The sequence below is a fragment of the Spongiibacter sp. genome (genome assembly GCF_984394615.1).
Genome location: NZ_CFHTQA010000001.1, coordinates 115,343 through 230,685 on the forward strand (window position 1 = coordinate 115,343; position 115,343 = coordinate 230,685).

Genomic DNA, 115,343 nt, shown 5'->3' on the forward strand with positions numbered 1-115,343 from the left:
CCGCGCCCGCGATTGAGCAGACCGTCGATCAATCAAGCCCGCCGGACGAGGACTATATTCTGGTCCTCGATGACGACGGCTGTATTCTCGAAACCGTCGCTCAGCTATTGGCGCCACTGGAGCACCCGGTACTCACCGAGAGTCGCATCGACCACGCCCTGTCACTGATCGACAGCCGCGTACCCGCCCTGTTGATCCTCGACCTGATGATGCCCGAGGCCTCCGGGTTCGAGGTGCTGGAGCTGCTGCGCCAGCGCTACAGCGCCACCCATCTTCCTATCCTCGTGCTGTCGGCCCGGCAGGCCGAGAGTGATCAGCAACGCGCGCTGTTGCTCGGGGCCAACGACTTTCTGGTGAAGCCCTGCGAGCCGCTGGAACTGTGCAACCGCGCCGCCGGTCAACTGGCCCTGCGCGATAACTACCGACGCCGCTGGATGCGCCGCCTTGAACAGCAGGAGCAGGACCAGATCATTAGCGAATTGTTGAACAGCGAACGTCCCGTGGTGGTAAGCAATACCCACGGCGAACAACTGCTGAGCAACGAGGCGGGCAGGCTGGCAATGAATGAAGGGATTGAGCAGGCCGAGTTAAACCTGCCACTTCAGGGGCAGCGACGCCTGCTGCTGTGGCCGGAAAAATCGGCGCAACACAGCCCGCGCGACCTGCTGGTCGCCCTGCTGCAAGAAGCCATCAAGCTTTGGGAAGACGCGGGACACAGTCGTCTTCACCTCGCCGAGCACTCCGGACAATGGCGGGTTCAACTCGACGGCAGCACGGCGCGCTCCCGCACCTTCGACCGCTACACCGCGCTCAGCTCGCTGCCCAAGCGCCCCAATGTCGACCGGGTCATCAGCACCGCGCGCTTTGTGGAACAACACCTCAATGCCCCTGGTATAGAGCTGCAAAATCTGCTTGAACGCGTTGAGGCGCTGCGCACCGCGAATCCTCGCGTATTCATTGAAGGCTGAGCATCGTTCCACGGCTTTACCAGTTTTTACCATCCGCAGACTCGCTGTGAGCAAGTGCCCTAGGCTGTTGATTTAGCCGCACTTTCTTTCAGCAGCACAAGCGTTACGCACCAGCGGCACGCTTGCTCCCCTCGCCGCTTCAACCACAATACTGGCTCCGCTATCGCGGCCAACACGCTCGGCAAATTCGCGGCGAAGCCGGTTTTTGCGCGACCGCCGCAACCCCAACGCCACAGGAAGGCAAGCCACAGCATGGCCGCTTGCAGCCCGGCGGACACCCTCTGCAGGGCTGCTGCGCATTTGCCCAACCAGGAAGACGATCATGACACCACGACACCTCGCCCACCTTCTGCTGGCCAGCGCCCTGCTGACGGCCTGTAACGACAGCAACAGCCCCTCGCCCAGCAATAACTCCGACACGCCGACATCCACGGTGGTCAACGGCAGTGTGCGTATGGATTCCGGCGAGCCACTGAGCGATCTGTCGATTTCGCTGTACAACGCCAATAATGAGCTGGCCGCGTCGACGGTCAGCGATGCACAGGGGCGCTTTCAGTTTGACCTCGCCCAGCAGCTTTATCGCATTCGCGTCGATGCGGTATTCGATAACGGCGCCAGCCTCAGTCAGGGACGTGTGGTCGATGTGCAGGGCGAGCGCAGTAGCGAGCTGTCGGATATTGTCTTTCCTAACCTGGAGCGGTCAGCACTGGTCATCAGCAACGGTGAGGCGCAGGGTGAAGACATCGCCGTCAGCGGCTTGCCGGAAGCGACAAGCACCCTGTGGGCGGCAAGCTACAGCGGCGACGATCTGAGCGCATTCCCCGGCGAGAGTGCAACGGCCGACGAAGCGTTTTCCTCTGGCGGCTACTGGTGGTTTGCCGCGGCAGATCAGGATGGCAACCGCCTTCGCCAATTCAGCCCGCCGCTGACCATGACGGTCGACATCGACCCGGATGTGCTGCCTCGCTATCAGGACATCACCCCCGGCAACCAACAGATTGACGTGGGCATGGTGTCTTACAATCCCGACACCGGGCTATGGCAGGACGAAGCCAGTGGCGTACTGGTCGACGAACAGGGCGACGCCATTGCGGAATCACAACTGGCCTCGATTCAAGCGGGTAGCTACAGCGGCGAGGTGAGGCTGCAATTCTCGGCACCGCATTTTTCTGCCTATTCCGCCGCGCTGTTTTATCGCGTGGGCCTGCCCGATTTCAACGACGCCAATGCGGGCCGTCAGCAGAAGCATCTGCGGCCGGAAATCGCCTTTAATACCGGGAATAACTACGCCGACTTCTGGCTGGGCCGCGATGTCTCCGGCAAGTTCGAGCCCGCCATTGGCGACGGCAGCGACGATGCGCTGCTGAGCTGCGGTGCCCAGAGCTGGGTGAAGGTCAGCTACAAGCCGGTGCCGGGACGCAGTCCCAGAACGGTTTATTTGCAGGTCTTTCAGATGGCTGGCGATCTCCTGGACATCGACGGCAAGGGCAATGCCGAAGACGGCCATGCCATTACCTTCGACAGTTCGCACTGGGTGGGCCAGAACATTGCCGTCGATGATTGGCGTGCCAGCTACGGGCCAGTCAGCCACGCCTATGTACTGCTCGACGACGTCATCGGCAGCGGCGGCACCGACAGCGATGTGCTGGTGCACGGTCAGGGCTATCTCCGCCTGATGTTAACCGGCAGCCCCATTACCGACGTTGAAGCCGACAGCCCGCGCGTTTACGAAGGCGGGGAAACCGAGGACTACCTTAACTCCTGTGCCTATCAGTTGCGGCTGAAAGCACAGGGCCAGGCTGGCGATACGGTCAGCGTTGGCGGACTGAGCTGTCCGGAGGGCGAGAGCTGTAATCTGCGCATCGCCGCCGGAGAAACCCTCACGCTCGAAGCCCGTCGCAATGGTGAAGCCATCGCTGTGAACTGGTACCTGCCCGCCGGTGTCAGCAGCACACAGCCTTGTGAAAACACCGCTAGCTGCAGTATTCAGCGGGCCGACGCGGGCATCGTTGACCTGAGTGCGAAACCCTATCTCGGCGTCGAATTTCCGCTGCCACCCTCGGTACTCGTCTCGTATATCAAGGGCTTTGGGGCAGTGACCGACGACGCAGGCAACATTAACTGCGACCGCCGCTCTCACGAGGAGCGCCCTGATTACGAGCAGTGCAGCGCACAATACAGCGACGGTGAAACCGTGGTGCTGCGGGCAGACGCCGCCGAAGGCTGGGAGTTTTCCTCCTGGTTCCCCATCACCTGTGAGGAAGGCGACCAACAAGGCAGTGAGTGTTCATTCAAGGTGTATACCGACGATTCACTGCGTCAGCAGGCGTATTTTGTCGAGTCACCCACACTGACCGTCGCGCCGAATGGTGACGGCCGCATAGTCAGCAATCCAACGGGGATCGACTGCGATACCGCAGTACCTGACAGCCCCTGTAGCGCGAAATTTTCGTCCGGCAGTGACATTGTACTCACCGCCATTGCCGACGCGGGGATGGCGCTGAGCGGCTGGACCGGCCCCTGTGCAGGCACGCAGGGCAATCAATGCACCCTCAGTATTACCGAGGACAGCAGCGTAGGGGTTAACTTTGGCTCCTCCGCGCCGCTCACGATCACTATCGACGGGCAAGGCGAGGTGGTCAGTACACCCGCCGGCATCGATTGCAGTGAGCTTGCAAGCAGCGACTGTCAGGAAGATTTCGCCCTGGGGCAATCCGTCACCCTCAATGCAACGGCGGCCAATGGCTTTGTCTTCGCCAACTGGAGCGATGTCTGCGCCGGTGAAGGCGATGAATGCACATTGACCCTCGATCAGGCGCGCAGCATCACCGCCAACTTCGACCGTCTCTTCGACCTCGACGTGAACGTAACCAGCACCGGCGGTCAGGTCACCGGGACCGGCAGCATTATCGGCTGCGAACAGGACGAAGCGGGCACCGCAGTCTGTCAGGAGTCCTACCCTGACGGCAGCCAAGTGACTCTGCAGGCCGAAGCGCAGGACGGCTTCGAGTTTGTTGGCTGGGGTGGCGACTGCGCCTTTGCCGCGAGCAATACAAGCTGCAACTTTGCCATTGCCGCCGACAGCAGTGTAAGCGCCAGCTTCCGGGAAACCGTACGCTCCTTCACGCTGACGTTGCGGGTTGAGGGGCGGGAAGGCTCTGCCGGGGACTATATGGAGCTGCTGGGCTGCGATAACGCGCGCTCGCCCTGCTCGCAGACCTATACCAGCGGCAGTCAGGTTTCGCTCTACGCCGTTCCCAACAACGACGGCGACATCGTGCGCTGGAGCGGCGCCTGTACCGGCACCGCCGATAACAGCGACTGCACCGTGACGATGGACGAAGCACAGGAAGCGGTGGTGACGTTTATCGAGGCGAGCAATCAAGACAATGCCACGCTGACGGTTACCCTCACCGGCGATGGCGAGGGCACCGTCATCGATGATCAACTGCAACTGAACTGTTCAACGGGCTCCTGCAGTGCGGCCTACCCCAGCGGCACGTCGGTCACGATCAGCGCCACACCGCTATCGACGGACGACCAGTTTATCGGCTGGCTTGCGCCATCGGGCTGTGTGGGCGCCAGCGCCAATTGCTCGATATTGCTTGAAGGGGACGTCACCGCCACGGCCGAGTTCGGCAAGAACTGAGGCGCATCATTAGTAGCAGCACGGTCGGCGACCCGCCCGGCGAGGCTTCCTCATTGCCGGACGGGAATCAGCGCGACAGGGACGCCAGTTGTGCCTGATAGGCCTGCTGCTCAAACACCCAGCGCGGCAGCTCGGCATAGCGTTCCTCGGAATCGGGCCAACCGCCCAGCCGCCAGTGAACCCAGCCGTTAAAACAGCGTGTATCGGCCCACAACTGCGCACAATCCACATCGCCGCAGGTGCATCCCAACAGGATGATCCGTCGGCTTTGTCCGTCCTCGGCGCTCTGTCGCCAGCTTTCGAGGGAATACCAGGCAACATCACTGTGCGGCAGAAACCGCAGACCGAGGTCGGGCTCGGCTAACTGGGCAGATACCCGTTCAATCAGTGACTGCCCACCGATCTCCACGCCCAGTGACGCCTCCCCTCCGGCATTTTCCGGCGGATGCCAGGTCAGCGTCAGTTCACTGTAGGCAGCCATGATTCACACTCTTGCCAGCCGGGTCGCGAACGCAGAGACCAGTAAAAGCATTGCCGCCACCAGCACATAGGGCACGACCGCATTGAGGGCGTAGACAAGGGTGCCGACCAGCGGCCCGACAATCACCCCCGCCCCCTGCGCGGCACTGACGGTACCGGCAACCACTCCCTGCTCGCTGGACTCCACCGCGTTGGCCGCCAACGCGGATACCGAGGGATACACCCAGCCCATACCCGCAGCGGCGATACCAAAGCAGACCCACAGCGCCCAGTCACTGGCCGCCAGCGCGGTGGCCGCGAAACCGACGGCGGCAATCACTGCGCCCACTCGAATCAGGTTCAGGGGCTCCCAACTTAGGCGGCGCATCAAGGTCTGTGACAACACCAGCGCCACGCCGACGACCGTCAACGCAATACCCGCGACCTGTGCCGCCGCCGAGGCGTCGAGCTGCAGCACGTCCAGAGCAAAGAAGCCGACGGTGACCTGAGCAATCGATACCGAGAATGCGGCGACGAAGGCCACCACGATCGGCGCTCGCAAACGCGGATCGCGCAGCGAGGGTGACGGCATGGCACGCGTGGCTCTGGGGGGCTGGTCCGGCAGTCGCCACCACACCACACAGAGCGCGATCAGCGGCAGCAGTGCCGTGATGTACATGGGCAGGCCAAGACCATAGGGCGCCAGCAAGCCGACAAAGCCGGGGCCGACCACCATCCCCGCGCCGGTTGCCGCGCCCAGCATCGCCATGGCTCCCGCTCGCTCATTGGCGGGCAGATTATCGGCAACCATGGCGGCCGCAGAGGCCGGAACCGCCGCATAAAACACACCGATAATGACTCGCCCGAGCGCAATACCGCCGAACGCCAGCAGCGGGGTCAGCAACCACTCCAGCGACAGGTCGATAAACAGGCAGAGTAGAAAGTAGCTGACCGTGAAGCCGCTGAGCCCCAGCAGCATGACGCGCCGCCGACCGTGACGGTCGCCAAGACCACCCCACCAGCGTGCGCAGAATATCCAGGTGAAGCCACCCAGTGTCATCGCAACGCCAATATGCCAGGCCTCCAGCGACAGGATGCTGGCCACCGGCCCCACCAGCGCAACAAAGGCCATGATGGCCAGTGTGCAGCTAAAGTTCTGGAACATCAGCGGCATCAAGCTGAAGTGGGGCGTTTTTACGGCGCTATCACTGTTCATGAAAAGTCATCGTTCAATACTCTGGCCAGCGCGAGACAGCCCCTGAAACATTCCGTCATACAAGAACATCTCGTCAGACAAAAAAAATCCCGCCATAAAAAAAGCCGCACAAGGCGGCTTGTTCACTGGCACAGTTTACGCTTCATCCGGCCAGCGATAATCCTTGTAGGTCTCACGAATATCTTTTTTGCTCAACTTGCCGGTCGCCGTGTGGGGCAGGCTGTCGACAAACAGGCAGTCTTCCGGAATCCACCACTTAGCGACCTTGCCATCGAACCAGTGCAGCATTTCCTGCTTTTCCATGGTCTGGCCTTCCTGCAGGATGACCAGCAGCAATGGCCGCTCGCTCCACTTGGGATGGGGAATCCCCACCACAGCGGCCTCGGCCACCTTGGGGTGGTTTACCGCACAGTTTTCCAGATCGATGGAGCTAATCCACTCACCGCCGGACTTGATCACGTCCTTCAAGCGGTCGGTAATCTGCATATAGCCATGCTCGTCGAAACAGGCGACATCCCCGGTTTCAAACCAGCCGTCATCATCGAGCGTCTGACCGTCATAGCCATAATATTCATTAACGATCCACGGGCCACGAACTTTCACCGCCCCGGAGCTTTTTCCGTCCCACGGCAGGGTATTGTTGTCGCTGTCAACCACTTTGATATCCACACCAAAGGTGGGACGGCCCTGCTTGAGCTTGATTTTGATGCGCTCTTCTTCACTGAGCGAGTCCAGCTCGTGAGGCATACCGCCGTTGTATGTGCCCAGCGGGTTCATCTCGGTCATACCCCAGGCCTGCTGCACTTCCACGCCGTATTTCTCGCTGAATTCTTCCATGATTTTATAGGGGCAGGCCGCGCCACCAACGGTGACTTTATTCAGGCAATCCACGGTCTTGCCTGACTTGGCGAGGTAGTCCAGCAGCGCGAGCCACACGGTCGGCACCCCGGCAGACATGGTGACGCCTTCCTGATTGATCAGCGAGCACAGTGTCTCGCCGTCACCCATCTTCGGTCCGGGCATCACCAGCTTGCTGCCGACCATCGGCGCACTGTACACCAGACCCCAACCATTGACGTGGAACATCGGCACGATGGGCATCACCACATCTCGCAGCGACATGCCAAACACGTCCGGTGCAATGCTGGCAAAGCTGTGCAGAATGGTGGAGCGGTGTGTGTACATTACCCCTTTGGGATGGCCGGTGGTGCCAGAGGTGTAGCACAGTGCTGACGGCGTATTTTCGTCCAGCTCCGGCCAGCTAAATTCATCACTGGCCTTTGCCAGCAGACTTTCATAGCAGTGCGCATTGGGCAGGCTGGTTTCAGGCATGGAGGCTTCTTCGCACATCACGATATAGCCTTTCACCTTGGGCAACAGCTCTTTGACCGGCTCGATAATCCCCAGCAGGGTCAGGTCGATGAAAATCCACTGGTCATCCGCGTGGTTAACAATGTACTCAATCTGCTCGGGGAACAGGCGCGGGTTTATGGTGTGGCAGATGGCGCCACTGCAAGACACCGCATAGTAGATTTCCAGGTGACGGTAGTCATTCCACGCCAGCGTGCCGATGGTATCCCCCGCTTCGACCCCCAGCTCTGAAAGCACATTCGCCAACTGCCGCACGCGGCGAAAAGCGTCCCGATAACGGTAACTGTGCCGGGGATGATCCGCCGTTACAGAAACGATTTCGGTATTGCCGTTCACTTTCTCAGCGTGTTCCATAATGGCGGTAATGGTGAGCTGACTCATCATCATTGGGGTCATTCTTATTGGTCTCCGAGTGTTTTTCTTTTGCCCCATACTATCCCGGCCAAAGAGCCGGGTGAACCGTTATCATCGGTCAAAAAGCGGGATTCGCGGACAAGCTGCTGACCCCGCATCACCGCGCTGGTATGGTCTACTCTATAATCGACAACTACCCAGGCGGCAGGCCCACAACGATGTATGGTCAAACTGATTCACTGGACCTTTCGGATCCGCGCTTACCGGCGTTACTGCCGGTTATCCCGCTGCTTGTCGATCTGCTGCGCGAGCAGGACATCGCACCGGAGCAACTCGTTCATCTGCTCAGCGATACTCCCGGCCTGGCCGAGGACACCCTGAACTTTATTAACTCCCCGGTCTTCAACCCAAAACGCCCACTGGTCGATATCCGCCGCGCCACCGTGTTGCTGGGCAGTCGCAGTATCGCCATTCTCGGGCTCGCCGCAAGCCTGATAGACAGCTACAAAAAACAGCCGCTCAACGGCCTTCGTCACAACAGCTTCTGGGCACGGATACTGTTCTGCGCGGTGTCTGCGCGACTGATCGCCGAACGCGAAGAAGACATTGCCGTTGATGAAGCGATTTTTATCGCCAGCTTCCAGGATATCGGCATGCTGGTGATCGATACGCTGGAACCCGGTTTCTACGCCTCGATTGCCCAGCACTGGCAGTCCCATACCGACCTGAAATTATTGGAAAGCGAATACTTCGGCTGTGACCATGCGGCCATCAGTACCGCCGTGATGCGTCAATGGGGGCTCGCCGATGCGCTCGCGGAGGCCGCCGCACTCAGTCATTTAAGTGAACCGCCGCTGAGCAAAGGCAAAACAGAGAGGCTGGGCTGCATTGCGCGTATCGCCTCGCAAATGGCCGACCTGCCCTTCAGCAACGACCCCGACCTTATTCTTCGGCAACTCCACAGCGAGTGTATTGATGGCCTGCAATGGCAGGATGGTCAGCTCGCCATGCAGTTGCATATCTATCGAAATGTGTTTTCGGAGCTCGCCCCCCTGGCACAACGGCTTGGCATAGAACGCAGCGCCTATGAGCGCATTGCCCAGCTCAGCCGTGAACGTCTGCAACCCCGGCTGGTTGACGCGGCTTTTCGGGCGCCGGCCAAACCCGCACCGAAGCTACACCGCGAAGCCGATGTTCAGGAGGTCAGCGATGCCATTGACCCATTGACCGGACTGTACAATCGCGCGTCGTTTCCCGAGCTGCTGCAAAACGCCCTGAACAACGGTGAGTACGACCAGCAGCCGCTGACCCTGGTTATGCTCAGTGTGAGCAATTTCCCCCGCATTGCACGGGAACGCGGCGACGAAAGCAGCCATCAACTGCTCGCCGACGTCGCGCGCGTATTGGACCGCCATACCCGGCGCGACGATCTGGTCGCCCGGATCTCAGACGCGATTTTCGCCATCGCCCTGCCCGACGCCCCCGGCACCGCCTCCGCCGCCATCGCCCAACGCTTTGTTGCCAGCGTCACCGAAGCGCTGAGCGAAGATTTTCCGGAAGCGCGAATTCATGCCGTGCCCGCCACTCAGGAAGAGAGGCAGCCCTATCTGTCAGCGCAGGCGCTGATCTCTGATACCGGCAAACAGTTGCTGGCAACGCTGAGAGCAGCCAAGTAATTCCGCACTCAGCAAAACTCACCGTCGTGATGTCAGCGAAGCGATGGGCCAAAAACAAGAAAGCCGCCTGACTTGCAGGCGGCTCCGGGACAGAGGGGCTAAGCGGTGCTAGGCACCGCAGAACAGCGTAGCGCCGTCCGGATCGAAGGTCTCACAGATGCTGGCAACCCCGTCGCTGAGGCACTGATCGGGACTGGAAGCATCACCACACAATTCACCCAATAAAAGGTCGGGGTCCAGCGGAAGCTCTGAGGGCAATGCAGGATCGCTGCTCTCGCCACAGAATGGCGACAGACCATCGGGGTCGAAGCTGCCACACAAGCCTGCAACGCCATCGGTTAGACACTGTTGTGGATCACTGGCGTCCTCGCACAATTGCCCCAGCAGTACCGATGGATCGAGCGGGAACTCTGTGGGATCGCTCGGCTCACCGCAAAATGGCGTCGCCCCCTCGGGATCGAAAGCATTACAGAGTGATGCCGCGCCATCAGTAAAGCACTGTTCGGGCTGACTGACATCCTCACAGAACTGACCGAGAAGCGCGGCGGGGTCCAGAGGAATGCCGTCACCCGAGCAAAAGGGTGTTTGCCCTTCGGCATCAAACGTCTCACAGACGCTGTTAACGCCGTCGGTAAAACATTGCTCCGGGCTGCTGACATCCTCGCAAAGCTGCCCCACCAGTGTGGAGGGGTCAAAGGGGAATTCCGGCAGTTCCGGGTCGGTCGCGCCGCCACAGAACGGGGTCGCACCGTCGGGATCGAAGGTCTCACAGATTCCGCTGGCACCGTCGGCAAAACACTGTGTCAGGTTCGCAACATCGTCGCACAATTGCCCCAACAGCTCGGAGGGATCGACCGGCAGTTCGCCCGGCTCAGCCGCACCGCCACACAGTGGCGTTTGCCCCTCGGCATCGAATACCGCGCACAGACCCTCGGCACCACTGCTAAGGCACTGCGCCGGATCACTGCTGTCCTCACAGAGCTGGCCCAGCAGCTCGGAGGGATCAAAGGGCAACTCGGGCGTCCCCGTGCCAGCACAGAATGGCGTGGCGCTTTCAGGGTCGAAGGTCTCGCAGACTGCACTGAAGCCGTCGGCGAAACACTGTTGCAGATCCGTCTGATCTTCACACAGCTGTCCGAGGAAGCTTCCCGGATCGAGCGGCAGCTCCGGCGGCAGACCAGGGTCCGTTGCGCCACCACAGAACGGCGTCAAACCGTCGGGATCAAAAGCGCCACAGAGTCCGGCAACCCCTTCAGTCAGGCACTGCTGCGGGTCCGAGCTGTCTTCGCAGAACTGGCCCAGTAAATCGGCGGGATCAATCGGCAGTTCGGGAATAGACGGATCACTCGGCTCGCCGCAGAACGGCGTCAGGCCGTTGGGATCGAAGGTACTGCACAGTCCGTCTAGACCGCTGCTGAAGCACTGTTGAGGATCACTGACGTCTTCGCAGAGCTGCCCGAGCAGTACCGCAGGGTCCAGCGGAAAGGCTGGCGGCTCAGCGGGATCGCCCTCGCCACAGAACGGGGTTGCACCCTCGGCGTCGAAGGTCTCGCAGAGTCCGGCAACACCATCGGTAAAACACTGCTGGGGATTGCTGACGTCCTCACAGAGCTGGCCAAGCAGAACAGCGGGATCAAAGCGCAGCTCCGGGGGGAACGTGGGCTCAGTCATCTCTCCGCAGAACGGGGTTTGCCCGCTGGAATCAAACGCGGCACACACCGCCTCGACACCCTCGGCAAAGCACTGTTGCAGATCGCTGCTGTCCTCACAAAATTCACCGAGCAGCGCCGCAGGGTCAAGCGGCAGCTCTGGAATGGAGGGATCGCTCGGCTCACCGCAGAAGGGGGTTTGACCGCTGGAATCGAAGGCCCCGCAGAAGGCGTTGAGACCGTCAGCAAAGCACTGCTGCGGATTGCTCACATCGCTGCAGAATTCACCCAGCAGTTCTTCGGGGTCGAACGGCAACTCTGGCGGATCCGTCGGCTCGCCGCAGAAGGGCGTCTGTCCGCTGGAATCGAAGACCTCGCAGATACCGTTCAAACCGTCGGTGAAACACTGCTGAGGATTGCTGGCATCCTCACACAGGGCACCCAGCAGTTCAGAGGGATCGAAGGGGAATTCGGGCGGGAAGCTTGGGTCACTCGGCTCGCCGCAGAACGGCGTCGCCCCGCTGGGATCAAAGGTAGCGCAGAAACCGGCGACACCGTCAGCAAAACACTGTTGCAGGTCACCGCTGTCTTCGCATAGCTGACCAAACAGATCCGCCGGATCGAAGGGCAGCGCGGGTTCGCTGGGTTCACCACAGAACGGCGTCTGCCCACTCGAATCGAAGGTGTCACAGATACCGGCCACACCGTCGGTAAAGCACTGTTGTAGATCGCTGGTATCGTCGCATAACTGCCCGAGCAGGTCGGCGGGATCGAAGGGTAACGAAGGCTCTCCGGGCTCACTCGGCTCCCCGCAGAAGGGTGTCTCTGCATCCGGATCGAAGGTCTCGCACAGACCGGCTACGCCGTCGGCAAAGCATTGCTGAACATCACTGCTGTCATCACACAACTGGCCAAACAGATCCGCCGGATCGAAGGGCAGCGAGGGCTCTCCGGGCTCACTCGGCTCCCCGCAGAAGGGTGTCTCTGCATCCGGATCGAAGGTCTCGCACAGACCGGCTGCACCGTCAGCAAAACATTGCTGAACATCACTCACGTCCTCACACAGCTCGCCTAACAGCAAGCCGGGGTCCAGCGGAAATTCAGGGAACGTGGGATCGCTGCCGCCACCGCAGAGCGGGGTTTGGCTGCTGGAATCGAAGGCCTCACAGAAGGCGGCGACGCCGTCGCTGAAACACTGTGCCGGATCGCTGATATCGTCACAGAGTTCGCCGAACAGCAGCGCGGGATCAATCGGAAATTCCGGATCGGATGGCTCGCCACCATCAGCGCAGAATGGCGTTGCGGATGACGGGTCGAAGGCACTGCAGAGACGGTCCACACCGCTGGTAAAACATTGTTGCAGATCGCTGGCGTCCTCACACAACTGACCCAACAGTTCAGAAGGCTCGCCCGGAAACTCCGGGAACTCCTCAATGGGCAGCAGGCACAAGGTCTCTGGATCCATGTCGGCGCAATTCTCGAACTCCTCGGCAATCTGCTCGAAGCCGGAGAAGTCATCGGGAATAAACTCCTCGTAGGGCAGCGGACAGGCCGTTGCCACGTCGCCATCGGTACAGGCGACAAAGCACTGGGCATAAGTCGTCGGATCAGTGGCGTCACAGGTAGGCAACGGCGTTACCGTAATCGCTACCTGCGCCGAGGCGTTCAGCTCGCCGTCAGAGACCGTCAGCTTGAACGTCAGCACCTCTTGCTCACTGACATCCGGTGCAACAAAGCTGGCTTCGGCCTGATCGGCATTCTCCAGGGTGACAGCACTGCCCTCCAGCTGCTCCCAGGCGAAGGTGACAACATCCTCATCGGGATCGCTCCCGCTGCCGAGCAGCGCCACCTGATCACCGCTGGAGACATTTTGCGCGTCACCCGCATCGGCAGTCGGCGCCTGATTGGCGGGGGTATCACCGGGCTGCACCGTGACAATTTGCTCGTCGCTGCTGCTGGCGCCCTGAGCATCAGTGACCGTCAGCCGGAAGGTCAGCTGGGTAGCCACTTCAACCGTCGGCGCCGTGAAACTCGCCTGCGCGATGTCCGCGTTTGTCAGCGTAACGCTGGGCTCGTCACCGCTGATGGACTGCTCCCAGAGATACGATGCAATCGCGCCATCGCTGTCGGCGCTGGCGGAGCCATCCAGGGTGACATCGTCACCCGAGGTCACCGTTTGATCCTCACCGGCATCGGCGGTCGGCGGAATATTGCTGCCGCCGCTACTGTCGCTCACAGAGACGGCGATAATGTCGTAGGCTGACTCATCACTATTGTCGGTAGCTGTCAGGGTAAAATAGAAAATCCGGTCTTCATCAACTTCCGGCGCGACAAAACTGGCCTGATTGCCATCAGCGCCGGTCAGTTCAATACCGCTGTCGACCGGCACACCGTTGCGATTGCTCTGTTGCCAAAGCAGGCTCACCACGCTGCCATCTTCGTCGCTGGCAATCCCGGCAAGGGTGACCGTCGCACCTTCTTGAGCGGAGATATCTGCCCCCACCTGAACCGTGGGCAGCAAGTTAATCGGTGTACCGCTGTTGCGCTGGGCTTCCGTGTCGCGTACTTCCGCCTCGGCGGCCGCTGCCGTTTGAATATCGTCGGCGCTACAAATATTGGCCCCACGGCTCTGCTTCACGTCGCACACAAACTGCACCGCGGGCTTGTCATCCGACGCGAACATTTGCGGGTCGGAAAAGTCGAGCTGGCTGGCGTAATTCGCCGCGATGGCATTGGCCTCGAAGGGCACCTGGATACCGTTACTGCTATCGCCGTCCACGTCCAGTGATTGCAACAAGCGGGCAATATTCAATACCTGCGGATAGCTGGCAAACACCTCATCGAGGGTCGCGCCACTGTCTGCCGCGGCGCGGGCGCCATCCACCAGATCAAGCAATGTCACCAAGGGTGCGCCAGGCACATTCCCCAACATCAGAGAACCGATAGAGAAGCTCACCGCATCACTGGGCAGATAATCAAACACCCCGTTCACGTTGGTGATACCGGCTCTCGAGCCGGGGCTCGTCACGTAGCGCAAGCCCTGTACAGGACTGTCGATAATACGCCCGGCAAGGGGATCGGTAGCGGACCCGCCGCCTCCAGAACCGGAGGAACGACTGGAGGAGGATGAACCGCCACAAGCGGCCAGGCTGACCGCCAGCGCAGCAACGGCGAGTTTCGAGGATAAAGACATATTGCCCCCAACTGGTGTTCGCAGATAAACCCAGATGTTTATTATTCGAACGATTTGATGACTGACAGATGAGCCGCCGTGAAGGCGAATCTCTGCCTGTTTTTATTGAATCAGCCATCTATGTAACACACATGCGATATGTGTGCTATAGCAAATCGTTATAAACGGGAGCGCCCCCATACTTCCGGGGGCATTTCATCAGGACGCGGTCCCGGCCATGGTGGCTGCCGGGATCGGCAAAAGCGCCAGCGCGCTGCACTCAGCAGTGATGGGACAGAATGCGGTGGTTCCGCTCACGGGTATGCCGGGAGATGGCTTCAAAATCCGCCAGCAGGATGTCGGGGCCACGCGCAGGCAGCACGCACATTTCGCAGGCCAGTTGGCTGCGCGCATCGATCTCGAAACTGTCACGCAGGGCGAATTCGCCGGTGGTGTATTGCCGCCCCTCATCGCTCATATCGAGCGGAGGCGCACCGTAGTACTCACCGCGAATTTTGCCTGGAGAGACAAAATACTTGCAGTAGCCGACGCCCACAAACTCGCTCGCCGACCAGATTTGCGGCCCGTTGTCATCGAAGATGCGAATGGACTGACCACCCGTCCCGACCAAGACTTGAACATAACCCAGCGGGTTGGGGAGCCCGAAGCCCATTTTTTCCGAGCGCTGATACACGTGGTCGTGCCCCACCGCCAGCAGATCGACGCCGTAGCGCAGCAGAATATTTTCCTCGAGCAGCACCAGCGCCGGATTCATCGGGCTGCGGCCATCCTGATCGGTCCAGATCGTGTAGTGCTGCATCACCACAATAAAGTCGATTTCGCCCCGTGCGCGACGCAGAGCTGCTTGAGCCAGATCGACCTCGATATTCAACAGCTCTTCCGGGAGCGTGCCATCATTAATGAGCGCGCCTGCCGTCGTGACCAGGAAATGCACGCGGTTGTAGTCAAAGGAATAGAACGTTGTACCGGGACCATCGGGATTGATACCTGATGTCAGCGGCTTCGGCGGATGGGTGAAGCGGTTTTTGAAGGTGTCGCCATCGAAGTCTTTCTGCTCGTGGTTACCCGGCGCGGCCATGGTAATGCGCTGCGACATCAGCGGCTGCATCTGATCAAACCAGGTATCCCAAATCGCTTGCTCGCCATCGGCATAACTTAAATCACCCGCTAACAGCAGCAAGTCAGAAGGGTTCTTCATCACTTCGGCGGTCAGCATTTGCGGCATTTCCCCAATGCCATGATCGCCAAAATGGATGAAACTCCATTCGCCACTGGGCGACGGCGGAATCACATACACCGGAGACCAGCCCCCGTCATCGGACCCTACCCGGTAGCGCATCGGCTTTTCCGGATCGATCCCGGTCGCCGTCGCGCGATGCGTGAGTGCGTCGACACCGGTTGTCTCAGCAGCGCTGGCATCGACACTGAACTCAAACACCCGGTCTGCAATATCGGCATCGCTCATTGTCTCGTCGACACTGCCGTACTCCATGCGCGAGTAGGGGGCATCCAGCCCATCGGTAAACCAGGTGATCGAGCGTGAGCTGTGACTGTCTTCGGTGAAGCTGGCGTGAATCCCTCGCGGCTGATAAGGGCCGGGGTCTTCAGTATCGGGAGTCGGTGTATTCGTACCGCCACCCGAAGAGCCAGAGCCCCCGTTACAGGCAGACAGCACCAAACCCGCCATACCGGCGGCAACAAAACGGCGACGCGTCCAGGGATTTGAGGGGCCAGACATAAAAAAACTCCACGGGGAATATTCAACCCCGTAGAGTGTAAAGAGACAATATGAAGACTGCGTGACAAAGGGGCATAAATGCCCCGTTAGAACCTAGAAAAACGCTTTAAAATCGACACCATAAGTTCTCGGGTCAACCACACCCACATGGTAGGTGCCGAGCACATCGCCGGTCAGACCACCCGGCTGTGACACCCGGTCATCATCAAGCAGGTTTTTGCCCCATACCGCAAACTCATAGCCGCCACCCAGGGTGATATAGCTGAAGCGTGCATTCAGGAGTTTGCTGTCTTCGCCGTAACCCGGAACATTGAAGAACTCATCGAGGTGATCCTCGTTCTCCGGGTCGGTGTTTTCTTCGTAGATGTAATCGACGTGGAGCAACACCGTACCGAATGACACTTCAGGCGACCAATCGAGAGTCAGCGTGTATTCCTGCGGTGAGGTTGCCGAGACATTATCGGCAGTAACGAATTCGCCCTGCGCATTGTAATGCGCTTCACGACTCGACTCCTGCTCGCGGTAGGTATAGATCACACCAAAGCGAAGAGATTCAATCGGCAGCCAGTTTGCCGTCAGCTCAACACCTTGAATTTCTTCATCGGTATTAATCACTGTCGGTACCGCCGCGTTATCATCTGGCCCTCTCGACTCAATCGCCTCCTGGCGATCATCGATAGTCATACTGAACAAGGCCAACTGCGCACGAACCGTCGTTGCAAGGAAATCGCCCTTCACACCCAGTTCGTAGTTTTCTACGACTTCAGGCGAAAGCGGCGCGGTGCGCGTACCGGTATTCAGCGAATCGAAGCCACCAGCCTTGTAGCCGGTAGAAAAGCTGGCGTAAGCCATCGCCGTTTCACCGAGCGCATAATTGGCCACCAGTCGACCCGTGACTTTCTCCCAGCTATCTTCGCCTTCTTCCAGGCCATCGCTGTTGAAGAAGAAGTTTTCGCCAAGCAGTTGCGACAGGGCAAAATCCGTCAGCGGCGCATCCCAGTCAAATTCCTTTTCATCCTTGCTGTAGCGAACACCTGCAAGAATATTCAAGCGGTCAGTAACGGTGAAGTCGGCGTCAGCATAAACACCGTAGTTTTTGAACTTACCGTTGTTGGTCATGGTTTCTGTGACGAACTGTCCCTCCAGCAAACCGCCGAACAGATCATTGATCCACCCCGTGGGCAGCCCACCCAGCATCGAACCGGCCAGCTCAACTACCGCCTGATAGCTGAAGGTGAGCGAGGTGCGCTGATAGGTATCTTCTTCGCTGTAGTTGAAGCCGGTAACAATATCCACCGACTCCAGTGCCAAGTTGTACTGGGCCTCAAAATAGGCGATATCAGAGTCTTCTTCGTTGTTGGTATCAACGTAGACTTTCTCGACGCCTGTGCCGTCCTCGTCCTGGCGGTTGTAGGTTTCGAACGCCCGGTAGCTTGCGATCAAGCTCACACTGCTGCTGTCACCAATGTCGTACCAGAGCTTTCCGGTCACGCCGTACATGTCACGACTTTCCCCGCCTTCCATCACGTCGGTATTTAATTTCCGATCTTGTGGGTCAGGAAAATTGGAGTACTCCTCGCTAATCCCCATCATCGCCTGAGGACCGTTATCCACCTTGTCGTAATCCGCTGCCAATTGCAGGCGAAGCCGGTCGCTTGCTTCCCACAGCAGAGCCGCGCGAGCGAACTGATTATCCTGCTGGCGAGGGTCGGGCTTGGCTGGTCCCTTATTCTCGATAACGGCGTCACGCTCGTTGTGCAATACATTCAACCGCAGTGCCAAGGAGTCGCTCAGCGGTATATTGCCCATACCCTCAACGCGCAGCAGGCTGTAATCACCCACTTTTGCCGAGACAAAACCTTCCGCTTCATCGAGGCTTGGTGCGTTGGGCACGAAGTTAACCACCCCGGCCGCGGCGTTGCGACCAAACAGTGTTCCCTGTGGCCCTTTCAATACCTCGATGCGCTCCATATCGGAAAACGGCACAGTAATCGCCGCACGCGGCAGATATACGCCATCAAAAAATGTGGCGACGGATGGATCTCCACCGGTACTGATATTCGAACTCTCAATGCCACGAATCACAAAAGAAGACTGTGTGACGCCGCCGGCATCCTGCACATTGGTGCCCACTTTCAGACCGGGAATATAGGCCTGAATATCAGCCATGGTTAATGCACCGGTATTTTCCACATCCTGCGTGGTGAACGTATCGATTGTGACCGGCACGGTCATCGCACTCTGCTCACGCTTCTGCGCGGTAACAACGACTTCCTCGAGGGCCAGATTGTTGGCAGCCTCACTCATGGGAGCAACGGCAAGCAGGCCCGCCCCGAGAAACATTGAACGTCGACGGTTCTTGTACATGGTTTCGCCTCTTCGCTTCTGTGGAGCAGCTTGAGCCACTTCCAAAGATTTAGGACCCATCCCTAGTCGGGAGTTAAACCTTCCAACCACAAACAATGGATCGGAAGGAACTTCTTAACTCTTTTATAATTAGCGAATACTTACTTCTTAACCTGTAGCATAAAATCTGCCACTTTGCGCCTTAATTCAGGTGACAGGTGAGATTGCGTCGGCATCGCCGGATAATCCGGGCGCACTTTATGCGGATTGGCAATATATTCAGCAATACCTTCAGCGTTATTGTGATAAATCGCCTGCACAGCCAGAGTTGGCGGACCAATCATCCGTACATTATAGGCGTGGCAACCCGCACAAATTCCGTAGTAAAGACGTTTAATACGTTCTTCGTCATTTTCAATTTCGCGATCAGGCGCGCCATCAGCGAGCAGGTAGGTATCAATATCGTGCGTATTTTCACGCTCGCATTTGCTCCACTTATCCAACCCGAAAGTGACATACATTTCTTTGTTTCGAATGCAGTTGTCGGGCTCTTGTGCCGAACCCAAATTAGCCAGAACATCGGGACCACGGCGTTTAAATTTCGTGAGCATAGCCGCTTTAATTTCCGCTACCGGATCCGCACCGTTATCAAACATCAGGTTATCAAGTACGGCGATGCGATCCGGGTTGGGCTCTGATTCGGGGTCGGAAGCAATATCGGTCACGAACGACAAATCTGTCACGACAATACCGGCGGTCTGATTACCGGAGATTTGATTGCCCTCTACAATCACGTCATCGGCAGCCATAATTACCACACCGATACCCTTGGGCACCTTGCCAACCAGGGAGCCTGGCTCGCCAAAGTTTTCGGTATTGTTATTCACCACAAAGTTATTGCGGAGAATAATGTCGTAGGCGGTTTTAATCGGCAGACCGGGAGTAATAAAGACCAACAGGCCCGCAGTGTTGTTATGCGCGTAGTTGTTTTCAACAATGGCATGGCGCGTATTTTCGATTTCGATACCCGCGACGTTTTCGAATACTTCATTGTTACGCACGACCACGTTGTCACACATGCCAACATAAATCGCGGCGTCCTCAATACCACTGAGGGTGTTGTACTCGACCAGACCATTTTTACCGAGCTGCGGGAAAATACCGTAAACGCCGGTATCAATAACGCGGTTATAACGGATCACATAGTTATTGCCCGCCTGCCCCATAATTGCATTACCTTTGTAATGCTGAATGGTCAGCCACTCGACCGTAACGCCATTACCGGAATACAGGACGGCATCATTGAGCTTGCCCTCGCCTTCCATGACCGGCCACTCACCATCGACCACCACACCGCGCAGCGTAATATCGTCTTTGTCGATATAGACACTTTCTTTATAGGTGCCAGGATGAATCAGAATAACGTCACCGGGTTCGGCCTTATTGACGGCGTCCTGAATCGACTCGCCATCTTTGACATTAATTTCCGCCGCCAGCAGCCCCGGTGCCAAACAAATCAGGCTGAGCCATAACAGCAGTTTGCGAACAGAGGTACTCATGGTTGATCTCCTCGATACATGCGCCGACTCAGGTCGACGGCAGCTTGACGCCCAATACCGGCGGCAGCCCTGAAGGAACTGCATCAGGCAAAGCCGGCATAAAGCTTTCATCAGTCAGTGTGTGTAAAAACTCCACCAGCAGATCCAGTTCCTCATCGGTCAGATTCGGCTCCCAGATATGCCAGTGCAAACTCAGTTGTTCCCCTTCGGGCACCGCGTGGCCGCGACCGCCGGTATAAAACGCCACCGCCTCGCGCAGCGTGGCAAAGCGACCGGAATGCATATACGGCGCTGTTTTGGCGATATTTCTCAGCGTTGGCACCTTGAACCCACCGCGCAGTGACGGGTCGCCAGTCACCGTTTGAGCTCCGGGGTCCAGTGGCAAGCCTTCCGGCTCCGGGGTCCCAAGTACGGCAATTTGCTGATTGGTAAACGCGGGCGGGGTGTGGCATTCCGCACAGCGGGCAACAAAGGAACGAAACACGTTCATCCCTTGAATTTCACGCTGATTCAGCGCCTCGTGGTAACCCAGAGCGTAAATGTCGTAGCGGCTGTTCAACGAGATCAGCGAGGCCTGAAATGCTGCGATGGCCTCGTAGACCTGCGCCAGTTGAATATCGCCATCTCCGCCGTAGGCCTGAGCAAACAGCTTGCGGTACGCCGCGCTGCCGCGCAGATCGCTCAGCAACTGATCCGGCGTATTTGCCATTTCATTGGCTGCAAACAGGGGCTCGAGCATCTGCGCTTCCAGCGAGGCCGCGCGACCGTCCCAAAACAGACGACGCAGAAAGCCGACATTCCAGAGGGTGGGTGCAGAGCGAGGCAGCGGCTTGCCGTCGGCCCCCATGCTGCGGCCCACGCCATCGGCAAAGCCTTTTTCAGGGTCGTGACAGGAGGCACAGCTCATTTCGCGACTGCCAGACAGCAGGGGATCGAAGAACAGCAGGCGCCCCAGATCAATCTGCTCAGGAGAAAAGCCCTGGCGCAGCGCTGGCAAACCGGTCTGCAAACCACCAACACCGCTGTCTTGCAGCGACGCATAGTCGTTGTACAGGCTGCTGAGATAACAACCGCCATCACGCAGGGCAAAGCCGGCGGGACAATAGTCGTTAAGCTGCCAGTCTGCACGCAACAGCGCGCTGTTCGTCAGCAACAGCAATAGCAGCAGCGGCGCCACAACGCCGCGCCCTGTCAGCGCCAACATCAGTCTGCCAGGCTTTGGATATAGCTCAGCACGTCCGTCAACACCGCCTCATCAGACAGGTGCCGGGCCATGATCGCCATTTGATATCCGTACTTATCTGCCTCGTCAGCACCGCGCAGACCATCGCGGAAATGCTGGTACTGACGCATCAGGTACCAGTCATCCACACCGGCCAAAGCGGGTGCCTGCAGCACGTCCAGCCCTTCCGCAGCCGGGCCATGACAGGCGCCGCAGAGGTTGCTGTAGTAGTCAGCACCGCGTTTGATATTACCTTCCAGCGTCGCTTCCGCCGCTTTGCCACCCAGGCCGGCGATGTATGCCACTACCGCATCGACGGCAGCCTCATCGGGCAGGGTTTTGGCGATAGCCTGCATCTGCATGCCATAGCTGTCTTCAGGGTGACTGCCGCGCAGGCCCGCGCGGTATTGCTGCAGTTGACGCTTCAGATACCAGTCCTGCTGGTTGCGAAGCGACGGCGCACCCAATGCGCGATTGCCCTCGGCTTTGTCACCGTGGCAGGCAACACAGGCCGCATACAGCGCTTTACCATCGGCACTGCCGCCAGATGCCAGCATCTGCTTGGCTTCCGCCGCCGCTTGCTCACTGTCGGCCGATGGGCCGGGATCGCCACTACAGGCGCTTAATACGATTGCCAAAAGGGCCGTGAAAATTGGACCGGCACGGAATACCGGCAAGCCAAAACGACCAACAAAAACTTCCATTGCGCTCTCCTACACTCAGGCGTTATCCGTCATATCAATTGCGGATATTTTTCTTATCGTCGCTTTGCGCAGCCTTGCTAGCAGGGTCTATGCCAAAAACGTTTACATTGCCCCGTTAGAGCGCAAAGTTAGCAGCTAACACATAAGAAGTTAGCACCTATTACATCTTCGGCAAGGGGGAATGTGACCGTAGCATTACGACTCATCGCCTTTATAACATGTAACTACGTCGCGCAAAATGCCCCAAAAAAATGCCCCGACCGGAATTTCGCACTCCAGCGGGGCAAAGGGCATCGAAACATGCAGGGGTACAGGGCCCCGTGGAAAGCTCAGCGCTGCAGGGCAGCAACCTCGGGGTAGCGCTGCTGCCAGTCGGCAATCAGCGGGCGCTGATCGATATCATCGGGATGAAATCCCCGACGGAAGGCCTTTAGAAAATGGGGCAGCGATTCGCGCATCAAGCCGCCCTTCCCCCAGAAAAAGCGCATCGCCTGCCACCATTCGCGCAAGCTGGCGCGACGCTTGTCGGCGCGCATCAGGAAGCGCTGGAATCCCATCATTCGGACGAAGAACAGGATCAGTGACAGCAGCAACACACGGCGGCGCAGCCATTCACTGCCAACCTGCTGGCGAAAAACATCAAATGCCACAGACTTGTGCTCGATCTCTTCAACGGCATGCCAGATCAACATGTCCCGGAACGTCGGGTCCATCTGCGCCATGATCTCGGGGTGACGCAGGGCGTGCTCTGCCAGCGTTGCGGTGACGTGCTCAAGAGCAACGGTAATCGCCAACTGCCGCTTGGGACTGAGCCGCTGGCGAGCATTGTTCAGCAACCACTTGGAACGCTCTGTCACTTCCCCCATAGGAAACCCAAGGTCCTCAAGGGCTTGATTAAAATCCTCGTGCGCCTTGCCGTGATGCGCTTCCTGGCCGATAAACCCGCGAATACGCTGCTTCAATTCCGGGTCGTCAATGCCGGGCTGGTAGTGGCGAACCGTATCGATAAAGAAACGTTCGCCGTCGGGAAAGGTCGCCGACATCGCAAAGAAAAACGCGGAGATGAGGGGATTCCCTCCAAACCAGTATTTTTCCATATCGGGGCGAATCTCAAAATTCATTCGCCGAACGGTAATCGATGCCGCTTCGCTCATGATCTTTCCCTCTTAGTGTTATAGCGGGGCGCACACTGCCCTTTGGATGATTACACTATGGCATGGCACATTAATCAGCGGCAGGTTAAATTGTGTCACTCATCGGTGCTTAGAATGCAGCAATAAAAATGGATATCGAAAAGCATGGGCACGGCCGGTACGCAATTTCCAGCGACTATCTCGTGTCGTTGAGCGAACAGGCCTTTGAACGCGGCATGAACGTCACTAGTCTTCTGCACAACAGCGGACTGGAGACCAGTGTGCTGCTGCGGCAGGACGTCAGTATTGGCCACGAGTCGTTTCTCACGGCGATTGCCAACTTCCACAATATGGACGGAAACCTCTGGTCTGCCTTGGAGGGCGGGCGCCGCATGACACTTTCCAAACACGGCTATCTCGGCTACGCCGCGCAGCACAGTCGCAACTTGCTGGAGGCCGCCGACAAGCTCTATCGCTATGTTTCCACGCGGGTTGATTTCATCAGCCTGCAGCGCGGCGGGCGCGAGGACCGGGCAGAAGTGCTGATCCTGCCGCGCATTGAGGAAAGCCCCGCACTGCGCTATATCTGCCTCTGCATCATGGTCTGCCTGGAGACACTGGGTCGCCAAATGATGGGCAGCCGGGCAGAGCAGCTCGCCAGTTGTATTACCATGAAAGGCCCCGCCCCACCGACTCCCGCGCCGCCGCTGCCCGGCAATTCACGTATTGTCTTCGACGCGGATCGATACAGCGTGTCCTGGCCGCTGGAAGTGGTCGACTTTCCCCTCGGCAGTCGCGACGCCGAGCTGGCCAAGCTGGCCGATGCGCGCTGTGAAACCGCCCTGCGGCGATCGCTGGACAGTCAGACATTGACCTCTCGGGTACTGGCCCTGCTTCACCGCAACACGGGCGAGCTTCCCTCACTGGACGACATCGCGGCGCGGCTGAATATGTCCACCGCAACGCTGCAGCGGCGCCTGAAATCTGAGGGCGCAAGCTTCCAGCAGTTGAAGGACCGCTTCCGGGAGGATCAGGCCAGAACCCTGCTCGCCAGCGCGATGAGCATCGAGCAAATCGCCGATCAGCTTGGCTACAGCGACGCCAGTAATTTTGCCAAAGCCTTCAAAAGCTGGACCGGCAGCAGCCCCAGCCACTATCGACAACAGTTGACCAGACCCGAGGAATAAACGCCCCTAAACCAAAACAGGCGCCCGAAGGCGCCTGTTTCCAAAGAGCTGAGATTCAATATTCTCAGGGGTTATCGGTATACAGCGTGTAGTCACCGCTGCCACTGTAAGACTTTATCCGCCAGCGGTAGGTGCCGCTGCTCCCGTTGTAGGTAATGGTTTCATCCGAGCCATTGGTTTCACTGCTGGCAACGGCCGACCAACTGCTGAAGAACAGGAAGCCACCCAGCTTCTCCAGTACCAGATCAAAGTCTGCATTTGCCGGTCCTTCCAGCACCGCGTAAAACTCACCGCCATTGCTGTTAAAGCCGCCACTGCTCGGGCTGTAGTCAGTATCGTTGCTGCCACTGAGATTGCCACTGCTTTGCTCGCACTCCGGACAGGGGCTGGCACCCGGCTCGAGCAGACTGATCAGTTCACTGGCCGTATCGGATTGCCCTTCGGCGTCGTTAACTTGCAGGCTCACCGTGTAGTCGCCGTATGCGGCATAGCTATGGCTAGGGGCTTGTCCGCTCGCCGTCGCGCCATCACCAAAAGACCAACTGTACTGGGTAATACCCTGATCGTCCGTCGATGCAGACGCATCGAAGCTGCACGTCAGTTCATTACAACTGTAGGTGAACGACGCGCTTGGCGGGAAATCAGCGCCTTCGCCCTGCGCGATCTGCAACAGCAGATTCGGTGAACCGCTACCGATGCTGCTCAGTTTGTTCGCAACACCACCTTGCAGCAGGCTGGCAAAGACACTGGCCGGACTGGCCGTCGGGGTCTGCGCCAGAATCAGCGCCGCCGCCCCGGCAACATGGGGCGAGGCCATGGAGGTACCGCTGATGGTATTGGTGTCACTGTCGCTTTGATACCAGGCAGAAGTGATGGACGAGCCCGGCGCAAAGATATCCACGCAGCTTCCCTTGTTGGAAAAGGAAGAGCGTGCATCCGATGCGGTCGTCGAGCCCACTGTCACCGCCTCGGCGACGCGATTGGGTGAACCATTGCAGGCATCCACATTGTCGTTGCCCGCGGCCACCACGAAGGTCACACCCGCGCTGATTGCACCGCGCACCGCCGCATCCAGCGCGTCACTGTTCCCGCCTCCCAGACTCAAATTCGCCACAGCGGGGGCCTGGTGATTGGCCGCCAGCCAATCCACCCCGGCAATCACCCCGGAGTTACTGCCCGAGCCATTACAGCCCAGAACACGGACGGGATGCACTGTCGCCGCTTTGGCCACACCGTAACGACTGCCCGCGACGGTGCCTGCCACATGGGTACCGTGTCCGTTGCAGTCATCGGTATCGTCGGGGTCTGTGCTGCCGAACAGAAAACCGGAGGACACAAAATTACGCCCGGCACCGACACGCCCGCCGAACTCGTCGTGGCTGCTGCGGATACCGGTGTCGACGACATAGACATGCACACCCTGCCCATCAACGGAATAGGCGTACTGATTGTCCAGCGGCAACGACGGCTGATCGATGCGATCCAGCCCCCAGGTGGCATTGCTCTGCACCTGAGCGATCGCGACCGTCTGGTCCTGCTCAACCAGTTTGACCAGAGGGTTGTTCGCCAGCAGTGCGGCGGCCTCTGGGCTTAACTTGGCAACAAAGCCGCTGACGGCAGACTGATAGATACCCAGCAATTCACCGCCAACCGTGCCGAGCAGTTGCTCAACCAGTTCCGGTATTGGCAGACCGGAGAGCAAACTGTCTTCGGCCTTCTGCAGGAGGACAATGTACTGGCCGTCGATCGGTTCACCCGCAGCAATGCCATCAGACACCGACACACTGACGTCGCCACCCTGCTGCTCCCCGGCCGCGGGCTGACTGAGACTTTGTGCCGCGGCACCGCTACTCTCGCCGCCACTTCCACCACCCCCACAAGCACTTATCGTCAGCGCCAGCAGAGTACTCAGCATTACCTTGTTTTTATTCATGTTATTAACGTCCTTAAACCAATAGCGTGAAGTCTGATCGACAACAGGAGCCCGGCAGAGCCCAGCGCAGAACTATAGACAAGCTATTGGGTAAACGACCGTTAACCAATACGTATTCCTAAGGAGCCGCATAGGCGAAATGTCATCAATCTTCCATTTCGTGACATCGTTCACCACAGCGACGCTCGGCAGCGCTCACCACCGCGCATAGTGATCCTCCGCCAGCCCCCAAAGTCCGTCCACATGCAGGGTTTCTCCCGGCAGCCTAACCGTGCCGGTATAGCGGCCAAAAAACTGACTGAAGTTGGAGGCAATAAAACCCGCATCACGTCGCTCGCTGCGACGTCCAGCGGGTTCGAAAGACAGGTCCAATACACCGTCCTGGGAGCGCATTCGCCAGCGCGACTCACGATGGTCGCGGTCGAATTCGAACACCACCGTACTGAGCTTGATAAGCTGGTCGTCCAGCCAAAGCGCATTTTCGGTGTAACCGGTGTCATTAACACCGGCCACCAGGTTGAAACCTAGCCGTCGACCATCGGGTAGGTATGCCGACAGACTGCCCCAGTTCCAGAAGGTCTCACGGCGCATATAGCCCGCCGTCCAATCCACCGAGCCGAGACTGCGCTGCGCCGCCAGATCGTGATCAGTCCCCTGCCAGTGTACCGTCCCTTTAACCGGCCTCGCGGTGATCTTCTGCGTATACACCCAGCCCTGATAGCCCGCACGGGTGCACAACGCCATCGGAGCGTAAGCATCGCCCTCATCAATATCTGCCTCAATGCGCAGCCCCGAGGCGAGGCTCACCGACACGCGACGCAACCCCCGCTCTGCAGAGATATGCAGGCGGTTAGAGCCTTTGTGGAACACGGCTTCGCCATCATTAGGACGCGTCTCGATGCCTGTACTGCGCGCCAGTGGCTGGAGAAAACTGAATTCCTCAAATGCGCCGCTCAGCGGCGAGTACGCGTAGACAAAGGCGTTGCTCAACCACTTCAAATCAACAATGGCCAGCCCCACAATTAACTCGGGACTGCTCAGTGCCACAAACTGAAACTGATTAAATGCAAAGTGTCGGGCAAGCCGTCCCCGGCGCCTGTCCATGGGGCTGCGCAGGTCGCAGTCGCGATAATTGATGTCAGCAGGCGCCGGATCAAATTGACCAAAATGCGGCTGGCCGTTGTCGCCAATCAGCTTTTCCATATCGATATTTTCCTTCCGAACGGCTCAGTGCCAACACTGACGACAAGCACCGGCAAAGCAAACCTATTTCCGCCGACATTAAATGACAGCGGCAACCACTTTAGCCAGCCGTTAGCAAGCATTCACTCTCAAAATCGCGACATTCGACGCATCAAGCCCTACAATGGCTGCTTTTACCCGGTGCGGGATCAAGGAAGACGTCACCGACGACCGCTTTGAAACGATGAGTCGACAGGGTTCATTCATGCTTGGCATTGAACAATTTATTCGACTGCAAACACCCCAGCCGCCGCTGGGGGAGACTCCGTGCTGCCTGGCCGCAGACTTCGACGCCGCCTATTTCAACCCCGCCTTTTTTGACGCCTACGATATTCACTGCCCCGACAATATTGCCCGTGCCGCCAATAAACGGCAGGCGGAGTATTTTGCCGGACGCTGGCTCGCGGCCAAAGTGATGGAAAACTTTGGCATTCGCAACTTCAAGCTCAGCGCCGATACCCGTGGCTGTCCGCAATGGCCCGAGGGCTTGCTGGGCAGCCTCAGCCATGGCGACGACCATGTGCAGTGCTGCGTCGGCGAACGCAAACACTTTCGCGCCATCGGCATCGACGTTCAGGCACTGATTACAGAAGACGCCGCCCGAAAACTGCAAATGCGCATTCTGTCCAGCGCAGAACGCGATCTGCTGGCGCAGAGTGAGCTGCCACTGAACACCGCCGTGGCCATGAGCTTTTCTGCCAAGGAGAGCATTTACAAGGCCATCTACCCGATTGTGCGGCGCTATTTTGGCTACCGCAGCGCCGAGCTGATCGCCATTGATGAGGCGCAGCAATCACTGCGCTTCCGGCTCGACGCCGAATTGACGGAATTGCCCGGCTGCCCGGCCGAAGTCAGCCTCAGTTACCACTGCCAGCCCGAACGGTTGCGTACCACCTTGCTGCTGAAAACCGGCAGTTGAGCCAACACCTCGCTTGGCCGAGCATTTCTGACATCGTCGAGAATAAAGGAGCCCAGACCATGCAGAACTTCCTCTTCCAGAGTTGTCCCCGCATCGTCAGCGAAGCCGGCGGCCTGCAACGCCTCGCCGACTTTTGCCGCCAACTGGGCATGAAACGTCCCTTTATCGTGACCGACCCCGGGCTCGCCCAACTCGGCCTGCTGCAGAATGTGCATCAGGCGCTGAACGATGGCGGCCTGCCCCACGCCAGTTACAGCGAGGTGGAAGCGGACCCCGCCGAACACATTGTCGAGGCCGCACTGGCCGCTGCCAACGCCTGGGGAGCCGATGGCATTATTGGCTTTGGCGGCGGCAGCTCCATGGATACCGCCAAACTGGTTGCACTGATGGCGGGCGGCGGCGAGCCTCTCAGCGCGCTCTACGGCGTGGACCAGGCCAAGGGACAGCGCCTGCCACTGGTTCTGATCCCCACCACCGCGGGCACCGGCTCGGAGGTCACCGCCGTAGCGATTGTCACCACTGGCGCCACCACCAAGATGGGCGTCGTCGCCCCGCAACTGTTTGGCGATCTGGCCCTGCTGGATGCCGAACTGACCCTGGGTCTGCCCCCTGCGATTACCGCCATGACCGGTATCGACGCGATGGTTCATGCGATTGAGGCTTACACCAGCGCGATCAAAAAGAACCCCTACTCCGACATGCTGGCACGGGAAGCACTCAGGCTGCTGGCAAGCAATATTGAAACCGCCACCCACCGTGGCGATGACCGCGATGCCCGTCAGGCCATGCTGCTTGGCGCCTGTCTGGCCGGGCAGGCCTTTGCCAACGCCCCGGTCGCCGCCGTTCACGCGCTGGCCTATCCGCTGGGCGGCCACTACCACTTGCCTCACGGACTGAGCAATTCACTGATGCTGCCCCATGTGCTTCGCTTCAACGCCGCCGAAGCCGCACCGCTGTATGCGGAGTTGGCCGAATTGCAGGTCGATCCACAGCGCCTGAGCGGCGACAGCGAAAGCCGCTGTGCGCAGTTTATCAGTGACATCGAGCAGTTAATCGCACGTCTTCAGCTACCCACAAAGCTGGCGAAACTGGATGTCCCCGAGGCGGACTTGCCGATGCTTGCCAGCGATGCAATGCTGCAACAGCGCCTGCTGGTCAACAATCCGCGTCCGGTCAGCGAGGCCGACGCGCTGGCCCTTTACCGGGCCGCTTACGCTTGACGGCAAAGGCCGCATCGCCGCTGTCGCCTCGTCATCACAAGGAATAATCATGTCTGAAGATGCCGCCCGCCAGCGGTCGCACTATCGCTGGTTCACCCCCATCACCACCCGCTGGCTGGACAACGATGTCTACGGTCACGCCAACAACGTCAATTACTACGCCTGGTTTGATACCACTGCCAACCGCTACCTTATTGAACATTGCGGGCTGGATATCCACCGCGGCCAGCAGATCGGCTACATCGTGCACAGCGAGTGTTTCTACAAAAAAGCGGTCGCCTTTCCCGACCAGTTAGAGGGTGCGTTGCGGGTCAACCGGCTGGGCAACAGCTCGGTGGAATACGGTCTGGCCATCTTCCGGCAGGGCGAGGAGGCGGCGGCTGCCCACGGCCGTTTTACCCACGTTTTTGTCGACCGCGACAGCGAGCGCCCGCAGGCGATTGAGGGTGAGCTTCGCCGGGGGCTTGAGCAATTACTGGATGCTGACAGCCATGGCTGACCCCCACTTTCGCCCCTGTCGTCCCGGTGATATCGACGCCGCCCTGCCACTGATTATCAGTTCCGGCCCCGAAGCCTTTGGCTATGTTTTTAATGACCAGAGCGAGGATCAACTCGCCGCCTTTCTGCGCCGGGCTTTTCAGGAAAAAGGCAGTGAATTCAGCTTTCAGCAGCATGTTGCCATCGACGTAGGTGGTGAGGTCATGGGCGTTGGCGCCCTGCGTTTTTCCCACCAAACAGCGGGCTTTTCACTTCGCGCACTGAGCCTGATGCTTCGCCACTACGGACTGATCGCGGGACTGCGCACAGCCATCCGTGGCCTGCGCACTGAAGCCATCATCAAACCACCGCCGAAAAAAGTCGCCTATCTTTATCAATTGGGCGTACGTCCCGAGCAGCGCGGACGCGGACTCGGCAGGGCACTGATTGCCCACCTGATTCAACGCGCCGAGGACTTGGGCTACCAGCGGATTGGGCTGAGCGTATCGATCGAAAACCCCCGCGCCCAGACGCTGTATGAACAACTGGGCTTTACCGTCATCAGAGAGTACAGCAGCGCGCTGCGCAGCGATTTCGGTCACGTGCCCGGCCAACGCTATATGGAGCTGGACCTGAGCAACACCCGGTAGGAGGACAGATCATGCAACTGCAACGTCAGAATCTTTTGCGTCGCGACAATTACATCGACGGTCAATGGCGCAGCGCCGCCAGCGATCAGCGCTTCAGTGTACTGAACCCCGCCACCGGCGATACCCTCTGCGACGTGGCAGATGCCGGGGCGGAAGACACCCGTCTGGCCATTGCTGCCGCCGATCGCGCACTGCCCGCCTGGCGCAGTAAAACCGCCAAAGAACGCGCCAATCTACTGCGCCGCTGGTTTGAACTGATCATGGCCAACCAGCGCGACCTGGCGCAGATACTCACTGCAGAACAGGGTAAAGTCCTCGCCGAAGCCGAAGGGGAAATCGCCTACGGTGCGAACTACGTGGAGTGGTTCGCCGAAGAAGCCAAGCGCATCGATGGCGATATTATTGCGCCGCCCAGCGGCGACAAAAGGCTGCTGGTGATAAAGCAGCCGGTCGGCGTCGTCGCGACCATTACGCCCTGGAACTTCCCCAACGCGATGATCGCCCGCAAGGTCGCCCCGGCGCTGGCTGCCGGCTGCTGTGTCGTCAGCAAGCCCGCGGCAGAAACCCCGCTCAGTGCGCTGGCGCTGGCGGTGCTGGCGGAGGAAGCCGGCATCCCCGCAGGTGTATTCAACGTGGTCTGCGGCCAGGACGCCAGCGCTATTGGCGGTGAGATGACCGCCAACCCCACCGTGCGCAAACTCAGTTTTACCGGCTCAACCGCCGTCGGCAAACTGCTGATGGCCCAGTGCGCCGATACGGTCAAAAAGACCTCTATGGAGCTTGGCGGCAATGCGCCCTTTATTGTCTTTGACGACGCCGACCTCGACGCCGCTGTCGACGGCGCGATGGCCTCCAAATACCGCAATGCCGGGCAGACCTGCGTGTGCAGCAATCGCATTCTGGTGCAGGACAGCATTTACGAGGCCTTCGCCGAGAAACTGACCGAAAAAGTCCGCGCGTTCACGCTCGGCAATGGCGCCGAGTCGGCGACCACCATGGGCCCACTGATCACCCCCGTCGCCTGCGACAAGGTCCGCACACTGGTAGAAGATGCCTTGGAAAAAGGCGCCTCCGCGACCACCGGCGGTCAGCCTTCTGCTCTGGGCGAGCACTATTACGAACCGACGGTACTGCGCGACGTCACCACCGAGATGCGGGTGTTCCGGGAGGAAATTTTCGGCCCGGTAGCGCCGCTGCTACGCTTCGCCACAGAAGACGAGGCCGTGGCGATGGCTAACGATACCGAATTCGGTCTGGCCGCTTATTTCTACAGCCAGAATCTGGGTCGCATCTGGCGGGTGGGCGAAGCACTGGAATACGGCATCGTCGGCATCAACGAAGGCCTGATCTCCAATGAAATGGCCCCCTTCGGCGGTATCAAGGAATCCGGCAATGGCCGCGAAGGCTCCAAATACGGCATCGATGACTACATCGAAATCAAGTACCTGTGCCTGGGCGGTCTGCGCTGAGTGCTTAGGCCTTGCCCAGCGACGCGGCCACTTGCTCCACGACCCGGCGCGCGGCGGGCAAGCCTTGCAGGTAGCTGCAAAATCCGTGGATCTGCCCCGCCTCGCAGTGATAAGCCACCGTATTTCCCGCCCGCGCCAAGGCCTCGGCAAAGGCCTGACCCTCGTCGCGCAGAGGGTCGCAGCCCGCCGTGATCAGCGTGGTTGGCGGCAAGCCTGCCAATTCAGCCCGCAGCGGCTGTGCATAGGGCGACTGGCGCTGCGACGCGGGCAAGTATTGCGCCCAAAACCAGCGCATCTGTTCCCGGCTCAGCAGATATCCCTCGGCAAATTCATGCATGGAATCACTGTCGCAGGCCGCATCAATTGCCGGGTAGAGTAAACACTGCTGCGCGGGTTGCGGGCCACCGCGATCCCGGCACAACAGGCTGGTCGCCACCGCCAGATTTCCCCCGGCACTGTCACCGGCCACCGCAATATTGTTGGCGTCGACGTCCAGCTCCACCGCCTGTGAGGCCAGCCACTGAAAAGCGCGGTAGGCATCTTCAAGGGCCGCCGGAAAGGGATGTTCCGGTGCCAAGCGATACGCCACCGACACCACCAGGGCACCAGCAGCGTTGCACAGCGCGCGACAAATATTGTCGTGGGAGTCGAGATCGCAGAGGACAAAGCCACCGCCATGAAGAAACAACATCGCCGGACGCGTCGCGGCGGCCGCTTCCGGCGCATACAGGCGAAGGCGCAAGGGCTGGCCATCGCCACCGGCTATTGTTTCCTCCCAGACACGCCCCACCGCTTCGACTTTGCCCTGCGGCATTGTCATCGCCTGGCGAAGGGCATCAATCGGGAGCTGGCTGAAATCGACCGCCGGCTGACGATTCATGGCCTCGAGCAGGCGCCGCGTTTCCGTATCCATCGTCGTGTTCATGCGCCCTCGTTTTACTCGCAAATCGCCATTTGGAATTGTGGGTTCTGGTCGTTTAACAGCTCCTCGGCACGGCGTCGATATTCCCCTTTGAAGTCATCGTGACTGAAGATCCAAAAGCGCTGCTGCTCAACGGCAGCCAACATCAGCGCGGCAAGCTGATCAGCGGGCATCCCCGCCGCGACACCGCTGCGCAGAAAATCATTTAGCTGCCCGGTGGCCGCGTCAGGATCGGATACACCCTGCATGATATTGCTCTGCACCTGCGCCGGGCAGGCAACGGATACGCCTATCTCGGCGCCCTGCTCCTGCAATTCATAGTGCAGCGTCTGGCTCAATGCCACCACCGCATGCTTGCTCACCGAGTAGGCCCCCATGCGCGGCGACGCCAGCAAACCGGCCATCGAGGCCGTGTTAACAATGTGAGCGGGGCCACCTTGGGCGAGCATTCGCGGGACAAACACTTGAATGCCGTGCAGCACCGACATCACGTTCACATCCATTACCCGCTGCCATTCTTCATATGACGTCTCCCAGCACCGACCGCTGCGCAGCATACCGGCATTGTTAAACAGCAGTTCGACCTGCCCGAAACGCTGGTACGCCAGCTCTGCCAGCGCCGAGATTGACTCACGGCTGGCCACATCCACTGACTGACACAGCAGTTCGCCGCCAATACCGTTCAACTCACTTGCCAGCGATTCCAGGCGCCCGGCATCCAGATCGGCCGCCACTACGTTCAGACCGCGCTGCGCACAGGCCATCGCCAGTGCCCGCCCGATACCGCTGCCCGCGCCGGTAATCACCGCCGTCTGGCCTGCTGCTAGTTCCATGACTGTCCTCGTTGCTTTGCTGTTATGTGATGACAAGAATGTGCGCCAGACCGCTCACGGGACATCGTTGATATGGACTAATCAACGGTTTTTTCCTCGGGGTATACTGCCGGGAGCTCGGATGGAATACTTGTCCCGACAGGCTGCCATAACAACACTAACCGCCAGTTTGAGCTTACTATGACGCCCGGTCCTCACCAGTCAGACAGCGATATTCTCGACGCGATGGTCGACAGCATTTACGCGGGTATCGACGAGCAACCGCTGTGGCAAACCCTGCTGAACCAACTCTGCCAGACGCTGACAGCGGATATCAGTTTTCTCATTCTGCGCAAGCCGGTGCCCGGCGACACCGGCCTGTTGCTGAGCCACGGGCTGCCGCCGCATATTTCCCAGTCACCCGCCAATATCTACAGCGAAGGGCTGTACGCCCTCGACCCCTTCGTCAACCTGCCAGAAGGGCAAGTGATGTCGCTGGACGAGCTGATCGCCGGCGACAGCCTGCAACGCAGCGAGTTTTACCAGAGCTGTATGAAGCCTTACGGTATAGAGCATATTCTCGGCGCCGACCTGCGCCTGCCAGAGGGCCTGAACGCCAGTCTTCGCCTGACCCGCAGTGACGAGCAAGGTAGCTTTGAACCGGCACAGCGTGCGCTGCTGCAACGGCTGTTGCCGCACTTGCGACGCGCCATCGGCCTCTTTGCACGCCTGCAGCGCATTGAGAGCGAGCGCTCACTGATGGAGCAGACCGTCTCCCAGTTGTCGCTGGGCAGCGTGCTGCTGGACGAGCAGCGCAATGTGCTGCACAGCAACCGCGCCGCGCAAAATATCGCGCTGGAGAATCCGGACATTCTCCACCTCGGTGAGCAACTGTCGATCAAGGTCGACCATCTTGCCGCGCGCTTCCGGCAGTTACTTGAGCGCGCTATCGCCGCCCATCACAGTGCTGAAACCGATGTGGTACAAGCCTTGTCGCTGGGCCGCAGCGAGCAACAGTTACCACTGAATCTGGTGCTTCGCCCACTGCCGCCCGGCAGCTCTATCGACGGCCAGGCACTGCCTGCTGTAGCGGTCTTTATCAGTGACCCGGAATACAAATCCCCGGCTCCTGTAGATGTTCTCCAGCAGCTTTATGGCCTTACCCCCGCCGAATCCCGGCTGGCGACGGCATTGGCCGACGGCCTGAGTCTGGACGCCGCCAGTGAGATGTTACACATCAGCCGCAACACCGCCCGCGCTCACCTGCGAGCCATTTTCGCCAAGACCGGCGTCACCCAGCAGACCATGCTGGTCAGCCTTCTGCTGAAGAGCGTAGCGGCCGCCACCGCCAAACTTCCCTGATCGACGGTCACGCAAAATAGTTGATCTGGACGATTTCGGCTTGCCGCCGCCCTCCTAGCATGAGCTCATCAACACAGCGCTCATCCAAGGTGAAGGCATGACACAACAACAAGATACACGCACTATCATCATCGGCGCCGGCATGGCAGGCATCCTCGCGGCCATAAAATTGCTGGAGCAGGGCAAAACCAACTTTTGTGTTTACGAGAAGGCCGATCGTATTGGCGGTACCTGGCGGGACAATACCTACCCCGGCCTGACCTGCGATGTCCCCTCGCACTCTTACACCTACTCCTTTGAGCCGAACCCGAACTGGACCCGGACCATGCCGCCGGGCGCAGAGATTCAGGCCTACTTTGAAAACGTGGTCGAGAAATACGGCCTGGCGCCCTATCTGCGCTTTGGCGAAGAAGTGACCCGCCTGGACTTCATTGACGGTCGCTGGCAGTTGCAGACCATCAGCGGGCGCCGCGACGAGGCAGATTTTGTCGTCGCCGCTACCGGTGTGCTCCACCACCCTCGCTTGCCGAACATCTACGGCATGGAGCGCTTCAAGGGCGAGCTGTTCCACAGCGCGCGCTGGGACCACAGTGTGCCACTCGACGGCAAGCGCATTGCTGTGGTCGGCACCGGCTCCACTGGCGTGCAAATTGTCTCGGCGCTGGCAGGTCGCGCCAGCCATCTCTGCCACTATCAGCGCAGTCCACAGTGGATCATGCCGGTGATCAACACCCCTTTCAGCGAAGAAGAACGCGCCGCCTGGCGACGCGACCCGGCGCTGCTGAAACGCCTGCAACACGACCCGGAGCTGGAGGCCAATATCGAGCGATTCTCGGTAGCCATTACCGAGCCAGACTCCGAAGCCATGCAGCAGATCGAAATGATCGTGCAGCAAAACCTGGAGCAGTCGGTTCGCGACCCGGCGCTGCGCGAGAAGCTGCGCCCTAACTATCGCGCCGCCTGTAAGCGATTGATTTACGCCGATACGTTCTATGAGGCCGTGCAGCGCGACAACGTGGAAGTGGTCATTGAGGATGTAACGCAGATAGAGGAAACCGGTATTCGCAGCCCCGATGGCAAGCTTCGCGAATTCGACATTATCGTGCTGGCTACCGGCTTCCAGGCTGATCGCTTCATGCGCCCGATGACCATTACCGGCCGCAACGGCAACACACTGGAAAACACCTGGGCACAGCGCCCAACTGCCTATATGGCCGTGTCGATTCCCGACTTCCCCAATCTGTTTATGTTGAACGGCCCCAATGGCCCGGTAGGTAACTTCTCATTAATCGAGATCGCCGAGCAGCAGTGGCACTACATCCAGCAGTTGATGGACAAGGTCGAGCAGGGCGAATGCCGGGAAATCTGCGCCAGCGAAACGGCGCTGGCGCAGTTTGACGAGGCCCGTATCGCGGCGGCCAAGCGCTCGATTTTCGGCTCCGGCTGCCAAAGCTGGTATCTGGATGCGCAGGGGGTGCCCGCCACCTGGCCGTGGAGCCGCAGTCACTTTAAAGCCTGTATGCAGCGCCCCGACTTTTCCGCTTACGAACAACATTAAGGGATTCCGACCATGACTACTGCACTTGTCACCGGCGCCAGCTCGGGCATTGGACAGGCCACCGCCAAGCGACTGGCCGCAGACGGCTACCGGGTGATTGCTGCCGATGTTCAAGCTCCCAAGACCCCCTGGGAAGGCGATATCCACTACACCGCGATGGACGTCAGCAATCACGACGCCATCAAACAGCATTTGCCGGAACTGGCCACCCAGCATGGCGATATTGATGTGCTGGTGAACTGCGCCGGGGTGGCGAGCTACGGCCCGGCTCTCGGCTTGGATGACGCGGAATGGCAGCGCGTATTGACCATCAACCTCAACGGCAGCCTATGGCTGAGTCAGGCGGTACTACCGGGCATGTTGGAACGCGGACGGGGCTGCATCGTGCACGTCGCCAGCATCTTCGGCCTGGAAGGCTGCGACAACAATATCAGCTACAACGTCTCCAAAGGCGGCGTAGTGCAATTAACCCGGAGTCTTGCCGCCGATTATGCCCATCGGGGCATTCGCGTGAATGCCGTCGCCCCCGGCCTGATAGAAACGCCCATGACGGCCATGGTGAAGGAGAACCCGGAGGGGCATCAGCAGTTTGTGAACTGGCATCTGCAGGCCCGCGCCGGTCGTCCCGAGGAAGTCGCCGGCGCCATCGCGTTTCTCTGCTCCGACGATGCCAGCTTTGTAAACGGCCACGTGCTGCCGGTCGATGGCGGCTTCGGTGCGGGGCGTCGCTTTACGCTCTGAGCAACACGCCTGCAAATCCATTTCCCCGGCCCCGTCATATAACGAAGACATTCGCCAATGACGGACCACCATGCGCCGGGGCCTTTTTGTTTTCACCCATGATCTGCGACTGCATGATCATCCACCGCTTCAACAGCTTGCTCGGCAGGTTGATGAACTGCTGCTCGTCTATTGTCTGGACCCTGACGAGCGACGACCCGGCCGCTATCAGCTCGCCTCGCTGGGCCCACACCGCCTGCGCTTTCTTCGTGAAAGTCTGCGTGACCTGCAGCACCGGCTGGCCACACAGGGACAGCGACTGACCATTCTGGAAGGCCGCCTTGACGAGGCGCTGCCACCACTGATTGCCGAGTATCGCATTGATATCGCTGGCAGCAGCCTGCACAGCGGCATCGATGAACAACGACAGTGGCAGGCCCTACAACAGCATTGTCCGGACTGCCGCTTTATCCAAGGCAATAGCCACAGCCTGTTCGACGCCGAAGCCCTGCCGTTTTCGCCAGCGGGGCTGCCCGACAGCTTTTCAAAATTCCGGCGCCAGGTGGAAGCGCAATCTGAGCCATCGCAGCCTCAGACCAGTATCACCTCGCTGCCGCCACCGCCTGCGGGGTGGCGTACGGAGAGTCATGCCGGTCACAGCGCCGCCATCGCCCAGCGTTTCATCGGCGGCGAGACGGCTGCTCTGGCGCAGCTCGATGCCTATTTCCACAGCGAGCGGCCACAGTCCTACAAAGCCACTCGCAACGCCCTCTGGGGGTGGGAGAATTCCACCAAATTCTCGGCCTGGCTGGCAAATGGCTGTCTGTCGCCCCGACGGCTGTGGGCACAATTAAAGCAACACGAAGCGGAATTCGGCGCCAATGAGTCCACCTACTGGATAGGCTTCGAGCTGTTGTGGCGGGAATTTTTTCACTGCTACGCCCGCCGCTACGGTGTGCGCCTGTTCAACAGCAAAGGCATTCGCTCGCAGGCGCCACTGACCAGCTTTTATCCCGGCCGATTCCGGCAGTGGTGCGAAGGCGCCACACCGTATCCCATCGTCAATGCCTGTATGCGCGAATTGAATGCCACCGGATATATGAGCAATCGCGGTCGGCAATTGGTTGCCAGCTGCTTCGTTCACGAACTGGGGCTGGATTGGCGATTTGGCGCCGCCTACTTCCAACACCAACTCATCGACTACGATGTTGCCAGCAACTGGGGCAACTGGCAGTACCTGGCGGGTGTGGGCGCCGATCCGCGCGGTCACCGCCGCTTCGATCTGGATAAACAGGCCCGTCAGTACGACCCGGATGGCAGCTACCGCCGCCACTGGTTGGGAGACGACGCCGACAACAGCTTGCCTCTGGACCATGTTGATATGGTGGACTGGCCGCTGGAGTCCGGTCATGACTGAGGGGATCAGCGTGGTGTGGTTCAAGCGCGACCTGCGTCTCAGCGATCACGCACCGCTGCAGGCGGCCTGCGCATCAGGGCGACCCGTCATACTGCTGTATATCGTCGAACCCATGCTGCTGAACGACCCGCATTACAGCGAGCGGCATTGGCGATTTATCTGGCAATCACTGGAGCAGATCAATGCACAGCTGCGCCCGCTAAATACTCAGCTCTATACCGTGCAGGGCGACGCGCTCTCGGTGCTGCAAACGCTGCATCAGCAGCTGGGCATTCATACGCTCTACAGCCATCAGGAAATTGGCCTGGCCAACACCTTTGATCGCGATCTACGTGTGGCCGCCCGCTGTCGCGAGCTCGGCATCAACTGGCAGGAAAGCCCCTATGCGGCAGTCATTCGCGGTGCCCGCGACCGGCAGCAATGGGACCGGCACTGGCAACAGGTGATGCGTCAAGCACTGGCCACCCCCGATCTGGAGAGGGCCCGCTTCAGCGCCCTTCCGCCAGCATTGCTCTCGCAGCAATGGCAGCCGAGCGCCCCTACGAGGCGTCCACTGGACGCCTTTCAACACGGTGGGCCGTTCGCCGCACAACAGACACTGCACAGTTTTTATGACGGGCGCGGACAGGACTACTACCGCTCTTTATCGAACCCCTCGTTGAGTCGGGAAGCGTGTTCGCGCCTGTCACCCTATCTGGCCTGGGGCAACATCAGCCTGCGGGAGAGCTATCAGTTTCTGCTTCAGCACTGGCAGCGTCCCGGCTGGCGGCGCAGCCTCAGCGCCCTATCGTCGCGACTGCACTGGCACTGCCACTTCATCCAGAAATTTGAAAGTGAATGTGAGATGGAAAAGCGCCCCATTAACCGCGCTTACCAGGATTACCCATGGCGACATGACACGCGCGTCGAAGCAGATGTCACCGCCTGGGCGCAGGGCCGCACCGGGTACCCGCTGGTCGATGCCTGCATGCGCTGTCTGCATGCGACGGGCTATATCAACTTCCGCATGCGTGCCATGCTGGTGAGCGTGTTGTGCCATCATCTCAATATCGACTGGCGCCACGGCGCCGCTCACCTCGCCCGTTTGTTTCTCGATTTCGAGCCGGGCATTCACTACCCCCAAATGCAAATGCAGGCCGGCGTGACCGGCATTAATACCCTGCGCATCTACAATCCGGTGAAACAATCCCGGGAGCAGGACCCCGACGGCCACTTTATTCGGCGCTGGTTACCTGAACTGTCTTCGCTGCCCACCGAGGCCATCCATCAACCCTGGCTTATCCCGCCCCTCGAGGCGCAGATGCTCGGCTTCCGGCCGGGCGAAGACTACCCCCTGCCGATTTTTGACCTGTCAGAAAGTGCAGGTGCCGCGCGCGAACGGCTCTGGCAGTGGCGCGGACGCGCCGAGGTTAAGCGCGAAGCCCAGCGCATTCTTCACCGTCATGTGCGGCCCGATAACGGCCGTGGCGATAGCCGTCGTCGTGATAACCGTCGCAGTGCAAACACAGGGAGACATCGCGCATGAGTGGCTATCAACGCCTGAGATTGATCCTCGGCGACCAGCTCAATGCCAGTCACAGTTGGTTTCGGGAGAACAACCCCCAGACCCTGTATGTGATTGCCGAGATGCATCAGGAAACTCGCTACTGTCGACACCATATACAGAAGCTTTGCGCCTTCTTTGCGGCGATGGATGCCTTCGCCCGCGCACTTCAACAAGCGGGTCACGAGGTGCTGCACCTCACACTGGATGATACCGTCGACGACCCGGACTTCCCCGCACTGCTCTCGAGACTCTGCCGCGACTACGATATTCGTGAACTGGAATACCAGCAGCCGGACGAATACCGCCTGGCCCAGCAGCTCGCCGAAGGCCACCTGCCCGACGGCGTAGAACGGCGCGTGGTCGATAGCGAACATTTCCTGCTGCCATTCGAGGAAATCCCGGACTACTTCCGTCCGGGTAAGGCGCAGAAAATGGAGTTCTTTTACCGCAAACTGCGGCGACGCTTCGGCATTCTGATGGACGGTCCCAACGGCGACGAACCCCGCGGTGGCCGCTGGAACTTCGACAGCGAGAACCGGCAATCCCTGCGCGGCAGCGATCTGGCCGAGATACCCGAGCCACTGTGTTTCAGCAACCCGGTGAAGGCGGTACTGAACCGATTGCAGCGGCACGACGTGCAGAGTATTGGCAGCGCTGCCGATCCACTGCCCTGGCCCATCAGTCGCCAGCAATCACAGGCGCTGCTGCGCTACTTTTGCGATGCCTTGCTCCCCAACTTCGGCCGTTATCAGGATGCGATGACGGGCCACAGTCCTCATCGCTGGAGCCTCTATCACTCGCGGCTGTCGTTTGCGATGAACGCCAAACTGCTGTCACCCGCCACGGTGATTAACGCCACCCTGCGCGCCCACGAGGCACGGCCTGAGGCCATTAACCTCGCGCAGGTCGAAGGTTTTATTCGACAGATACTCGGCTGGCGGGAGTTTGTTCGCGGGATTTACTGGGCCAATATGCCCGACTATGCCGAGAAAAATGCCCTCGGCGCGCACGCGTCACTGCCGAGCTGGTATTGGGACGGCAACACGCGAATGCGATGTCTGCAGCAGTCCATCACACAATCACTGGAGCACGCCTATGCCCACCATATTCAACGCCTGATGGTGACCGGCAATTTCGCGCTGATGGCCGGGGTCAACCCCGACGAGGTCGACGCCTGGTATCTGGGCATTTATGTCGATGCCATTGAATGGGTCGAGCTGCCCAACACCCGCGGCATGAGCCAATACGCTGACGGCGGCCTGCTGGGCAGTAAGGCCTACGCCGCCAGCGCCAACTACCTACAGAAGATGAGTGACTACTGCAGTGACTGTCACTACCACCCCAAGGAGAAAATCGGCGAGCGTGCCTGTCCCTTCAACAGTCTGTACTGGGACTTCATGCTGCGACACCGGGAAAAATTCAGCCACAACCCGCGCATCGGCATGGTCTATAAAAATTGGGATAAGATGGAGGCTGGACGCCAGCGCGCCATTCTCGATCAGGCGCACTGGAACAAAGGCCACCTCAACGAGCTGTAAACACCGGCAGCTCTGAACCCGGAACGCCGCAATGGAAGACACTCAAATTCGCGACCAGCTTGCGCTGGAGCGCACTCATCTGGCAAACGAACGCACCGTACTGGCCTATTTGCGTACTGCCCTGGCCTTTGTCGCTGCGGGTGCCGCCATTCTCCATTTCTACCCCGACCGTCCGCTGCTGGTGACTGGCGCCGCCGCGCTGATCGGCAGTGGTGCCCTTATCGGGATATGGGGTGCGCGACGTTTTTTTACCGTTAGAAAGCAGCTAAATAGCTAAGCCCAAAAGAAACCAGCAAGCAGCGCGGCGATGGCAACCGTGCTCAAACTACAGCGCAGGCCGGTATACCAACGCGGCAAACCGTAGCGATAAAAACGCAGCAAATCATAGGCCCATAAGGTTGCCAACAGCACGACCAGCGTCAGGTAGGCCTGGGGCATCGGCATCCACACTACCAGGGTCAAGGCCAGCGCCGCCAACATTCCCAATAGCGCGTCCTGAAAACGCGGCGGGGAGAAGGTGCCTCCCCACAGTGTTCCCGCCATGAAGCCGGTGATGGCGATACCGTAGCTGTGCAGCAAGGCCTGCCCACTCAGCCCCATCCAGCTTCCGCCAAGCAGTGTCAGCCAGGCGGCCGCCAGGAACGGTAAGGCCCCCAGTGCCCCTGCAACAATATAGGCCAGTGATGATTCCGCCTTGCGCATTGCTCGTCTCCAGAAGGGTTTTCCGGTTTACGAACAATGCCCCACTAGCCGATTAGCCGCAGGGATGACCGCTAGCGATACGGCACTTTCTGGAACAGCACATCAGTCAATTGCAGGGTGCCCAGCGGACGCTGGTCAAAGTTCAGGCGCAGCGAACTCAGCGCATCAAGATTGACCTCGGCATCGTGGATCACTTTGGCATCAAGCCGGAACGGCAGCATATTGATAATGGTCTTGGCGCCGGTATCTCGCGCCGAAATGGTCAAACCGGGCGGAAAATACAGCGCATCACTGTAGTCGCTGGCCAGCAGTGTGACCGAATCGCCATCGGTATCGGTGAGACTGAGTGTCAGGTCTTGCCCCAGCAGGTTTTCCGGCGTGGCACTCACCCCCATGCGCAGCGTCAGGAAGTCCATATCGCTAACATCCAGGCCCTCGGCCGGCAGCGAGTACTCAATAGATGCGGCGTTGCCAAGGTAGTTGAAAAAGACCTGCGGTGCCTTCGAAATGGTGGCCGGGGCCGGACAGCGATCGGTATTCATGCCGGTCAGATCTTCGAGGCTACCGCCATTGGGTTCACACCAGCCCGTAAACAGGAAGCCATCAAAGGTATTACTGCCGAAGGCATTCATGGTGAGTGAGGCATCGCTGAGGGTGTCGTCGACCACTATCAGGTTTTCGCGCGATTGATGAAAGGACAGATGCACTTGCTCGTCGCAGCTCTGCACACCTTCGGGGCAGGCGCTCTCCGGCAACTGCTCCAGCGCGCTCCAGTAACCGGCGAACTGAGTTTCACCGCCGGCAAAAAGGCGCAGGAAACTGCTGATCAGAAATTCACCGCCCCGGCGCTGGTCTGCCCGGCTCAGACGACCACTGCTGGGCACCCCCTCTGTACAGTAGGGGTCGAACACATTGAGCTGGGCGTCGTCGTTAAACCAGAAGTCGTTGTAGTAGTTGTGGTTCGCTCCCATCACCGTGAGCATGAACTGGGGCTGCGACACATCATTCTCGTTATAACGGACGTTATCGTACATATACACGCCGTGGAGGGTGGAGACATCGCCATCACAATACGGCGACAGGGTGGCCCAGGCGGTATTGAGCGGCAGCTCGGAGTCGAAATCGGTCGGGGCCAGCGAAAACACCGCCTTGATACTGTGAGGCTGGTCAAAATCGCCGCTGCGCCGGAACTGCGGATCCTGGTTATAGGTAATGGTTTTTGCCACGCCATTGCCACCGCGAGAATGGCCCATTAAACCAATGCTCGACAGGTCGACGACATCGAGCAACTCGCTGAAGTCATTGCCGTTTTCGTCAAGGTGATACACCGAGTCAGGCTGCTGGGCAATGTCCCGGAAAATATCCAGGTGATGGAGAATCACTTCGGCGCGAGCGGTGATGCCCTGATCATTGGACGCGGAATCCTGCGCATTGATATCGTTCACGTCGATAGAAATCACCACATAGCCGTGGGAAGCCAGGGTATCCGCGATGTAGTCATAACCCTTGTCTGAGCGAATCGGCAGCAAGCCCTCTGACTCGCAGTCAGTGCCCGACGATTCGCTGCCCTCAGCGTCACCCGTGGTAGAGCAGGTGGAATGCCGACCGTGCTGAAACAGGATCAGCGGGAAGCCCGCCTCCGGCAGCTCGGTATCGGCGTCGATCTGCGGATAGTGGATCACCCCGAGGATATCGACCGGATCAGTAAACTGATCGACGGTGCTGCCGTTGCTGTCATCAATATTGCGGGTCGCCATGACCGGCGCATAACGGTAATCCAAAGGACCGACGACGGCATAACTCCCCGTGGTATCTGCATCCGGGGCCACGGTATCAAAACGGGTTTCGGAGAAACTGGGCGGTTCTGGTTCCGGTGCCGGCGGAGCCACCACATCACCGCCACCGGGCGACGAGCCGCTGCTGGAACCCCCGCAGGCCACCAAGCCGCTAATCAGGAAAACACTGGCACAGAGCTGCCGGGAAAATCGTAAAAGTTCAATAGAAGCCATCATTCACACTACTCACATACATCAGTGGATAATCGGCATTGGCGGCGTTCCAGCTCTCCCTGCACAGGAAAACGTCACAAATACGCACTCGTGAGACGTAATGCAGAATCGATGCCACTTTTTATCGGCAGCGGATTTGCGGCAGCACCCAGAAAGCGGTAATTTGCCGCCTTTTCCAGCGCAATATCCGGTACACTCTCCCGCATGGACTCTCAACCTCAGAACGCAGAATTGCCCTTCGACAACAGCCCTCAGTTTCGACTGAAAGCCGGGCTGTATCCGCTTACCCAGCTCGATATCAGCCATTATGAGTACAGCCGCTTTGACGAGCAGCTACGCGCCAAGGCCGCCGAAGCCCCCGCGTTTTTCCAGCACACCCCGGTGGTACTGAATTTTGAGCCTTACGGCGACCAGCTAGCGCCGCCACTGCGGGAACTGGCAGCCCTTTGTCAGGAACACGGATTGATTCCGGTCGCGATATCGAGTCGCGACGAGGCGCTTCACGCAGCTGCCAGGGAAGCCGGACTGGCCATTCTGTCGGTGGGCCGCGCTGCCCGCGAACCCGCCGCAGATCCCGCGCCCAAAGCCGACGCGCCCGTCGCCGAAGCCCCCTCGGCTCCGGCACCCGAGCTTGCGGCAGCCAAGCCCACCCGGGTCATCGACACGCCCATCCGCTCCGGCCAACAGGTCTACGCAGCCGGTGGGGATCTGATTGTGTTATCAGCGGTGTCAGCCGGTGCGGAAGTGCTGGCTGACGGCAATATCCATATTTATGGCGCTTTGCGCGGCCGGGCACTCGCGGGTGTAAAAGGCGACACTTCTGCACAGATTTTTTGTCAGAGCCTGGAAGCTGAGCTGGTGTCGGTAGCAGGCACCTTCATGCTGGACGAAGACTTGCGCGAGGCACATTGGAAAAGCGCCCGGCGTATTCGCCTGAACGACCAGACGCTCGATATTCAGCCACTGAACTAATTTCATCGACAACAAGCACCGGGAACACAAGCCCGGAAATAAACGAAAGGGGAACTGTTTTGGCCAAAATCATTGTTGTGACCTCCGGCAAGGGCGGTGTGGGCAAGACCACTACCAGCGCTGCGATCAGCAGTGGGCTGGCATTGCGCGGCCACAAAACCGCTGTCATCGACTTCGACATTGGCCTGCGCAACCTCGATATTGTGATGAACTGCGAACGTCGTGTGGTCTACGACTTCGTGAACGTCATCAATGGCGACGCCACGCTTCGTCAGGCACTGATCAAAGACAAGCGCGTTGAGAACCTCTACATTCTCCCCGCCTCGCAGACCCGCGACAAAGATGCGCTGACCGTGGAAGGTGTGGAGAAAGTCCTGAAAGACCTGGACGCCGACGGCTTTGAATTCATCATCTGCGACTCTCCCGCCGGGATTGAGCACGGCGCATTTATGGCACTGTATTTCGCCGATACAGCCATTGTCGTCGCCAACCCCGAAGTCAGCTCGGTACGCGACTCGGACCGCATTCTGGGCATTCTGCAAAGCAAGTCGCGTCGCGCCGAAAACGGCGAGCGCGTGGAAGAATGCCTGCTGTTGACCCGCTACAACCCCGACCGCGTCGCCAAGGGTGAAATGCTGGCAGTGAGTGATGTGGAGGAGATTCTCGCCACCAAACTGCTGGGCGTCATCCCCGAATCGGAAACTGTCCTGAAAGCGTCCAACCAGGGTGTGCCGGTAATTCACGACGCCCAAAGCCCCGCTGGGCAAGCTTACAGCGACGCGGTGGCTCGCCTGCTCGGTGAAGAAGTGGAACAGCGCTTTATTCACGCCGAACAGAAAGGCCTGTTCAAGCGCTTGTTCGGGAGGACCGCATGAGCATCCTGGACTTCTTTCGCAGCAGCAAAAAAGAAAGCGCGGCGGTCGCCAAAGAGCGCCTGCAAATTATCGTTGCCCACGAGCGCAATCAGCGAAACCAGCCCGATTACCTGCCCAAACTGCAGCAGGAATTGCTGGAGGTGATTCGCAAATACGTGGAGGTGAATCAGGATCAGGTGGAAGTGGCGTTGGACAACAACGGCAACTGCTCCGTCCTGGAACTGAACATCACCCTGCCCGATCGCTGAGCGCGGCGCCCTCAGGGCGCCGCTGAGAAATTCTGCAGGTAAGGGTTTGCCGGATTGCGCTGCACACGAATATAGTCGTGCTCCGTCATTGCATGGCAACGGTTGCAGCCTTCCAGAAGAGCATCGAAAGCCTTATCCGCACGCGGCAGGTCACCGGCATCCAGTCCCGCGATCAGTTTTTTAAGCAGCGGAGACAAGGTGCTGGTGGTCAGCCTGCCGACGGGGTAGTCGCTGTAGCTGTCGATCTGTCCCACTGCAGCAATCGCCCCGCCCAGTTCATGGGCATAGAAATCGGCAAGCAGCGCGTTTTCAGCGTCCAGCGATAGCTGCAGCTTGTGAGCAAAACTCTGCATATCGCCCATCAAGCCCACCAGATGAGGCGACTCATCCGTCTCGGCCAGTGCAGCGCCAGCCAGCCAAAGACCGACAACCAGACCTATTGCGCGACGTTTCATGCTTAGCACCCTTGTTGCGATTGAGTCTCATTGTAGTTCGGCAATCGCCGGTGCTCACTGCGACATATCGTCGCGCACCGGGCCATCGGGCAGCATACCCATCTGCCGCGCACGCTGCTCCCAGCGCTGGCGGGCAAACAACTGAAGATCCTCGACTTCATCCGTTTCGTCGGTAATTTCCATACCCAACAGGGTTTCCAGCACATCCTCGGTAGTCACCACACCGTGGACTTCGCCGTATTCACCAACAGCAATCGCAATCTGCCCGCCGGGCACCAATACCTTTTTGATCAGGCCACGCAGCGGCAGTATTTCCGGCACGGCCAGCAGCGGCCGCTGCAGGGCGTCGACCTTGGTACCCGGCTGGTCGATGGCGGCCCTCAGCAACTCGTCTTTGCGCACAAAGGCATAGATATTATCGGGCTGATCCCGGTAGATGGGGATTCGCGAATAGGGCAACTGCTGGTGCTGTGCCAAAACCTCTTCCACCGTCAGCTCGCCATTCAGGCAGAATATCACCGTGCGCGGACTCATAATGTCGCGCACCTTCATATCGCCAAAGTGCAACAAGCTGCGCACCACCTGTGCTTCGCGCATCGAGAACACACCCTCGGCAGCGCCCAGCTCTGCCAGTGCGGCAAATTCCTCGCGACTGACTGAGCCCTCGTCGGCGCGCCGACTGAACAGTTTTGTGATCCACTGACTCAGCCACACCAGTGGCGCCATTAAACGCTGCACCACCGATAGAATCGCCGCACACGGTGCGGCCAGACGACGCCAGTGAAGCGCTCCCAAGGTTTTGGGGATGATTTCGGAGATAACCAGAATCAGCAGGGTCAGCACCGCCGAGATAATACCGAAGTAGAGTTCGCCAAACAGCTTGGTCGCCTGAGCCCCGGCACCGGCAGCGCCGACGGTATGAGCAATGGTGTTCAGGCTGAGAATGGATGCCAGCGGTTTATCAATATCTTCCTTGCACTGTTTCCACCACTGGCCATTGCGACGCCCGGCCGCGATTTCGCTGGCGATGTAGGAAGCGTTGACGCTCAGCAGCACCGCCTCCAGCAAAGAGCAGAGAAACGATGCGCCAAGCGCGACGGAGATGTACAACAGCAGCAGTGCCATAGTGAACGTATCCAGTACCCGAAACAGGCATCACTTTGGCACAGGGCGGCGCTCGCTTAAAGCGTCGCTAACGATTAGAACCGCCAGGCGACTTCCAGCCCCGCATTCCGCGGGTCGCCCTGAACATAGGTCCCTGCGCCGAGCAGTGCCGACACCGCAAACCCACTGCGGTAATACACTTCATCGGTCAGGTTTTCTACGTACGCCGTCACGCTCAGATTTTCAGCAGGCGTCCAGTTCAAGCGAAAATCCCACAACCACAGTTCGTCGATATAGGCGTTGCTGTATTCCACCGCCTTGTAATCAATACCGGTGAATAACTCACTGCGATAACGCGCCGACAGGCGTGGCACAAAAATCCCCAGATCCGTCAGCCAGTGGTAGCTCACGGAAATGCCGCCGCTATGCTCTGGCACCAGGGCAAAATCTTCCGCGCTGCGGTCCACTACCTGCTCGCCTTGCAAGGGAATCACTATCGGAGTGAGGAATTCATCATAGCCCGCATCGGTATAGGAATAATTGGCCTGCACAAACCAGTTATCCATCACCAGCGTGGTCTCGAACTCCGCGCCCTGGACCGTGGCCTGACCGGCGTTGGAGAGGTACAGGAACAGGTCGCTGATGGCATCGCCCTGTTCGGCGACACGAACCTGTATGTTCTCGTAATCCATGTAATACAGCGCCGCATTGAAACGGAGCTGGGAGTCGAGCGCATCGAGCTTCACCCCCACTTCAAAGTTGGTCACTTCTTCGGGATCGAAAGGCACCAGCTCATCCCCCTTCGGCTCAAACCCACCCGCTTTGAAGCCCTGGCTGTAAGTAAAGTAGGCCATAAAACTGTCCACGCCCAGATCGCTGTGCCAACGCTCAGGCGCAATAAACGACAGGGTTGCCGACGGCGTAAAGTTATTCCATTGCTCTTCAGCACTGTCGGCGTTGTCACGCATGATCAGCGGTAAATCCGGCGTGTTTTCTCCCAGCGCATTGAACTGCGCCAGAGTGATAGGAGAATAAATGCCCGCCGCGTCGATATACAGAGCGCCAATGCGGCTGCCGTATTCCTGAAAGTCGACATCGAAGACGGTCAGGTCACGACGTCGTTCTTCAACCGTATAGCGACCGCCCAGGGTAAACTGCAGGTACTCGGTAATATCGTAGGTCGCCTGAGCAAAGGCCGCCCAACTGCTGTTCTCGAGATCGCTGCGCGTGGCCAGAAAGGTAGCCAGAGGAATTACAGCAACGTCATCCAGCAGTCCACACACCACGGCTAGCCCGACAGCGTCACAGGCCGTAGAGGGACGAATACCTGCCAGCCCCTTTTTGCCAACCAACTGGGAAAAGTTGTTGTTGTCGATTTCCTCTATCGAGGCAAACAGACCAAAGGTGTATTGCAGGCGACTGTCGAAGGCCTGACCACTGAGCTGCAGCTCCTGGCTGAACTGCCAGCGTTTCTCGTCGGGCACCGATTTTCCATCGGCCGCAAGCGTGCGGTTAAGGGCCTCGGTACCGCTGTCTAATATGGGAATCGAGGTGCCGTCCTGATCATCGTTACGGGCAATGCCGTCCTGCCAGCTGGCGGCGGAAATACTCTTCAGCGCCAACTGCTCGTTCAGTTCCCAGTCCAGCGTCAGCGCCGCCATGCGGCTTTCCATAGTGATTTCAGAATGCGCAGTGGTCACATCCAGCTTGCGGTCTTTCGCCAGCCGCTCACTTTTTTCACAGGCGTCACGAAACTCCGGCTGACCGGGATACCGCAGCGTTGCAATATTCGCCTCGGGGTTCTGGAACAGGCAGGACATCCCCGAGCTCAGCTCCTGCTGCCGACTCCAATACAGAAACACATCGCTGCTCACCGTATCCGTCAGCTGTGTCTGCCAGCGCGCAGAAAACGCCAGACGGTCTTCGTCGCCGAACATGGCGCCATCCGAATTTTCAAAGTAGCCGTCGAGGCGGGTACTGTTGATGGCAACACGCACGCCGGAGCGCCCTTCCACCAGCGGAATATTCCCTGCCAGCTTGGCATCCCGCCGCCCATATTGGCCCACGCGCACATCCAGGCTGCCACTCACCTCGGAGAAATCCGCATTTTTCGTATTGACCAGAATTGCCCCGCCGGTGTTGTTTTTCCCGAACAGGGTTCCCTGCGGCCCTCGCAGTACTTGAATGCTCTGGGTGTCGACGGTATCGAGCAACTGGGTGTCCTGACGGGCAATAAAAATGCCGTTGAGATATACCCCAACGCCAGGATCGAGCACCGACGTGGCCTCGCGCTGACCGATCCCGCGAATGAAGATCGCCGGCGTTTTCGAGCCACTCTCGCCAAACTGCAGGCTGGGAACGGCCCCCTGAAGGTCAGTGATCGCGGCGATCCCCGCCTCTGCCAGACTGTCGGCGCTCATCGCTGTCACCGCGACCGGCGTCTCCTGCAGCTTTTCTTCGCGACGCCGGGCCGTTACATAAACCTCTTCGACAATTTGCAGTGACTGACCTCGGCCGGACTGAGCCGCTGCATCGGCGCCCGGCTGCGCGTGAACCCCGACCGCCGCACTCGCGGCAGCCATCACTAGCGGGAAGGCTATCTTCTTCACGGTCTTCTCTCCCTGTCTTTTATTATTAAAATCCGGCCCACGAATGGCCGTACTGCCGCTTACAACTGGCCCACCCAATGCGCGGCAATATCGAGCAAGTAGAAAGTCAGCATGCTGGCACTGAGGCCACCTGCCACCACTTGAAGCAAGGTCCAGCGTCGTTCGCGCTGTTCGTCAATAAAGTAGTAAATCGGGAAGCTGGCGATGAAATAGGTCGCGTAAATGACCGAGCCATACGCCAACATGCGGGGAATATCTTTGTAGTAAAAACTGCTCGCCATCATCGGGTTCGCCATCGCCTTGGTTTCCATCCAGGCCCAGAAGTAACCGACCGCGAAAATCACCACCGGGAACAGCAGGGCCATGCCCGGCACACCGCTGGTACGAATGCGGCGCAGCACAATGTTGGCGGTCGCGTGATAGGTGATGAAATAGGCGTGGGTATAGAAGTACATAATCAGCGGCACAGGCTGTTCGCCGCTGCCCACCATGGCGGAATCCAGATTGGTGGTGGCGTTGGGATAGTTGTAGACCATGCCCAGCACGTCAAAAAAGTATTCGGAGCCGAAATAATTCCCGAAGAAACCAAACACCACCATATACAGATTGGCTTTCAGCCAGTAGCTGTCGCGCCAGTCGCACTGTTCGTAACGACGCGCCACCAGCATCGGCACCAGAATCGCGGGCAGCGCCGTGAGTATGCCGTGCCACAGTAATGCAGTGTCACCGAAACTCTTGTCCCAGCCGGTGAACATCATCATCGCCATGGAGGCCATCCACAACGGCGAGTAAATCAGAAACCATTTTTCTACCCAGGCTTTATCCGGGTTAGGCGAAAACCAACGCGACATAGCGTTCCCCTTACTGTGTTTTATTGTTATGTGTTTTGGGTCGTTGGATGGGGCCGCTTTAGCGACCCGTCAATGCAATCTTTACCAGCGCCGCCGTATTGCGGATTTTCTGCAGTCGACCGGGTTCCTCGTGCAGCTTGTAATGACCCGGCAGCAGCACACCCTTGGCTTGCTTGTGGATCTTTTCCTTTACAACAGGCTCCAGTACTCCGGCACCTGCCAACTCAAAGAACAGCGCCTTGGCATTGCCAAGATCGAAGAAGTCCCGCTGCCAGGACCACTGAAAATTGCCCGCATACTCAAACCAGGAGCCGCCAATACCGGCAATTTCCATACGGCTGCCATCCGGGCGCGTGGCGGTGACCGGCGCAAGCTGTTTCCAGAAGCCGATTACTGTGCCGCGTTTTTCGTCGATGATGATGTCGTGATAGGGGTACTCCCAATCTTCAAAGCCTTTCATCTGATAGCCCAATGCCACATCGCAAATTTCCTTGCGACCATTGGCGACAAACTGCTCATTGGGACCGATATTCCAGCCGTATACCGCATCCTCGGTGTACATCGGACCGAGGTGGGTGGTCCAGTCACCGGCCTTTTCGGCGTCAATATTCGCCTTCAGCCAGCGCTCCATCATTTCTTCCAGCTCTTCACGCGGGTAGGCTTTGTTGGGGGGCGTAATCGATGCAACGCGTTTATCAGACATGGTGAGTCCTCTTATTGTGATTATTGTCAACAGGGGTAAGGTGCCCGCACTGCTCTAGCCAACAAAGAGTGTCGTGCACGGTGTCGGCAGCCGGACGGTATTCAAACGCCAGCGCATCACGCAGACGCTGGCTGCGCGACGGCGGGAAATGGCAGACGATTCGCGCCGCCTCGCGGGAGAGTGGAAAGTCCACCGTGATGACATGACGGCAGGCGTCGAGAAAGCGACCCGCGCTCATCAGCAACCAGGCCGGCAGTGGCAGGCGACGCACCGGCCGCTGGCTTGCCAGCAAGTCGGCGAATGCCCGCCAGGGCAGAAAATGTCCCGCCACCAAATAGCGCTCGTTGCAGGGATTGCCATTCATTGGCTTTTCCAGCAGCAGGCGGTGCGCATCGGCAAGATCGCGGACATCGACAAACTGCATCCCCGAGCGGGTTTGCGGGACAAAGCTGTTACAGAACGTACACAGCGCCGCATTGCTCTCGGACAACTTCGGGTCGTGAGGGCCAAATACCGCCGACGGGTAGCTGATAATGATGGGCGCTCCCTGACACTGCCAATCTCTGACGCGCTCCTCACAGGCGCGCTTGGCTACGCTATAGGGTTCCCCACCGGGGTTCAGCTCACCATCTTCACGCAGATACTGGGCTTTGGGGTGCATCAGTACCGCGGCGCTGGAGACATAAAGGATGCGCGGAATGCCCATCTTCCAGGCTTCACCGACAATGTTTTCCACCCCCGCGAGATTGCTTCGCAAGGTTTGCTCCGCCTCCGCCCGCTTGAGGTTAACGACCGCTGCCGCGTGGACAACGGCATCACAGCCCTGCAGTGCACGGTGGGCCAATGCGCGGTCGCTCATATCGCCTTCAAACCACTCGCTCACTGCAATGTCCTGCGACGCACACCAGCGCTCGGCACGCTTCCGGTCTCGAACCAACAGCCGCAGACGATGCCCGGCGCGGTACAGCGCCGCAGCGGTATGCGCCCCGACGAGTCCCGTCGCTCCGCTTACCAGCACGTCCATCGCCTAGCGCTCGACAATCCGCAGAGCCTGATTGGGACAGTATTTCACCGCCCGCTCCACCGCTTCGCGCTGCCCCGCATCGAACTGGGGCTTGAGGATTTGCAGTATGTCGTCCTCATCCAGCTTGAACACTTCGGGCGCTTCGCCCATGCACATGGCGTGGCCCTGACACAGCACGGTATCAACCTCGACGCACAGCGCCTTGGCCGCCGGGGACGCGGCATCGGCATTCTCGCTGTGGAATGGACAGCCGGAGCTGTCGGCCTGCTTGCCACCCGCCGACCCGGTGCCGGCCGGTGCCGCCACTTTTCGGCGACGATAACGAACACGACAGGGAGAGACGGGCTGCACGATCATATCTTTGTAGTTGTCACGATAACTGGCGGCGTCATCGACCAACTCAAACTCGTAACGACGCAGCAAAATCGCAAAAATCGCCTTGATCTGAAACATCGCAAAGGCGTTGCCGGAGCACTTATGCTTGCCACCACCGAAAGGCTGGTAAGCCATCAGGCGACGATCCTCCGCGCGCTCTTTGCTGTAGCGGTCGGGGTCAAAGGCGTCGGGATTTTCAAACAGCGAGGCCATGCGATGGGTGACCGGCGGCACTGCCCAGACCATATCGCCCTCGGCAATTTTGTACTCTTTGAAATGCAGCTCGCGACTGACCTGACGCATCAGAATAATCAGCGGCGGATGCAGGCGCAGTACTTCCTTAAGTACGTTTTCCAGCTTGGGCATTTCCCGCAGGCTCTGAAAGCTTACCTCGCCGTCAGCGCCCAGCAGCGCATCCAGTTCGGCAACCACATCGCGCAGTATGGCCGGATGCTTCAGCAGCTCTAGCAGAACCCAAGCTGCCGTGCCCGAGCTGGTGTGGTGGCCGGCAAAAATGGCGCCCACCAGCATGCCGGTAATTTCGTTGTGGCTGAGCTCAGTGCCGTCTTCATAGCGCATATCGATAAGTGCTTGAAACATATCCGAGGGTTTCTCGGTCTGCTGACTGCGCTTGTCGACGATCTCGCCGACCAGTTTCTGCAGGCGTTCACGCGCGCGGTCGCGGCGACGGAAACGAGGCAACGGCAAGTTCGGGAAGTGATAAGCCAACGGGTGAACGCCCTGTTCCAGATCGTGATAGATCTCGGCAAATTCCTCACTGAGTTCATAGCGAAACTCCCGCCCCAGCAGACAGTGGCTGGCGGTATTGATGGTGAGCTGTTTCATGAACTCAACCAGCTCGATCTCCCCGGACTCGTTCCAGCCGGCAATGGCGTCTTCCACTTCCTGAACAATTTTTCCCGAGTGGTTGCGCATAGCCTCCATGCGCAGCGACGGCATCAGCATTTTCAGCTGCTCATTCTTGCGCTCTATTGGCGCGTCGAAAATCAGTCCTTCACCAAAGATCGGCGTCATCAGCTTGTAAGCGGCAGACTGGTCCAGCTCTTCGTCAGAGGAGCGGTAGAACAAGGCACTGGCATCTTCGCCGGTAAGCATGACAATGCGCTGTCCCAATAGTCGAAAGCTGACAATTTCGCCATAGTTGCCAGCAATCTTGCGGGCAAAGTTAAAGGGGTTACGGACAAAGTCGATCATGTGACCGAGCAGGGGCAAACCGCCGCCAGCGCGCGGAGGTTCCACACTGCCGAGATGTTCTGAGTTGGCCTTGGCTGTCATAATTATTCTCCTAAGGCTGTCGGTACTGGATCACCTCCCCCGCAGTCAGGCGGAGATGACAAAGCATCTTTACGAATTTACACTTTATGGAAAAGTGTAAAATACAAGAATCACCCATTTGGACGAGGAAGCCCCGATTTTGGAGCCCATAAACGACACACAGCAGCGCATTCTGGATGCCACCATTGACTGCGTTAAAACTTGGGGCGTGGAAAAAACCAGTCTGAATGACATCGCAAAACGCGCCGGGGTCACACGGCCGACGGTGTACAACTATTACGGCAACCGCACAGCCGTGATTCGCGCCGCCTTACTCAGCTCGGGCCACCATTTTGCCGAGCGCGTCATTGCGCATATTCAGGCCTGGCCCACCCCCGCTGACCGATTGGTCGAGGCAGTGGTCTTTGCGCTCGAAGAGCTGCCCAAAGAGCCGTATTTGGCCGTCATTACCCGCGCCGATCTGTCGAGCTACATTTACGAGGATGCCTTGAGCGACAGCGAGGGCGTCGAAATGTGCCTGGCGATTTTCAACACCGTCTTCGACGGCACCACTCTCAGCGAGCAAGACCGCATAGAGGTGATGGAGCTGAGCGTGCGCCTGGCACTGTCACTGCTGATGCTGAGCGGCCCGGCCACCCATGAGGGCGACGACCTGCGCGGCTTTCTGCGTCGCAGACTGGTGCCGGCTGCCGGACTGTAAGTTCAGGCGGGGGGCCGCTGCCCGCCGCAAAGGATGTCCGTAACGCGCTCGGTATCCATGTACTCCTTCAGCTCCACGATCAGGCCGTCTTTGAACCGAAACAGAAAGTGGTAGCGATTGCGGTAGAGCTGCCCCGAGCTGTGCATACCTTCGCTCTGCGCTTCGACCGCTACGCGCTCGCCTTCAGCGGTGGTGGCCTGCACGGTAAACCGCAGGCCCTCGGGAAAGGCATCCAGCACCAGTGCCGCCGAGTTTTCAATTTCTTCCCGGCTGTAATACCCGGAGATCAGCGTGTTGCCCGAGGTCCACAACTGCGCCTCGGGGTGGTACAGGCTTAAAAAGCCCGCTGTGTCGCCCTCCGACAGGCGACGGATAAATTCCAGCGCCAGAGCCCGACTGTGTTCTCCCTGCTCATCCGCCATTGGCTTTCGCCTCCGCTTCGGCTTTCTTTAATTTCGGCATCAGTCCCATCAGCGCCATACGCATCTTCGAGGCACGGGGATAGCCGATGTACTGGGTTAAGAACAGCACGGCTTCTTCCAACTGCGCTTCACTCAACTCGCCACGCTTATAGGCCGACTGCGCCTGAATGGTAAAGGTCATATCCTCTCCCTGGGCGGCGATGGCACCGAGCAACAGCAAGCGTCGCTCGCGAATACTCAAGGTGCTGTTGTCCCAGAGGTCGCCAAACAGCGAGCCCAGCATAAAGTCGAAAAAGCGGTCCTCGCCTTCTGCGGGTGGCTGTGGCAAATCGTTGCAATACACCTCGTTAAAGCGGGCAATGCCCCGCTCGCGTTTGCTGTCACTCATCATTCCTCCTTACACCCGCATGAACTGGCCGCCGTCCACATTGAGAATGTGGCCGGTAATCCAGGAGGCCTGCTCCGACAGCAGGAACAGCGCGGCATCGGCCATATCGTCCGGCGTTCCCAGGCGACTCAGTGGCATTTGCTTGACCAGTTCATCGGCGTAATCACCGGCGGTATTGCGCAATGCCTGGGTTTCGGTCGGCCCCGGCGCAATCGCATTGATGCGGATTTTCCGCCAGCCGAGTTCCCGCGCCAGCGAGCAGGTAAGACCGTTCAGCGCCAGTTTGGCAACGCCGTAAAAGCCCATGTTCATCCACGCCGCCGTGGAGGACTGGTTCACAATCGCACTGCCTTTGGGCATGTGCGGCACGCAGGCGCGAGCCATCAACAGGCTGCCGTGAACATTCACTCGCATGAAGGTTTCGAGGTAATCCATCTCCACATTCATATAGCCTTCAATCTTCATATTGCCGAAGATCGCCGCGTTGTTAATCAGGTAGTCGATTTGCCCGAAGGCTTCCTTGGCCGCATTGGCGCAGGCAATACACGATTCCTCGTTGCCCACATCGGTGCGTACGAACATCGCCTCTCCACCCTGCTCGCGAATCTCCGCCACCACGCGCTCGCCCTGCTCGCTGTTCAGCTCAGCCACCACCACTTTCATACCCTCGGTGGCGCAGCGCTTGGCGTAGCCCTCGCCAATGCCCTGACCGGCGCCAGTAATCACCACCACTTTGTCGTTAAAGCTCATTATTCTTCTCCTGTTTACGGCCTTCAGGCCTGGGTTTCGGGCAGATAGACCCGCAGGCCTTCCATCTCTGGGCCAACACTGATCTGGCAGCCCAGACGGCTGTTTTCGCGACGGTCAATCGCATTGTCGAGCATGGCGTTTTCGCCATCGCTCACCGGGGACATCCGGTCCTGCCATTCCTCGGGGATGTAGCAATGACAGGTGGCGCAGGAACAGATACCGCCACACATGCCTTCCACTCCCGGCACCATGTTCAGTGTGGCGCCTTCCATCAGGCTCATCTGCTCATCCACATCCACCGGATGCTCGGTGCCATCGTGCTCAACGTAGACAATTCCCACCATCTTGCTCTCTCCTCAGAATTTGAATTTTTCCACCGGGGTGCAGGGCCGCACCTCCAGCAGATCGACAGACACGCCCGCAGGCATCTGCAAACAAAACAACAGCGACTGGGCAACGTGTTCGGGCTGCATTCCGCTATCCATCCACGGCCCCTGACGCTGCCAGGCATCCACCGCCGACTTGAGCCGGTCGAACTCCCAGCCCGCCGCGAAATCGGTCATCGCCGCACCGGGACGCAAAATGGTCACGCCGACGCCGCTGTGCGCCAGCTCCCGGCGCAGGTCCCGACTCAGCCGCTCCACCGCCGCCTTGCTGGCGGCGTACAGCGACAGCCCCGCCATTTCATCGTGATGCTCGGCGCTGGCGCTGCTGACATTGACGATGCGGGGATTGGTGGAGGCTTTCAGCAGGGGCAAGGCGGCCCGGCAGCAATACATCAGTCCGGCAATATTCAGCTGCAACTGGGCGTTGATATCCTCATCGCGCCAATCGTCGGCAAAACCGGGGCGCGCCATACCGGCGTTGTTCACCAATCCGTCCAGGCCGCCAAAATGCGCCGCCACTGTCTGGATTGCCTTTGCAGCGGCCTCGCTGTGGCCGACATCCGCGGGCGCGGCAAAGGCGTTGGGACCCAACTCGGCGCAGACGCTCTCCAGCTTGTCGGCGCTGCGGGCGATCAGGCCAACCTTGGCTCCGGCATCCAGCAGTGCCTTGGCCATCGCCAGACCAAAGCCCCCGGAGGCTCCCGTTACCGCAATGATGCGACCGTTTACTGTGCTCATCATCGGGGGCTCCTACACGGCTATCGCGACGGTTTTGGTTTCGAGGTATTCCTCAAAACCCTCTGGGCCCATTTCACGCCCCACACCACTTTGCTTGTAGCCACCAAAGGGCGCGTCGGGACCGAGGAAGTTGCCGCCGTTGACGTTCATCGTGCCGCTGCGCACCTGGCGGGCGAACGCCAGCGCGCGCGCTTCGCTGGCGGAGTACACTGCCCCCGACAAGCCGTACACCGAGTCATTGGCAATGCGCAGTGCATCGGCTTCGTCCTCGTAGGGAATCACCACCAGCACCGGACCAAAAATCTCTTCCCGGGCGATGCGCATGTCGTTGCGAACATCACTGAAGATGGTCGGCTCGACGAAGAAGCCCTTGTCGAGGTGCGCCGGCACACCGCCGCCAAGAACCAGCCGCGCGCCCTCACGCTTACCCAGCTCGATATAATCCAGCACGCGCTGGCGCTGGCGGGCGCTGATCAACGGGCCCTGCATTTCGCCACTGGTATCGGCGCTGCCGTAGGGCATCCCGCCCACATAAGCGCGCAGCAATTCTTCGGTTTCCGCCAGCTTGTCTTTCGGTACCAACAGTCGGGTGGTAATGGCACAGCCCTGACCGCTGTGCGCGCAGATGGCCAGCGAGCCAAACAGCGCCGTACCGAGATCGGCATCGTCCAGTACGACCATCGCCGACTTGCCACCCAGCTCAAGGAAGACCCGCTTCACGGTTTGCGCCGCGTTGGCCATTACGATTTTGCCAACGGCAGTGGAACCGGTGAACGACACCACATCCACCCGCGGATCGGTACTGAGAAAATTGCCGATTTCGGCAGGATCGCTGGCGGTCAGCACATTGAACACCCCCGGTGGCATGTCCGCTTCGGCGGCAATGCGCCCCAGCAGTGACGCCGTCCACGGGGTTTCCGGCGCAGACTTGAGCACCACTGTGCAACCCGCCGCCAGTGCGGGCAGGCACTTGGCGAGATTGATTTGAATGGGGAAATTCCACGGCGAGATCGCCGCGACAACACCCGCCGCCTCCTTGAACACCACGCGGCGACTTTTCACCCCCATCACCTCGTAGTCGCCGAGTTCGCGCTGCCACTCGAAACGCTCGAGATAATCCAGCGGCCAGTGAGCCATACTGACCGGGCCGTCGCACTGCGGCCCGTTGACAAAGAATTGCGTGGCGCCGGTTTCATCGGCCACGGCCGCGCGCAGTTCATCGATATGGCGATTCAGGCCATCCACAAAACGGCGCAAACAGCTCAGGCGCTTGGCGTGATCTGTCGACCAGTCGCTGTCGTCAAAGGCACGACGCGCCGCCGTCAGCGCGGCCTCGGCATCCTTCAGGCTGGCGTCCGCCGCCACACCGACCACCTCCTCGCTCAGAGGACTGATATTGGGGTACTGGCGACCGCCCTCGGCATCGCGCAACTCCCCATTAATATAGAGTCGCGCCTCGCCGTGATCGGGCTGCGGACTCAGAGACAACTTACTCATAATTCCCTCCACTTATTATTGTTATGGCTGTATTCGGCGCCATTCGCTCGCATTCGGCTTAGGGCTCGACGTCGGCGGGCGTCGCCATAAACACCGCATCGATATGGCGACGCACGGTGGTGGTCTGCGGCAGCGCGATGCCGAGCTGCCCAGCCAGCGCCAAGGCATGATCCAGATCCTTTTCCGCCAGGCTGGCAAACGGCCCGAAAATGGCGCGCATGTCTTCATCACTGCAAGCCGCCCGCATGCCGTCGCGGCCGTCAATAAACTGCTTCATCATCGGCGTAACGACGCCATTGGCGGCGCCCACATCAAAGAGCGCCTGCACCTCCACGCCCGCGGCGCGCAGCAGTGCCGTGCCCTCGGAAATGGCGGAAAACGCCGCATAATTCATCAGGTTATTGGCCAGCTTGACGACCGTGGCATTACCCACTTCGCCGGTATAGACCACCGCTTTGCTGGTGCAGGCAAACATCGGCTGACAGCGTGCAACGGCCTCTTCCTCGCCCCCTGCCATAATGCACAGGCTGCCGTCGGCCGCGCCGCCTGCGCCGCCGGTAATGGGTGCATCGACGATATGCAGCCCTTTATCAGCGGCATCCTTCGCCCAGCGCAGAATGCCGTCGCGGGTGACGGTGCTGTGAATCGCCATCACCGTGCCCTTCGCGGCCACGGCCAACATGCCGGGGCGCTCGCCATCCCCATAAAGCAGATTCTCCACATCGCCGTCGTGGCGCACGCAAATGCCAATCAGCGAGCACTGTCTGGCAATCGCCTCCGGGCTATCGGCCGACGTGGCGCCCAGCGCCACCATCTCCGCCACCGGCTCGGGCGCAATATCGAAGACATGCATCGCCAGCCCGTGCTGCTGCGCCTTCTTGGCGAGGTTGGCGCACATGGGTTTACCGATATTGCCAAGCCCGATATATCCACACTGAATCATCGCAACACCTCGCTTATCGACTGGGTGTGAAACGCATGGGCAGCGTGGTAAAGCCGCGCACATTGGGGTTGTGGGTGCGGTCGCTGCGCGACATATCCAGCTCGTAGTCGGGCATGACCTTAAGCAGCTCTTCGAAGCACACCCGCACCTCCAGGCGCGCCAGAGCCGCACCCAGACAGGAATGAATGCCCGCGCCAAAAGCCATGTGATCGCGGGCGCCCCGCGTCACGTCGTAGATATCGGCATTTTCATAGCGCTCTTCGTCGCGACTCGCCGAGATAATGCACATACCGATACGCTCGCCTTTCTTGATTTGCTGGCCGCGAATTTCCACATCCTGCATTACGGTGCGGCCGATCATTTGCGTGGAGCCGTCAAAGCGCAGGGTTTCCTCCACCGCGTCGCCGATCCGCGCCGGATCGTCCAGCAGGATTTGGCGCTGCTCGGGGAATTGCCACAGACGAAAGCCCATATTGCCGATCAGCTTGGTGGTCGTTTCATTGCCCGCCACCGCCAGCAAGATACCGAAGCCGATGATGTCATCGTGGGTCATCTTGCCGTCTTTCTCCGCCTGCAGAACGCAGCTGAACATGTCCTCGGGATCGTAGGGCTTGTCGGCCAGCGACTTGGCCAGCTCATCGAAATACTTCGCCAGATTAAAGTAGGCATTGATGTTGGCCTCACTCAGGCCGAACTGGCCGTCCTCGCGGAAGATCAGATCGTCGGCCCAACCGCGCACCATGGCCTGCTCTGACTCGGGCACGTGGATCATGGTGGAGATCACATCCATCGGCAGGATGGCACTGAAATCCTTGATCAGGTCCATCTCGCCTTTCACAAGAAACGGTTCCAGCAGCGAACGCGCCTTCTGACGGGTGTAGTCCTCGAGTCGGGCAATGCGCTGCGGCACCATCAGGCCCGACAGCAGCTTGCGAATGCGGGTGTGATCCGGCGGATCCATGTTGATAAACATCGGGTAGCCCGCCGAGGCACTCTGGTCAGACTCCAGCGCGGGACCGTTGATGCTGCTGAAGGTTTTGAAATCGCGAAACGCCTTGAAGCAGTCTTCCCACTTCGACAGCAGCCAGAAGCCGTGCTCGGCGTTGTAATACACCGGCGCTTCCTCCCTCAAGCGTTTGTAGTAGGGATAGGGGTCCTCGTGAACAGCGTGGGAATAGGGATTGAACTCCACCGCGGTCATGCTGCGCTCCTGTTATTGCTTATTTTTTATCAACGCTAGCACAGCCCCTCCCGAAAGGTAAATACACTTAACTCAATTTAATAAATATATGTTACATTAATTTATCGAACAGCCCGGCTACAATACGCCGCGCACACCCACATCAACCCAGACCGAATTGGCCATGCCCGATAAACACTCTGCACTGCAGCGCTTTCGCGATAACCCCCTGCGTCGCCTGAACCACCTCAGCAACTACTGCGAGCAGCGTAGTATGCAGGCGCTGGAAGACCGGGGATTTGATCGTCTGGCCATGCACTTTGCCGCGCCGATGAGTCTGCTGGCCCAGCGCCCGCACCGCCTGACCGAACTGGCGGAGCGACTGGCAATGAGCAAACAACTCTGCCTGCAAAGCCTACGGCCGATAGAACAGGCGGGGTATATCGAGCGCCGAAGCGACAGCGATGACCGGCGCGCCAAGCAGATCGCTCTGAGCAAGCGCGGCGAAGCATTGATTGCCGTTGCCGACGAAGCGATGCGCGCTATTAACGAGGAATTCAAAGCGCTGATCGGCGACGAAGCGGTAGAGTATCTCGGCCAGTTTTCGCTTGAGCTGTGTGAGCAGCTTGGGCTGCCCGGCTTCGCCCAGCAACGACCGGCAGGCTTGGCGGGTGGCTTGAACTTTCCGCTGCTGATCGGTCTGCTGAACCGCAGCATTCACCGCAGCCTGATGCAGGGGACGATGGCACGGGGCTACGACCGATTGCAGATGTCCCACGGTCAGGTACTGGCCTGTATAGATCCCGAGGGCAGCAGCGTCGGCGATATCGCCGCCCTGAATGCGGTCTCAAGTCAGGCGATTTCCCGCGTGGCGCGGCAGTTGAGTGAACTGGGATATATCGAACGCCGCAGCGACCCCAATGACGGGCGAAGCCAACGGCTGGTTTTAAGCGAGAGCGGCAAAGCGCTGGTGACCGATGCGGTCGCCGTGATGGATAACTTCGAATCCGTCCTGCAGATGGGACTCGGTGAAGCCGCGTATCAACGCTTCACAAATGCGGTAAACCAGCTACACAGCGCACTCTTTGAAACCGCGGCCCCGCCCGCAACGCAGACCTCTTCAGCCCTGTCGACAGAGACTTTGTTGCAGGCCTGCGCCGACTGCCTGGAGCATCGCCAGACGCGCCACAGCGCGCAACTGGAACAACGACTGGGCACAGACGGATACCAGCAGCTACAGCGACTCTTGGCGTTCGCCGCTGGCCGGCAGGTAGGGAGAAAGCCCTGACAGGCGCTGGTAGTAAGACAGGCTGCGGGCCAAGTGTCGCGCCGAGCGTCGCTGCCAGCGCAGGGCATCCAGATACCGATCACCGTTTACGGTATTCTCGCGCCCTTCGGCAATATCGACCATCAGGGCTTCGCGCGCCTGCTCGGTATCCTGCTCACAGCGCGCGGCGAAAGCCACAGCCTGTTCTGCAGCCGCCGCCCAGTCCTCGCTCGTCACCGTTTTCAACAGCTGCCGACAACCATCGTCAAAAACAACGCCCGAATGTAACGGCGGCCCTTTGTCCTGCCAGCGCTGCGCCGTTTCCCGATCGGCCAAGCGATGATGCAGACGCTGCATATGATCGATCATGTGCATACAGGCCAGCAGCGATTGCCACTCCTGCTGGTCGGTAGGATGCAGGTGGATGTCATCGACAAAGCGCTGGCAGCGTTCAATCGCATCCCCCAATTCCCGGTGCCGCTCTGGCTGCGCAGATGGCTGATTACGCGATAGCGCAACCGTGTACTGCAGCAGCGCCGTGAACATCCGACCGAGGCTGTGGCGCACGGCCTCCAATGCAACCGTGGGGTCGCGCAGCAGTTGGCGATCCAGATTCTCGGTGAATGCGTCCTCTGGCGGCGGCACCAGCCAAAGCATCAGCCGCGCAAACTGAGACGCCAGCGGCAGTACCAGCAGCACACCCAGAAGATTAAACAGGCTGTGAAAGCCAACCAGTGCCAGCTCGGCCTGCTGATAGATCGCGTCGGGCGAAAGCCACTGCCACAGGGCAACGTAAGGCAGCAACAAAACGAACGCCATCAGCCCGGTAAACAAATTGTAAACAACGTGGGAATAGCCGGTGCGGCGAGTGTCAGCCGAGCCGCCCAGCGTAGCAAACAAGGCAGTTGCGGTTGTTCCCACATCCATACCAATCACCAGTGCGGCCGCCTGCTCAAACTCCAGCGCCCCACCGTGTACCGCGGTGATGGCGGTGGCGACCCCGGCGCTCGAAGACTGGGTAATCAGGGTAATCAGCACGCCCAGACCCAATAGCTGGAGACGCCCAAGCCAGGTGTTGTCAGGAAAGACGGTCGGCGTGAGCTTGCCCTCAAGGCCCGCCATACCGCTTTGCATCACATCGATGCCGACAAAGATCAACCCAAAACCGGCCACCGCCAGGCCGGCCGCGCGCGTTCGTCCTCGCCCAAATAGATGCAGCAGCGCCCCCAACAGAACAACCGGCAGCAGCAGTGTTGCCAAATCGAGCTTGAAGCCCAACAGGGCAACCATCCAGCCGGTAATGGTGGTGCCGAGGTTGGCGCCGAAAATGATCCCCAGGGCCTGGGGATAGCTGAGCAGCCCCGCGCCGACAAAACCGACTGCGGCCACGGTTGTGGCGCTGGACGACTGAAGAATTGCCGTGCTTACCGCACCGCTGAGAGCCCCCGACGCCGGGCTGTGAGTAAAGCGTGTCAGGGCCCGTCGCATGAGCTCTCCGGCCACGGCCCGCAAACCATCGGTCATCAATATGACGCCGACCAGAAACAGCCCCAGCCCTCCGGCCAGCTCCATCCACTGATTCAAGATTGCCTGTCCTCCTTCGTCGGCACGACTTCTGCGCTACACCCCGACATCTGCAGGGTAACGGCAGGGTATTGTGCGGCGTTTCTGCCCCGGAAACGTCCCGTAGATATGCCTACCCTGTACGGTGGTGACGCGCCAGCAGGCGGTCCAGCTCGTTGGCAAACGCCTGTTTTTCACGCTGGCCGTAGGCATTCTGACCGCCGCTCTGAATTCCCGATGCGCGCAGGGTTTCCATAAAATCACGCATATTCAAACGGCTGCGGATCGTGTCTTTGGTATAGCGCTCGCCCCTCGGATTCAGCGCCATACCGCCCTTGGCAATGACCTCCGCCGCGAGTGGAATATCGCTGGTGATCACCAGATCGTCGGGCTCGCAACGTTTTACAATCTCATTGTCGGCAACATCAAAGCCACTGCTGACCTGCAAACAACTCACCTGTGGCAGCGGCGGCACGGGCAGCGACTGATTTGCCACCAGCGTCACGGTCACACCGGTTCGTTCAGCGGCCCGAAACAACATCTGCCTCACCACCACCGGACAGGCATCGGCATCCACCCAGATTTTCAAATGGTCTCTCCTTCCATTCGCCCGGCAGCGATTGGACAATGGCTGCGCCGAACTCATCGCTATGCAAAGATGATGCGTACAGACACTATCACTGACGCTGGAGGGATTATGACGAGTCTTACCCTGTTTTACGACGGTCGCTGTCCACTCTGCGTTGCAGAAATGCGGCGCCTTGCCGAGCTGGATAGCGGCGCCCGGCTGATCTTTGAAGATATCAATCACGCCGACTTCAGCGACCGCTACCCTCATATCAATCCGATTGCCGCGAATCGCATTCTGCACGGCCAGACGAATACCGGGGAAATGCTCTACGGCTTGGATGTCAGCTGTCTGGCGTGGAAAGTCGTGGGCAAACACCGGTGGATGGCCGCGCTGCGCTGGCCGGTAATCCGCTGGTTTGCCGATATCGGCTATCGCTGGTTTGCCCGCCATCGCTATACCCTCTCGCGCTACCTCACCGGGCAGCCACGCTGCACCAGCCATTGCGAAAACCTCCCTCGCCATGGCAAATGAGGCAACACTCGTTGTCGGCGCCAGCAGTGCCATCGCCCAGGCTCTCATCCACGCCCAGCATCAACGTGGACACCGTGTTATTGCCATCAGCCGCCGTCCTGCAAGCGGCCAAACCGACTGGCTGCAATGCGACTACAGTGATGCCCAGATTGCCCATACTATCCACGCGCTGCGTGAACTGAATTGTCACTGGCGCCGGGTTTTTATCTGCAATGGTGTCCTTCATGACGAGCAGGCCATGCCCGAAAAGCGCCTCGAGGACCTGTCATCAACCACATTGCAGGCGCGCTTTCTCAGCAACAGCATCCTTCCCGCGATGTGGCTACAGGCCCTGCTGCCACTGCTGCGCGGAAAGACGCCCTGCACCGTTGCGGTCCTCAGCGCCCGTATCGGCAGCATTGCGGATAATCGGCTCGGCGGCTGGTACAGCTACCGCGCGTCCAAGGCGGCATTGAATATGCTGCTGAAAACGGCGGCCATTGAATTCAGCCGGCGCGCCAAGAATATCAAACTTATCGCCTTCCACCCCGGCACCACTGACAGCCCACTGTCAGCACCGTTTCAACATTCCGTCGCCGACGACGCCCTGTTCACCCCCGAGTTTGTGGCAGAGCGCCTGTTGTCGCTCTGCGATGCGCATGCCCCCGACGGGCAGCTAAGCTATCTAGACTGGGCGGGAAAACCCATCGCCTGGTAGCCCCGCGAGTGGAAAATACGCATTTGCCACTCAGCGAGTCACACCTACCATGAATGTCTGCCAATCCCCCGGCCGGGAAGACTGGGGTGGGCACTCAGAGCGGAGAGAGCATGGGCTTAGGCAAATACAAACCGGGGCAGCGCGAGCTGACGGGCGTCGGAATCGACACGCCCGGCGGGCCTGTATGGTTGTACAAAGCCGCGCTGATCGCCTGTCTGGTGCTGATCGTTGGCGTTGCCATTTTTGTCGACATGCTCAACAGCCGCTACGAGCAGCTTAACCAGCGCGACGCCGTTCGCAGAGACCTCAGTGTGGTCGTCGCCCGCCTTGAAAGCAGTATTATGGGCGATATTCAGGCGGCTAGGGCACTGATCGCGGCCGTTCGCCTGAACCCCGAACTTGAAAAGACGCAGATGGATCACTATGCCGCCCCCCTGCTGGAGGGCGAGAACAATCTGCGGAGTCTGGCGGTCAGCCGTGACTATCGACTCGACTACGTCTACCCGCTCAAAGGCAATGAGGCCGCACTGGGCCTGGACTTTCGCGATCACCCGAAACAACTGGCCGGCCTGCAGCGCGCCCTTCAAAGCGGCCAACCTCAGCTCGTCGGTCCGATCAATCTCGTACAAGGCGGTCAGGCGATTATCATTCGACTGCCGGTTGCCAGTCGCCCCACCGCAGGCGGCGCCAACTATGCCGTATCGGCCGTTATTGATATCGACTCATTGATTCGCGACACCTTGGGCGACAGCCACGGCGTCAGGCTCGACGTTGCCATCCGCACCTTTAACAGCAGCGAAGGCACCAGCGCCTCCATCGCGGGCAAGATGTCTCTGTTCGATCCCGCGTCAAACCCGGTGTTCAGTCAGGTCAGCCTGCCTTACAGCCAGCCTTGGCAGCTGGCCGCAACACCTGCTGGCGGCTGGCCCGCAGAAGCGCTTTTCACGCCTTTCCGGCTCGGGCTACTGGCCGCATCGCTGTTCATTTTTGGCGGTATTTTTGCGATCTCCTGGCTGATTCAGCGACGTCAGGAAAGCAACCAGCTTCTGGAGCGTCTGTTTGAACTGTCGCCGATCGGCATCGTTCTCAATGAGTTTTCCTCCGGACAATTTATTTCCGCCAACTCCGCTATGCGGGAACGGCTGGGCTACAGTTCCGCCGAGTTTGCCCACCTCAGCTATCAGCAAATCACGCCCCCGGATTTCGATGAAAGTGACAAGCGCTTTATTGCCACGCTGCACCGGGACGGCCGGATGGGCCCCTATCGCAAATCGCTGATCCGCCGGGACGGCAGTCTGATGCCCGTTGTCATCAACAGTATTCTGTTCAACGACAGTCGTGGGCGGCAGCTGATCTGGTCGATGATTGAAGATATCTCCGACAGCCAGCGCGCCGAGCAGGCCATGGCCCGGCAGCAGGAGATGCTGGAGTCCATGAGCGTACAGGCCCGCATTGGGGCCTGGGAGTACGACGTCGCCTCTGGCGAGTGGCGCTGGTCGGAAATGATCAAGGAAATCTGCGGTGTCAGTGACGAGTTTGAGCCGGACCTGGTATCCACGCAGGACTTCTATACCAATGACGCCATGCGCGACGACTTCCGCCGAGGCATTCGCCGCGCGATCAAGTACGGCGAGGCATTCAGTAAAGAGCTGAAAATTCATACCCAGGATGGTCGCTCGCTGTGGGTACGCGTGATCGGCAATCCGGATATGGAAGAGGGCCGCTGCCTGCGCATTCACGGCTCCTTCCAGGATATTGACGAGCAGAAGCGAGCGGCGGAGGCCTTGATCAAGGCCCGTGACGACGCCGAGCAGGCCGCGCGGATCAAGAGCGAATTCCTTGCCACCATGAGCCACGAAATTCGCACCCCGATGAATGGCGTGCTTGGCATGCTGAATCTGCTGGATAATTCACGACTCGACTTCGAGCAGGAACGGCGGGTCAGCATCGCCCGCAGCAGCGCCAGATCGCTGCTGTCGCTCATTGATGATGTTCTCGATTTCTCGCGGATCGATGCCGGTAAGATGACGCTCGAAACTCAGCCCTTCAAACTGCGAGAGCAGATTGAAGAAGTCTGCGAAAGCATGTCACTGCGCAGCCAGGAAAAAGGCCTGGAACTGATTATCGACGTCAGCCACATCGAGGTTGATACGGTGGTAGGCGACTCTGCCCGGCTGCGCCAGGTACTGACTAATCTGCTGGGCAACGCGCTGAAATTCACTGAAAAAGGTGAGGTTATCGTCGCCGCCAGCCTGCACAACAACGGTCGGAATTGGCAGCTGAACTGCCACGTGCGAGATACCGGCATCGGCATTTCTGCAGAGAAACAGGACCAGTTGTTCACGGCATTTACGCAGGCCGATGCGAGTACGACTCGTCGCTATGGCGGCTCGGGCCTGGGACTGAGTATCAGCCAGAAAATCTGCGAAGCCATGGGCGGAAAGATTACCGTGACCAGCCTGCCGGGCGAGGGCAGCGACTTCTGCGTGACGCTGCCGCTGGAGAAAAGCCCCGATGCAGAAACTGACGGCCAACCCGCTGCCGGCAAACGTATCTGGCTGGTGGAAGATAATCAGAGCACCCGTGAGAGCCTGACGCGTCAACTTCAACGCTGGGGCGCCGAGGTGATGTGCTCCACAAGCAGTGAGCAGGCCTTGAGCCAGGCGGAAAGTGGCAGCGATCAAATCGCCAACATCGATTTGGTGATTATCGACCGTTATATGGAAGGGCTGGACGGAACCGAACTGGTTCAGTTTCTGCGTCAGGAACCGCTGCTCTCGCAACTGCCCATCGTATTGCTGTGCAATATCGCCAGCGAGGGCACTGAAACGCATTTCCGCTCACTGGGCTTTGACGCTTGGTACCCCAAGCCCATTACCACCGCCAATCTGCGTGAGATGCTGGCGCTGGACCCGATGACCGCGTCACCCATGAATGCCCGCCCACTTCAACGCGATACGACGTATGACAGCGAGCAACTGAGCGGTCGTCGTGTGCTGCTGGTTGAAGACAACGCCGTCAATCAGGAAGTGGTCCGCTGCCTGCTCGACGAGCTGGGGCTTCAGGTCACGGTCGCCGGAGACGGGGAAATCGCCCTGCGACTGCTAAAGCAACAGCAGAATGACGACTCTCCACCCTTTTCAGCGATCCTGATGGACTGCCAGATGCCTCACATGGACGGCTATGATTGCACCCGCCATATTCGTGCCGGCCTGGCAGGAGAGGCCGCCCGCCAGCTCCCGATCATTGCGCTCACGGCCAATGCCTTGTCTGGCGACCGGGAAAAATGCAGCGCAGCGGGTATGGATGATTATCTCAGCAAACCCATTGAGCCGGAGCGGCTGCAAAGTAAGCTGATGAACTGGATTGCGCCGACAGCCCATGAACGCTGCCCAGCACTGGAGGACGGCACCTGCCCCGAGCAACGGTGGAATGCAGCCAAGGCACTGGAATCAGTAATGGGGCAAGAGAAAACCCTGAATAAACTGCTGCTGATGTTCAATGACTACAGCCGGGAGCAGCAAAGCGCGCTGCGGGCTGCCGTCACCCAGGCCAACATTGAGGACATCGTTCGTATTACCCATGCGCTCAAAGGCAGCAGCGGCCAGTTGCAGGGAACAGCCTTGCGGGATGCCGCAGCGGCACTGGAACTCGCAGCCAGCGAAAACAACTGGGAAAAAATTCACTTCCTCTACCCGCAGTTGCAGCAGCAGTGGCAATTGCTGTGCGAATGCTTTGAACGGCACTTGAGCCGCCACGCCAGTCCTATTCGCCAGCAAATGAACAGCTGAGCCCTCTCCGGCGACGCAGGCGAGGTATACTCGCCGACATGTCGCATACCACTCCCACTCATTGGCAAAAGACCCTGCAGCAGATCGATACGATGCTGCAGGAGCACGTGCTGCTTTGGCAGGCAGAGTATGCTCGCGACCACCGTGCGGCCCAGAGCCAGTCCCGTTATGCCTCCCTGTTTGAGGCGCTCCGGCGACTGAATGACGACGACGTTTGGCAATTGCAGGGCGATGATCTTGCCCTGCTGAATACGCTCCGGCCACACTTTTCCTCCGCCCGCGACATCGCGCGGCTGATTCACGTCCCCGGCGCAGAGGCATTGAGCGCCGTCGAGCCCCCGGCCGGCCTGCCGGGCAAAAAGTGGCAACAAGTCCAGGCCTTTCTCAACGGCCTGCGTCCTCGGCAACAGCGCGTTGTTGAATGGTGCAGTGGTAAAGGACTGATCGGTGAGGCACTGTGCCTGCCGCCCTTTTTATCGCCAGAACTGTCGATAGAAGGGCTAGATATCGATGAGCATCTGGTCTCAGCAGGCAATCAGCGCGCGCAGAAATATCAGCAGCCGCGCCGCCTCCATCAATGCGACATTTTCAGTCGAGCCAGCGAGCAGTGGCTCAGTCCAGCCCACACGGTGTTTGCGTTGCACGCTTGCGGCGGTCTGCACCAACATTTACTGGAACGGGGCTGCGAGCAGGGTGTCGCCCAAATCCTGCTGTCGCCCTGCTGCTATCACCGTTTTGTTGATCACTACGTACCGCTTTCAGCGCAACTGAAAGCCTCTCCACTCGCGCCATCGACAAACGACCTTCGCCTGGCCGTTAGACAGACGGCAACAGCTCGACAGGGCGAGCGGGAGGCAAGGCGGCAACTGCAGCTCTGGCACCTCGCCACAAAGCAATTCGCGGCGCGCCGGGGAGTGTCGATGTCGAGCTATCGCAGCCTGCCCCACAGCGCGGCAAAACGCGGCTTCGACTATTTTCTGGCGCAACAGCTCGACGCCAATCGGCTGCCCAACAAGCTGGTCAGTGACGGAGAGCGAAAAGAACTATTGGACGACGCAGAGAGGCTGCTGTGTGATCAGGAGCGGCGCGAACTGGCGGCCATGATGTTTCGGCGTCTGCTAGAGTTGCGCTGTGTGCTCGACAGCGTGGTCTATCTTGAGGAACACGGCTATACGGTTGCGCTTGATCGCTTCTGCTCGCCCCAGCTAAGCCCGAGAAACCTGCGAATTCACGCCTGGCGAGGTGCGTCAGCGATCGGCGGAATATGACTGGCTGACATTGCGGCCGTTCCCGTCGGCCGCCAGATACTCTCGACTATCCACCCAACCGCTCTCCGTATAGAAACCCCAGTGCCGAATCTTAGGCCCCGTAACAAACAGCGTTAAGCTGTCTGGCGACTGCAGGGCCAAGCGGTGAGGAGCCCGCGACATACGCGCGGTGACACTGCCCTCCCGCAACAGGCGATGTCCCTTTGGCATGGTCTCATCGATCTTTCCGCGCAATACCACCGACAGATTGAACAGCCACGGGTGATCGTGCAGATGCGTATCGGGATCATCGGCCTGAACGTGGTGCAGATAGAGGTTAAACAAGCGGTTTTTGGGAATCACATGCCAGCGGGTCAGGTAGCGCTCACCAATGGTTTTGGCAGGTGGACGCTGCATGACTTGATCCGCGCGCTGCTGAAGATATCGGAGGACTGGCAAGGGTAGTTTCATAAACAACATCCAAGGCGACCATCTTGCGAACGGCCACTATTGCGAAATGCGCAAATTACCAGATGGCCGATAAACCGGCCACCGGCGACGTCAGGCAAATTGATCCAGCGCTTCAAGAAACGGCATCATGGCGGCACTGCTGTCATAGTCGGGATATTCGCCGCGCATCAAGCCGGCTTCAGTCAGCGCTGCAAGCAGCATACGGGCGTAGAGTTCGCGGTCGCGCTCACTCAACTGGCGATCTGGCCACATGGCATCGAGACGCATCTGGGCTTGCTGAACAACACCGCTGCTACGCAGCCGCTCACGCCCCAGCACATGGGGAGCGTCGAACAGCACAACCTGCACGAAGCCCGGAACATCACACATCGCCATAAAACGGCGCCAGGACTCAGCCAAACCTGCAGGCTCGCCATTGGCGCCAGGTTGTTGCAGACGCGCAAGCAACTCCTGCTCATAGCTGTCGGTCACTGCCTCAAACAGCGCTTCTTTGTTGCCAAAGTAGTGGTAAATCGGCCTGATGGTGGTCCCGGCCTCACTGGCAATATCTTCAAGCGCCGTGCCTTGATAGCCTTTTTCACCAAACAGCTGGCGGGCACAGGCCAAAACCTTGCCTTGGGTTTCTTCACGCCGTTGCGCCTGGGTGCGTCGTTGGGTATGTGCCAAAAATGCATCTCCGCCTGTCGGGGGCGACAGTGTAGCTTGCTTTTTGCAACAATGATATGTAGCGTTATTACATATAATTAAAAGCCAATTTGAGACCGCCTCATGACCCACCCAGCAAACGCCACCCCAATGGATCGCGAAGCCGCGTTACAGCATTGCTTCAGTCCCGCCAAGCTCAACGGAATCACACTGAAAAATCGTCTGATTAAAGCAGGCACCTTCGAGAACATGACGCCAGGAGGCCGGCCGTCTCAGCGCTTGGAAGATTTTCATTGTCGACTGGCAGACGGCGGTGTAGCGATGACCAATATTGGCTATTGCGCGGTAACCGGCGACGGCCGGCTCAATGAAAATATGATGTACATGCACGAAGGCATACGCGGCGAACTCAGCTCACTGATCGACAAGCTTCACGCACGAGACTGCAAGGTATCCGGCCAAATGGGGCACTGCGGCGGCTTCTCGAAAAACCGCGAACTCAAACGTAAACGACCGCTTGGCCCCAACTTCGCGGTCAATGGCCTGGGTGTCGGTTGTGGAATGTTCTTTGCCGATGGCATGACACATGCCGATATTGATGAAATGGTCGCCCAGTATCGAGACGCCGCCGGCTTTATGAAATCTGTGGGCTTCGATTCACTGGAAATCCACTTCGGACACGGTTATGGACTCTGCCAGTTTATCAGCCCCAAAACCAATAAGCGCAAAGATGAGTACGGCGGCAGTCTGGAAAATCGCATGCGCTTGCCGCTACGTGTGCTGGCCGCCGTACGGGAGGCAGTGGGTGATGATTACCCTATTACCGGGAAGATCAGTATGACCGAAGGTGTTCGCGGGGGTATCAGCTACGACGATTCTGTCGAGATCAGCAAGCTGCTTGATAAGGGCGGGATAGACGCCATCGTGTGCAGCGGCGGCACCAGCACCATGAACCCGATGATTATGTTCCGCGGCGACAATATGCTCCAGCCGATGCTGGACAACGAAAAGAGCTGGATCATGAGGTCGATCCTTCGCCTCGCAGGAAAAAGCCTGTTCCGCGACTACCCTTATGAAGACCTGTATTTTCTCGATCAAGCCAAGCGTATCCGCGAGGCGGTGCAATGTCAGACGATCTATATCGGGGGCGCCAACGGCAACGATAATTTCGCGGAGCTTATGCAGGCCGGCTTTGACTTTGTGCAGATCGGCCGCAGCCTGTTGAGCGACCCGGATCTCCCCAACCGCAGCGCCGCCGACATCGGCTACCGCAGTCGCTGCCTTCACTGCAATGAATGTGTGGGGACAATAGAAAGCCCCCAAGGCATTCATTGCACTCGCTTCAGCCTATGATTCCCGGCGGTTCGCCAAAGCAGCGACGATGAACAACGGCACAGCAAACATCGGCAGACACCCGGGAATATAGAAACCGTAAACGATAAAGGCTTCCAAACCCGTTTCAGGCACAATCAGGCGCTTTTGCACAAACAAGGCGTTGATGATGGGGCCGATGATATTGGCGTAGCAACCCAGGATCAGCGCCCAGCGGCCGACGCTGACCATTTTTCCCACGCGATAGATAGCTGGCCATGCGGCGGCGATGGCGATCACGGCAATACCGTTCACCAAGCCTTCCATATGCGCAAACCGCCAGCTTGCATAGAGCGGCGTGTCGTTGGGTCCTGTCGCGGCGGCGACGGAAAAGCCGATCCCCGATAGCAAACCGAGAAAAAGAATGATCAGGCCGTGGCAAACCAGCGCCTGCTGTTGTGCTGTCGATTCCTGTTTCACAGACATAATGTCCCCTTTTTATTGTTATATCCGGTAGCTCTGAACACCGCTGTGAGGCGTATACCGCAGAGTTCAGCAGGCGAGATTATGGCGGTTAATGATGGTTCACCACAAGACGCAGCTCCCCAGCAAAATCTGTCCGGCCTGCCAGCGCCCATTTAACTGGCGGCGGAAATGGAAGCACCAATGGGATGAAATCCGTTACTGCTCACAGCGCTGCCGACAAGCGCGGCGAGTTCACTCGGAAAAGTAGACGTCGAGACGAAATGTCAGACTTGCTTCCGCGTCCCAGCCATCCTCCCGCGCAAAATAGCTTTCCGGACTGACCGTCAGAAATACCCAGTCTTCGTGTATTCGCTTTCGGTAGTTAATGCCGACAAAATAAGCCGTGAGGCGCGCGTCGTTCTCTGTGTTGAATAGCACACCGCCGCGGTATTCGATCGATGTGCGGTCGGTTAAATCCGTACTGAGTGCGAGCATCTGCAAATGGTCCCAGTAGTCTTTATTGTCTTCAAACTCCAGAACGGTGAAATACCTGAGCTGACTCGCGCCCCATAGCGGTCGGCGCATATCGTACTCCGAGGTCGCCCCCCAACCGCGATCGCGATACCACCAGAACTCCTGCTGAAACTCTCGTCGCCACAAGCCCCAATCGTTAAATGGGCGCCGCAACCGCGTCCTGGCAAAGGGCACCAACGGCGCGCGTACGCGTATCCCGATTCGGTTACTTCGCTTCCATTTGTGCCATTCGGAATCGGGCGTAAATTCGAGACCGGCGACCGATTCCTCCCGGCGAATCCGTTCATCTGTTGAATTGCTACGCGTACGGTCTTCAAGATTGGAATCATTATCGGCGTCACTGTTAAAAAACAGTTTTGCCTTTTTTTCGGTGTTTGGCAGGTCAAACTTGGCTTTTATTCGGGCATCCGTACCCAATTCACCCTGCTCCTCCACGGTCTCCCGCAACTGGATCCGGATATAGCTTTCGTTCACATAATCGTTTGGGGGCGCCTGACTGCTGAAATAGCGATCCATGGTTTCAGCGAAGCTGACCCAACGGGCAGACCAAATATCGCGGGTCTCCTCAGCCGTACTCACTGAGCGGGACAAAAACCCATCCTGCGAATCATCCGCAATCGCGTCTTCCGCCAACACAACGGGACTGATGGCCGACAGCAACGCAACAACAGTAATGGATATTCGGCAACGAAATATAAGCCTGTCCCCTTTAGGAGGTCTTTACAGGAAACTATATAGGCTCAGCGCGTATTCGCCAGAGAGCGGGCAAAAAAAAGGCACCCTATATTGGGTGCCTTGGCGGTTCAACTCGTCTGATCAGCCGTCTTTCAACGCTTCCTGACGAGCCAGCTCACGGTCCATGAACTGTATCCACTGTGCGGCGTAGTCCTTGGACTTTTCATCCTTCATCGCAGCCTTGAAGGCCTTTCTCGCTCCATCGTAGTTCTGGAGGTTGAAACGGGCCATGCCCAGTACCAGATAGGCCGTATCAGGACGCTTCAGATCCCCTTTCTTGAATGCGTTTTCGATAGCCTGTGCAGACTTCTCAAACTCATCGTTATCCAGGTAGATGCTGCCCAAACGTGCCCAGAGCTCGCCCTTATCAGACTTGGCTGCGGCCTTTTCCATTTCAGGAATCGCACGTTTGACTTCCTGAGCCTGGCGCCATGCGTTACCCAGCAGCTCCAGGTTTTTGGACGTCGACGGAATCGCGCCAGCTTTAATACCTTTATCCAGAACTTTGGCTGCCTTGTAAGGCACTTCCTGAGACAGGAACAGGTAAGCCATATTGATCAGCTCTTTGTCCTTCTCAAGCATGCCTTGCTCGTAGGCGGCTTCCATTGTGGCAGTGGCTGCGAGTTCACGTTTCTGCTCGTTGTACATAGCAGACAGCTGTAACCAATAAGCCTTCTTCTGGTAGTGCTTCAGCGTCTCTTCGAGAATATCCACCACCTTGTTGATGTTGTTTTTCTCGTAGTACAGGTAACGCTGCAGCCCCCACCATTGCTCTTTGGGGACTTTGCCACGCGATTGGTAATCATCGATAGCAACTTCGATGTACTTCAGCGCACGATCAAGATCCTTAAGCTGGTAATAGCCCTGTGCCAACAGTGCATAGGCGCCAGCACCCGGCTCTTCCTGCAGCGCATCCTTCGCTTTAAACCACTCCAACAGCACTTTAACGCCGTTTTTGTAGTCTTCTTTAACGAAGTAAAGCTGTGCAATGGTGTACTTGGTATTCAGTTCCATTGCTTCAGGAATGTCCGGCTGCTTAACCACGTTGCGGTAAGCGTCCAGTGCCTGATCGTACTTCTCTTGCGTGAAGTAGATGAAGGCATACATGTTGTACAGGTTGGCCAACTCATAGCTGTTGAGCGAACCACGACCTTCTTTGTCGCGCAGGTCGTTCAGCAGGCGAATAGCTTCGCTGTAGCGCTTCTCGTCTGCAGCAACTTGAGCTTCGTTCAGCTTTTCGAAGATCTTGGCTCGAATCGCCGGCGTGCGACGCGTGCTGCGCTTGGGTTTGTCTTCCTGCGCGTGGGCGGCACTGATGCCGTCCATCTGCAGAGCTGGCGCCAGCAGATTACTGGCGACCGGCGCCGCCAGCATTGCGGCAACACCCAGACTGAAGGAGCATGCCAGATTGACCAGCACCGGGCGCACGGACTTCGTGCTCACGTGAGAATCAGTCATCATTTCTCCAACTCATAGGTGAAGCGGTTCTGAATCCCCGGTACTTCAATGGGCTCACCATCCACAACACGAGGTTTGTACTTAAACTTCTCGGCTGCTTTGATGGAGGCACGCTCGAAGTAACCCGGGGGGCTACAATCCACCGGCGCGATATCGCGAGTGGTACCGGCTTTGGTTACGGTGTACTCAACCGTACAGTAACCTTCGACACCACGGCTCTGTGCACGACGCGGATAAATGGGGGCAACCTTAACGATTGGCAGATATTCACCGTCGGACGCTGACAGACCGCCTGCAGTATTGGTCATCTGCAGGGACTGTTGAGGGGCCATGTTCACCACCTCCATGTCCGGGTTTACATCTTCCATCTCCGGCTGTTCCATATCCGGCGGCGGCTCTTCAGGCTGCTGCGGCTTGTCCGGCTTGCTGTCTTTTCTGGTTTCGATCTTAGTGTCCGGCATCTGAATATCGGCCAGCTTAGTACGCGGTTTTTCATCCAGCGTCTTGTCAGCTGTCTCGATCAGATAAGGCATGATGATGAACAGCGCTGCTGTCACCAAAAATGCCAGTCCGGCACCGATCAGAATGCGAATGCTCTTCATAATCGATCAGCTGTCTTCAGTGGCCAATGAAACATCGTATACGCCTGCCGCACGGCTGGCGTCGATAACCGCAGTAACCGTCTCAGTATTCGAGGCTTTATCCGCCTGAATAACAACAGCTCCTTTTGGGTTTTCAGCGTGCATACGCTCAACAACCGAACGCACTGCGCGCTTGTCTACCCGGCGCTTATCAATCCAGATTTCGTTGGTACCGGTCACAGCAATCAGAATGTTGACATTCTCTTTCTTGCTCGACGTTGAAGCATCGGGGCGGTTTACCTCGACACCCGCTTCTTTAATGAACGACGCTGTCACGATGAAGAAGATCAACATGATGAAGACCACGTCGAGCATCGGCGTCAGGTCGATTTCTGAGGAATTCTCCTCTGCACCTGCTTTGCTATGCTTTCTCATAACTGTTCTCTTAATGATCTGTTGTCAGATGGTCTTCCAAAAGCTCATTCTCGCGCTCAGCAATACTCTTGATGTAGGTATTGATGAAAACACCGGAGAGCGCCGCAACCATCCCCGCCATAGTCGGGATGGTTGCTTTTGAAACACCGCCAGCCATCGATTTGGCATCGCCACCACCTGTTACCGCCATGATGTTGAACACTTCAATCATCCCGGTAACCGTGCCGAGCAGACCCAATAGCGGACACAGTGCCACCATGGTCTGAATCATTGGCAGGCTCGCGTTGATCTTGATGGAAACTTCCGAGATCAATTTTTCGCGAATCTGCTTGGCATTCCAGGAATTTCGCTCAGAGCGAGCTTCCCAGGTGTTAATGGCGTTGCCGACGTCTTTCGACAGCCCGAACTTGTAATACCAAACCCGTTCAATAGCGAGAGTCCACATGACGAAGGTCAGGGCGGCGATGGCCCAAAGTACATCGCCCCCAGACTCCATGAATCGTCTTATGATCTCGATCCATTCATTCAGTTGGTACATCGCTTAGTTACCCCGCGCGCCCTTCTGTGTGTTCGGCAATGATGCCGGTCGACTGCTCATCGAGCACGTGCAGAATTTTCTTGGCGCGACCGCTGACGAAGGTGTGCAGCAGTACAGTCGGGATAGCGACAATCAGACCCAGTACAGTAGTTACCAGTGCACCAGAGATACCACCCGCCATCGCTTTCGGGTCACCCGCACCGAAGATGGTGATCGCCTGGAAGGTAATGATCATACCGGTTACGGTACCCAGCAGACCCAGCAGCGGTGCAACCGCAGCAATGATCTTCAGCAGGTTCAGCGAGCGCTCAAGGCGAGGTGTCTCTTTCAGAATCGCCTCAGACAATTTCAGCTCGAGGGTTTCAGCATCCATATTTGGATTCTGCTCGTGCACTTTCAGTACGCGACCCAGGCTGTTGTTGTCGTTTGCCGTGCTGCTCTTCAGCTGTGCGCCCACTTTCATGTCCTCGATAGACAGAACGACCAGACGCCACAGAGCAATCAGCAATGCCAGAACACCGACGGCCGTGATGACGTAGCCAACAACACCACCTTGGTGCCAGCGTTCAGTCAGCGTCGGGCTGTCAATCAGTGCAGCCAGGTAAGAACCACCCGTCGGACCCGTGGGGTCAACACCGAAGGGGGTTACGCCAGAGCTGGCAGACGCCAGATCGCTTGCCCAGCTGTTGTACGCACCGCTTGGCTGACGAGACAGAACCGCAACGGTGCCATTCTCGGGGATGTACTGCAGGTAATCGCCGTCGCTGTTAACCAGGTTGAAAGTACCCACACGAACGACGTCTTGCTGGGTCTTTTCGCCACCAGCAGTAGTCACTTCGGTGTTGAACTTAACAACACGGCCAGATTCAGTCATTTCGCGCTGAAGTTCGAACCAAATACGCTCGATTTCTTCGATGCTCGGCAGATCTTCGGCACCCGCCATTTTCTCGATCAGCTCGTCTACGAACTGCTCGCGATTGGGGTACTGAACACTAACGATAGACGTTTGGAAGTTAGAGCGCATGTCGCCAGCGGTTGAGGTCAGGTGACCAAACAGCTCGGTCAGGGTACCCAGACGCTCTTTCAACTGACGCTGTTTCTCGGTCAGAACAGTTTCGTTCTCTTCGAAAGTGTCCTCCAGTCTGGAAGAACGCTTCTCTTCAGATTCCAGCGTCTTGTTGGCCTCGTCGAGCATTTTCTTCTGCTCGTAGCGGGCATTGATGAAGCGCTGCTCACGGGCCTTCTGCTCACGTGCATCGCTCGCACCGCCCTGTTTGACCATTTGCAGCAGTTCGTCCAGCGACTTGGCTTCTTGAGCCATCACTGGGCTAGTGGCAAAAGCAATTGTGCCGCCAATTGCCAGTACGGCGGCTTTCAACAGATTACGTTTCATTATTTAGCAGCCTCCGGAGCCGGAATCGGGAGTTTCATGATGTCGATAGACGCTTGCTTACGGGCAATACGCAGACCTTTCTGGATTGCACCGCGGTAATCACCCGCGTCCAGCTCAACCCATGCACCCTGAGTTTTATCCCAGGCACCTGAGTGCTCACCATCTGTTGTTTGGTACAACAGACCAATACGACCAATGCGCAGGAAGTTCACGTCGCGCTCTGCGCCGTTAACCGTTGCGACACCTTTATAGCTGTCGATTTTGCGGCCATATTCATTTTCGATTTTGTAGGCTTCCAGCACTTGGCGGAATTTCTCCGCGATGCTGATATCTGAGCGGTCCATGCTGCTGCGCAGGAATTCAACGCGCTCTTTGCGCTCGTCGATGTGGAAGGGCACGTCCAGATCAACAAACTGCTCCAGGCCATCGATCATGCGGATCAGCAGCGGAGTAATTTGGCGCTGGATAACGGTGGCTTCATCAACCGCCTTTTCCAAACTGGCGATACGACGCAGCTGACCAGCAATCTGCTTCTCAAGGCGAGCGTTGTAGACGCGAAGACCATCAACCTGCTTCATCACAGTTTTGTAGTCTTGCAGCAAGTCGCCCGTTTCCGCAGCCAGGCGGTCGATGCGAACTTGTGACGCCTGTGCAGATTTGGTGCGCTGCTCGCCAACCTTGACGACTGCACTGACGGGAACAAGCGGCTTGGCAGGCTTAACCTGCTCAGCAGCGTCCTGTTCAGCGGAATACGCAGACGACGCCGCTAACACACTGGCTGTCGCAGCGACCGCCAGCGCGATTGATTTCAATCGATGCATTTTCATGGGAATTGCTTTTCCTATTTGGGACGTTTAGTGAAAGCAGAGCTTATTATCTATCTGTCAGCCGTACGTACGACCAGTCTCAAGACCGTGCTTTCATACAGCGGGACTTATTTTAATCACGGGCATTCTCAAGAATCAACGAGAAAGCTAAATGTTTCGTAATATAAAATTTAGGAAAAACAGGGGGGCAAAATTTGTTACTCCAATGTAGTTTATGGTAACAAATTGAAATATTTAGGTAACAAAAGGAGCGTAGTATATTCTGCCCCCCAGGTTACAAATCGAGCAATATTCAGCGACTCAACGTCTCGACAACAGCACGAAGGCATAGGCCGGCTGATCAGCCTCCTCCGGGTAACACTCTCGAGACACTTCTTCCCACTCGCCATCAATCGGCGGATAGAAGGCATCACCAGCGACCCTAACGGCCACTTCTGTCAGATAAATCCGCTCCACGATCGCCATACTCTGGCGGTAAAGCGTCTCTCCGCCGATCACAAACACCTCGTCAACACCATCGCGCCGAGCAATGGATTTGGCGGCGTCGAGCGCCGCCTCAAGACTGGCGACAAGCTCCGCCCCATCTGCGCGAAAATCAGACTGTGACGACACCACGATATTGCTGCGCCCCGGCAGCGGACGACCGATAGACTCCCAAGTCTTGCGCCCCATGATGATCGGCTTGCCCATGGTCAACGCCTTGAAATGCTTCAAGTCGGCCGACAGACGCCACGGCAGGGTGTTTTCGACGCCGATAACACGGTCATCGGCCATCGCAACGATATGGGCAACAGCAATACTCACAACAATCTCCTAAACCGCGATGGGGGCCTTGATTCCCGGCTGAGGGGAATAGCCCTCAAATTCGAAGTCATCAAACTCGTACTCAAAAATCGACGCGGGCTTGCGATGGATAATCAGCTTGGGCAGCTCTCCCGGTTCTCTCCGCAACTGCTCCTCGACAATCTCGTCAGTAAGATGGTTGTGATAGAGGTGGCAGTCGCCAAAGGTGTGCACAAAATCGCCTACCCCCAGATCACACTGCTGAGCAATCATATGTGTCAGCAAGGAATAGCTGGCGATATTGAAGGGTACTCCCAAGAACAGATCAGCACTGCGCTGATAGAGCTGACACGATAATTTGCCGTCGGCGACGTAGAACTGGAACAGAGTGTGACACGGCGGCAATGCCGCTCGCCCGCGGCGCACATTTTCGTGAGGACTCAGCGATTCATCCGGCAGATCAGCAGGGTTCCAGGCATTCACCAGCAAGCGCCGCGAATTGGGCTTATTGCGAATCATGTCCACCACTTCACTGATCTGATCAATGGTTGAACCATCCGGACAGGCCCAGCTCCGCCATTGCTTGCCGTAGATCGGCCCGAGATCACCATTGTCCAAGGCCCACTCGTCCCAGATGCTGACACCCCGATCACGCAGCCAGTGGTTGTCGCAACTGCCATTGAGGAACCAGATCAGCTCGTAAATCACGCTGCGCAGGTGCACTTTCTTCGTTGTCAGCAGAGGAAACCCCTTTGACAAATCAAAGCGCAGTTGGCGCCCGAACACCGACCGGGTGCCCACGCCTGTGCGATCACCTTTATCGACACCGTTGTCGCGCACATCGCGCATTAAGTCGAGATATTGCTGCATCTTATTTCCCCTGAGCCGCAGCCCGGCGGTAGGCATAAACGAAAATTCCTGCGCCGAGTAGAATCATCGGCAGCGACAGCAGCTGCCCGCGAGTCATCCAGCCCAATGCATCGAAACCGATGTGACTGTCCGGCTCGCGCACAAACTCTACAATAAAGCGGAAGCAGCCATAGCAGAACAGGAACAACGCTCCAGGCGCCAACGCAGGACGCTGACGACGGGTATAAAAGAAGAGAATTAAAAACAGCAACACACCTTCCAAGGCGAACTGGTAGAGCTGCGAGGGATGACGCGGCAGCTGAGAGGGGTCATTAGGAAAAATCATGCCGAACATGCTGTCCGTCTGCCTACCCCACAATTCCTGACCGATAAAGTTGCCGAGTCGCCCGAGCCCTAGGCCGATGGGGGCCAGCGGCGCAATGAAATCCCACAGCGCAAACACCGATACGTTGATACGTCGAGCATAGACCGCAATCGCAACGACCACGCCCAGCAGGCCGCCGTGAAATGCCATTCCACCTTCCCATACCCGCAACAGCCACAGGGGGTCACTGAGGAACTGTTCGAAATTGTAGAACAGCACATACCCCATGCGGCCACCAAGAATAACCCCCAGCGCACCGTAAAAAATCAGGTCCTCTAGCTGCTCTTCTTTTATCGGACTCCAAGGCTGGGCACAGCGTTTTTTGCCCAAGTACCAAGCGGCGGCAAAGCCAAACAGATACATCAGGCCGTACCAGTGAATCGCCAGCGGCCCGAGCTGGACCGCAACAGGATCGATATTCGGGTGAACCAACATGCCTATAAGGCTCCGTAAATAAAGTGACTGCCGATCGCAAACAAAAACAGCGCGAAACATTGCTTAAGTCGATCGGCGGGTAAGCGCTGCGCAAGATTAGCGCCGATACGCGCAACCGGCGTGCTGCAGAGAATAATGGCCAGCAGCGCGGGCCAATACACAAAGCCTGTGCTCCAGGCAGGCAAATCTGGATGACCAAAGCCTGCCACCATATTGCTGAGCGCACCGACAATCGCAATGGGCAAACCGCAAGCCGCCGCTGTCGCGACTGCGCGTTGCATTCGCACCTGGCACCAGCTTAGATACGGCACGGTCAACGAGCCGCCGCCAATTCCAAACATGGCCGACAGAAAACCGATTCCGCCCCCTGCCACAAATACCGCCGGGCGGGAGGGCAGACTGCGCCCGGGGGAGGGTTTCAGGCCCAGCATCATCTGCACAGAAATCAGCAATGCAAAAATGCCAAATACCAGCTTCAGTCGCTCACCTGGCAGCGCCGCTGCCAGCGCCACCCCACCTACAACCCCCAGGGCGATGCCGGGCGCCAACAAACGCCACACCGGCCAGTCAACATTCCCGTGGGCGTGATGCGCACGCACCGAACTGATTGAGGTAAACACGATGGTTGCCAGCGACGTTCCCACTGCCAACTGCACGGCGACCAGCGAAGACACGCCCTGCAGTGCAAAACAGTAAATCAGGGCAGGCACAATCACCAGACCCCCACCCACACCAAACAGGCCTGCGGCAAAACCCGCCAGCACGCCTACCAGGAGATAGATCAGGATAATGGTCACGCGCGCCCCCAAGAACAAAGCTGCTATTATGGCAGCCGAAATTTTCAAAGCCAGCCAAAAAAGTAACCGCATGTGCCTGATTCTTTTATCTTGGCAGGAGTCCGCGCAACGCCCACTGGTGGTCGCTGCCAACCGCGATGAATTTTTTCAACGCCCAACCGAGGCGGCCCACTTCTGGCCGGATCAACCCGACGTCCTAGCTGGTCGCGACGGCGAGTACGGTGGCAGCTGGCTCGGTCTCAGCCGCAGCGGTCGCTTTGCCGCCATCACCAATCTCCGGGAAGCGAGTGGCGGCGAACGCAGCCGTGGCGAGCTGGTTCGCGATTTCCTGAGCAGTTCGACATCCTGCGACTATTTTTTCGAGAGCGTAGAAGCGAACAAAGCGGCTTACCGCCCCTTCAACATGATTGCCTTTGACGGCCAACAGCTCGCTATCAGCCATAGCCTGCAAAGCGGCTGGCAGGCGCTGCCCCCCGGCCTGCACTGTGTGGGCAATATTCCATTTGGGGAGCACAACGCAAAGATCAACAAAGCCCTGAGCGACTTCGAAGGCAGAATGAGCAAGGATAGCGCTGCCGCGCTGCTGGCATTAATGCAGGACGACACCGAGAGTGAGAGCAGCCCCGAACCGCTGCAACGCGCCCTGTCCTGTCGCTTTGTACGCAGCGACGTTTACGGTACCCGCTCCAGCAGCGCGCTCATGCTTGACGACAAGTATCGCTGGGATTTTTGGGAGCAAAACTTTGACGCCAGGCAACGCGCAAGTGCGCTTCAGCACTTTCAGCTTCAGGGGTCGGTAAAACGCTGATTATTGACTGGGCGGCGCCAGCTTTTCCATGCCGAAATCCACCAATGCAGCCCTGACCATCAGCTTAACTTCATCGGCGGTGTCAGACTTCATCACGCGCTCCAGCAAGTCGCCAAGCTCGCTGTACCGAGCCCCGCGAACCACTGCTTTGACTTTCAACAGGCTGCTGTCATTCATCGACAACATGTCATAACCCATCGCCATCAACAACAGCACCGCGCCAGGGTCCCCCGCGAGCTCACCACAGATGCCGACCGGCTTGCCCTCGGCATGCGCAGCCCTCACAACCGTCAGCAGACACTCCATCACCGCAGGGTGGTAGGCGTGATAGAGGTCCGCCACGCGGGTATTGTTGCGATCCACCGCCAGCAAGTACTGTGTCAGATCATTGGAACCCACCGAGAGAAAATCAACACGGCGCGCCAGCTGCTGCGCCTGATAGACCGCCGCAGGCACTTCAACCATCACACCGATCGGCGGCATACTCAAATCCCAGCCGTCTTCCAACAGCTCATTGTAGGCCCGCCTGATCAACTCCAGCGCCTCGTCCAGCTCCTGCACATTGCTGATCATCGGCAGCATGATGCGAAGATTATCCAGCCCCTCACTGGCTTTCAGCATCGCCCGAACCTGCACCAGAAAAATCTCCGGATGATCCAGCGTGACGCGAATGCCGCGCCAGCCCAAGAAGGGGTTTTCTTCTTCAATTGGGAAATAGGGCAGCGCCTTATCGCCACCGACATCCAAGGTACGCATCGTCACCGGCAAAGGCGCAAAAGCAAGTAGCTGCTCGCGGTATATGACCCGCTGCTCTTCCTCACTGGGAAAACGCTCGCGCAGCAGAAAAGGAATCTCGGTCCGGTACAGCCCGACACCTTCTGCGCCCCGGTCCAGAGAGCGCACCACATCAGCCATCAGGCCGGTATTCACCCACAGTGGCATTCGGTGGCCGTCCAGCGTCTCACTGGGCAGGTCACGCAACGCCTCCAGCCCCTGATTGAGGGCGATATCCTCGTCAGACAATACCCTGAAGTGCTCATACACCTCCGCCGTCGGGTTGTAGTGCACCAAGCCACTGTAACCATCGACAATCAGGCTGGCGTGCTCAATCTGGGTATAGGGAAGATCACTCGCCCCCATCACGGTGGGAATGCCCATTGCCCGCGCTAGAATCGCCACGTGAGAATTACTGGAGCCGCGCACCGACACCATGCCCACCAGATGCTCCCTCGGCACCTCGCCCAGCATCGACGCCGTCAGCTCTTCGCCGACCAGAATCGTGTCGGGCGGATATTCGGTATCCCGCTCATTGCTGGCCTGCAAATAGCCCAGCACACGGCGCCCCAAATCTTTGATGTCGGTCGCGCGGTCGCGGAAGTAGGCATCTTCCATGGTTTCGAAGGCATTGGCATGGCCGTTGACGACTTGAGCCAGCGCGCCCTGCGCCCACTCGCCTTCGCGGATCTTGTCGACAATCTCCGACAGCCAGGCGCTATCATCAAGGATGCGCAGATAGACATCGAACAAGGCCAGCTCTTCGGATGAGAGCTGGCCCTTAAGTTTCTCGCCGAGTTGGCGAATATCTTCACGCACCGCATCCAGTGCCTGCTGGAAGGCCTTAATCTCTGCATCGGGCTCGTCCGTGCGGCGACGCGGTACGGAATTGAGATCGGCACTGGGCACGACAATCACCGCCCGCCCGATAGCGACCCCAGGTGCCCCGGCAATCCCCTTGAAAACAGCCGACGCAGCAACAGAATCCGCTTTTTGGCTGATCGAGCCGGTGGCTCTCGCATGAGCAATAACGCCCGCTAATTGCGCCGCCGCCGTAACCAGGAAGGCCTCTTCGTCTTCGTCAAAACGGCGACTGTCCTTCTGCTGTACAACCAACACGCCCAAGACTTCACGCTGGTGAATAATCGGCGCACCGAGGAAAGAGTGGTAGTGCTCCTCGCCGATGCCCGGCAAGAACAGAAAGTTAGGATGCTTTTCCGCGTGATCCAGGTTCAGCGGCTCTTCGCGACGTGCCACCTGACCAACCAGACCCTCATCCGGGCTGAGGCTGATCTTACCGATCAATTCAGGGTTCAGACCCTGGTTGGCGGCGAACACCAGCCGGCCTGTTTCCGGGTTACGCAGGTAGACGGTACACACCTCGGTGCCCATTACTTCGGCAACACGCTGAACAATAATCTCCAGCGTCGTCTGCAGGTCGCCAGCGGTATTGACCGACTGAACGATGCCCCTCAGCGCCGACAGCATCATCGCAGAGCACCACGCTGCGCATCACGCAGCAATCTGACATGTCGGGGAGAAAGCTCCTTCATTGCCCGCCGGTACACCTCTCGCTTGAAAGCAACAACCTGACCGAGCGGGTACCAGTAGCTGACCCACTGCCAGTAATCGAATTCGGGCTTGCGACCGCAGTTAAAGCGAATATTGGCTTCATCGCCGTGCAGGCGCAGCAAAAACCATTTCTGTTTCTGGCCGATACACAGCGGCTTATTATCGCGGCGCACCAGACGCTTGGGAAGGCGGTAGCGCAGCCAGCCACGCGTGCAAGCCAGCACCTCAACATCGTCTTCGCGCAAGCCGACCTCTTCATACAATTCCCGATACAGCGCCTGCTCCGGCGTCTCGCCGTCGTTGATGCCGCCCTGAGGGAACTGCCAGGCACTTTGACCAACCCGGCGCGCCCACAACACTTGGCCGTGCTCATTGGCAATCACGATGCCAACATTGGGACGAAAGCCATCCGAATCAATCACATGCTCACCTGTTTGTATCTTTTTTCTAGTTCGATCTATTGTTCCATAAATCGGCGGGACTGGGAATTCGCCACCACCTCACAAGGGCAGGTGCAAAAGCCCATAGCAGCCGTTATGCTTGCCAGCCTGCAACAGGAGACTGCGATGACACTGGCTATATTTGACCTTGATAATACCTTGCTCGGTGGCGACAGTGATCACGCCTGGGGGGAATTTCTGGTAGATCGCCAATGGGTGGATGCCGAGGAGCATCGCCAGCGCAATGATGAATTTTATCGCCAGTACCAGCAGGGCGGCCTGGATATAGACGCCTACCTTCGCTTTGCACTCGGTCCCATCGCCGGTCACCGCGTCGAAGAACTGCAGCCCCTGCACAACGATTTTATGGCGAATTATATCGCCCCCATGCGATTACCGAAGGCAGAACAACTGATCGAACATCACCGTGCGCAGGGCGATACGCTGATGATCATTACGGCTACCAATCGCTTCGTCACCGAGCCGATCGCGCGAGCGATGGGCATTCAGATCATGCTGGCCAGCGAGGCCGAAGTTGTCGACGGGCGCTACACCGGTAATAGTGAGGATATCCCCTGTTTCCAGGGCGGGAAAGTCATACGCCTGCAGCGCTGGCTGCGTGAAAATGGCGAGACATTGGCGGGCAGCTACTTTTATAGCGATTCACACAATGATTTGCCGCTACTTGAGCAGGTCGATCACCCGGTTGCGGTAGACCCCGATGATCGCCTTCGCGAAGCCGCTAACCGCGCAGGCTGGCCAATTATCAGCCTGCGCTAAGGGGTTTACTCACACTGGGCATCGTAGTCTTCGGCGCTCAGCAGATTCTCCAGCTCGCTAACATCGCTGGGCTGAAGACGGAAGAACCAACCATCGCTGTAGGGATATTCGTTAACGGTTTCGGGGCTTTCTTCCAAGGCGTCATTCACGGCAATTACCTCACCGGCGATGGGCGCGTAGATATCTGACGCCGCCTTCACCGACTCAACGACGGCCGCTTCTTCACCCGCGCCGTACTCGGAACCCACTTCCGGCAGTTCTACAAACACCACATCACCGAGCGAATTCTGAGCATGATCCGTAATGCCCACGGTGACCGTGCCATCTTCTTCCAGGCGCGCCCATTCGTGGCTGCTGGCATATTTCAATTCGCTGGGGGTATTGCTCATGGAGCGCTCCTACCAAAAAAGGGGGAATTTGCGCGCATTTTAACGCCGTAGTCGGCAAATACAAAGGGGATCAATGCAAACGACTGGCGCGAATACTCAGCATCACAGGCACCAGCCCAGCCAGCACCAAGGCCAATGACGGTAACGCAGCCATCTCCCACTGCCCTTCCGCCGTCATTTCGAAAATGCGTACGGCCAGCGTGTCCCAGCCAAAGGGGCGCAATAGCAGTGTTGCCGGCATCTCTTTCATTACATCAACAAACACCAGCACCAGCGCGGTAAACACACCCGGCCGCAACATCGGCAAGTACACCTCACGCAACACTCGCCAATTTCCCGCGCCGAGAGTTCGCGCCGCCTCGGGCAAACTGGGCCGCACCCGCTCCAGAGCCGACTCCAGCGGACCGCTGGCCACCGCCAGAAAACGAATCCAGTACGCGGCAAGCAGAGTCAGCACCGACCCCAGCAGCAGCGGCTGTGGATCAAAACCCAGACTCCGCTGCAAAGGCGCCAAGGCATTGTGTTCAATCCAGGTGAAGGACATCATGATTCCCACCGCCAGCACGGACCCCGGCAGGGCGTAACCCAGTTGTGCCGCGGCATAGATATTACCGCCCCGCAGCGAGCTGAAGCGTCGACAGAAGGCAAGAATCAGCGCCAGCGCGACGGTCAGCCCCGCGGCCATCCCCGCCAACCAGAGCGAATGCCCCAGCAGATCAAAGAAACGGGCGTTGAGTTGCTCAGCCCCCTCACCGACAGCCCACAGCAGCAATTGCACCATCGGCAAGACAAACGCCAACAACAACACCAGCGAACAGTAAGTAAACAGGCAAGCGCCAAGCAGAGGCGATGCCTGATAGCGTTGACGATGTTGTAATCTGCCGCCCTGCACAAACCGGCTGCGCCCACGCGACTGCCGCTCGGCAAACAGCGTCAGCGCCACAAACAGCAATAACAGCGACGCCAGTTGCGCCGCTGCCTGCAGATTGAAAAAGCCAAACCAGGACTTATAGATCGCCGTCGTGAAGGTATCGAAGTTGAAAACGGCGACCGTACCGAAATCGGCCAGGGTTTCCATCAGCGCCAGGGCGATCCCGGCGGCGATCGCTGGGCGCGCCATAGGCAGCGCCACTCGCAGAAAGGCCTGTCGGCCGGTACAACCCAGCACGCGAGCCACTTCCAAGGTTTCGGTGCTCTGCGACAGAAAAGCACTCCGCGCCAGCATGTACACATAGGGGTAAAGCACCAGGCCAAACACCACAATCACACTGGCCGTGCTGCGCACATCCACCCCCCAATGGGGACCGAGGATGCCGCGCAGATAGCCTTGCAAGGGGCCGCCGAAGTCAAACACGCCCAGCACCACAAACGCCATGACATAGGCGGGCACAGCCAGTGGCAACATCAGCAACCACTCAAACCAGCCGCGCCCAGGAAAGTCGCACATGGCAGTGCACCAGGCCAGACTGACCCCCAGCACCGTGACCAGCAGGCCAACCCCCACCATCAGTATCACGGTATTCAGCAGCAGTTGCGCCAACTGGGTGTCAGCCAGATGCTGCCAGACATCTCCCTCCGGGCTTGCCCAGCTGCTCAGCAGCACCAGTACCGGCACCAACACAGCGGCCACCAGCAGCAAACCCGCCGCACGGAGTAACAGCAGCGCCGACGGCCGCCGACTCAGACGCACACCAGCCGTCGGAGCGACGGCAGCCTCACTCACCCTAGCGGTATCCGGCGCGATCCATCAGGCGAATCGCCTCAGCCTGAAGACGTCCCGCCTCAACCACAGGCACATCGTCACCTTTGAATGGGCCCCAGTGTTTCAGCAGCTCCGAAGGCTGCGTATCAGGGTTTACCGGAAACTCCTGGTTGAGCTGCGCAAAGGCCTGCTGGGCCTCCGGGCCGGACAGCCACTCCAACAGCTGCTTGGCCAGATCCGGCTGTTTGCTGGCAAGGGTGACACCGGCACCGGAAATGTTCACATGCACACCGCGGTTCAATGGCGCCTCTCCACTTTGGTTTGCCCAGAACAGCTCTACCGGTAGCTCAGGATTATCTTTCTGCATCCGCGCCAGATAATAAGTATTCACCAGACCGACATCACACTGCCCGGCCGCAATAGCTTCTATCACTTTGTTATCACTGGAGAACGGCGGAACAGCAAGGTTATCGACCCAGCTCTTCACAATCTGACTGGCCTTTTCCTCGCCGTTTGCCACCATCATGGTCGCTACCAGCGACTGGTTATAGACCTTTTTGGAGGTACGCAGGCACAAGCGACCAGACCAGACCGGGTCGGCCAACTGCTCGTAACTGCTCAGCTCTGCGGGATCGACGCGCTCGGTGGAATAAACAATGGTGCGAGCCCGGATCGACAGACCAAACCAGCGCTCCTCGGGATCGTGCAGCGAGGTCGGCACATTGGCTTTAAGCACCTCAGATTCAATCGGCTGCAAAAGATCCATCTGCGCCGCCTGCCACAAATTGCCCACATCCACAGTCAGCAGGATATCGGCGGGGGAGTTTTCGCCCTCGGCCTGCAGGCGTGCCAGCAACGGCCCCGCCGAATCGGTGACGTAGCGAATTTCTACGCCGGTTTCCTCACTAAAGGTGTCAAAAATCGGCTTGATCAGCTGCTCAATGCGGGAGCTGTAAACCACCAGTTGCGGACCGGCAGGCTCCTCCGTGCGGCTGCATGCAGCCACAGACAGCAGGGTGGTAATAATCAGCAGCAAACGAAGCTTCATCAGGTAACACCTATATGTAATTTGTAAGAGCGAACAGGCGGACAATGATAATTATTATCATTAAGTGGCTCAAGAGCCTGCTCGCAGAGATTGCTGCGCTAGCGCCCCAATCCCATCGCACGCGCGATGACTTGCCGCTTCAATGGCACAGCCTTATCCAGCCACCGCATCCCGACATTCCGCAGCATGCGCAGCGGTGCGGCATCACTCTCAAACAGATTCTGAAAACCCTGCATGGCGGCCATCATCGCGAGATTTTCTCCCTTGCGGCGACGCTGGTAGCGAGCCAGCACGCCACTGTCGGCAAGGCTCAAGCCCCGCGCCAGTGCGCGCTGACACTCTTGCGCCAGCACCTGCGCATCACCAAAGCCCAGATTGATACCCTGTCCTGCCAGCGGATGAATGGTGTGCGCGGCATCCCCCAGCAACACAATCCCCTGCCGGGAGTACTGCACTGCATGGCGCTGACGAAGCGGAAAACGCACTCGGCGACTGGTGGCAATCACCGCCCCCAGGCGGTACTCAAAATGCCGCGCCAGTGCCGCGTTGAACTCGCTGTCATCCATTGCCATCAATGTCTCGGCAAAGTCAGGGGTCGCCGACCACACAATTGAACTGTAGTGCTGGCTGCGATCGCGATCCGGCAAGGGCAAAAACGCCAGCGGCCCTTGAGGCAGAAAACGCTGCCAGGCGGTGGCCCGATGCGGTCTTTCCGTTTCCACCGTACAGACGATGGCATGATGGTGGTAATCCCACTCCCGAGTCTGAAAACCGCCCCACTGGCGCATCCTCGAATTTGCACCATCAGCCGCAACGATCAGCGGCGCACGCAGCACCCGACCATCTTCCAACTGCAACTCCCCGCCATCGCCCACGGCCTGCCAGGCGGCTACCGGCGTGTTGAACATCAAGCGTACGGACGTCTCCCTCAGCTTGTTGATCAGGGCAGCCGTGATCAACCGGTTCTCAACGATATGGCCCAGTGCCGACTGACCGACATCGTCGGCCGAAAAATGGATTTCACCGGTACCTTCCGCATCCCACACCTGCATATCGCGGTAGGCGCAGGCGCGGCGTTCGCTGATGGCTGACCACACACCAAGACGGTCAAGGAACGTCCGCGATGCCTCGGTGAGAGCACTGACACGGGCGTCATAGTCGAGCACGCTTTCATCCAGCGGCGGCCAGCCCTGGCGCTCAGGCTGGGCATCGATCACGGCAATCTTTAGCGGTGACTCGGCCATTGCCAGCGCAAACGCACCGCCCGCCAAACCGGCACCAACAACAATCAAATCGTATTTTTCAGCCGAGGCAGTCACCGTGGCAGCTCTCCATCACGCCCATTCATGACCCCCGCCGCACGGGCAGTGAAACGGGATTTTAGCGGCGGATGACTATCCAGCAGAGCCAGCCCCAAGTTGCGCGCCAGACTCAGTACCGGCTGGCGGTTACTGAACAGCCGCGTGACGCGATCGGAGAACAGCGTGGTCAGCAACTGATCGCCGTACTGCCCCCGAAGATAGCGCTGCAGAACGGCCAACTCTCCCGGCGACTCGCCGGTTTCAGCCGCTGCGCTGACCTCTCGCGCCAATGCATCGGCATCGCGCAGCGCCAGATTGTAGCCTTGACCGGCCACCGGGTGCAGCGCATGCGCCGCGTTGCCCATCACCACAACATGGCGACGCACCTGCTCCTCTGCCACGCTGAGCTGCAGGGGAAAACGTGCTCGCTGGCCGACTTTCAACAACCGACCCAGGCGGTAGCCGAACTGCTCTTGCAGGCGACGCAGAAACTCCTCGTCGCTCCAGTTCATCGCTGCGTCCGCATCGTCTTCCGGAAAGGTCCACACCAGCGCCGATCGCGATCGGCCCTCGTCATCGGGCAGCAGCGGCAACATTGCCATTGGCCCCTCTGCAGTAAAGCGCTCGTAAGCCATGCCGTCATGGGCACGCTCTGTTGCGATATTGGCGATTACCGCCGTCTGCGCGTACTCATCAACCTGCCGATGGATACCCAGACGGTCGCAAAGGCCCGAGGCCGCCCCATCAGCCACTACCAATAATTTGGCCGACAGCGACTCCACGGCATCTGCTCTCCGTACATCCAATGACGCCGCTCCGACGTTCAGGCTAACGGCCTCAACCGTGGCCGGAGAGATAAAATCCACGTTGGTATGACGACGCAGGTGATTCAGCAGAACATTGCCCAGCCAGGCATTTTCCACCACATAGCCCAGCGCCGGCCACTGCAGCTCCTCGCAGCGCATCATCGCACCGCCGAAATGACCGCGATCCGATACTTGAATCTGCGTGATATCCGCCACGTGGTCGCGCAGCGTTGGCCACAAGCCCAGCTCTTCATAGATACGCCGACTGCCATAAGACAGCGCGGTTGAACGGGCATCGAAACTCGGCCGATACGTCGGCCCCTCGGCATTCAGTGGCGGCAGCGGAAAGCTTTCCACCACCGCGACGTTCAGCTTGCCACGACTGTGGTGATGCAGGCACAAGGCCAGACTGGCCCCCACCATGCCACCTCCGGCAATCAACACATCGTAATCGGCACTCACCGACGCGCCTCCGCCATCAGTGCTTCGATGTCATCGGCGGCCTTTGGCACGCCACCGGTCAGAATTTCACAGCCGTCGCGGGTCACCACCACATCGTCTTCAATGCGAATGCCGATGCCACGCCAGCGCGCCTCGACATCACGATTATCCGGTGCGACATAAATGCCCGGCTCCACCGTCATGACCATGCCCTCTTCCAGCACTCGCCACTCACCGCCCACCTTGTAGTCACCGACGTCGTGAACATCCATCCCCAGCCAATGGCCCGCGCGGTGCATATAAAAAGGACGGTAGGCCTCCGCCTGAATCAGCGCATCGCGCTCACCCTGCAACAACCCCAGCTCCAGAAGCCCTTCGGTGATCACCCGCACCGTTTCCTCGTGGGGTTGATTCCAGTGATTGCCGGGACGCGTCGCTGCGATGGCAGCTTCCTGTGCCGCCAGCACAATGTCATACAGCGCCCGCTGTTCCGGGGAAAAGCGACCATTGGCCGGAAAGGTCCGGGTGATATCTGCGGCGTAGGCCTCAAACTCACAACCTGCGTCAATTAACACCAGGTCGCCATCGCGAATCGCACTGCTGTTTTCCACGTAGTGCAAGATGCAGCCGTTTTTACCGGCACCGACAATGCTGCTGTAAGCGGGAAAGCGTGCGCCCGCCATGGCGAACTCGTGCTGAATCTCTGCCTCGAGCTGATATTCGTAGACACCGGGCTGACAGAAGCGCATCGCACGGCAATGGGCCTCGGCAGAAATTTCGCCGGCCCGGCGCATAATGCGCAGCTCCGCGGCGCTTTTGTACAGACGCATATCATGCAGCAGGTGGTCCAGGTCGAGAAACTCTCCCGGCGGCTGCGCGCCGCTGCGCACCTTGGAGCGAATCACATTTACCCAGTGCATGACCTGCTGATCGAACTCGGTGTGGCGGCCCATGGCGTAATACACCCGCTGCCGCCCCTCAATCAGGCCGGGCAGAATGTCATCGATATCACCAATGGGGAAAGCGTCATCGGCACCGAACTCTTCACAGGCGCCTTCCGGCCCGGCGCGATAACCATTCCATAGCTCCATCGCGGGATCGCGCTCGCGGCAAAACAGGATGTATTCGCCCTGCTCTCGACCCGGCAGCAACACCAGTACCGCCTCGGGCTCGTCGAAGCCACTCAGGTAAAAAAAGTCGCTATCCTGACGAAAGGGGTATTCCGAGTCGCGACTTCGGGTTTGCAGGCTGGCCGACGGCACAATGGCAATACTGCCCGGCTCAAGCAAGGCCATCAGATTTTTGCGACGACGCGCGAATTCCTGTTTGCTGATCCCCATACCGCCTCTTCTCTCTGTTCGCTGCACTCTCCAGTGCGCTATGCCCGTCTCTATCTACGGCGAACGGGCGCTCTCTGATTGCGGCCTCAGTGCAAGCGTGCCGCTGAACCTTTTCCCGGCGCGTCGCGATTGCATTCAAGGAAAATGCTCATTGCCACCACACGCACATATTCGCTGATTTCCACCAGATCCTGCTCGCCCTCTTCATGTTCGGCCTCGTCGGCGGAAATCTGGGCAATGGCCGCCAAGTCACTCAGCGCCTCACGACTGTCTTCCGACAGGGCGTCAAAGTTCGCACCCTGACCCTTGCGCTGCTTACCGGCCATCGCAAATCCGGTCAGGAAACCTTGCACCCATTGGCCGAGGCTGACAATACGCTGACTGAGATCCAGCTCGTCGCCGGGCAACAACAATTGCAGGTCGAGATTTTCCGAACTGAGCGCCGCCAGCGCATTGCGATAAACATCAAACAAGGCATCGCCCTGCTCGGGGTTCGGCGTCTCAACATCCAGCAGTTCGCCACAGTGCTTCAACCAGGCTTCGCGCTCAACGCGACCGCCTATCGCCAAAAAGCCCACAGCGTAACCGTGCAGTTCAGCAGGCGGCTGCAACGCACCCATACTCAAAAACAGATTGGCTAACTCGTCGTGGTCGAGATTGTCTGACATTGCGCTCCCCGGCGTCATTTCAGGCAGGAAGCGCATGGTAGCGCCGATTGGGTCTAAAATCGAATAATGGAAAGCCCCTCAGCGTTGACCCGCCAACAAGCCGCAATCTACTATTGTGCGACCTTGCCCGGCGACGGAATGTAATAAGATGGACGATCGACAGCTACAATTGCTGGAACGAAAAGTCGATGAGCTGATCCAACTGTGCGAACAATTGGACCGCGAAAACCGCGCACTCAAATCCGACACTCAAGATTGGAAAATTGAGCGCGAATCGCTGATAGAAAAAACCGACACTGCCCGGGCCAAAGTCGATGCCATGATTCAGCGCTTACGCGCGCTGGAGAAAGACAGCTGATGGCCGCCTGACGCCCAATGGAGACACGCCGTGAGCAAAGAGACGGTCATCGTTAAAATCCTCGACAAGGAATATCAGGTCGCCTGCCCCCCCGATGAACAAACGGGATTGCTGGAAGCCGCTCGCTACCTCGACCAGAAAATGCGGCAGATTCGCAGCTCAGGAAAAATCATTGGCCTCGAGCGGATCGCCGTGATGGCCGCCCTGAACATCAGCTACGAACTTCGCGAAGCAAGCAAAAGCGGCGTCAGCAGTGGCCAGGAAGACGCCGCCAGCAAGCGCATTCACGACAAGATTGACGAGACCCTCCACCGTTGCCGACAACTGGATATCGGCTAAGCCTTTCGCAGGTCGGGTGTTAAGGCCCGCCAGCAAACGGTATACTTACAACACCCTGGGATATTGGCTAGGCCGTCTAGACCCCTGAGCCGATGCTTTTTACCCCGGAACAAACCAGTCGGTACTTGTGTGCATGTCCGCGTGACGGAAAGCCTTATAGTGCCACGGCGAGTTCCACCTTGAACCGCTGGGTTCAAGGGCCACGCGGCCGGCGGTATCTCGGGGCCCTTATCCTTCCCTGTCTTGTTGCCATGCCGTCATGACCAGCAAAGCCCAGCTCCGCCAGACCCTGCGCGCTCGCCGTCGAGCACTGAGCACACAGCAACAATCAATTGCGGCACGGGGTATCATCAAGCAGCTGAACAAGCTGGCAAGCTTTCGCAAGGCACGGCATATCGCCTGCTATCTCGAAAATGATGGCGAACTTGGCACGCAGCCTCTGCGGCGGGATTGTCAGGGACGGGGCATCGCCTGCTATCTGCCTGTTGTGCATGCCGAGGCCGGGCACTTCTCCATGCGCTTTCATCATCACCGCCACGGCCAGAGCCTGCGCAGCAACCGTTTTGGCATTGCCGAGCCAAATGCCTGGCGCAGTCCGGCCATGCCCGCTCGAGAACTCGATATCGTACTGATGCCTCTGGTGGGGTTTGATCGGGCAGGACGGCGTCTCGGCATGGGTGGCGGCTTTTACGATCGCGCACTGGCTTTTATCGCCCGCCGTCCACCGCCGCGTAAGCGACCGCTGCTGGTTGGCGTGGCACACAGCTGCCAGGAACTCGAGCAGTTACCGCACGAGCCCTGGGACGTACCACTGGATATTATCGTGACCGAGCGGGAGCTGATTCGCCCCCGCAGGTAAACCTCAGCTCAGGAATTGCTGATAGGCAAGATTATCGCTCTCTTCATGATACGGGTAGGCGAGCTTCTCCAGGAAAACCTCAATCGCCTTCCGCTCTTCCTTGGTCGCCTGCAAACCCACCAGTACACGCCCGTAGGCCGCGCCGTGATTCCGGTAATGGAACAGGGAAATATTCCAGCGATTACCCAGACGCGTCAGGAAGTTCATCAGGGCGCCTGGACGCTCGGGAAACTCAAAGCGATACAATAGCTCGCTCTTGACTGCCGCCGGACGATGCCCGCCCACCATGTGGCGAATATGCAACTTGGCCATTTCGTTGTCGGTCATATCCTCGACGGGATAGCCCAGCTCGCGCAGTGACTCGACCAGCTCTTCGCGGCCGCTGCCGCCAGCCGCCACCGCTACACCCACAAAAATCTGCGCGTCGCGGTCGTCGCCGAAGCGATAGTTGAACTCGGTGATATTGCGCTTGCCCAGCGCCGCACAGAACTTTTTGAAGCTGCCCGGCTGCTCGGGGATCGTCACACTGAGGATGGCCTCGCGTTGCTCGCCGATTTCGGTGCGCTCAGAGATATAGCGCAGACGGTCAAAGTTGGTATTGGCGCCGCTGTCGATAGCCAGTAGGGTTTTTCCTTCGCAGCCTTCCTGCTCGATATATTTCTTCAGACCCGCCAGCGCCAGCGCTCCGGCTGGCTCCGCAATCGAGCGGGTGTCTTCAAAAATATCCTTGATAGCCGCGCAGATTTCATCGGTATTGGCAGTAATCACCCCATCGATGGTCTTGCGCAGCACCCGGAAGGTTTCCTTGCCGATCTGCGCCACAGCCACGCCATCGGCAAAGATACCGACCTCTTTCAGGCGCACCCGCCGCTGCTTTTCCATCGCCGCTTTCAGACAGGCAGCGTCTTCAGGCTCGACGGCAATCACTTTGACCTCGGGGCGAACATACTTGATGTAGGCTGCGACACCGGCGGCAAGACCGCCGCCCCCCACCGGCACGAACACTGCATCCAGCGGCCCGGTGACCTGGCGGAGAATCTCCATCCCCACCGTCCCCTGACCGGCGATCACCTCGGGATCATCGTAGGGGTGGACATAGACCATGCCCTTTTCCTGAACCAGCTTCTGCGCATAGGCAGAGGCTTCGTCGTAGGTATCACCATGCAACACCACTTTGCCGCCGCGCGAGCGGACCGCATCCACCTTGATCTGCGGGGTGGTGCGCGGCATAACGATAGTCGCTTTCACACCCAGCTTCAGCGCCGACAGTGCCAGGCCCTGCGCGTGATTTCCCGCCGACGCCGCCACTACACCCAACTTGCGCTCAGCCTCGCTCAGGCTGGCCATTTTGTTGTAGGCCCCACGCAGCTTGAAGGAAAATACCGGCTGGAGATCTTCCCGCTTGAGCAGAATCTGGTTCGCAAAACGCTTGGAGAGCAGGCGCGCCTCATCAATTGGCGACTCAATCGCCACGTCGTAAACCCGCGCGTCGAGGATTTTCTTGATGTAGCTCTGCGGCATAACTCTCCAGCTCCTGTTGCCCCGCGGACCCGTCGGCCCGCGCAAATGGAAGCCAGCAAGTCTACCGCGTCACCGCCCGTCACACCATGAAGACAAAGCTCGCAGGCAAAAAAAAGCCCGCCGGAGCGGGCCTGGGTCAGGCAGCCATCCGCTAACCGTTCAAACGCCAGCCAAAGCGAACTTCCGCCGACGCCGCCTGGGGGATACCGCCGAGGGTTTCGGGCTCAAAACGACACTTCATGATGGCCTCCAGCGCCGCACTGTCCAGACGCTCAAAACCGCTGCTCTCGACCACTCTGCCGCCGATAACCTGACCGTCAGCATCGATATCAAACAGCATGCGAACCATGCCTTCCTGCCGCAGCCGGACGGCCGCACGGGGATAGCTGGGCTTGTTGCAACTGTTCCAATCCACGCTCGCCCCAATACGTTCCGCATTCGCGCCGGGGCGCGGCAGCGACTTCACCTCTTCAGGCACTGCCGCTATCGCCTTTTCTCTTTGCTCTGCGCGCTGCCGATCCTGAACGCGCTGGCGAGCCAACTCGGCCTCACGGGCGCGGCGCTCTGCCTCCAGCGCACTCTGCCTTGCGGCCTCAGCCGCCGCCTGCGCTTCGGCCAGTGCTGAAGCCTGCTCTGCGAGGACCGCGTTCTGTTCCTGCTGACGCAGAGCCTGCTCGCGCTGGCTGAATGCGCGATCCAGACTGGCCTGCCACTGATTCAATGCCCGTCCCTCATCGTCGGCAAGATCGGCATCCGCCAAGCTCGCCAACACCTCAACGGTTTCAACACCGCCACCTTGCGACGCATCACCGTTGTCGGCAAGTTGCATAAACCATGCTGTGGCCGCCGCCACCGCGCACACAGCCAGCAATACCACCGCAATAAAGGTTTCCGCCGACTGCACCAGATTCTGTTTGGCATTGTCGCCGTGCAAAGTTGACTCGATCGCTGTATTCACGCCCGCCCCCTATGCCGTCAAGCCAAACAGACGGCCGATACGACCGAAAATGCCGCGCCGATCGGTCTCGGGTTTCGGCGGCGTTTTGGCCGCGGCCAGACGCCGAGTCTGCTCAGGGTTTTTCTTGAGAATATCAAAGCGACGTACCGCAAGATTGACGCTGCCACGAAGCAAGCCCTCACTGATGGGTTTGCTGAGAAAGCGGTAGATTTGTCCGCGATTGATCAATTCGATACCGTGACCGGCATCGGCCCTGGCGGTCAGAACAATCGCCACCAGCGCAGGATGGTGCTCGCGCAATGCCGCCAGCAATTGCGTTACGCTCTCGCCGCCTACCGCCAGCTCGGTAATGATGACGCCAATATTCTGCTGCTCCAACACATCCAGCGCGCTGTCGAGATCTGTCGCCGTGAAGACCGGCCGATCTTTGTGCAACACTCGCTGCAATACATCTCGGGTAGTGCTGTCCTCGTCCAGTACCAGAATCCCGGTCTGATCCGCATCAACGGCTGGCGCCGCAACCGCCGCCTCCGACTCTTTAGCCAGCGCCTGCGCCTCGGGCACCTGGTCCACTTCCGACGCCTTTACCGCTGCGGCGATGGTTTCGCGCAAGTCATTGTTCGACCAAGGCTTGTTGATAAAACGAAAAATCTCGCCATCATTGATCGCACCCAGAATCGCGCTGAGATCGGAATAGCCGGTCAACAAGACTCTGATCGCCCGCGGTCGCAGCTCACGCGCGCTGCGCAACACTTCCACTCCGGTCATCTCCGGCATGCGCTGATCGGAGACAATCACATCGAAGTCCTTCTCCTTCAACAGTGCCACGGCATCGGCGCCACTGTTTGCCGTGCACACCTCATAGCTACTGCGGAACAATGCCTTCAACGCCACGAGAATACGCGGCTCGTCATCGACAAACAGAATGCGCGCTTTACTATCTGCTGCGGTTGTCATACTACCCACTCCTTTATGCCTCACTCTCACTGAGAATGACGCTTTCTTCTGTCACTACATCCCCTGCGGGCTGGCTCGCAGCGCTAATCGGCAGACTCACCCGGAATTCCGTACCCTCGCCGGGCTGCGACTCCACGGTGATCTGGCCGCCATGATCCTCGATAATGCGGAACACAATTGACAGCCCCAGCCCCGTGCCTTCGCCAACGGGTTTGGTCGTAAAGAAGGGCTCGAAGATATGTGCCACCGTATCGGCATCCATACCGCAGCCGGTGTCGCGCACCTTCACCACGGCATTGTCGCCATCGCGCTCGGTCGTGACAGTCAGCGTTCCCTGTCCGCCCATCGCCTGAGCCGCGTTATTGATCAGATTCAGGAAAACCTGGTTAAGCTGGGATGGCGCGCAACTGATATCCGGCAGCTCGGCAAACTGCTTTTCAACGACGAGGTCTTTGATTTGGTTCTGACAGATTTTCAGCGAGGTTTCGACCCCCTCATTGAGATCGAAAAGTTCGGTGTGGGAGCGATCGACACGACTGAAGTTCTTCAGACTCATGACCAACTCGGCGATCTGCTCCAGACCATACTGAGCATCCCCCAGCAGCATATCGAACTCTTCGCGGCTTTCTCCGTCGATCTGCTCCTCCATCGAGGCCACCAGCTCTCGCACGATGGACACATTGCTGTTGGCATAGCCCAGCGGTGTATTAATTTCATGCGCAACACCCGCCACCATCTGACCGAGCGATGCCATTTTCTCTGACTGAATAAGCTGCGCCTGTTGCAGGCGAAGATCATCCAGCGCCTGACTCAGGTCCTGGGTGCGCTCAGCAACCACCCCTTCCAGGTTAACGTTGGCATCCTGCAGTTCCAGGTTGAGCTGATCCAGTTCCTGGAAGCTGCCCCGCAGTCGCCAGGCAATCAGACCAAAGGCCAGCAACAGCGCAGCCGCGTATACCGCCAAGGTGAGCTTGTTGCGATCAGCCGTCGCCTGTAACTGGGAAAAATGGTTTTCATATCGCGATGAGAGGTTCGCGAGCGCACTGGCGGCACCCGCCTCGGCAATCGTATCAAGCTGCTGCATCAGCTCATCGCGAGTAAATCGCAGACCATCAACCGTGTCCTGCAGCTGAGACAAGGCGATTAATGCCTCGCGATCATCCAGACTGCTCGCTTGAACAGTGATGGTCGCGTTGAGCTGATCAATGCGCTCGGCGTTACCGGCATCCGACAGCAAGCTGTAGGCGGTGGCTTCCTGCAACAAGCGTTTGATATCACGCTCTAACGCGGGGCTGTTATCGATGGCCGGCGCGCTCAGCACCGAGACACCGCCGGTACGCATGCCGGCAAACAACAGACGGAAGCGGCGCAGCGCATCGCGGTAGGGCTCGAGCAGCTTGAGCTTTTCTTTCGCACTGACCACATAATCATTCAGCGCGCGGTCGACCAGCGGCGACTGGCCTTTCATACCCGCCTGCCCTGTGGCAATCGCATTCACCTCTGCCTCAAAGCGCTCGGCGGCCGCCAGCATGGCGATGGGCTCGCCGTCGAGCTGAAGCGGTGCGCGGACGATGGCGTGATTAAGCTGCCGGTCAGACAGCTGGAGTGCATCGAGCTGCTCCATCCGCACCACATGCAGCCCCGCCTCCAGCGGATCCCGAAGGGTTACCCACAACAAATAGCCCAGCATGGAAAATGCGAGAACAACAGCGACAGGGGCCAATACCCGCTGAATGCGGAATCCCCTTTTTACAGGCGCATTACGCAGCCCGTCTTGCGACGTCTTTTCGACTCGGCTCATGCGGTCTCCTACCAACCCCGGGTGTCAGAGCGCCAGCTGTTTCCGCTCGCTACTCCATTTTTATTCTTATTGGCGACCATTTAGGTATTTATACGACTTCTTTGATCGCCAGATTAGTGATAGCCGAACGTTGGAGCATAAAAGCTCACCCGGAAAATGTCTAGGTAAGCCAAAGACCTGGCATTGCCCCCGCACGCCAGCTTGGACTCGCCATCGTCACAAGCGCTGCTTTATACTGATCGCTTTGCAGCCCACGAACAGTCCGATTATGAATCAAGACCAGCTTAAGCAGGCGGTGGCCGCCGCCGCCATCGAACAGGTAAAAGACGCCATTTACGACGGTGAAATCATCGGCATTGGCACTGGCTCCACCGCCAACTGCTTTATTGACCTGCTGGCCAACTTCAAGAATGACATCAAAGCCACCGTCGCCAGCTCAGAAGCGTCGGCCGAGCGACTGCGCGGCCACGGCATCGAGGTGATGGATCTGAACAGCGCAGGCACACTGGCGGTGTATGTAGATGGCGCCGACGAGAGCAACCACCGACTGGAATTGATCAAGGGCGGCGGCGCCGCGCTGACCCGTGAAAAAATCGTCGCGGCGGCCAGCAAGAAATTCATCTGCATTGCCGACGAGAGTAAATTGGTCGACCAGCTGGGCGCCTTCCCCCTGCCAGTGGAGGTGATTCCCATGGCACGCAGCTACGTTGCCCGCGAGCTATTGAAACTCGGCGGCAATCCCGTTTACCGGGAAGGCGTGGTGACGGACAACGGCAACATCATCCTCGACGTCTACGACTTCATGATCGCAACCCCTCAGAAAACCGAGGAAACCATCAACGGGATTACCGGGGTTGTCACTAACGGACTTTTTGCGCTGCGCCCTGCCGACTTGCTACTGCTCGGCACGCCCGAGGGTGTCAGAACCCTGCAACGCTAACCCCTGCTTTCAGGAACACCGACGATGTTCAACAATATTCTGATTGTCTGCATTGGCAACATTTGCCGCAGCCCCACCGTCGAATACATGCTCAAGCACAAGCTGGCCGGCAACAAACCCAACATTACCGTTCACTCGGCGGGCTTGGGCGCTCTGGTCGACAAACCGATCGACGAATCTGCCGCTGCACTACTCAGCGAGCACGATATTAATCCTGACGGACACAGCGCACGACAACTGACACGCGAGATGCTGACTCAGGCAGACTTGATCCTGACGATGGAGCAACGCCACATTCGCGACATCAACAAGATGGCCCCCCAGGTCGGCGGCAAGACGTTTCTGCTGGGCAAGTGGTCACAGAATCAGGAAGTGCCCGACCCCTATCGCAAAAGCCGCGAAGCGTTCGAGCATGTCTACGAACTGATGGATACATTCACCGACGACTGGATGAAGTATCTATAAGCGCCGCGAGTGCGACGCTCGACGTGTCGATCAGGGGTGCGAGGCCTTACAGGCTTCCATCATGCGCTTAACCGGCTGCACCTGATTCATGGTGTAAAAGTGGATGCCCGGCGCCCCGCCCTCCAGCAGTATCTGACACAGCTCGGTCACATACTCTTCGCCAAAGGCCGCAACACTCTCAAGGTCGCTGCCATAGCCTTCCAGCTTGCGACTTAGCCAGCGAGGGATTTCCGCCCCACAATTCCGCGAGAAACGCGCCAGATTACTGTAGTTAGTAATTGGCATAATGCCGGGGTAAATCGGCTTGTCGATACCCGCCTTCTCGCAGGCATCCAGAAAATAGAAATAAGCATCGGCGTTAAAGAAGTACTGGGTGATGGCACTGTTGGCGCCAGCGTCCAGCTTATCTTTCAGAAACTGAATATCCTGATCATAACTGGGCGCATCAGGGTGAATTTCCGGATAGGCGGCCACTTCCAGTTCGAAGTGATCGCCGGTGTGCTTGCGAATGAACTCCACCAGCTCACGGGCGTAGATCAACCGCGTCGCTCCCATTCCTGAGGGAATATCGCCGCGCAGCGCCACAATGCGGCGTACACCCGCCTCACGATACTGCTCGATCAGTGACAGCACCTCAGCCTCTTCATCACCACCGAAGGACAGATGCGGAGCCACATCAATGCCCGCCGCGAGCGTTTCCAGCACAATGCCTCGGGTATTGTCGCGAGTAGAACCGCCAGCACCATAGGTGACCGAGAAAAAATCCGGATCGAGAGCATTTAATTCGGTGCGCGTCTGCTTGAGCTTGTCGCGACCGACTTCGGTTTTAGGAGGAAAGAATTCAAAACTGTAGCGCTTGGACATGGCGGTATCCGCTTATTCTGGGATGTTAAAACTGGCGTACCCGGCTGTATCGGGCAAGCAGTCGGGCAGCAGCGCCGCCCGACTGGTATGGCTTCGCCGAGACGGCTTAGTACTTGTAGCTATCCGGCTTGAACGGGCCTTCCACCTTCACACCGATGTAGTCGGCCTGATCCTGACGCAGCTTGGTGATCACACCACCAAAGCCCGCCACCATATGGGCAGCCACTTCTTCGTCCAGCTTCTTGGGCAGTACTTCAACGGTGATCGCACCGTCTTTCAGCTCCGCTTCCAGATCGGCAAAGCGACGCTCGTACAGGTAGATTTGCGCCAGCACCTGGTTGGCGAAAGAGCCATCCATGATACGGCTGGGGTGACCCGTCGCATTACCCAGATTCACCAGGCGGCCTTCTGACAGCAGGATCAGGTGATCGTTGCTGCTGCGGTCGCGGTAAACCACGTGCACCTGGGGCTTGATCTCGTCCCACTCCCAGTTCTTGCGCATGTACGCCGTGTCGATCTCGTTGTCGAAGTGACCGATGTTGCAGACCACACAGCCATTTTTCAGCGCGGCCAGCATATTGGCATCGCAAACGTTGACGTTACCGGTGGTCGTCACCAGCAGATCAGTGTTGCCCAGCAGGTCGCGATTGATACTGTCGGCACTGCCGGAATTAATACCATCGATGTAAGGCGATACCACTTCAAAACCGTCCATGCAGGCCTGCATCGCGCAGATCGGATCGACTTCGGTTACCTTCACGATCATACCTTCCTGACGCAGCGACTGAGCAGAACCTTTACCCACATCACCGTAGCCAATTACCAGGGCTTTTTTCCCTGACAACAGGTGGTCGGTCGCGCGCTTGATGGCGTCATTCAGGCTGTGGCGGCAACCGTATTTGTTGTCGTTTTTCGACTTGGTGATCGAGTCGTTCACGTTGATCGCAGGCACTTTCAGGGTACCTTTGCGCAGCATTTCCTGCAGGCGGTGCACACCTGTCGTCGTCTCTTCCGTGATGCCGTGAATCTTATCCAGCATCTGCGGATATTTGTCGTGCAGAATGCCGGTCAAGTCACCGCCATCATCCAGCACCATATTGGCATCCCAAGGCTGACCATCTTTCAGAATAGTCTGCTCAATGCACCACTCGTACTCTTCTTCCGTCTCACCCTTCCAGGCAAAAACCGGGATGCCCGCAGCGGCAATCGCAGCGGCGGCATGGTCCTGCGTCGAGAAGATGTTGCAGGATGACCAGCGCACTTCCGCGCCCAGCGCGATCAGCGTCTCGATCAGCACGCCGGTCTGGATAGTCATGTGGATACAACCCAGAATTTTCGCGCCAGCCAGCGGCTTGCTGTCACCGTACTTTTCACGCAGCGACATCAGCGCAGGCATTTCGCCTTCTGCGATGCTCAGTTCTTTGCGGCCCCAAGCGGCCAGTGAGATATCAGCCACTTTATAGTCGCTGAAGTTTTCCACGGCAGTTACCGTTGCAGTCATGATCAATTCCTCATCGTTGTCGGATTGGGCGGGCGCTTCTACACCGCCGCTTTCAGCGCGTCGGCGCGATCGGTTTTTTCCCAGCTAAACGCCGTGCTGGTCTCGCTGCGCACTTCGCCGTTTTCTTTCCACTCGTAGGTGTGCTCGTAGGGCTCGCGACCAAAGTGACCGTAGGCCGCAGTCGGCTGATACATCGGGTGCGCCAGGTCGAGCATGTTGGTAATGCCGTAGGGGCGCAGGTCGAAGACTTCGCGCACGGCAGCAACCAGCTTCTCATCGCTGACTTTGCCGGTGCCGAAGGTATTGACGGAAATCGAGGTCGGCTCTGCCACACCGATGGCGTAGCTCACCTGAATTTCACAGCGGTCAGCCAGGCCGGCGGCGACGATATTCTTCGCCACATATCGACCGGCATAGGCTGCGCTGCGATCCACCTTTGAGGGGTCCTTGCCCGAGAACGCACCGCCACCGTGACGCGCCATGCCGCCGTAGGTATCCACGATAATTTTACGGCCGGTCAGGCCACAGTCGCCCACCGGCCCACCGATGACAAACTTGCCAGTCGGGTTGATGTGAAACTGGGTGCCCGCGTGCAGTAACTCGGCGGGCAGCACGTGCTTGATGATTTCCTCACGCACCGCTTCCTGCAGATCGCTTTGGCTGATGTCCGGGTTGTGCTGGGTAGACAGCACCACCGCATCGACCGCGACCGGCTTGCCGTTTTCGTAGCGCAAGGTCACCTGGCTTTTGGCATCCGGGCGCAACCACGGCAGCACACCGTTTTTACGCAGGTAGGCCTGACGCTCCACCAAGCGGTGAGAGTAGAACAGCGGCGCAGGCATCAGCGTATCGGTTTCGTTGGTCGCGTAGCCGAACATCAGGCCCTGGTCACCGGCGCCCTGATCTTCGGGACGCGCGCGGTCAACGCCCTGATTGATGTCCACCGACTGCTTGCCGATGGCATTCAGTACCGCGCAGCTGGCGCCGTCAAAACCCACGTCCGAGCTGTTGTAGCCGATGCCGGTAATCACGTCTCGAATAATGTCTTCGAGGTCGACATAACAGGAGGTGGTCACTTCACCGGCAACAATCGCCATGCCGGTTTTCACCAGCGTTTCCACCGCCACGCGCGCGTGCTTGTCGCGGGCCAGAATCGCATCGAGAACCGCATCAGAAACCTGATCGGCCATTTTGTCCGGGTGGCCTTCCGAGACCGACTCGGAGGTAAACAGACTGTATTCCGACATGAAGTGTCTTCCTCATCATTGTGGCCGATAGGGCCTGTTTGCTTATTAGCCGTCCGACTTCAAAAACTGCCGAACCTGTACGCGAAAACCGTTCAACTGGGCCAGATACACCGACGGCCCTTCTTCCAAGCCACTGCCAGTGGCCCACTCATTCAATTCTTCCGGCGCGATACCCAGCCACAGATCACCGCAGGCTTCCCGCGCCCAGTTCTGGTCGTGGGGGCAAAGCTCCGCCACACAAAACACTCCGCCAGGACGCAGCAGGCGCTGCGCATCGCGGAAGATATCCGCTGGCGAAGGCACGTGGTGCAGCACCATGTTCGCCACCACACAATCTGCTGTCGCGCTCGGCAACGCCGCGCTGCGGCTGTCGCCTAACAAGCAGCGCACATTATCCAGTGACTGCCCGGCAACATACGCCTGCGCTTTGGCCAGCATCGCCTCGCTGTTATCCAGCGCAATCACCTGGCGGTAGCGCGGCGCCAACTCAGCCAGAAACGCCCCTTCACCGGGACCGATCTCAATGGCCAGCTCACCGCCGCCGGGCTGAGCGGCGCGCAGCATTTCCGCTGCGCTGGGGCCATACACCCCAAAGGCCACCATCTGCTCCTGCTGCTCACCAAACTCCCCGGCATGCTCGGCAAAAAACGCGCGGGAGCGCTCGGCGCGCTCAGCAACAACCTCGGCAAGCCGCTGCTGCTGCCCGGCATCCAGACGGAGCTGCTCGGCGGCATTGAGCACAGCGGTATGCAGCTCGCGCAGCGCGGCCGTTTCGGCCTGCCAGTTGCGGCGGTAAAACAGGCTGTTGCCCTCGCGGCGACGAGCCACCAAGCCCGCCGCTGCCAAAATTTTCAGGTGATGGCTCATACCGGACTGACGGACATCCAGGATCTGACACAGCTCCTGCACGCTATAGGCATCGCGACTTAATACCCGCAATACCTGCAGGCGCAGCATATCGCCACCCGCCTTGCACAACTGCAACACCATGGCGCTGATATCGCCCCCTGAAGGGGGACGCGAGGGAGATTCTGAGGAATCTGCGGGCGTCATCGAGCAAGAGCTGGCTTCCATGGCGCCGCAGTGTAACAGCCTTTCAGACTATATCAAAATATTTTGATATAGATTACAGCGTTGTCATTAACGGGCAATCAACGCCGCTCTCGGCGCGGGTGCCGACGGCATTGAATGACGGAGAATACGCCACACCACCTGCCCAAACTGGCGGGGTAGCGAGCCGGTATTATAGTGCTGGCCATAGCGTCGGCAGATCTCCTGCACGTCGAGGGAAAGCCCCTGGTAGCGGTGCGCGGGCACGGTGGGGAACAAGTGGTGCTCAATCTGATGACTCAGGTTACCGGACAGGATATGGAACCACTTGCCGCCGCGCAGATTGGAGGAACCCCGCAGTTGACGCAAATACCAGTGCCCGCGACTCTCACCATCCAGCACGGAGCGATGAAACACCTCGGCATCGGTGGTGAAATGGCCGCAGAAAATAATGGTGAAGGTCCACAGATTGCGAATCAGGTTCGCAACCAGATTACCGCTCAGCACGGTGAGAAAGAACGGCCCCGCCAACAAGGGAAAAAACAGGTAATCCTTGAGCAGCAGGCGGCGGCTTTTCCGCCACACCGGACGAAACTCACGGCGAATTTGCGCCCAGCTTTTGCGGCCATTCAGCAGCTTGCCCAACTGCAACTCCTGAATGGCGACCCCCCACTGAAACAATAGCGCCAACAGGGCGGCGAAAAGCGGCTGAAGAATAAAAGCCGGATGCCAGCGCTGCTCTGGGAACAGGCGCAACAGGCCATAACCCACGTCATCGTCGACACCTTTGATATTGGTGTAGGTGTGGTGCTTGTAGTTGTGGCTTTCGCGCCAGTTATCGCTGGTGCCCACCGTATCCCACTCGTAACTGGCACCACTGAGCGCAGGGTCATTCATAAAATCGTACTGGCCGTGCATAACATTGTGGCCGATTTCCATATTCTCCAGAATTTTGGAAATACCCAATAACAGGGTTCCCAGCAACCATGCCAGCGGAAAAATGCCTGCAAACAAGAGGCCGCGACCGGCAAACTCCAGATATTGCTGCACGCGAATAATCCGACGGATATAGCGCGCATCGCGCTCTCCCACATCAGCAATGGCCTGTTGCTGAAGCGCATCCAGCTCGGCACCAAAAGCCGCCAGCTCTTCGGGACTCAATGCCCGGCTTTTACTTTTACTCTGACTCATCTCACTGCCCTCACAGATCCAGCTCAAGGTCGCTGTTCGCCCGACTCACACATAAGCGGACGGCACCCTGGCCTCGCAACGCTGCACCGCTAAGTTCGTTCACACTTTCGCCGCCGCGCTGCTGGCAACTGCAGCTGTTACAAATTCCCATTCGACAACCGTGCTCTGGCGACAAACCGGCGTCCTCTATTTGCTCCAGCAGCGATTGACGACTCGATACCCGCAGGGTTTTGCCGCTGCGCCGCAGCACCAGCTCGTAGAATTGCTCCTCGGCCTCGTTGTCGATGGTCGCGAACGATGGCGTAAAGGCTTCAGCACGGAATTCCTTGCCGACACCGCCCAGCAGCTCGCGCGCCGCTGTGACAAAAGCGCCACCACCACAGGCAACGATCGACGCAGCGGGATACGCCCCTGCCAGCCGCGCCGCCAACGCCGCATCCAGACGCCCGCGCTCCGCATCCTCGCGCCCTTCGATGGCGTTACAAAAGCGGCTGACCCGAAACCCGGCATGCTCCGCCTGCAGGCGGTTCAGCTCTTCAGTGAAGCAAAAGCGGTCGGGCTGTTTCTCCCAATACAGTAACTCTCCCTGCAAAGAGCGCCCCGACGCTGCCATCGAGGCAAGCAGGTTGTAGATCGCCGTGATACCACTGCCGGCCGCCAACATCAGCAGCGGGCGCGTCGCGTCGTTCACCAGCCCGGTCGCCAAGTCGCCGTAGGGCTGGCTCAACTCCAGCACATCACCGACCTGCACGTGATCGTGGAGAAAATTACTCATCAAGCCTTCGGGCTCTCGCCGCACGGTCAAGCAAATATCACGGCCACTGGCCAGCCGGGACAGACTGTAGCTGCGACAGTGACGGCGGCCAGCGATATCCGCACTCAGGGTGAGATGCTGACCGGCAGACACCGGACCCAGATTGCGGTTGGGGCGCAGTGTTAAGGTCAGCGTATCGGCGGCCTCCCACTGCGCAGCCACCACCCTGGCAAAGACCCGGCGCCAGGCAGCAGTGCTCCCCAGCTCACGAGACCAGAAGTCGTACTGCCCCTCACTCATAAGCGCGGCGACGAGCCCACCCAACACGGGTTTGCGCGCAATCAGGCCCTCTGCGGAGGATATAAACGGCGATGTCATAGGCCACCTCAACTGGTGATTTTTCGATCAATATACACCTGTATTTATAAGTGTCAATACAAGTGTATATTCATGTGTATATTTACCTGTATATACGAACGTTTCCGAAGTCCCTAAACTAGGCTGACATTCACAGCCAGCAACACGTGGAAACGATGAGTATTCGGGCAAGACGAAGCACCAAGAAAGCGGACAGCGGCCGCCAGCGCCGGCAGGTAACAGAACAGGATTTAATGGATGCCGCCGTGCGGCTGCTGGGCGATCACCGCAGCGTATCCACCCTGAGTCTCAGGGAAATTGCCCGTGAGGCGGGGATCGCACCCAATAGCTTCTACCGTTATTTTCGCGACGTCGATGAGCTGACCGTCGCCCTGATCGATCAGGCCGGGCGAGCACTGCGAGGCATTATTCGAGAGGCCCGCCAGCGACTGTCCATGGAGCGCAGTGCTATTCGCACGTCGGTGGAAGCGTTTATGGAGCAGCTCGATGCCGACGAGAAATACCTTCAGGTATTGCTGCGGGAAATGTCGACGGGATCAGATGCCTTCCGGGAGGCTGTGGAAAGTGAACTCACTTATTTCGAGGATGAGTTGCGCGATGAACTGGAACGCATGGAAAAGCTGACCGGCCACGCGACCTACGAACCCGCACTGACCGCCAAAGCCATTACCCGTCTGGTGGTGGCCATGGGTGCCAACGCAGCCAACCTTCCAAAGGAGTCACGCGCCGCGCTTATCGACCAGACCGTCGTGATGATCCGCATGATTATGGAAGGCTCCCAGTCACTGGCCAAAAAGCACCGGCGATCAGCAAAGTAACGCCCATAAAAAAGGGGCCAAGAGGCCCCAAGAAATCAAAAGACTGTCGTCTTTAGATGCGCTTAAGAACAATGGGCAGGTCGTCCGCTGGCTTGGGCAGGGGAACGGTCTGCATGCTGTCGCTGTAACCGTCTGCCAGACGGAATTCGTAACGGCGCAGGAACTGGTGCAGGAAGTTCTTCACCTGCATCAGCGCAAAGTGCATACCGATACATTTGTGAGCACCGCCGCCGAAACCGACAAAACTGAAGGTATGACGCTTGTGCTCGTTGCGCGGCTCCAGCCAGCGATCAAGATCAAACTTCAGCGGGTTATCCCAGTACTCTTCCATGCGGTGAGTGTGCTGCGGGGTCATAAACAGAATCGTGTTTGCCGGAATGCGGTAGCCGCCCAGCTCACACTCATTGATAGTGCGGCGTTGCATCATCATTACAGACGGATGCAGACGCAGTGCTTCTTTCGCGGCAATTTCTGCCAGCGGCATTTTCTCCAGATCTTCGTACTCAAGAAACTCTTTATCGATCGCCATCGCTTCGTCACGCAGGCGCTGCTGAGCCTCTTGATCCTGACCCAGATAGTAGAGCAGGTGGCTGAGTGCACTGGTGGTCGTGTCGTGCGCCGCAAACAGCAGGAAGCTCATGTGGGCGGTAATATCTTCGTGGCTGAAGAACTCGCCGTCTTCCGTTTTTTCCTTGGTGAAGTAACTGAAGGTATCGGTGCCGTTACCCGCACGGCGCTCGTCAATCAGGCTATAGAAGAAGGACTTCAGCTGACGTTCACCCTTTTTCGCTTTGTAGTGCAGCGTGCCGGGAATTTCCTTCTTGATGATCCCCATCATGCCATTGGCAACATCGGTAAAGGTCTGATTCATCGACTGGGCGCGCTCGTCGCCTTTATCCAGACCGACGAAGATCGTTGCCGCGACGTCCAGCAGGTTCTGCTTAATCGCCGGGAAGAACAGCATCTCCTCGTTCTTACCCCAGCTTTCAACAGCCTCGGCAATCATTGGCCCCATGGTGTCGATGTAGCCTTTCATCGCATCGTTTTTAAATGCGGTCTGCATCATCCGACGCTGGAAGCGGTGCTCGTCGTGATCACGCAGCAGCAAAGCGCCTTTGTAATAACGACCCAGCGAGCCCATGTAACCCATCTCTGCCGAGAAGTTTTTATCCTTGTCCAGATACACTTCTTTGTAGAGATCGGGGCCAACCAGCAATACGCCCTTGAATCCCGCCAGACCAAAGCGCGAGACATTACCAAACTCGCGATACTGCTTATCAATAGTGCCGTACAGGTCTTTGACGAGCGCAAAAGTATGTCCAATGATCGGCATACCAAATGAGCCGGGAATGTGTTGCAGATCCGTGCAATCCGGAGCCTGTTTGTAATCGGTGTTTACAGCGGTGCTTGCCATGGCGTCATGCCCTCCGAAGGGGGTCGTTATCAATTTATTGGTGCCCATCATAGAAGGGCTTATGATACATATCAAGCGTTCGATATGAATTATATTTCATCTTAAGGTATAGTTGGCAGCGCAAATTTGTACGCACTGAAAGGAACTGGCAAACCGTGAGAAAAGTTGACCACGACAGCCGTCGTGAAGAAGTGGCTGGCGCCGCCGCCAGACTGATCGCGGAAAAAGGTCTGGAAGCCCTGACGACGCGGGCCCTCGCCAAATCCTTGGGGTGCTCGATTGGCGTCCTCTCTCACTACTTCAGCAGCAAAGAAGAGATCGTTATCGCCGCCTTCCGCTGGGCGGACCAGCGCATTGACCTGCGTATGCAGGAAGCCATTGCCACCGACAACCCCGGTCTGGACAGCTTTTTTCCGGTCATCAAAGCCGGCCTGCCACTGGACGAGGAATCCGACCTGGAGTGGCGCGTTCGCCTGAATTTGCACAGCTTTGCACTGACCCACGAGGACAGCTTCTTTGCTCAGCGGGAGAAGGATCAGCATTTCAGCGGCCTGATGTTGGAGATGATCGCCAGCATGCAGAAGCAGGGAAAACTGCGGGATGACCTGAGCGCGGAAGACATTACGCATATCGCCTTCGACCTTGTCATCGGCATGGCTAAAAACCTGCTGATGCTGCCGCTCGAAGAACGCGAAACGCGCGCCGCCTACTTATTCAGAATGATCGAACAGCTGCGCCCCCCCTGCTGAGCGGCGCAGCTTTCTCGTTTAGCGACTCTTATTGATCACTTCGTCGGCATACCACGTCATCATGCCGATTTTTTCTTCCACAGTTTTGGTATCGGGCTCCGAGGCGTACACGTCGCGGAATGCCACCAGCACCTCATCCACGCCAATATCCTCAAGCCGCTTGATTCCGTCGGCACTGTAGGCTTCTGCCGTCATGGCCTGGAATTCAAAGGGCAGGTGATCGCGACCGTACTCCACGCGGAACTCGTTAATCTGGTCGATCATGGCCTTGATTGAGTCCAGATCGCCACCGGCGGCAATCCAGCCATCCCCCAGACGCGCGGCGCGGCGCAGAGCAGGCTTGGAATGACCACCGACCAGAATGG

At 58.5% G+C, this 115,343-nt stretch carries 104 protein-coding genes and 1 other RNA gene (2 of these 105 running past the window's edge); 37 read left to right on the plus strand and 68 right to left on the minus strand.

The features are described 5' to 3' along the window. Together AC5DB9_RS00510 and AC5DB9_RS00515 are read left to right on the plus strand one after the other, a co-directional pair. Nucleotides 1-968, plus strand: partial view of an ATP-binding protein gene (locus AC5DB9_RS00510; protein ID WP_273009028.1) — the 3' end only. Its footprint begins 1,801 nt before the window's first position; 968 of the gene's 2,769 nt are visible here — the last part of the coding sequence; its start codon lies beyond the left edge, outside the window; the stop codon is at nucleotides 966-968. A 322-nt stretch (nucleotides 969-1,290) separates the two neighbouring features. Continuing rightward, nucleotides 1,291-4,617, plus strand: a complete 3,327-nt coding sequence (locus AC5DB9_RS00515; protein ID WP_273009026.1) for an InlB B-repeat-containing protein — start codon at nucleotides 1,291-1,293, stop codon at nucleotides 4,615-4,617. Nucleotides 4,618-4,684: 67 nt separating this feature from the next. Here the strand turns inward: AC5DB9_RS00515 and AC5DB9_RS00520 are convergent, their stop codons facing one another. The 3 genes from AC5DB9_RS00520 to AC5DB9_RS00530 form a co-directional block, all read right to left on the minus strand. Then, nucleotides 4,685-5,098 carry a hypothetical protein gene (locus AC5DB9_RS00520; protein ID WP_272993130.1) on the minus strand — a complete coding sequence of 138 codons (414 nt, stop codon included), beginning with the start codon at nucleotides 5,096-5,098 and terminating at the stop codon, nucleotides 4,685-4,687. 3 nt (nucleotides 5,099-5,101) lie between these two features. Beyond that, nucleotides 5,102-6,292: an MFS transporter gene (locus AC5DB9_RS00525; RefSeq protein ID WP_022958556.1), complete on the minus strand. Its 1,191-nt coding sequence runs from the start codon at nucleotides 6,290-6,292 to the stop codon at nucleotides 5,102-5,104. 135 nt (nucleotides 6,293-6,427) lie between these two features. Then, nucleotides 6,428-8,050 (minus strand): long-chain fatty acid--CoA ligase, encoded by a 1,623-nt coding sequence (locus AC5DB9_RS00530; protein WP_414711326.1) that lies wholly within the window; start codon nucleotides 8,048-8,050, stop codon nucleotides 6,428-6,430. A gap of 185 nt (nucleotides 8,051-8,235) precedes the next feature. On the opposite strand from AC5DB9_RS00530, the gene AC5DB9_RS00535 reads away from it, so the two are divergent. Next, entirely contained in the window at nucleotides 8,236-9,693 is a 1,458-nt protein-coding gene (locus AC5DB9_RS00535) for a GGDEF domain-containing protein (RefSeq protein WP_272993124.1), read from the plus strand. A 108-nt stretch (nucleotides 9,694-9,801) separates the two neighbouring features. Here AC5DB9_RS00535 and AC5DB9_RS00540 read toward each other — a convergent pair whose 3' ends face one another. The 7 genes from AC5DB9_RS00540 to AC5DB9_RS00570 all read right to left on the minus strand — a co-directional run bounded on the left by AC5DB9_RS00540 (nucleotide 9,802) and on the right by AC5DB9_RS00570 (nucleotide 23,258). Next, nucleotides 9,802-14,535 (minus strand): PKD domain-containing protein, encoded by a 4,734-nt coding sequence (locus AC5DB9_RS00540; protein WP_272993121.1) that lies wholly within the window; start codon nucleotides 14,533-14,535, stop codon nucleotides 9,802-9,804. 259 nt (nucleotides 14,536-14,794) lie between these two features. After that, entirely contained in the window at nucleotides 14,795-16,273 is a 1,479-nt protein-coding gene (locus tag AC5DB9_RS00545; RefSeq protein ID WP_272993118.1) for a purple acid phosphatase family protein, read from the minus strand. Between the two features lie 93 nt (nucleotides 16,274-16,366). After that, nucleotides 16,367-18,640, minus strand: coding sequence for a TonB-dependent receptor (locus tag AC5DB9_RS00550; protein ID WP_272993115.1), 2,274 nt, complete (start codon nucleotides 18,638-18,640; stop codon nucleotides 16,367-16,369). 140 nt (nucleotides 18,641-18,780) lie between these two features. Further along, on the minus strand, nucleotides 18,781-20,178 hold the full coding sequence (locus AC5DB9_RS00555) for a parallel beta-helix domain-containing protein (protein WP_272993112.1): 1,398 nt from the start codon (nucleotides 20,176-20,178) through the stop codon (nucleotides 18,781-18,783). A 28-nt stretch (nucleotides 20,179-20,206) separates the two neighbouring features. Continuing rightward, the gene (locus tag AC5DB9_RS00560; RefSeq protein ID WP_272993109.1) at nucleotides 20,207-21,382 is read right to left on the minus strand and encodes a cytochrome-c peroxidase; all 1,176 of its coding nucleotides are present in this window, start codon (nucleotides 21,380-21,382) and stop codon (nucleotides 20,207-20,209) included. Next, entirely contained in the window at nucleotides 21,382-22,104 is a 723-nt protein-coding gene (locus AC5DB9_RS00565) for a c-type cytochrome (RefSeq protein WP_272993107.1), read from the minus strand. The genes AC5DB9_RS00560 and AC5DB9_RS00565 overlap by 1 nt, the downstream gene beginning before the upstream one ends. Nucleotides 22,105-22,433: 329 nt before the next feature. Further along, the gene (locus AC5DB9_RS00570) at nucleotides 22,434-23,258 is read right to left on the minus strand and encodes a metal-dependent hydrolase (protein WP_022958565.1); all 825 of its coding nucleotides are present in this window, start codon (nucleotides 23,256-23,258) and stop codon (nucleotides 22,434-22,436) included. A 128-nt stretch (nucleotides 23,259-23,386) separates the two neighbouring features. Here AC5DB9_RS00570 and AC5DB9_RS00575 point away from each other — a divergent pair, with 128 nt between their 5' ends. Beyond that, nucleotides 23,387-24,424 (plus strand): AraC family transcriptional regulator, encoded by a 1,038-nt coding sequence (locus AC5DB9_RS00575; RefSeq protein ID WP_272993104.1) that lies wholly within the window; start codon nucleotides 23,387-23,389, stop codon nucleotides 24,422-24,424. A gap of 64 nt (nucleotides 24,425-24,488) precedes the next feature. Here AC5DB9_RS00575 and AC5DB9_RS00580 read toward each other — a convergent pair whose 3' ends face one another. Both AC5DB9_RS00580 and AC5DB9_RS00585 read right to left on the minus strand, forming a co-directional pair. After that, on the minus strand, nucleotides 24,489-26,357 hold the full coding sequence (locus AC5DB9_RS00580; RefSeq protein ID WP_272993101.1) for a S8 family serine peptidase: 1,869 nt from the start codon (nucleotides 26,355-26,357) through the stop codon (nucleotides 24,489-24,491). A 195-nt stretch (nucleotides 26,358-26,552) separates the two neighbouring features. Next, nucleotides 26,553-27,560, minus strand: coding sequence for a DUF2804 domain-containing protein (locus AC5DB9_RS00585; protein ID WP_272993099.1), 1,008 nt, complete (start codon nucleotides 27,558-27,560; stop codon nucleotides 26,553-26,555). A gap of 163 nt (nucleotides 27,561-27,723) precedes the next feature. On the opposite strand from AC5DB9_RS00585, the gene AC5DB9_RS00590 reads away from it, so the two are divergent. The 5 genes from AC5DB9_RS00590 to AC5DB9_RS00610 are packed head-to-tail and all read left to right on the plus strand — an operon-like array spanning nucleotide 27,724 to nucleotide 32,334. Next, entirely contained in the window at nucleotides 27,724-28,518 is a 795-nt protein-coding gene (locus AC5DB9_RS00590; protein WP_272993096.1) for a 4'-phosphopantetheinyl transferase family protein, read from the plus strand. A 59-nt stretch (nucleotides 28,519-28,577) separates the two neighbouring features. Continuing rightward, on the plus strand, nucleotides 28,578-29,738 hold the full coding sequence (locus AC5DB9_RS00595) for an iron-containing alcohol dehydrogenase (protein WP_272993068.1): 1,161 nt from the start codon (nucleotides 28,578-28,580) through the stop codon (nucleotides 29,736-29,738). A 49-nt stretch (nucleotides 29,739-29,787) separates the two neighbouring features. Beyond that, nucleotides 29,788-30,237, plus strand: a complete 450-nt coding sequence (locus tag AC5DB9_RS00600; protein WP_022958571.1) for an acyl-CoA thioesterase — start codon at nucleotides 29,788-29,790, stop codon at nucleotides 30,235-30,237. Beyond that, nucleotides 30,230-30,865, plus strand: a complete 636-nt coding sequence (locus tag AC5DB9_RS00605; RefSeq protein ID WP_286846163.1) for a GNAT family N-acetyltransferase — start codon at nucleotides 30,230-30,232, stop codon at nucleotides 30,863-30,865. The genes AC5DB9_RS00600 and AC5DB9_RS00605 overlap by 8 nt, the downstream gene beginning before the upstream one ends. 11 nt (nucleotides 30,866-30,876) lie before the next feature. Continuing rightward, nucleotides 30,877-32,334, plus strand: coding sequence for an NAD-dependent succinate-semialdehyde dehydrogenase (locus tag AC5DB9_RS00610; protein WP_272993060.1), 1,458 nt, complete (start codon nucleotides 30,877-30,879; stop codon nucleotides 32,332-32,334). A gap of 4 nt (nucleotides 32,335-32,338) precedes the next feature. Here the strand turns inward: AC5DB9_RS00610 and lipP1 are convergent, their stop codons facing one another. Together lipP1 and AC5DB9_RS00620 are read right to left on the minus strand one after the other, a co-directional pair. Beyond that, nucleotides 32,339-33,259 carry a LipP1 family hormone-sensitive lipase gene (lipP1, locus tag AC5DB9_RS00615; protein ID WP_272993056.1) on the minus strand — a complete coding sequence of 307 codons (921 nt, stop codon included), beginning with the start codon at nucleotides 33,257-33,259 and terminating at the stop codon, nucleotides 32,339-32,341. A gap of 11 nt (nucleotides 33,260-33,270) precedes the next feature. Further along, a complete protein-coding gene (locus tag AC5DB9_RS00620; protein ID WP_272993053.1) occupies nucleotides 33,271-34,089 on the minus strand; it encodes an SDR family NAD(P)-dependent oxidoreductase in 819 nt (272 codons plus the stop codon). A 180-nt stretch (nucleotides 34,090-34,269) separates the two neighbouring features. On the opposite strand from AC5DB9_RS00620, the gene AC5DB9_RS00625 reads away from it, so the two are divergent. The 7 genes from AC5DB9_RS00625 to AC5DB9_RS00655 all read left to right on the plus strand — a co-directional run bounded on the left by AC5DB9_RS00625 (nucleotide 34,270) and on the right by AC5DB9_RS00655 (nucleotide 42,486). Further along, nucleotides 34,270-35,430 carry a helix-turn-helix transcriptional regulator gene (locus tag AC5DB9_RS00625; RefSeq protein WP_272993051.1) on the plus strand — a complete coding sequence of 387 codons (1,161 nt, stop codon included), beginning with the start codon at nucleotides 34,270-34,272 and terminating at the stop codon, nucleotides 35,428-35,430. A 97-nt stretch (nucleotides 35,431-35,527) separates the two neighbouring features. Next, nucleotides 35,528-36,988, plus strand: coding sequence for a flavin-containing monooxygenase (locus AC5DB9_RS00630; protein WP_272993048.1), 1,461 nt, complete (start codon nucleotides 35,528-35,530; stop codon nucleotides 36,986-36,988). A 12-nt stretch (nucleotides 36,989-37,000) separates the two neighbouring features. Beyond that, nucleotides 37,001-37,729 (plus strand): SDR family NAD(P)-dependent oxidoreductase, encoded by a 729-nt coding sequence (locus AC5DB9_RS00635; RefSeq protein WP_272993046.1) that lies wholly within the window; start codon nucleotides 37,001-37,003, stop codon nucleotides 37,727-37,729. Between the two features lie 70 nt (nucleotides 37,730-37,799). Next, nucleotides 37,800-39,125 carry a DASH family cryptochrome gene (locus AC5DB9_RS00640; protein ID WP_286855330.1) on the plus strand — a complete coding sequence of 442 codons (1,326 nt, stop codon included), beginning with the start codon at nucleotides 37,800-37,802 and terminating at the stop codon, nucleotides 39,123-39,125. Next, a complete protein-coding gene (locus tag AC5DB9_RS00645; RefSeq protein ID WP_272993037.1) occupies nucleotides 39,118-40,650 on the plus strand; it encodes an FAD-binding domain-containing protein in 1,533 nt (510 codons plus the stop codon). The genes AC5DB9_RS00640 and AC5DB9_RS00645 overlap by 8 nt, the downstream gene beginning before the upstream one ends. Beyond that, nucleotides 40,647-42,209: a cryptochrome/photolyase family protein gene (locus AC5DB9_RS00650; RefSeq protein ID WP_272993034.1), complete on the plus strand. Its 1,563-nt coding sequence runs from the start codon at nucleotides 40,647-40,649 to the stop codon at nucleotides 42,207-42,209. Before AC5DB9_RS00645 ends, AC5DB9_RS00650 begins: the two co-directional genes overlap by 4 nt. Nucleotides 42,210-42,240: 31 nt before the next feature. Next, nucleotides 42,241-42,486, plus strand: a complete 246-nt coding sequence (locus AC5DB9_RS00655) for a DUF202 domain-containing protein (protein ID WP_022958582.1) — start codon at nucleotides 42,241-42,243, stop codon at nucleotides 42,484-42,486. Here the strand turns inward: AC5DB9_RS00655 and AC5DB9_RS00660 are convergent. After that, on the minus strand, nucleotides 42,483-42,911 hold the full coding sequence (locus AC5DB9_RS00660; protein ID WP_022958583.1) for a DUF3429 domain-containing protein: 429 nt from the start codon (nucleotides 42,909-42,911) through the stop codon (nucleotides 42,483-42,485). The genes AC5DB9_RS00655 and AC5DB9_RS00660 overlap by 4 nt on opposite strands. 71 nt (nucleotides 42,912-42,982) lie before the next feature. Beyond that, nucleotides 42,983-44,923 (minus strand): alpha/beta hydrolase, encoded by a 1,941-nt coding sequence (locus tag AC5DB9_RS00665; RefSeq protein WP_272993030.1) that lies wholly within the window; start codon nucleotides 44,921-44,923, stop codon nucleotides 42,983-42,985. A gap of 201 nt (nucleotides 44,924-45,124) precedes the next feature. Here AC5DB9_RS00665 and minC point away from each other — a divergent pair, with 201 nt between their 5' ends. From minC to minE, 3 genes are read left to right on the plus strand one after another with little or no spacing between them, the layout of a single operon-like run. Beyond that, on the plus strand, nucleotides 45,125-45,892 hold the full coding sequence (gene minC / locus AC5DB9_RS00670) for a septum site-determining protein MinC (protein ID WP_272993027.1): 768 nt from the start codon (nucleotides 45,125-45,127) through the stop codon (nucleotides 45,890-45,892). Nucleotides 45,893-45,951: 59 nt separating this feature from the next. Continuing rightward, the gene (gene minD, locus AC5DB9_RS00675) at nucleotides 45,952-46,767 is read left to right on the plus strand and encodes a septum site-determining protein MinD (RefSeq protein WP_022958587.1); all 816 of its coding nucleotides are present in this window, start codon (nucleotides 45,952-45,954) and stop codon (nucleotides 46,765-46,767) included. Next, a complete protein-coding gene (gene minE / locus AC5DB9_RS00680) occupies nucleotides 46,764-47,015 on the plus strand; it encodes a cell division topological specificity factor MinE (protein ID WP_022958588.1) in 252 nt (83 codons plus the stop codon). The genes minD and minE overlap by 4 nt, the downstream gene beginning before the upstream one ends. A gap of 11 nt (nucleotides 47,016-47,026) precedes the next feature. Here the strand turns inward: minE and AC5DB9_RS00685 are convergent, their stop codons facing one another. The 7 genes from AC5DB9_RS00685 to AC5DB9_RS00715 form a co-directional block, all read right to left on the minus strand. Further along, nucleotides 47,027-47,470, minus strand: a complete 444-nt coding sequence (locus AC5DB9_RS00685; RefSeq protein ID WP_272993023.1) for a hypothetical protein — start codon at nucleotides 47,468-47,470, stop codon at nucleotides 47,027-47,029. A 54-nt stretch (nucleotides 47,471-47,524) separates the two neighbouring features. Next, nucleotides 47,525-48,595, minus strand: a complete 1,071-nt coding sequence (locus tag AC5DB9_RS00690) for a CNNM domain-containing protein (protein WP_272993020.1) — start codon at nucleotides 48,593-48,595, stop codon at nucleotides 47,525-47,527. A 74-nt stretch (nucleotides 48,596-48,669) separates the two neighbouring features. Continuing rightward, nucleotides 48,670-51,183, minus strand: coding sequence for a TonB-dependent receptor (locus AC5DB9_RS00695; protein WP_272993016.1), 2,514 nt, complete (start codon nucleotides 51,181-51,183; stop codon nucleotides 48,670-48,672). 59 nt (nucleotides 51,184-51,242) lie between these two features. Beyond that, entirely contained in the window at nucleotides 51,243-52,034 is a 792-nt protein-coding gene (locus AC5DB9_RS00700; protein WP_272993012.1) for a hypothetical protein, read from the minus strand. A gap of 58 nt (nucleotides 52,035-52,092) precedes the next feature. Continuing rightward, nucleotides 52,093-52,737 carry a hypothetical protein gene (locus AC5DB9_RS00705; protein WP_272993008.1) on the minus strand — a complete coding sequence of 215 codons (645 nt, stop codon included), beginning with the start codon at nucleotides 52,735-52,737 and terminating at the stop codon, nucleotides 52,093-52,095. Continuing rightward, entirely contained in the window at nucleotides 52,730-53,755 is a 1,026-nt protein-coding gene (locus AC5DB9_RS00710) for an NAD-dependent epimerase/dehydratase family protein (RefSeq protein ID WP_272993005.1), read from the minus strand. The genes AC5DB9_RS00705 and AC5DB9_RS00710 overlap by 8 nt, the downstream gene beginning before the upstream one ends. Nucleotides 53,756-53,764: 9 nt before the next feature. Further along, nucleotides 53,765-55,432, minus strand: a complete 1,668-nt coding sequence (locus AC5DB9_RS00715) for a cytochrome P450 (RefSeq protein WP_272993001.1) — start codon at nucleotides 55,430-55,432, stop codon at nucleotides 53,765-53,767. Between the two features lie 118 nt (nucleotides 55,433-55,550). On the opposite strand from AC5DB9_RS00715, the gene AC5DB9_RS00720 reads away from it, so the two are divergent. After that, the gene (locus AC5DB9_RS00720; RefSeq protein WP_286846472.1) at nucleotides 55,551-56,132 is read left to right on the plus strand and encodes a TetR/AcrR family transcriptional regulator; all 582 of its coding nucleotides are present in this window, start codon (nucleotides 55,551-55,553) and stop codon (nucleotides 56,130-56,132) included. Nucleotides 56,133-56,134: 2 nt separating this feature from the next. Here AC5DB9_RS00720 and AC5DB9_RS00725 read toward each other — a convergent pair whose 3' ends face one another. From AC5DB9_RS00725 to AC5DB9_RS00760, 8 genes are read right to left on the minus strand one after another with little or no spacing between them, the layout of a single operon-like run. After that, the gene (locus AC5DB9_RS00725) at nucleotides 56,135-56,554 is read right to left on the minus strand and encodes a nuclear transport factor 2 family protein (protein WP_022958597.1); all 420 of its coding nucleotides are present in this window, start codon (nucleotides 56,552-56,554) and stop codon (nucleotides 56,135-56,137) included. After that, nucleotides 56,544-56,942, minus strand: coding sequence for a carboxymuconolactone decarboxylase family protein (locus AC5DB9_RS00730; protein WP_037508433.1), 399 nt, complete (start codon nucleotides 56,940-56,942; stop codon nucleotides 56,544-56,546). The genes AC5DB9_RS00725 and AC5DB9_RS00730 overlap by 11 nt, the downstream gene beginning before the upstream one ends. Nucleotides 56,943-56,951: 9 nt before the next feature. Beyond that, on the minus strand, nucleotides 56,952-57,692 hold the full coding sequence (locus AC5DB9_RS00735; RefSeq protein WP_272992994.1) for an SDR family oxidoreductase: 741 nt from the start codon (nucleotides 57,690-57,692) through the stop codon (nucleotides 56,952-56,954). A 23-nt stretch (nucleotides 57,693-57,715) separates the two neighbouring features. Further along, on the minus strand, nucleotides 57,716-58,036 hold the full coding sequence (locus AC5DB9_RS00740; protein ID WP_272992991.1) for a 2Fe-2S iron-sulfur cluster-binding protein: 321 nt from the start codon (nucleotides 58,034-58,036) through the stop codon (nucleotides 57,716-57,718). Between the two features lie 12 nt (nucleotides 58,037-58,048). Next, nucleotides 58,049-58,819 (minus strand): SDR family oxidoreductase, encoded by a 771-nt coding sequence (locus AC5DB9_RS00745; protein ID WP_272992987.1) that lies wholly within the window; start codon nucleotides 58,817-58,819, stop codon nucleotides 58,049-58,051. Nucleotides 58,820-58,828: 9 nt separating this feature from the next. Continuing rightward, the gene (locus AC5DB9_RS00750) at nucleotides 58,829-60,313 is read right to left on the minus strand and encodes an aldehyde dehydrogenase family protein (RefSeq protein WP_272992985.1); all 1,485 of its coding nucleotides are present in this window, start codon (nucleotides 60,311-60,313) and stop codon (nucleotides 58,829-58,831) included. 58 nt (nucleotides 60,314-60,371) lie between these two features. Beyond that, complete coding sequence (locus AC5DB9_RS00755; RefSeq protein WP_272992983.1) at nucleotides 60,372-61,256, minus strand: NAD(P)-dependent oxidoreductase; 885 nt, start codon at nucleotides 61,254-61,256, stop codon at nucleotides 60,372-60,374. A 13-nt stretch (nucleotides 61,257-61,269) separates the two neighbouring features. Next, nucleotides 61,270-62,457, minus strand: a complete 1,188-nt coding sequence (locus tag AC5DB9_RS00760) for a cytochrome P450 (RefSeq protein ID WP_022958604.1) — start codon at nucleotides 62,455-62,457, stop codon at nucleotides 61,270-61,272. Between the two features lie 163 nt (nucleotides 62,458-62,620). Here AC5DB9_RS00760 and AC5DB9_RS00765 point away from each other — a divergent pair, with 163 nt between their 5' ends. Then, nucleotides 62,621-63,724, plus strand: coding sequence for a MarR family winged helix-turn-helix transcriptional regulator (locus AC5DB9_RS00765; RefSeq protein WP_272992978.1), 1,104 nt, complete (start codon nucleotides 62,621-62,623; stop codon nucleotides 63,722-63,724). On the opposite strand, the gene AC5DB9_RS00770 is transcribed toward AC5DB9_RS00765, so the two are convergent. Continuing rightward, the gene (locus AC5DB9_RS00770; protein ID WP_272992975.1) at nucleotides 63,671-65,287 is read right to left on the minus strand and encodes a Na/Pi cotransporter family protein; all 1,617 of its coding nucleotides are present in this window, start codon (nucleotides 65,285-65,287) and stop codon (nucleotides 63,671-63,673) included. The two genes, AC5DB9_RS00765 and AC5DB9_RS00770, sit on opposite strands and share 54 nt — an antisense overlap. Nucleotides 65,288-65,399: 112 nt before the next feature. Continuing rightward, nucleotides 65,400-65,855, minus strand: coding sequence for a YaiI/YqxD family protein (locus AC5DB9_RS00775; protein ID WP_272992972.1), 456 nt, complete (start codon nucleotides 65,853-65,855; stop codon nucleotides 65,400-65,402). Nucleotides 65,856-65,963: 108 nt separating this feature from the next. On the opposite strand from AC5DB9_RS00775, the gene AC5DB9_RS00780 reads away from it, so the two are divergent. The 4 genes from AC5DB9_RS00780 to AC5DB9_RS00795 all read left to right on the plus strand — a co-directional run bounded on the left by AC5DB9_RS00780 (nucleotide 65,964) and on the right by AC5DB9_RS00795 (nucleotide 72,124). After that, nucleotides 65,964-66,368 carry a thiol-disulfide oxidoreductase DCC family protein gene (locus AC5DB9_RS00780; RefSeq protein WP_272992969.1) on the plus strand — a complete coding sequence of 135 codons (405 nt, stop codon included), beginning with the start codon at nucleotides 65,964-65,966 and terminating at the stop codon, nucleotides 66,366-66,368. Further along, nucleotides 66,358-67,065: an SDR family NAD(P)-dependent oxidoreductase gene (locus AC5DB9_RS00785; protein ID WP_272992967.1), complete on the plus strand. Its 708-nt coding sequence runs from the start codon at nucleotides 66,358-66,360 to the stop codon at nucleotides 67,063-67,065. Before AC5DB9_RS00780 ends, AC5DB9_RS00785 begins: the two co-directional genes overlap by 11 nt. A gap of 110 nt (nucleotides 67,066-67,175) precedes the next feature. Beyond that, nucleotides 67,176-70,856, plus strand: coding sequence for a response regulator (locus AC5DB9_RS00790; protein ID WP_272992964.1), 3,681 nt, complete (start codon nucleotides 67,176-67,178; stop codon nucleotides 70,854-70,856). 38 nt (nucleotides 70,857-70,894) lie between these two features. Then, nucleotides 70,895-72,124 carry a methyltransferase gene (locus AC5DB9_RS00795; RefSeq protein WP_272992961.1) on the plus strand — a complete coding sequence of 410 codons (1,230 nt, stop codon included), beginning with the start codon at nucleotides 70,895-70,897 and terminating at the stop codon, nucleotides 72,122-72,124. Here the strand turns inward: AC5DB9_RS00795 and AC5DB9_RS00800 are convergent. Beyond that, a complete protein-coding gene (locus AC5DB9_RS00800) occupies nucleotides 72,104-72,520 on the minus strand; it encodes a hypothetical protein (protein ID WP_272992958.1) in 417 nt (138 codons plus the stop codon). The genes AC5DB9_RS00795 and AC5DB9_RS00800 overlap by 21 nt on opposite strands. Nucleotides 72,521-72,664: 144 nt before the next feature. Continuing rightward, nucleotides 72,665-73,240 carry a TetR/AcrR family transcriptional regulator gene (locus tag AC5DB9_RS00805; protein WP_272992955.1) on the minus strand — a complete coding sequence of 192 codons (576 nt, stop codon included), beginning with the start codon at nucleotides 73,238-73,240 and terminating at the stop codon, nucleotides 72,665-72,667. Nucleotides 73,241-73,342: 102 nt separating this feature from the next. Between AC5DB9_RS00805 and AC5DB9_RS00810 the strand changes: the two genes are divergently transcribed. Continuing rightward, complete coding sequence (locus AC5DB9_RS00810) at nucleotides 73,343-74,572, plus strand: NADH:flavin oxidoreductase (protein WP_272992952.1); 1,230 nt, start codon at nucleotides 73,343-73,345, stop codon at nucleotides 74,570-74,572. Here AC5DB9_RS00810 and AC5DB9_RS00815 read toward each other — a convergent pair. Then, nucleotides 74,567-75,016 (minus strand): styrene oxide isomerase, encoded by a 450-nt coding sequence (locus AC5DB9_RS00815; protein ID WP_272992950.1) that lies wholly within the window; start codon nucleotides 75,014-75,016, stop codon nucleotides 74,567-74,569. The genes AC5DB9_RS00810 and AC5DB9_RS00815 overlap by 6 nt on opposite strands. Nucleotides 75,017-75,110: 94 nt before the next feature. Here AC5DB9_RS00815 and AC5DB9_RS00820 point away from each other — a divergent pair, with 94 nt between their 5' ends. Then, nucleotides 75,111-75,263 carry a DUF2256 domain-containing protein gene (locus tag AC5DB9_RS00820; protein ID WP_084495471.1) on the plus strand — a complete coding sequence of 51 codons (153 nt, stop codon included), beginning with the start codon at nucleotides 75,111-75,113 and terminating at the stop codon, nucleotides 75,261-75,263. Here the strand turns inward: AC5DB9_RS00820 and AC5DB9_RS00825 are convergent. The 11 genes from AC5DB9_RS00825 to AC5DB9_RS00875 all read right to left on the minus strand — a co-directional run bounded on the left by AC5DB9_RS00825 (nucleotide 75,248) and on the right by AC5DB9_RS00875 (nucleotide 84,745). Beyond that, complete coding sequence (locus AC5DB9_RS00825; protein WP_272992947.1) at nucleotides 75,248-76,120, minus strand: hypothetical protein; 873 nt, start codon at nucleotides 76,118-76,120, stop codon at nucleotides 75,248-75,250. The genes AC5DB9_RS00820 and AC5DB9_RS00825 overlap by 16 nt on opposite strands. A gap of 225 nt (nucleotides 76,121-76,345) precedes the next feature. Further along, nucleotides 76,346-77,722 (minus strand): tetratricopeptide repeat protein, encoded by a 1,377-nt coding sequence (locus AC5DB9_RS00830; RefSeq protein WP_022958616.1) that lies wholly within the window; start codon nucleotides 77,720-77,722, stop codon nucleotides 76,346-76,348. Next, entirely contained in the window at nucleotides 77,722-78,324 is a 603-nt protein-coding gene (locus AC5DB9_RS00835; protein WP_022958617.1) for an energy transducer TonB, read from the minus strand. The genes AC5DB9_RS00830 and AC5DB9_RS00835 overlap by 1 nt, the downstream gene beginning before the upstream one ends. Nucleotides 78,325-78,330: 6 nt before the next feature. Next, nucleotides 78,331-78,738 (minus strand): ExbD/TolR family protein, encoded by a 408-nt coding sequence (locus tag AC5DB9_RS00840; protein WP_022958618.1) that lies wholly within the window; start codon nucleotides 78,736-78,738, stop codon nucleotides 78,331-78,333. Between the two features lie 10 nt (nucleotides 78,739-78,748). Then, on the minus strand, nucleotides 78,749-79,276 hold the full coding sequence (locus AC5DB9_RS00845) for a MotA/TolQ/ExbB proton channel family protein (RefSeq protein ID WP_022958619.1): 528 nt from the start codon (nucleotides 79,274-79,276) through the stop codon (nucleotides 78,749-78,751). A 7-nt stretch (nucleotides 79,277-79,283) separates the two neighbouring features. Next, on the minus strand, nucleotides 79,284-80,669 hold the full coding sequence (locus tag AC5DB9_RS00850) for a MotA/TolQ/ExbB proton channel family protein (protein WP_273009837.1): 1,386 nt from the start codon (nucleotides 80,667-80,669) through the stop codon (nucleotides 79,284-79,286). Then, entirely contained in the window at nucleotides 80,669-81,496 is an 828-nt protein-coding gene (locus AC5DB9_RS00855; RefSeq protein ID WP_022958621.1) for a DUF3450 domain-containing protein, read from the minus strand. Before AC5DB9_RS00855 ends, AC5DB9_RS00850 begins: the two co-directional genes overlap by 1 nt. A 300-nt stretch (nucleotides 81,497-81,796) precedes the next feature. Further along, entirely contained in the window at nucleotides 81,797-82,300 is a 504-nt protein-coding gene (locus tag AC5DB9_RS00860; RefSeq protein WP_273009835.1) for a dihydrofolate reductase, read from the minus strand. A gap of 9 nt (nucleotides 82,301-82,309) precedes the next feature. Beyond that, nucleotides 82,310-83,149, minus strand: a complete 840-nt coding sequence (locus AC5DB9_RS00865; RefSeq protein WP_273009833.1) for a thymidylate synthase — start codon at nucleotides 83,147-83,149, stop codon at nucleotides 82,310-82,312. A gap of 1 nt (nucleotide 83,150) precedes the next feature. Continuing rightward, complete coding sequence (lgt, locus tag AC5DB9_RS00870; protein WP_273009831.1) at nucleotides 83,151-83,948, minus strand: prolipoprotein diacylglyceryl transferase; 798 nt, start codon at nucleotides 83,946-83,948, stop codon at nucleotides 83,151-83,153. Nucleotides 83,949-83,950: 2 nt separating this feature from the next. Beyond that, the gene (locus AC5DB9_RS00875; RefSeq protein WP_022958625.1) at nucleotides 83,951-84,745 is read right to left on the minus strand and encodes a sulfite exporter TauE/SafE family protein; all 795 of its coding nucleotides are present in this window, start codon (nucleotides 84,743-84,745) and stop codon (nucleotides 83,951-83,953) included. A gap of 28 nt (nucleotides 84,746-84,773) precedes the next feature. On the opposite strand from AC5DB9_RS00875, the gene AC5DB9_RS00880 reads away from it, so the two are divergent. Further along, entirely contained in the window at nucleotides 84,774-85,553 is a 780-nt protein-coding gene (locus AC5DB9_RS00880) for an NRDE family protein (RefSeq protein ID WP_273009244.1), read from the plus strand. Here AC5DB9_RS00880 and ptsP read toward each other — a convergent pair whose 3' ends face one another. Both ptsP and rppH read right to left on the minus strand, forming a co-directional pair. Next, on the minus strand, nucleotides 85,554-87,815 hold the full coding sequence (ptsP, locus tag AC5DB9_RS00885) for a phosphoenolpyruvate--protein phosphotransferase (protein ID WP_273009379.1): 2,262 nt from the start codon (nucleotides 87,813-87,815) through the stop codon (nucleotides 85,554-85,556). Continuing rightward, the gene (rppH, locus tag AC5DB9_RS00890) at nucleotides 87,815-88,321 is read right to left on the minus strand and encodes an RNA pyrophosphohydrolase (RefSeq protein WP_022958628.1); all 507 of its coding nucleotides are present in this window, start codon (nucleotides 88,319-88,321) and stop codon (nucleotides 87,815-87,817) included. Before rppH ends, ptsP begins: the two co-directional genes overlap by 1 nt. A 144-nt stretch (nucleotides 88,322-88,465) precedes the next feature. On the opposite strand from rppH, the gene AC5DB9_RS00895 reads away from it, so the two are divergent. Continuing rightward, the gene (locus AC5DB9_RS00895) at nucleotides 88,466-89,119 is read left to right on the plus strand and encodes a histidinol-phosphatase (RefSeq protein WP_022958629.1); all 654 of its coding nucleotides are present in this window, start codon (nucleotides 88,466-88,468) and stop codon (nucleotides 89,117-89,119) included. 5 nt (nucleotides 89,120-89,124) lie between these two features. Here the strand turns inward: AC5DB9_RS00895 and gcvH are convergent, their stop codons facing one another. The 7 genes from gcvH to AC5DB9_RS00930 all read right to left on the minus strand — a co-directional run bounded on the left by gcvH (nucleotide 89,125) and on the right by AC5DB9_RS00930 (nucleotide 96,814). After that, the gene (gene gcvH / locus AC5DB9_RS00900) at nucleotides 89,125-89,508 is read right to left on the minus strand and encodes a glycine cleavage system protein GcvH (protein ID WP_022958630.1); all 384 of its coding nucleotides are present in this window, start codon (nucleotides 89,506-89,508) and stop codon (nucleotides 89,125-89,127) included. Between the two features lie 70 nt (nucleotides 89,509-89,578). After that, entirely contained in the window at nucleotides 89,579-91,231 is a 1,653-nt protein-coding gene (locus AC5DB9_RS00905) for an ABC transporter permease (RefSeq protein WP_273009247.1), read from the minus strand. Between the two features lies 1 nt (nucleotide 91,232). Beyond that, on the minus strand, nucleotides 91,233-92,258 hold the full coding sequence (locus tag AC5DB9_RS00910) for an extracellular solute-binding protein (RefSeq protein ID WP_022958632.1): 1,026 nt from the start codon (nucleotides 92,256-92,258) through the stop codon (nucleotides 91,233-91,235). Nucleotides 92,259-92,356: 98 nt separating this feature from the next. Continuing rightward, nucleotides 92,357-93,577, minus strand: a complete 1,221-nt coding sequence (locus AC5DB9_RS00915; RefSeq protein WP_273009249.1) for an FAD-dependent monooxygenase — start codon at nucleotides 93,575-93,577, stop codon at nucleotides 92,357-92,359. Then, nucleotides 93,574-94,827, minus strand: coding sequence for a 2-octaprenyl-6-methoxyphenyl hydroxylase (gene ubiH / locus AC5DB9_RS00920; protein WP_273009251.1), 1,254 nt, complete (start codon nucleotides 94,825-94,827; stop codon nucleotides 93,574-93,576). The genes AC5DB9_RS00915 and ubiH overlap by 4 nt, the downstream gene beginning before the upstream one ends. Continuing rightward, nucleotides 94,824-96,146 carry a Xaa-Pro aminopeptidase gene (gene pepP, locus AC5DB9_RS00925; RefSeq protein ID WP_022958635.1) on the minus strand — a complete coding sequence of 441 codons (1,323 nt, stop codon included), beginning with the start codon at nucleotides 96,144-96,146 and terminating at the stop codon, nucleotides 94,824-94,826. The genes ubiH and pepP overlap by 4 nt, the downstream gene beginning before the upstream one ends. Nucleotides 96,147-96,232: 86 nt before the next feature. After that, entirely contained in the window at nucleotides 96,233-96,814 is a 582-nt protein-coding gene (locus tag AC5DB9_RS00930) for a UPF0149 family protein (RefSeq protein WP_028968256.1), read from the minus strand. A gap of 148 nt (nucleotides 96,815-96,962) precedes the next feature. Between AC5DB9_RS00930 and AC5DB9_RS00935 the strand changes: the two genes are divergently transcribed. The 4 genes from AC5DB9_RS00935 to AC5DB9_RS00950 all read left to right on the plus strand — a co-directional run bounded on the left by AC5DB9_RS00935 (nucleotide 96,963) and on the right by AC5DB9_RS00950 (nucleotide 98,370). Further along, complete coding sequence (locus AC5DB9_RS00935) at nucleotides 96,963-97,172, plus strand: TIGR02449 family protein (protein WP_022958637.1); 210 nt, start codon at nucleotides 96,963-96,965, stop codon at nucleotides 97,170-97,172. Between the two features lie 30 nt (nucleotides 97,173-97,202). Then, nucleotides 97,203-97,511 (plus strand): cell division protein ZapA, encoded by a 309-nt coding sequence (locus AC5DB9_RS00940; RefSeq protein ID WP_022958638.1) that lies wholly within the window; start codon nucleotides 97,203-97,205, stop codon nucleotides 97,509-97,511. A gap of 49 nt (nucleotides 97,512-97,560) precedes the next feature. Next, nucleotides 97,561-97,741, plus strand: a non-coding RNA gene (gene ssrS, locus AC5DB9_RS00945) — 6S RNA. Between the two features lie 29 nt (nucleotides 97,742-97,770). Beyond that, a complete protein-coding gene (locus AC5DB9_RS00950) occupies nucleotides 97,771-98,370 on the plus strand; it encodes a 5-formyltetrahydrofolate cyclo-ligase (protein ID WP_273009255.1) in 600 nt (199 codons plus the stop codon). Nucleotides 98,371-98,373: 3 nt separating this feature from the next. Here AC5DB9_RS00950 and ilvA read toward each other — a convergent pair whose 3' ends face one another. The 4 genes from ilvA to AC5DB9_RS00970 all read right to left on the minus strand — a co-directional run bounded on the left by ilvA (nucleotide 98,374) and on the right by AC5DB9_RS00970 (nucleotide 103,607). Next, nucleotides 98,374-99,891 carry a threonine ammonia-lyase, biosynthetic gene (gene ilvA / locus AC5DB9_RS00955; RefSeq protein ID WP_022958640.1) on the minus strand — a complete coding sequence of 506 codons (1,518 nt, stop codon included), beginning with the start codon at nucleotides 99,889-99,891 and terminating at the stop codon, nucleotides 98,374-98,376. A gap of 151 nt (nucleotides 99,892-100,042) precedes the next feature. Then, the gene (locus AC5DB9_RS00960; RefSeq protein ID WP_273009257.1) at nucleotides 100,043-100,849 is read right to left on the minus strand and encodes an energy transducer TonB; all 807 of its coding nucleotides are present in this window, start codon (nucleotides 100,847-100,849) and stop codon (nucleotides 100,043-100,045) included. 9 nt (nucleotides 100,850-100,858) lie between these two features. Beyond that, nucleotides 100,859-101,806: a response regulator gene (locus AC5DB9_RS00965; RefSeq protein WP_273009259.1), complete on the minus strand. Its 948-nt coding sequence runs from the start codon at nucleotides 101,804-101,806 to the stop codon at nucleotides 100,859-100,861. 13 nt (nucleotides 101,807-101,819) lie between these two features. Further along, nucleotides 101,820-103,607, minus strand: a complete 1,788-nt coding sequence (locus tag AC5DB9_RS00970; protein ID WP_273009261.1) for an ATP-binding protein — start codon at nucleotides 103,605-103,607, stop codon at nucleotides 101,820-101,822. A gap of 268 nt (nucleotides 103,608-103,875) precedes the next feature. Between AC5DB9_RS00970 and rpiA the strand changes: the two genes are divergently transcribed. After that, the gene (gene rpiA / locus AC5DB9_RS00975; RefSeq protein ID WP_273009263.1) at nucleotides 103,876-104,547 is read left to right on the plus strand and encodes a ribose-5-phosphate isomerase RpiA; all 672 of its coding nucleotides are present in this window, start codon (nucleotides 103,876-103,878) and stop codon (nucleotides 104,545-104,547) included. Nucleotides 104,548-104,571: 24 nt separating this feature from the next. After that, on the plus strand, nucleotides 104,572-105,012 hold the full coding sequence (locus AC5DB9_RS00980) for a low molecular weight protein-tyrosine-phosphatase (RefSeq protein WP_273009265.1): 441 nt from the start codon (nucleotides 104,572-104,574) through the stop codon (nucleotides 105,010-105,012). A 30-nt stretch (nucleotides 105,013-105,042) separates the two neighbouring features. On the opposite strand, the gene metF is transcribed toward AC5DB9_RS00980, so the two are convergent. The 6 genes from metF to AC5DB9_RS01010 all read right to left on the minus strand — a co-directional run bounded on the left by metF (nucleotide 105,043) and on the right by AC5DB9_RS01010 (nucleotide 111,997). Continuing rightward, a complete protein-coding gene (metF, locus tag AC5DB9_RS00985; RefSeq protein WP_273009267.1) occupies nucleotides 105,043-105,876 on the minus strand; it encodes a methylenetetrahydrofolate reductase [NAD(P)H] in 834 nt (277 codons plus the stop codon). Between the two features lie 106 nt (nucleotides 105,877-105,982). After that, nucleotides 105,983-107,377 carry an adenosylhomocysteinase gene (gene ahcY / locus AC5DB9_RS00990; protein WP_022958647.1) on the minus strand — a complete coding sequence of 465 codons (1,395 nt, stop codon included), beginning with the start codon at nucleotides 107,375-107,377 and terminating at the stop codon, nucleotides 105,983-105,985. A 38-nt stretch (nucleotides 107,378-107,415) separates the two neighbouring features. Then, nucleotides 107,416-108,624, minus strand: coding sequence for a methionine adenosyltransferase (gene metK, locus AC5DB9_RS00995; RefSeq protein ID WP_273009270.1), 1,209 nt, complete (start codon nucleotides 108,622-108,624; stop codon nucleotides 107,416-107,418). Between the two features lie 45 nt (nucleotides 108,625-108,669). Further along, entirely contained in the window at nucleotides 108,670-109,698 is a 1,029-nt protein-coding gene (locus AC5DB9_RS01000; protein ID WP_273009271.1) for an ArsR/SmtB family transcription factor, read from the minus strand. A 66-nt stretch (nucleotides 109,699-109,764) separates the two neighbouring features. After that, nucleotides 109,765-110,865: a fatty acid desaturase family protein gene (locus AC5DB9_RS01005; RefSeq protein ID WP_273009272.1), complete on the minus strand. Its 1,101-nt coding sequence runs from the start codon at nucleotides 110,863-110,865 to the stop codon at nucleotides 109,765-109,767. Nucleotides 110,866-110,875: 10 nt separating this feature from the next. After that, complete coding sequence (locus AC5DB9_RS01010) at nucleotides 110,876-111,997, minus strand: flavin reductase family protein (protein ID WP_273009274.1); 1,122 nt, start codon at nucleotides 111,995-111,997, stop codon at nucleotides 110,876-110,878. A gap of 155 nt (nucleotides 111,998-112,152) precedes the next feature. Here AC5DB9_RS01010 and fabR point away from each other — a divergent pair, with 155 nt between their 5' ends. Next, nucleotides 112,153-112,815, plus strand: coding sequence for an HTH-type transcriptional repressor FabR (gene fabR / locus AC5DB9_RS01015; protein WP_273009276.1), 663 nt, complete (start codon nucleotides 112,153-112,155; stop codon nucleotides 112,813-112,815). 52 nt (nucleotides 112,816-112,867) lie between these two features. On the opposite strand, the gene AC5DB9_RS01020 is transcribed toward fabR, so the two are convergent. Further along, complete coding sequence (locus tag AC5DB9_RS01020) at nucleotides 112,868-114,229, minus strand: cytochrome P450 (protein WP_022958654.1); 1,362 nt, start codon at nucleotides 114,227-114,229, stop codon at nucleotides 112,868-112,870. A 155-nt stretch (nucleotides 114,230-114,384) separates the two neighbouring features. Between AC5DB9_RS01020 and AC5DB9_RS01025 the strand changes: the two genes are divergently transcribed. Next, nucleotides 114,385-114,978, plus strand: a complete 594-nt coding sequence (locus AC5DB9_RS01025; protein ID WP_022958655.1) for a TetR/AcrR family transcriptional regulator — start codon at nucleotides 114,385-114,387, stop codon at nucleotides 114,976-114,978. Between the two features lie 18 nt (nucleotides 114,979-114,996). Here the strand turns inward: AC5DB9_RS01025 and AC5DB9_RS01030 are convergent, their stop codons facing one another. Beyond that, nucleotides 114,997-115,343: the 3' portion of a TIGR03619 family F420-dependent LLM class oxidoreductase gene (locus AC5DB9_RS01030; RefSeq protein WP_028968261.1), read on the minus strand. 529 nt of this gene lie beyond the right edge of the window; 347 of the gene's 876 nt are visible here — the last part of the coding sequence; the start codon falls outside the window, past its right edge; the stop codon is at nucleotides 114,997-114,999.

Bases quoted from the DNA above. Each gene is read 5' to 3' on its own strand.
- AC5DB9_RS00560 (WP_272993109.1), bottom strand. From the start codon at position 21,382: ATGTTGGCGCTGACAGGGCGCGGCGTTGTGGCGCCGCTGCTGCTATTG.
- metK (WP_273009270.1), bottom strand. From the start codon at position 108,624: ATGTCGGAATACAGTCTGTTTACCTCCGAGTCGGTCTCGGAAGGCCAC.
- AC5DB9_RS00750 (WP_272992985.1), bottom strand. From the start codon at position 60,313: ATGAGTAAGTTGTCTCTGAGTCCGCAGCCCGATCACGGCGAGGCGCGA.
- AC5DB9_RS00550 (WP_272993115.1), bottom strand. From the start codon at position 18,640: ATGTACAAGAACCGTCGACGTTCAATGTTTCTCGGGGCGGGCCTGCTT.
- lipP1 (WP_272993056.1), bottom strand. From the start codon at position 33,259: ATGAACACGACGATGGATACGGAAACGCGGCGCCTGCTCGAGGCCATG.
- AC5DB9_RS00840 (WP_022958618.1), bottom strand. From the start codon at position 78,738: ATGAGAAAGCATAGCAAAGCAGGTGCAGAGGAGAATTCCTCAGAAATC.
- AC5DB9_RS00725 (WP_022958597.1), bottom strand. From the start codon at position 56,554: ATGGCGGATGAGCAGGGAGAACACAGTCGGGCTCTGGCGCTGGAATTT.
- AC5DB9_RS00635 (WP_272993046.1), top strand. From the start codon at position 37,001: ATGACTACTGCACTTGTCACCGGCGCCAGCTCGGGCATTGGACAGGCC.
- AC5DB9_RS01005 (WP_273009272.1), bottom strand. From the start codon at position 110,865: ATGAGTCAGAGTAAAAGTAAAAGCCGGGCATTGAGTCCCGAAGAGCTG.
- AC5DB9_RS00700 (WP_272993012.1), bottom strand. From the start codon at position 52,034: ATGTCGCGTTGGTTTTCGCCTAACCCGGATAAAGCCTGGGTAGAAAAA.
- AC5DB9_RS00660 (WP_022958583.1), bottom strand. From the start codon at position 42,911: ATGCGCAAGGCGGAATCATCACTGGCCTATATTGTTGCAGGGGCACTG.
- AC5DB9_RS00665 (WP_272993030.1), bottom strand. From the start codon at position 44,923: ATGATGGCTTCTATTGAACTTTTACGATTTTCCCGGCAGCTCTGTGCC.
- AC5DB9_RS00800 (WP_272992958.1), bottom strand. From the start codon at position 72,520: ATGCAGCGTCCACCTGCCAAAACCATTGGTGAGCGCTACCTGACCCGC.
- AC5DB9_RS00855 (WP_022958621.1), bottom strand. From the start codon at position 81,496: ATGAAAATGCATCGATTGAAATCAATCGCGCTGGCGGTCGCTGCGACA.
- AC5DB9_RS00815 (WP_272992950.1), bottom strand. From the start codon at position 75,016: ATGTCTGTGAAACAGGAATCGACAGCACAACAGCAGGCGCTGGTTTGC.
- AC5DB9_RS00585 (WP_272993099.1), bottom strand. From the start codon at position 27,560: ATGGAAAAGCTGATTGGCGACAACGGCCAGCCGCATTTTGGTCAATTT.
- AC5DB9_RS00755 (WP_272992983.1), bottom strand. From the start codon at position 61,256: ATGATTCAGTGTGGATATATCGGGCTTGGCAATATCGGTAAACCCATG.
- AC5DB9_RS00555 (WP_272993112.1), bottom strand. From the start codon at position 20,178: ATGAGTACCTCTGTTCGCAAACTGCTGTTATGGCTCAGCCTGATTTGT.
- AC5DB9_RS00525 (WP_022958556.1), bottom strand. From the start codon at position 6,292: ATGAACAGTGATAGCGCCGTAAAAACGCCCCACTTCAGCTTGATGCCG.
- AC5DB9_RS00965 (WP_273009259.1), bottom strand. From the start codon at position 101,806: ATGACAACCGCAGCAGATAGTAAAGCGCGCATTCTGTTTGTCGATGAC.
- AC5DB9_RS00745 (WP_272992987.1), bottom strand. From the start codon at position 58,819: ATGATGAGCACAGTAAACGGTCGCATCATTGCGGTAACGGGAGCCTCC.
- AC5DB9_RS01000 (WP_273009271.1), bottom strand. From the start codon at position 109,698: ATGGAAGCCAGCTCTTGCTCGATGACGCCCGCAGATTCCTCAGAATCT.
- AC5DB9_RS00570 (WP_022958565.1), bottom strand. From the start codon at position 23,258: ATGAGCGAAGCGGCATCGATTACCGTTCGGCGAATGAATTTTGAGATT.
- AC5DB9_RS00760 (WP_022958604.1), bottom strand. From the start codon at position 62,457: ATGACCGCGGTGGAGTTCAATCCCTATTCCCACGCTGTTCACGAGGAC.
- AC5DB9_RS00620 (WP_272993053.1), bottom strand. From the start codon at position 34,089: ATGGAACTAGCAGCAGGCCAGACGGCGGTGATTACCGGCGCGGGCAGC.
- gcvH (WP_022958630.1), bottom strand. From the start codon at position 89,508: ATGAGCAATACCCCCAGCGAATTGAAATATGCCAGCAGCCACGAATGG.
- AC5DB9_RS00980 (WP_273009265.1), top strand. From the start codon at position 104,572: ATGTTCAACAATATTCTGATTGTCTGCATTGGCAACATTTGCCGCAGC.
- AC5DB9_RS00935 (WP_022958637.1), top strand. From the start codon at position 96,963: ATGGACGATCGACAGCTACAATTGCTGGAACGAAAAGTCGATGAGCTG.
- AC5DB9_RS00625 (WP_272993051.1), top strand. From the start codon at position 34,270: ATGACGCCCGGTCCTCACCAGTCAGACAGCGATATTCTCGACGCGATG.
- ahcY (WP_022958647.1), bottom strand. From the start codon at position 107,377: ATGACTGCAACGGTAACTGCCGTGGAAAACTTCAGCGACTATAAAGTG.
- AC5DB9_RS00600 (WP_022958571.1), top strand. From the start codon at position 29,788: ATGTCTGAAGATGCCGCCCGCCAGCGGTCGCACTATCGCTGGTTCACC.
- AC5DB9_RS00790 (WP_272992964.1), top strand. From the start codon at position 67,176: ATGGGCTTAGGCAAATACAAACCGGGGCAGCGCGAGCTGACGGGCGTC.
- AC5DB9_RS01010 (WP_273009274.1), bottom strand. From the start codon at position 111,997: ATGACATCGCCGTTTATATCCTCCGCAGAGGGCCTGATTGCGCGCAAA.
- AC5DB9_RS00895 (WP_022958629.1), top strand. From the start codon at position 88,466: ATGACACTGGCTATATTTGACCTTGATAATACCTTGCTCGGTGGCGAC.
- ptsP (WP_273009379.1), bottom strand. From the start codon at position 87,815: ATGCTGTCGGCGCTGAGGGGCATCGTTCAGTCGGTCAATACCGCTGGC.
- metF (WP_273009267.1), bottom strand. From the start codon at position 105,876: ATGTCCAAGCGCTACAGTTTTGAATTCTTTCCTCCTAAAACCGAAGTC.
- AC5DB9_RS00565 (WP_272993107.1), bottom strand. From the start codon at position 22,104: ATGGAAGTTTTTGTTGGTCGTTTTGGCTTGCCGGTATTCCGTGCCGGT.
- AC5DB9_RS00610 (WP_272993060.1), top strand. From the start codon at position 30,877: ATGCAACTGCAACGTCAGAATCTTTTGCGTCGCGACAATTACATCGAC.
- pepP (WP_022958635.1), bottom strand. From the start codon at position 96,146: ATGGGGATCAGCAAACAGGAATTCGCGCGTCGTCGCAAAAATCTGATG.
- AC5DB9_RS00830 (WP_022958616.1), bottom strand. From the start codon at position 77,722: ATGACTGATTCTCACGTGAGCACGAAGTCCGTGCGCCCGGTGCTGGTC.
- AC5DB9_RS00795 (WP_272992961.1), top strand. From the start codon at position 70,895: ATGTCGCATACCACTCCCACTCATTGGCAAAAGACCCTGCAGCAGATC.
- AC5DB9_RS01020 (WP_022958654.1), bottom strand. From the start codon at position 114,229: ATGGCAAGCACCGCTGTAAACACCGATTACAAACAGGCTCCGGATTGC.
- AC5DB9_RS00645 (WP_272993037.1), top strand. From the start codon at position 39,118: ATGACTGAGGGGATCAGCGTGGTGTGGTTCAAGCGCGACCTGCGTCTC.
- AC5DB9_RS00880 (WP_273009244.1), top strand. From the start codon at position 84,774: ATGGCAGCCGAAATTTTCAAAGCCAGCCAAAAAAGTAACCGCATGTGC.
- AC5DB9_RS00650 (WP_272993034.1), top strand. From the start codon at position 40,647: ATGAGTGGCTATCAACGCCTGAGATTGATCCTCGGCGACCAGCTCAAT.
- minE (WP_022958588.1), top strand. From the start codon at position 46,764: ATGAGCATCCTGGACTTCTTTCGCAGCAGCAAAAAAGAAAGCGCGGCG.
- AC5DB9_RS00520 (WP_272993130.1), bottom strand. From the start codon at position 5,098: ATGGCTGCCTACAGTGAACTGACGCTGACCTGGCATCCGCCGGAAAAT.
- AC5DB9_RS00515 (WP_273009026.1), top strand. From the start codon at position 1,291: ATGACACCACGACACCTCGCCCACCTTCTGCTGGCCAGCGCCCTGCTG.
- fabR (WP_273009276.1), top strand. From the start codon at position 112,153: ATGAGTATTCGGGCAAGACGAAGCACCAAGAAAGCGGACAGCGGCCGC.
- AC5DB9_RS00950 (WP_273009255.1), top strand. From the start codon at position 97,771: ATGACCAGCAAAGCCCAGCTCCGCCAGACCCTGCGCGCTCGCCGTCGA.
- AC5DB9_RS00810 (WP_272992952.1), top strand. From the start codon at position 73,343: ATGACCCACCCAGCAAACGCCACCCCAATGGATCGCGAAGCCGCGTTA.
- AC5DB9_RS00780 (WP_272992969.1), top strand. From the start codon at position 65,964: ATGACGAGTCTTACCCTGTTTTACGACGGTCGCTGTCCACTCTGCGTT.
- AC5DB9_RS00765 (WP_272992978.1), top strand. From the start codon at position 62,621: ATGCCCGATAAACACTCTGCACTGCAGCGCTTTCGCGATAACCCCCTG.
- AC5DB9_RS00820 (WP_084495471.1), top strand. From the start codon at position 75,111: ATGGTTCACCACAAGACGCAGCTCCCCAGCAAAATCTGTCCGGCCTGC.
- AC5DB9_RS00640 (WP_286855330.1), top strand. From the start codon at position 37,800: ATGCGCCGGGGCCTTTTTGTTTTCACCCATGATCTGCGACTGCATGAT.
- AC5DB9_RS00835 (WP_022958617.1), bottom strand. From the start codon at position 78,324: ATGAAGAGCATTCGCATTCTGATCGGTGCCGGACTGGCATTTTTGGTG.
- AC5DB9_RS00590 (WP_272993096.1), top strand. From the start codon at position 27,724: ATGGCTGCTTTTACCCGGTGCGGGATCAAGGAAGACGTCACCGACGAC.
- AC5DB9_RS00540 (WP_272993121.1), bottom strand. From the start codon at position 14,535: ATGTCTTTATCCTCGAAACTCGCCGTTGCTGCGCTGGCGGTCAGCCTG.
- AC5DB9_RS00730 (WP_037508433.1), bottom strand. From the start codon at position 56,942: ATGAGTGACAGCAAACGCGAGCGGGGCATTGCCCGCTTTAACGAGGTG.
- AC5DB9_RS00850 (WP_273009837.1), bottom strand. From the start codon at position 80,669: ATGAAACGTAATCTGTTGAAAGCCGCCGTACTGGCAATTGGCGGCACA.
- AC5DB9_RS00535 (WP_272993124.1), top strand. From the start codon at position 8,236: ATGTATGGTCAAACTGATTCACTGGACCTTTCGGATCCGCGCTTACCG.
- AC5DB9_RS00715 (WP_272993001.1), bottom strand. From the start codon at position 55,432: ATGACAGCCAAGGCCAACTCAGAACATCTCGGCAGTGTGGAACCTCCG.
- AC5DB9_RS00530 (WP_414711326.1), bottom strand. From the start codon at position 8,050: ATGATGATGAGTCAGCTCACCATTACCGCCATTATGGAACACGCTGAG.
- AC5DB9_RS00785 (WP_272992967.1), top strand. From the start codon at position 66,358: ATGGCAAATGAGGCAACACTCGTTGTCGGCGCCAGCAGTGCCATCGCC.
- minC (WP_272993027.1), top strand. From the start codon at position 45,125: ATGGACTCTCAACCTCAGAACGCAGAATTGCCCTTCGACAACAGCCCT.
- AC5DB9_RS00580 (WP_272993101.1), bottom strand. From the start codon at position 26,357: ATGAATAAAAACAAGGTAATGCTGAGTACTCTGCTGGCGCTGACGATA.
- AC5DB9_RS00655 (WP_022958582.1), top strand. From the start codon at position 42,241: ATGGAAGACACTCAAATTCGCGACCAGCTTGCGCTGGAGCGCACTCAT.
- AC5DB9_RS00970 (WP_273009261.1), bottom strand. From the start codon at position 103,607: ATGAGCCGAGTCGAAAAGACGTCGCAAGACGGGCTGCGTAATGCGCCT.
- AC5DB9_RS00685 (WP_272993023.1), bottom strand. From the start codon at position 47,470: ATGAAACGTCGCGCAATAGGTCTGGTTGTCGGTCTTTGGCTGGCTGGC.
- ilvA (WP_022958640.1), bottom strand. From the start codon at position 99,891: ATGCCGCAGAGCTACATCAAGAAAATCCTCGACGCGCGGGTTTACGAC.
- AC5DB9_RS00595 (WP_272993068.1), top strand. From the start codon at position 28,578: ATGCAGAACTTCCTCTTCCAGAGTTGTCCCCGCATCGTCAGCGAAGCC.
- AC5DB9_RS00575 (WP_272993104.1), top strand. From the start codon at position 23,387: ATGGATATCGAAAAGCATGGGCACGGCCGGTACGCAATTTCCAGCGAC.
- AC5DB9_RS00910 (WP_022958632.1), bottom strand. From the start codon at position 92,258: ATGAAGCTTCGTTTGCTGCTGATTATTACCACCCTGCTGTCTGTGGCT.
- rpiA (WP_273009263.1), top strand. From the start codon at position 103,876: ATGAATCAAGACCAGCTTAAGCAGGCGGTGGCCGCCGCCGCCATCGAA.
- AC5DB9_RS00845 (WP_022958619.1), bottom strand. From the start codon at position 79,276: ATGTACCAACTGAATGAATGGATCGAGATCATAAGACGATTCATGGAG.
- AC5DB9_RS00930 (WP_028968256.1), bottom strand. From the start codon at position 96,814: ATGTCAGACAATCTCGACCACGACGAGTTAGCCAATCTGTTTTTGAGT.
- AC5DB9_RS00735 (WP_272992994.1), bottom strand. From the start codon at position 57,692: ATGAGCTTTAACGACAAAGTGGTGGTGATTACTGGCGCCGGTCAGGGC.
- lgt (WP_273009831.1), bottom strand. From the start codon at position 83,948: ATGTTGGTTCACCCGAATATCGATCCTGTTGCGGTCCAGCTCGGGCCG.
- AC5DB9_RS00865 (WP_273009833.1), bottom strand. From the start codon at position 83,149: ATGCAGCAATATCTCGACTTAATGCGCGATGTGCGCGACAACGGTGTC.
- AC5DB9_RS00690 (WP_272993020.1), bottom strand. From the start codon at position 48,595: ATGGCACTGCTGCTGTTGTACATCTCCGTCGCGCTTGGCGCATCGTTT.
- AC5DB9_RS00740 (WP_272992991.1), bottom strand. From the start codon at position 58,036: ATGGTGGGAATTGTCTACGTTGAGCACGATGGCACCGAGCATCCGGTG.
- AC5DB9_RS00605 (WP_286846163.1), top strand. From the start codon at position 30,230: ATGGCTGACCCCCACTTTCGCCCCTGTCGTCCCGGTGATATCGACGCC.
- AC5DB9_RS00705 (WP_272993008.1), bottom strand. From the start codon at position 52,737: ATGTCTGATAAACGCGTTGCATCGATTACGCCCCCCAACAAAGCCTAC.
- AC5DB9_RS00630 (WP_272993048.1), top strand. From the start codon at position 35,528: ATGACACAACAACAAGATACACGCACTATCATCATCGGCGCCGGCATG.
- AC5DB9_RS00545 (WP_272993118.1), bottom strand. From the start codon at position 16,273: ATGTCTGGCCCCTCAAATCCCTGGACGCGTCGCCGTTTTGTTGCCGCC.